Source organism: Pseudomonas sp. BYT-1 (genome assembly GCF_023611805.1).
GTDB classification, from domain to species: domain Bacteria; phylum Pseudomonadota; class Gammaproteobacteria; order Pseudomonadales; family Pseudomonadaceae; genus Aquipseudomonas; species Aquipseudomonas guariconensis.
Genome location: NZ_CP072559.1, coordinates 3,370,495 through 3,483,929, shown reverse-complemented (window position 1 = coordinate 3,483,929; position 113,435 = coordinate 3,370,495). Strand labels below are relative to the sequence as shown.

The 113,435-nt window shown below is 63.6% G+C and carries 103 protein-coding genes and 1 pseudogene (2 of these 104 only partly in view); 46 read left to right on the top strand and 58 right to left on the bottom strand.

Translation table 11 applies throughout. From position 1 onward, the window contains the following. On the bottom strand, positions 1-1,481 hold the 5' portion of the coding sequence (locus J5X93_RS16155) for a bifunctional diguanylate cyclase/phosphodiesterase (protein WP_090344685.1). Its footprint begins 1,072 nt before the window's first position; 1,481 of the gene's 2,553 nt are visible here — the first part of the coding sequence; it begins with the start codon at positions 1,479-1,481; the stop codon falls past the left edge of the window. A 220-nt stretch (positions 1,482-1,701) separates the two neighbouring features. On the opposite strand from J5X93_RS16155, the gene J5X93_RS16150 reads away from it, so the two are divergent. Then, a complete protein-coding gene (locus tag J5X93_RS16150) occupies positions 1,702-3,081 on the top strand; it encodes a purine-cytosine permease family protein (RefSeq protein ID WP_043208950.1) in 1,380 nt (459 codons plus the stop codon). A 60-nt stretch (positions 3,082-3,141) separates the two neighbouring features. On the opposite strand, the gene J5X93_RS16145 is transcribed toward J5X93_RS16150, so the two are convergent. The 7 genes from J5X93_RS16145 to J5X93_RS16115 form a co-directional block, all read right to left on the bottom strand. Beyond that, the gene (locus J5X93_RS16145) at positions 3,142-4,050 is read right to left on the bottom strand and encodes a MurR/RpiR family transcriptional regulator (protein WP_043208948.1); all 909 of its coding nucleotides are present in this window, start codon (positions 4,048-4,050) and stop codon (positions 3,142-3,144) included. 79 nt (positions 4,051-4,129) lie between these two features. Continuing rightward, entirely contained in the window at positions 4,130-4,894 is a 765-nt protein-coding gene (locus tag J5X93_RS16140) for an ABC transporter ATP-binding protein (RefSeq protein WP_182942896.1), read from the bottom strand. 18 nt (positions 4,895-4,912) lie between these two features. Next, positions 4,913-6,025: a succinylglutamate desuccinylase/aspartoacylase family protein gene (locus tag J5X93_RS16135; protein WP_182942898.1), complete on the bottom strand. Its 1,113-nt coding sequence runs from the start codon at positions 6,023-6,025 to the stop codon at positions 4,913-4,915. Positions 6,026-6,034: 9 nt separating this feature from the next. After that, positions 6,035-6,730, bottom strand: a complete 696-nt coding sequence (locus J5X93_RS16130; protein WP_290446781.1) for an ABC transporter permease — start codon at positions 6,728-6,730, stop codon at positions 6,035-6,037. Between the two features lie 16 nt (positions 6,731-6,746). Continuing rightward, positions 6,747-7,436, bottom strand: coding sequence for an ABC transporter permease (locus J5X93_RS16125; RefSeq protein ID WP_043208939.1), 690 nt, complete (start codon positions 7,434-7,436; stop codon positions 6,747-6,749). A gap of 24 nt (positions 7,437-7,460) precedes the next feature. Further along, complete coding sequence (aotJ, locus tag J5X93_RS16120) at positions 7,461-8,237, bottom strand: L-arginine-binding protein AotJ (protein WP_043208937.1); 777 nt, start codon at positions 8,235-8,237, stop codon at positions 7,461-7,463. A 259-nt stretch (positions 8,238-8,496) separates the two neighbouring features. Further along, on the bottom strand, positions 8,497-9,909 hold the full coding sequence (locus J5X93_RS16115) for an MFS transporter (protein WP_331370866.1): 1,413 nt from the start codon (positions 9,907-9,909) through the stop codon (positions 8,497-8,499). Positions 9,910-10,174: 265 nt separating this feature from the next. On the opposite strand from J5X93_RS16115, the gene lhpH reads away from it, so the two are divergent. The 3 genes from lhpH to J5X93_RS16100 all read left to right on the top strand — a co-directional run bounded on the left by lhpH (position 10,175) and on the right by J5X93_RS16100 (position 13,378). Beyond that, complete coding sequence (lhpH, locus tag J5X93_RS16110) at positions 10,175-11,182, top strand: trans-3-hydroxy-L-proline dehydratase (protein WP_182815410.1); 1,008 nt, start codon at positions 10,175-10,177, stop codon at positions 11,180-11,182. 169 nt (positions 11,183-11,351) lie between these two features. Then, positions 11,352-12,362, top strand: a complete 1,011-nt coding sequence (locus tag J5X93_RS16105; protein WP_090344693.1) for an aldo/keto reductase — start codon at positions 11,352-11,354, stop codon at positions 12,360-12,362. 230 nt (positions 12,363-12,592) lie between these two features. Beyond that, positions 12,593-13,378: an SDR family oxidoreductase gene (locus J5X93_RS16100; RefSeq protein ID WP_043208929.1), complete on the top strand. Its 786-nt coding sequence runs from the start codon at positions 12,593-12,595 to the stop codon at positions 13,376-13,378. A 28-nt stretch (positions 13,379-13,406) separates the two neighbouring features. Here the strand turns inward: J5X93_RS16100 and J5X93_RS16095 are convergent, their stop codons facing one another. The 6 genes and pseudogenes from J5X93_RS16095 to J5X93_RS16070 all read right to left on the bottom strand — a co-directional run bounded on the left by J5X93_RS16095 (position 13,407) and on the right by J5X93_RS16070 (position 19,061). After that, positions 13,407-14,393: a zinc-binding dehydrogenase gene (locus J5X93_RS16095; protein ID WP_090344695.1), complete on the bottom strand. Its 987-nt coding sequence runs from the start codon at positions 14,391-14,393 to the stop codon at positions 13,407-13,409. 136 nt (positions 14,394-14,529) lie between these two features. Beyond that, positions 14,530-14,937 (bottom strand): SRPBCC family protein, encoded by a 408-nt coding sequence (locus J5X93_RS16090; RefSeq protein ID WP_043208925.1) that lies wholly within the window; start codon positions 14,935-14,937, stop codon positions 14,530-14,532. A gap of 21 nt (positions 14,938-14,958) precedes the next feature. Continuing rightward, on the bottom strand, positions 14,959-15,756 hold the full coding sequence (locus J5X93_RS16085) for an SDR family NAD(P)-dependent oxidoreductase (RefSeq protein ID WP_090344698.1): 798 nt from the start codon (positions 15,754-15,756) through the stop codon (positions 14,959-14,961). Positions 15,757-15,848: 92 nt separating this feature from the next. Beyond that, entirely contained in the window at positions 15,849-16,754 is a 906-nt protein-coding gene (locus tag J5X93_RS16080; protein ID WP_043208918.1) for a LysR family transcriptional regulator, read from the bottom strand. Between the two features lie 73 nt (positions 16,755-16,827). Beyond that, positions 16,828-18,000: pseudogene (locus tag J5X93_RS16075) on the bottom strand (MFS transporter). Positions 18,001-18,125: 125 nt separating this feature from the next. Next, positions 18,126-19,061, bottom strand: a complete 936-nt coding sequence (locus tag J5X93_RS16070; RefSeq protein WP_090344703.1) for a cyclase family protein — start codon at positions 19,059-19,061, stop codon at positions 18,126-18,128. A gap of 213 nt (positions 19,062-19,274) precedes the next feature. Here J5X93_RS16070 and J5X93_RS16065 point away from each other — a divergent pair, with 213 nt between their 5' ends. The 3 genes from J5X93_RS16065 (at position 19,275) to tcuB (ending at position 22,960) form a co-directional block, all read left to right on the top strand. After that, the gene (locus J5X93_RS16065; RefSeq protein WP_043215834.1) at positions 19,275-20,195 is read left to right on the top strand and encodes a LysR family transcriptional regulator; all 921 of its coding nucleotides are present in this window, start codon (positions 19,275-19,277) and stop codon (positions 20,193-20,195) included. A gap of 148 nt (positions 20,196-20,343) precedes the next feature. Then, positions 20,344-21,798 (top strand): FAD-dependent tricarballylate dehydrogenase TcuA, encoded by a 1,455-nt coding sequence (gene tcuA / locus J5X93_RS16060; protein ID WP_182942902.1) that lies wholly within the window; start codon positions 20,344-20,346, stop codon positions 21,796-21,798. Beyond that, positions 21,779-22,960 carry a tricarballylate utilization 4Fe-4S protein TcuB gene (gene tcuB / locus J5X93_RS16055; RefSeq protein WP_232092081.1) on the top strand — a complete coding sequence of 394 codons (1,182 nt, stop codon included), beginning with the start codon at positions 21,779-21,781 and terminating at the stop codon, positions 22,958-22,960. Before tcuA ends, tcuB begins: the two co-directional genes overlap by 20 nt. Before the next feature lie 48 nt (positions 22,961-23,008). Here the strand turns inward: tcuB and J5X93_RS16050 are convergent, their stop codons facing one another. After that, the gene (locus J5X93_RS16050; RefSeq protein ID WP_043215830.1) at positions 23,009-23,902 is read right to left on the bottom strand and encodes a LysR family transcriptional regulator; all 894 of its coding nucleotides are present in this window, start codon (positions 23,900-23,902) and stop codon (positions 23,009-23,011) included. Positions 23,903-24,049: 147 nt separating this feature from the next. Here J5X93_RS16050 and J5X93_RS16045 point away from each other — a divergent pair, with 147 nt between their 5' ends. From J5X93_RS16045 to J5X93_RS16030, 4 genes are all read left to right on the top strand, one after another. After that, positions 24,050-25,129: a 4-oxalomesaconate tautomerase gene (locus J5X93_RS16045; protein ID WP_102081509.1), complete on the top strand. Its 1,080-nt coding sequence runs from the start codon at positions 24,050-24,052 to the stop codon at positions 25,127-25,129. Positions 25,130-25,192: 63 nt separating this feature from the next. Then, positions 25,193-26,506 (top strand): dicarboxylate/amino acid:cation symporter, encoded by a 1,314-nt coding sequence (locus J5X93_RS16040; protein WP_182942904.1) that lies wholly within the window; start codon positions 25,193-25,195, stop codon positions 26,504-26,506. A gap of 123 nt (positions 26,507-26,629) precedes the next feature. After that, positions 26,630-27,934 (top strand): CitMHS family transporter, encoded by a 1,305-nt coding sequence (locus J5X93_RS16035; protein ID WP_043215617.1) that lies wholly within the window; start codon positions 26,630-26,632, stop codon positions 27,932-27,934. A 60-nt stretch (positions 27,935-27,994) separates the two neighbouring features. After that, complete coding sequence (locus J5X93_RS16030) at positions 27,995-29,248, top strand: OprD family porin (RefSeq protein ID WP_182942906.1); 1,254 nt, start codon at positions 27,995-27,997, stop codon at positions 29,246-29,248. Between the two features lie 177 nt (positions 29,249-29,425). Here the strand turns inward: J5X93_RS16030 and J5X93_RS16025 are convergent, their stop codons facing one another. Further along, positions 29,426-30,490 carry an SDR family oxidoreductase gene (locus J5X93_RS16025; RefSeq protein WP_182942908.1) on the bottom strand — a complete coding sequence of 355 codons (1,065 nt, stop codon included), beginning with the start codon at positions 30,488-30,490 and terminating at the stop codon, positions 29,426-29,428. A 74-nt stretch (positions 30,491-30,564) separates the two neighbouring features. On the opposite strand from J5X93_RS16025, the gene J5X93_RS16020 reads away from it, so the two are divergent. Beyond that, the gene (locus J5X93_RS16020; protein WP_090344719.1) at positions 30,565-30,951 is read left to right on the top strand and encodes a MerR family transcriptional regulator; all 387 of its coding nucleotides are present in this window, start codon (positions 30,565-30,567) and stop codon (positions 30,949-30,951) included. A gap of 65 nt (positions 30,952-31,016) precedes the next feature. Here the strand turns inward: J5X93_RS16020 and J5X93_RS16015 are convergent, their stop codons facing one another. From J5X93_RS16015 to J5X93_RS15990, 6 genes are all read right to left on the bottom strand, one after another. After that, complete coding sequence (locus J5X93_RS16015; RefSeq protein WP_182942910.1) at positions 31,017-32,135, bottom strand: sensor histidine kinase; 1,119 nt, start codon at positions 32,133-32,135, stop codon at positions 31,017-31,019. A 184-nt stretch (positions 32,136-32,319) separates the two neighbouring features. After that, a complete protein-coding gene (locus J5X93_RS16010; protein ID WP_090344863.1) occupies positions 32,320-33,219 on the bottom strand; it encodes a LysR family transcriptional regulator in 900 nt (299 codons plus the stop codon). Between the two features lie 101 nt (positions 33,220-33,320). After that, complete coding sequence (locus J5X93_RS16005) at positions 33,321-34,535, bottom strand: MFS transporter (RefSeq protein WP_090344723.1); 1,215 nt, start codon at positions 34,533-34,535, stop codon at positions 33,321-33,323. Between the two features lie 299 nt (positions 34,536-34,834). Beyond that, positions 34,835-36,151 (bottom strand): SDR family oxidoreductase, encoded by a 1,317-nt coding sequence (locus J5X93_RS16000; protein WP_102081564.1) that lies wholly within the window; start codon positions 36,149-36,151, stop codon positions 34,835-34,837. Positions 36,152-36,288: 137 nt separating this feature from the next. Beyond that, the gene (locus J5X93_RS15995; RefSeq protein WP_182942912.1) at positions 36,289-37,146 is read right to left on the bottom strand and encodes an MBL fold metallo-hydrolase; all 858 of its coding nucleotides are present in this window, start codon (positions 37,144-37,146) and stop codon (positions 36,289-36,291) included. A 25-nt stretch (positions 37,147-37,171) separates the two neighbouring features. After that, on the bottom strand, positions 37,172-37,930 hold the full coding sequence (locus J5X93_RS15990; RefSeq protein WP_043207055.1) for a gamma-glutamyl-gamma-aminobutyrate hydrolase family protein: 759 nt from the start codon (positions 37,928-37,930) through the stop codon (positions 37,172-37,174). 226 nt (positions 37,931-38,156) lie between these two features. Here J5X93_RS15990 and J5X93_RS15985 point away from each other — a divergent pair, with 226 nt between their 5' ends. Genes J5X93_RS15985 through J5X93_RS15975 form a run of 3 tightly spaced genes read left to right on the top strand, consistent with a single transcriptional unit; the run spans position 38,157 to position 40,044 of the window. After that, the gene (locus tag J5X93_RS15985) at positions 38,157-38,813 is read left to right on the top strand and encodes a hypothetical protein (protein WP_232092082.1); all 657 of its coding nucleotides are present in this window, start codon (positions 38,157-38,159) and stop codon (positions 38,811-38,813) included. After that, positions 38,813-39,241: a phage holin family protein gene (locus J5X93_RS15980; RefSeq protein WP_043207053.1), complete on the top strand. Its 429-nt coding sequence runs from the start codon at positions 38,813-38,815 to the stop codon at positions 39,239-39,241. Before J5X93_RS15985 ends, J5X93_RS15980 begins: the two co-directional genes overlap by 1 nt. Then, positions 39,238-40,044, top strand: coding sequence for a DUF3618 domain-containing protein (locus tag J5X93_RS15975; protein ID WP_182942914.1), 807 nt, complete (start codon positions 39,238-39,240; stop codon positions 40,042-40,044). The genes J5X93_RS15980 and J5X93_RS15975 overlap by 4 nt, the downstream gene beginning before the upstream one ends. Before the next feature lie 59 nt (positions 40,045-40,103). Here J5X93_RS15975 and J5X93_RS15970 read toward each other — a convergent pair whose 3' ends face one another. Further along, on the bottom strand, positions 40,104-40,859 hold the full coding sequence (locus J5X93_RS15970) for an SDR family NAD(P)-dependent oxidoreductase (RefSeq protein WP_182815394.1): 756 nt from the start codon (positions 40,857-40,859) through the stop codon (positions 40,104-40,106). Beyond that, positions 40,856-41,575: an EthD domain-containing protein gene (locus tag J5X93_RS15965; RefSeq protein ID WP_182942917.1), complete on the bottom strand. Its 720-nt coding sequence runs from the start codon at positions 41,573-41,575 to the stop codon at positions 40,856-40,858. The genes J5X93_RS15970 and J5X93_RS15965 overlap by 4 nt, the downstream gene beginning before the upstream one ends. Positions 41,576-41,800: 225 nt before the next feature. On the opposite strand from J5X93_RS15965, the gene J5X93_RS15960 reads away from it, so the two are divergent. Next, on the top strand, positions 41,801-42,142 hold the full coding sequence (locus J5X93_RS15960) for a hypothetical protein (protein ID WP_043207044.1): 342 nt from the start codon (positions 41,801-41,803) through the stop codon (positions 42,140-42,142). Between the two features lie 28 nt (positions 42,143-42,170). Here the strand turns inward: J5X93_RS15960 and lapD are convergent, their stop codons facing one another. The 3 genes from lapD to J5X93_RS15945 form a co-directional block, all read right to left on the bottom strand. After that, positions 42,171-44,117: a cyclic di-GMP receptor LapD gene (lapD, locus tag J5X93_RS15955; RefSeq protein WP_102081517.1), complete on the bottom strand. Its 1,947-nt coding sequence runs from the start codon at positions 44,115-44,117 to the stop codon at positions 42,171-42,173. A gap of 9 nt (positions 44,118-44,126) precedes the next feature. Further along, positions 44,127-44,804, bottom strand: a complete 678-nt coding sequence (gene lapG / locus J5X93_RS15950) for a cysteine protease LapG (RefSeq protein WP_090344735.1) — start codon at positions 44,802-44,804, stop codon at positions 44,127-44,129. A 145-nt stretch (positions 44,805-44,949) separates the two neighbouring features. Further along, the gene (locus J5X93_RS15945; protein ID WP_167358089.1) at positions 44,950-45,120 is read right to left on the bottom strand and encodes a hypothetical protein; all 171 of its coding nucleotides are present in this window, start codon (positions 45,118-45,120) and stop codon (positions 44,950-44,952) included. 422 nt (positions 45,121-45,542) lie between these two features. Here J5X93_RS15945 and J5X93_RS15940 point away from each other — a divergent pair, with 422 nt between their 5' ends. Continuing rightward, on the top strand, positions 45,543-45,938 hold the full coding sequence (locus tag J5X93_RS15940; RefSeq protein WP_070571164.1) for a tetratricopeptide repeat protein: 396 nt from the start codon (positions 45,543-45,545) through the stop codon (positions 45,936-45,938). A 14-nt stretch (positions 45,939-45,952) separates the two neighbouring features. On the opposite strand, the gene J5X93_RS15935 is transcribed toward J5X93_RS15940, so the two are convergent. Then, positions 45,953-46,399: a MaoC family dehydratase gene (locus J5X93_RS15935; RefSeq protein ID WP_043207036.1), complete on the bottom strand. Its 447-nt coding sequence runs from the start codon at positions 46,397-46,399 to the stop codon at positions 45,953-45,955. A gap of 280 nt (positions 46,400-46,679) precedes the next feature. Between J5X93_RS15935 and J5X93_RS15930 the strand changes: the two genes are divergently transcribed. Continuing rightward, on the top strand, positions 46,680-47,609 hold the full coding sequence (locus J5X93_RS15930) for a malate dehydrogenase (protein ID WP_182942919.1): 930 nt from the start codon (positions 46,680-46,682) through the stop codon (positions 47,607-47,609). A 17-nt stretch (positions 47,610-47,626) separates the two neighbouring features. Here J5X93_RS15930 and J5X93_RS15925 read toward each other — a convergent pair whose 3' ends face one another. Both J5X93_RS15925 and J5X93_RS15920 read right to left on the bottom strand, forming a co-directional pair. Continuing rightward, complete coding sequence (locus J5X93_RS15925) at positions 47,627-50,191, bottom strand: excinuclease ABC subunit UvrA (RefSeq protein ID WP_250033739.1); 2,565 nt, start codon at positions 50,189-50,191, stop codon at positions 47,627-47,629. A gap of 59 nt (positions 50,192-50,250) precedes the next feature. Next, positions 50,251-51,309, bottom strand: a complete 1,059-nt coding sequence (locus J5X93_RS15920) for a sterol desaturase family protein (protein WP_182942923.1) — start codon at positions 51,307-51,309, stop codon at positions 50,251-50,253. A 141-nt stretch (positions 51,310-51,450) separates the two neighbouring features. Between J5X93_RS15920 and J5X93_RS15915 the strand changes: the two genes are divergently transcribed. Beyond that, on the top strand, positions 51,451-51,624 hold the full coding sequence (locus J5X93_RS15915; protein WP_102081520.1) for a DUF2986 domain-containing protein: 174 nt from the start codon (positions 51,451-51,453) through the stop codon (positions 51,622-51,624). A gap of 169 nt (positions 51,625-51,793) precedes the next feature. On the opposite strand, the gene J5X93_RS15910 is transcribed toward J5X93_RS15915, so the two are convergent. The 3 genes from J5X93_RS15910 to J5X93_RS15900 form a co-directional block, all read right to left on the bottom strand. Further along, positions 51,794-53,176 carry an APC family permease gene (locus J5X93_RS15910; protein WP_090344740.1) on the bottom strand — a complete coding sequence of 461 codons (1,383 nt, stop codon included), beginning with the start codon at positions 53,174-53,176 and terminating at the stop codon, positions 51,794-51,796. Between the two features lie 749 nt (positions 53,177-53,925). Beyond that, the gene (locus tag J5X93_RS15905) at positions 53,926-54,486 is read right to left on the bottom strand and encodes a P-loop NTPase family protein (protein ID WP_182815381.1); all 561 of its coding nucleotides are present in this window, start codon (positions 54,484-54,486) and stop codon (positions 53,926-53,928) included. 58 nt (positions 54,487-54,544) lie between these two features. Further along, a complete protein-coding gene (locus J5X93_RS15900) occupies positions 54,545-54,898 on the bottom strand; it encodes a hypothetical protein (RefSeq protein ID WP_182942925.1) in 354 nt (117 codons plus the stop codon). A 158-nt stretch (positions 54,899-55,056) separates the two neighbouring features. On the opposite strand from J5X93_RS15900, the gene J5X93_RS15895 reads away from it, so the two are divergent. Then, complete coding sequence (locus tag J5X93_RS15895) at positions 55,057-55,257, top strand: DUF1289 domain-containing protein (RefSeq protein ID WP_182942927.1); 201 nt, start codon at positions 55,057-55,059, stop codon at positions 55,255-55,257. Between the two features lie 64 nt (positions 55,258-55,321). Here the strand turns inward: J5X93_RS15895 and J5X93_RS15890 are convergent, their stop codons facing one another. The 5 genes from J5X93_RS15890 to J5X93_RS15870 all read right to left on the bottom strand — a co-directional run bounded on the left by J5X93_RS15890 (position 55,322) and on the right by J5X93_RS15870 (position 60,205). Continuing rightward, a complete protein-coding gene (locus J5X93_RS15890) occupies positions 55,322-56,647 on the bottom strand; it encodes an MFS transporter (protein ID WP_052352377.1) in 1,326 nt (441 codons plus the stop codon). A 149-nt stretch (positions 56,648-56,796) separates the two neighbouring features. Beyond that, positions 56,797-57,177, bottom strand: coding sequence for a RidA family protein (locus J5X93_RS15885; RefSeq protein ID WP_043207021.1), 381 nt, complete (start codon positions 57,175-57,177; stop codon positions 56,797-56,799). A gap of 44 nt (positions 57,178-57,221) precedes the next feature. Further along, on the bottom strand, positions 57,222-58,319 hold the full coding sequence (locus tag J5X93_RS15880; protein ID WP_182942930.1) for a PLP-dependent cysteine synthase family protein: 1,098 nt from the start codon (positions 58,317-58,319) through the stop codon (positions 57,222-57,224). Positions 58,320-58,424: 105 nt separating this feature from the next. After that, a complete protein-coding gene (locus tag J5X93_RS15875) occupies positions 58,425-59,687 on the bottom strand; it encodes a hydantoinase/carbamoylase family amidase (protein WP_182942932.1) in 1,263 nt (420 codons plus the stop codon). Continuing rightward, positions 59,684-60,205, bottom strand: coding sequence for an L-2-amino-thiazoline-4-carboxylic acid hydrolase (locus J5X93_RS15870; protein WP_090344749.1), 522 nt, complete (start codon positions 60,203-60,205; stop codon positions 59,684-59,686). Before J5X93_RS15870 ends, J5X93_RS15875 begins: the two co-directional genes overlap by 4 nt. Positions 60,206-60,374: 169 nt before the next feature. On the opposite strand from J5X93_RS15870, the gene J5X93_RS15865 reads away from it, so the two are divergent. Beyond that, positions 60,375-61,226 (top strand): LysR family transcriptional regulator, encoded by an 852-nt coding sequence (locus J5X93_RS15865; RefSeq protein ID WP_052352375.1) that lies wholly within the window; start codon positions 60,375-60,377, stop codon positions 61,224-61,226. Here J5X93_RS15865 and J5X93_RS15860 read toward each other — a convergent pair. Continuing rightward, positions 61,223-61,969: a maleate cis-trans isomerase family protein gene (locus tag J5X93_RS15860; protein WP_182942934.1), complete on the bottom strand. Its 747-nt coding sequence runs from the start codon at positions 61,967-61,969 to the stop codon at positions 61,223-61,225. The two genes, J5X93_RS15865 and J5X93_RS15860, sit on opposite strands and share 4 nt — an antisense overlap. A 199-nt stretch (positions 61,970-62,168) precedes the next feature. Further along, entirely contained in the window at positions 62,169-62,636 is a 468-nt protein-coding gene (locus J5X93_RS15855) for a hypothetical protein (protein WP_182942936.1), read from the bottom strand. A 173-nt stretch (positions 62,637-62,809) separates the two neighbouring features. Here J5X93_RS15855 and J5X93_RS15850 point away from each other — a divergent pair, with 173 nt between their 5' ends. Next, positions 62,810-63,244 carry an anti-virulence regulator CigR family protein gene (locus J5X93_RS15850; RefSeq protein ID WP_090344755.1) on the top strand — a complete coding sequence of 145 codons (435 nt, stop codon included), beginning with the start codon at positions 62,810-62,812 and terminating at the stop codon, positions 63,242-63,244. A 33-nt stretch (positions 63,245-63,277) separates the two neighbouring features. On the opposite strand, the gene J5X93_RS15845 is transcribed toward J5X93_RS15850, so the two are convergent. After that, positions 63,278-64,060, bottom strand: coding sequence for an AraC family transcriptional regulator (locus J5X93_RS15845; RefSeq protein WP_182942938.1), 783 nt, complete (start codon positions 64,058-64,060; stop codon positions 63,278-63,280). A 92-nt stretch (positions 64,061-64,152) separates the two neighbouring features. Between J5X93_RS15845 and J5X93_RS15840 the strand changes: the two genes are divergently transcribed. Beyond that, entirely contained in the window at positions 64,153-65,064 is a 912-nt protein-coding gene (locus J5X93_RS15840) for an ATP-binding protein (RefSeq protein WP_052352369.1), read from the top strand. 18 nt (positions 65,065-65,082) lie between these two features. On the opposite strand, the gene J5X93_RS15835 is transcribed toward J5X93_RS15840, so the two are convergent. Further along, entirely contained in the window at positions 65,083-65,487 is a 405-nt protein-coding gene (locus J5X93_RS15835) for a hypothetical protein (protein ID WP_043207010.1), read from the bottom strand. A 209-nt stretch (positions 65,488-65,696) separates the two neighbouring features. Between J5X93_RS15835 and J5X93_RS15830 the strand changes: the two genes are divergently transcribed. The 8 genes from J5X93_RS15830 (at position 65,697) to J5X93_RS15795 (ending at position 75,286) form a co-directional block, all read left to right on the top strand. After that, complete coding sequence (locus tag J5X93_RS15830; protein ID WP_090344761.1) at positions 65,697-66,167, top strand: YMGG-like glycine zipper-containing protein; 471 nt, start codon at positions 65,697-65,699, stop codon at positions 66,165-66,167. A 225-nt stretch (positions 66,168-66,392) separates the two neighbouring features. After that, complete coding sequence (locus J5X93_RS15825; RefSeq protein ID WP_182942940.1) at positions 66,393-68,153, top strand: monovalent cation:proton antiporter-2 (CPA2) family protein; 1,761 nt, start codon at positions 66,393-66,395, stop codon at positions 68,151-68,153. A 66-nt stretch (positions 68,154-68,219) separates the two neighbouring features. Next, positions 68,220-69,317: an AI-2E family transporter gene (locus tag J5X93_RS15820; protein ID WP_182942942.1), complete on the top strand. Its 1,098-nt coding sequence runs from the start codon at positions 68,220-68,222 to the stop codon at positions 69,315-69,317. A gap of 13 nt (positions 69,318-69,330) precedes the next feature. Continuing rightward, positions 69,331-70,848, top strand: coding sequence for an efflux transporter outer membrane subunit (locus tag J5X93_RS15815; protein ID WP_250033737.1), 1,518 nt, complete (start codon positions 69,331-69,333; stop codon positions 70,846-70,848). Then, entirely contained in the window at positions 70,845-71,945 is a 1,101-nt protein-coding gene (locus J5X93_RS15810) for an HlyD family secretion protein (protein ID WP_182942944.1), read from the top strand. Before J5X93_RS15815 ends, J5X93_RS15810 begins: the two co-directional genes overlap by 4 nt. Further along, positions 71,935-72,969 (top strand): DUF2955 domain-containing protein, encoded by a 1,035-nt coding sequence (locus J5X93_RS15805; protein WP_043207000.1) that lies wholly within the window; start codon positions 71,935-71,937, stop codon positions 72,967-72,969. Before J5X93_RS15810 ends, J5X93_RS15805 begins: the two co-directional genes overlap by 11 nt. 41 nt (positions 72,970-73,010) lie before the next feature. Further along, complete coding sequence (locus J5X93_RS15800) at positions 73,011-74,399, top strand: DUF3300 domain-containing protein (protein ID WP_182815362.1); 1,389 nt, start codon at positions 73,011-73,013, stop codon at positions 74,397-74,399. Then, positions 74,396-75,286: a DUF2950 domain-containing protein gene (locus J5X93_RS15795; protein WP_043206996.1), complete on the top strand. Its 891-nt coding sequence runs from the start codon at positions 74,396-74,398 to the stop codon at positions 75,284-75,286. Before J5X93_RS15800 ends, J5X93_RS15795 begins: the two co-directional genes overlap by 4 nt. Before the next feature lie 224 nt (positions 75,287-75,510). Here the strand turns inward: J5X93_RS15795 and J5X93_RS15790 are convergent, their stop codons facing one another. Both J5X93_RS15790 and J5X93_RS15785 read right to left on the bottom strand, forming a co-directional pair. Next, on the bottom strand, positions 75,511-76,242 hold the full coding sequence (locus tag J5X93_RS15790; RefSeq protein ID WP_043206993.1) for a TorF family putative porin: 732 nt from the start codon (positions 76,240-76,242) through the stop codon (positions 75,511-75,513). 95 nt (positions 76,243-76,337) lie between these two features. Then, the gene (locus J5X93_RS15785) at positions 76,338-78,083 is read right to left on the bottom strand and encodes an amidohydrolase (protein ID WP_182942946.1); all 1,746 of its coding nucleotides are present in this window, start codon (positions 78,081-78,083) and stop codon (positions 76,338-76,340) included. A gap of 105 nt (positions 78,084-78,188) precedes the next feature. Between J5X93_RS15785 and J5X93_RS15780 the strand changes: the two genes are divergently transcribed. Then, on the top strand, positions 78,189-79,106 hold the full coding sequence (locus tag J5X93_RS15780; protein WP_090344775.1) for a LysR family transcriptional regulator: 918 nt from the start codon (positions 78,189-78,191) through the stop codon (positions 79,104-79,106). On the opposite strand, the gene J5X93_RS15775 is transcribed toward J5X93_RS15780, so the two are convergent. Beyond that, entirely contained in the window at positions 79,103-80,284 is a 1,182-nt protein-coding gene (locus J5X93_RS15775; protein ID WP_043206988.1) for a GGDEF domain-containing protein, read from the bottom strand. The two genes, J5X93_RS15780 and J5X93_RS15775, sit on opposite strands and share 4 nt — an antisense overlap. Positions 80,285-80,686: 402 nt before the next feature. On the opposite strand from J5X93_RS15775, the gene J5X93_RS15770 reads away from it, so the two are divergent. Further along, a complete protein-coding gene (locus tag J5X93_RS15770) occupies positions 80,687-82,885 on the top strand; it encodes an OsmC domain/YcaO domain-containing protein (protein WP_043206985.1) in 2,199 nt (732 codons plus the stop codon). A gap of 185 nt (positions 82,886-83,070) precedes the next feature. Here J5X93_RS15770 and J5X93_RS15765 read toward each other — a convergent pair whose 3' ends face one another. From J5X93_RS15765 to J5X93_RS15745, 5 genes are all read right to left on the bottom strand, one after another. After that, positions 83,071-84,426 (bottom strand): purine-cytosine permease family protein, encoded by a 1,356-nt coding sequence (locus J5X93_RS15765; RefSeq protein ID WP_182942948.1) that lies wholly within the window; start codon positions 84,424-84,426, stop codon positions 83,071-83,073. A 16-nt stretch (positions 84,427-84,442) separates the two neighbouring features. Next, entirely contained in the window at positions 84,443-85,117 is a 675-nt protein-coding gene (locus J5X93_RS15760) for a cysteine hydrolase family protein (RefSeq protein WP_070571620.1), read from the bottom strand. Positions 85,118-85,603: 486 nt separating this feature from the next. Further along, positions 85,604-86,260, bottom strand: a complete 657-nt coding sequence (locus J5X93_RS15755; protein WP_232092083.1) for a cupin domain-containing protein — start codon at positions 86,258-86,260, stop codon at positions 85,604-85,606. 94 nt (positions 86,261-86,354) lie between these two features. After that, entirely contained in the window at positions 86,355-86,984 is a 630-nt protein-coding gene (locus tag J5X93_RS15750) for a hypothetical protein (RefSeq protein ID WP_182942949.1), read from the bottom strand. Between the two features lie 92 nt (positions 86,985-87,076). Continuing rightward, the gene (locus J5X93_RS15745; protein ID WP_182942951.1) at positions 87,077-87,940 is read right to left on the bottom strand and encodes a sensor domain-containing diguanylate cyclase; all 864 of its coding nucleotides are present in this window, start codon (positions 87,938-87,940) and stop codon (positions 87,077-87,079) included. A gap of 397 nt (positions 87,941-88,337) precedes the next feature. Here J5X93_RS15745 and J5X93_RS15740 point away from each other — a divergent pair, with 397 nt between their 5' ends. From J5X93_RS15740 to J5X93_RS15715, 6 genes are all read left to right on the top strand, one after another. Continuing rightward, positions 88,338-88,637, top strand: coding sequence for a hypothetical protein (locus tag J5X93_RS15740; protein WP_102081540.1), 300 nt, complete (start codon positions 88,338-88,340; stop codon positions 88,635-88,637). A gap of 246 nt (positions 88,638-88,883) precedes the next feature. Continuing rightward, entirely contained in the window at positions 88,884-91,715 is a 2,832-nt protein-coding gene (locus tag J5X93_RS15735) for a xanthine dehydrogenase family protein molybdopterin-binding subunit (RefSeq protein WP_102081541.1), read from the top strand. Further along, positions 91,708-92,247 carry a (2Fe-2S)-binding protein gene (locus tag J5X93_RS15730; RefSeq protein ID WP_043206967.1) on the top strand — a complete coding sequence of 180 codons (540 nt, stop codon included), beginning with the start codon at positions 91,708-91,710 and terminating at the stop codon, positions 92,245-92,247. The genes J5X93_RS15735 and J5X93_RS15730 overlap by 8 nt, the downstream gene beginning before the upstream one ends. A gap of 2 nt (positions 92,248-92,249) precedes the next feature. Then, a complete protein-coding gene (locus J5X93_RS15725; RefSeq protein WP_182942953.1) occupies positions 92,250-93,461 on the top strand; it encodes a cytochrome c in 1,212 nt (403 codons plus the stop codon). Positions 93,462-93,464: 3 nt separating this feature from the next. After that, positions 93,465-94,436, top strand: coding sequence for an XdhC family protein (locus J5X93_RS15720; protein ID WP_182942955.1), 972 nt, complete (start codon positions 93,465-93,467; stop codon positions 94,434-94,436). After that, positions 94,433-95,014 (top strand): nucleotidyltransferase family protein, encoded by a 582-nt coding sequence (locus J5X93_RS15715; protein ID WP_090344796.1) that lies wholly within the window; start codon positions 94,433-94,435, stop codon positions 95,012-95,014. The genes J5X93_RS15720 and J5X93_RS15715 overlap by 4 nt, the downstream gene beginning before the upstream one ends. A gap of 163 nt (positions 95,015-95,177) precedes the next feature. On the opposite strand, the gene J5X93_RS15710 is transcribed toward J5X93_RS15715, so the two are convergent. Next, positions 95,178-96,464 (bottom strand): Zn-dependent hydrolase, encoded by a 1,287-nt coding sequence (locus J5X93_RS15710; protein WP_090344798.1) that lies wholly within the window; start codon positions 96,462-96,464, stop codon positions 95,178-95,180. A gap of 47 nt (positions 96,465-96,511) precedes the next feature. After that, positions 96,512-98,002 carry an NCS1 family nucleobase:cation symporter-1 gene (locus tag J5X93_RS15705; RefSeq protein WP_250033735.1) on the bottom strand — a complete coding sequence of 497 codons (1,491 nt, stop codon included), beginning with the start codon at positions 98,000-98,002 and terminating at the stop codon, positions 96,512-96,514. Positions 98,003-98,542: 540 nt separating this feature from the next. Here J5X93_RS15705 and hydA point away from each other — a divergent pair. The 3 genes from hydA to preA all read left to right on the top strand — a co-directional run bounded on the left by hydA (position 98,543) and on the right by preA (position 102,739). Further along, positions 98,543-99,982, top strand: a complete 1,440-nt coding sequence (gene hydA, locus J5X93_RS15700; RefSeq protein WP_043206953.1) for a dihydropyrimidinase — start codon at positions 98,543-98,545, stop codon at positions 99,980-99,982. 114 nt (positions 99,983-100,096) lie between these two features. After that, positions 100,097-101,464, top strand: a complete 1,368-nt coding sequence (locus J5X93_RS15695) for an NAD(P)-dependent oxidoreductase (RefSeq protein WP_043206950.1) — start codon at positions 100,097-100,099, stop codon at positions 101,462-101,464. Beyond that, complete coding sequence (gene preA / locus J5X93_RS15690) at positions 101,465-102,739, top strand: NAD-dependent dihydropyrimidine dehydrogenase subunit PreA (protein ID WP_043206949.1); 1,275 nt, start codon at positions 101,465-101,467, stop codon at positions 102,737-102,739. 145 nt (positions 102,740-102,884) lie between these two features. Here the strand turns inward: preA and J5X93_RS15685 are convergent, their stop codons facing one another. Beyond that, the gene (locus J5X93_RS15685) at positions 102,885-103,505 is read right to left on the bottom strand and encodes a TetR/AcrR family transcriptional regulator (protein ID WP_043206947.1); all 621 of its coding nucleotides are present in this window, start codon (positions 103,503-103,505) and stop codon (positions 102,885-102,887) included. A gap of 223 nt (positions 103,506-103,728) precedes the next feature. Between J5X93_RS15685 and J5X93_RS15680 the strand changes: the two genes are divergently transcribed. Both J5X93_RS15680 and J5X93_RS15675 read left to right on the top strand, forming a co-directional pair. Further along, complete coding sequence (locus tag J5X93_RS15680) at positions 103,729-106,521, top strand: amino acid adenylation domain-containing protein (RefSeq protein WP_250033733.1); 2,793 nt, start codon at positions 103,729-103,731, stop codon at positions 106,519-106,521. 65 nt (positions 106,522-106,586) lie between these two features. After that, complete coding sequence (locus J5X93_RS15675; RefSeq protein ID WP_182815346.1) at positions 106,587-107,207, top strand: LysE family translocator; 621 nt, start codon at positions 106,587-106,589, stop codon at positions 107,205-107,207. 12 nt (positions 107,208-107,219) lie between these two features. Here the strand turns inward: J5X93_RS15675 and J5X93_RS15670 are convergent, their stop codons facing one another. Then, positions 107,220-108,554, bottom strand: a complete 1,335-nt coding sequence (locus J5X93_RS15670; protein ID WP_090344811.1) for an ATP-binding protein — start codon at positions 108,552-108,554, stop codon at positions 107,220-107,222. Next, entirely contained in the window at positions 108,551-109,261 is a 711-nt protein-coding gene (locus J5X93_RS15665) for a response regulator (RefSeq protein ID WP_502942704.1), read from the bottom strand. Before J5X93_RS15665 ends, J5X93_RS15670 begins: the two co-directional genes overlap by 4 nt. Positions 109,262-109,422: 161 nt before the next feature. Here J5X93_RS15665 and J5X93_RS15660 point away from each other — a divergent pair, with 161 nt between their 5' ends. Together J5X93_RS15660 and J5X93_RS15655 are read left to right on the top strand one after the other, a co-directional pair. Next, positions 109,423-109,734: a hypothetical protein gene (locus J5X93_RS15660; RefSeq protein WP_182942960.1), complete on the top strand. Its 312-nt coding sequence runs from the start codon at positions 109,423-109,425 to the stop codon at positions 109,732-109,734. 39 nt (positions 109,735-109,773) lie between these two features. Then, positions 109,774-110,442 (top strand): DUF3313 domain-containing protein, encoded by a 669-nt coding sequence (locus J5X93_RS15655; protein ID WP_182942961.1) that lies wholly within the window; start codon positions 109,774-109,776, stop codon positions 110,440-110,442. Positions 110,443-110,517: 75 nt separating this feature from the next. Here J5X93_RS15655 and dkgB read toward each other — a convergent pair whose 3' ends face one another. From dkgB to J5X93_RS15640, 3 genes are all read right to left on the bottom strand, one after another. Then, positions 110,518-111,321: a 2,5-didehydrogluconate reductase DkgB gene (gene dkgB, locus J5X93_RS15650; RefSeq protein ID WP_043206934.1), complete on the bottom strand. Its 804-nt coding sequence runs from the start codon at positions 111,319-111,321 to the stop codon at positions 110,518-110,520. Between the two features lie 231 nt (positions 111,322-111,552). Then, on the bottom strand, positions 111,553-112,047 hold the full coding sequence (locus J5X93_RS15645) for a DUF934 domain-containing protein (RefSeq protein ID WP_070571600.1): 495 nt from the start codon (positions 112,045-112,047) through the stop codon (positions 111,553-111,555). After that, positions 112,031-113,435, bottom strand: the 3' portion of a protein-coding gene (locus J5X93_RS15640; protein ID WP_043206929.1) for a nitrite/sulfite reductase. 248 nt of this gene lie beyond the right edge of the window; 1,405 of the gene's 1,653 nt are visible here — the last part of the coding sequence; its start codon lies beyond the right edge, outside the window; it ends in the stop codon at positions 112,031-112,033. The genes J5X93_RS15645 and J5X93_RS15640 overlap by 17 nt, the downstream gene beginning before the upstream one ends.

Below are 113,435 nucleotides of genomic sequence, written 5' to 3'. Positions count from 1 at the left end.
CGGGTGGCCTGGCCAAGGCGCGCAGCGACCTCGATCAGCACCGCATCCCCGGCAGGATGGCCCAGGCTGTCGTTGATCGGCTTGAAGTTGTCCAGATCCAGCATCAGCACCGCGACCTGGCGCGTCTCCCCGCCCGGACCTGAGGGCTCGAGGAAGCGGAACAGCTTGTTGCGGTTGGGCAGACCGGTGAGTGCGTCGTGCAACGACAGGTGTTGGATCTGAGCGTGGGCAGCCACTTCATCGGTGATGTCGCTGCAGGTCCCGCGAAAACCGGTACAAGCGGCCTGGGCCATGGTCGCTCGCGCGGCGATGCGGCAGATGCGTTGCTGGCCCAGGTGATCCTGGTACTGGCAGCGCAAGGTGCCGGAAGCGCCGGTCGCCGCCAGGCCGTGCAGCCAGGTTGCGAGCTCGCTGGTGTCACAGGACAGCAGCTCGGTGATCGGGCGCTGCAACCAGGCCTCGACGGTATGCCCGGTCAGTTCGGCGAAGCGCGCCGAGAGGTAGGTCAGGCGCAGGTGCGCGTCGGTTTCCCAGATCCAGTCCGAGGCGGCTTCGGCTACGGCCTTGAAGCGCTCTTCGCTGGTCTGCAACGCGTGCTTGGAGGCCGCCAGGTCGCGATGGCTGCGGTCGATGCCGGCGCTTGCGCGCATCGCATGGCGGGCAAACAGGGCCATGGCCAGGGCGATGAGCAGCACCGCGATGGCCAGCGGGACGATCACGGTCTTGATCAGTTCGGTGCCGGGTTGGGGAATCTGCCAGGTCAAGACATGGCCGCTGCCTTCGAGCGGCAGCAGGCCTCGCCCGGTAGGGTCGCTGGCCGTGTCGCTCACGGCAAGGCCGGTCAGCCCTACCGATCGACCCAGCGGGGCGAGTACCGCGGGGGTGAGGATGCGGACGAACACCATCACGGTGGTGGGCTCCGGCACGTGATGGGGCAACGCCTGCGGGCGGATCAACGAGGCTGCGAACACCGCAGGCTGGCCGCGGAACAGCAAATAGCCCGAGGCTGCCTGCTCGGTCTGCGCAGCCTGGCGGGCCAGGAGCAGGACCTTGCCGGCACTGGCGCTGTGCTGCTCGAATCCCGCATCGCTCAAGCGTCCGTCGACCATAGCGTAGTGGGTGCCGTCATCGTTGAGTACGAATACGCCGTCATAGCCATCGGCGGTGTAGAGCGTGGCGCCGACATTGTCTTCATCGTAGGCCCAATGGCTATCGACCGGCCCGGCCAGGTGGTCGTAGGCGGCTTGCCAGTTGGCGTGCGTCAGCAAAAACGTTCTGTCGTTCTTTTGCAACTGGGTCATGGCGGACTCGGCGTGGAAGCGGCTTTGCTCCACCTCACGCGCATCCAAGGCCCCGGCGAGGCGGTACAGCGAGAACAGCCCCAGCACCAAAGCCAGCAGCAAGACGGAGGAAAACACCACGATCAGTTGGCGGACCACATGACTACGGGGCGACAGGCCATTGTCAGCAAGCACGTCCATTCGTTCACCATCGCTGCCAGGGGAATGCAAGGTTGACCGGGTGCGGGCGCGGGAGGTCGATGCAGCTGACGACCGGTGGTCTATCCAGCCAGCGACCGCCGCTTTGCCAGCGCCGACAAAGTGCACGCAGGCGTCGTTGGCAGCTATGGGATGTTCGTCGCCAGGTCGGGCAGGCTCCCCGCACCACTCGATAATCCCGAAATTCACTCAGGAGACGGTCGTGAAGCTGGAAACGCGAAGTATCGAGTTTGTCCCTCACGCTGAACGCTATGGCACACCCAGGCGGTTGTTCACCATCTGGTTCAGCTCCAATTTCCAGGTGACCGCCCTGATGGTCGGTACGTTGGGCATCGCCGCAGGCTTGAGCTTTGCCTGGACGCTGCTCGGCCTGCTGATCGGCAATCTCGTCGGCACTATCTTCATGGCCGCGCATTCGGCCCAAGGGCCGCATCTGGGCGTGCCGCAGATGATCCAGAGCCGGGCACAGTTCGGTGTCTACGGCGCGGCGATTCCGTTGCTGGTGATGGTGGTGGCCGCTGTGCTGTTCCTGGCCGCCAGCGGTGTACTGATGCGCGATGCCTTGAAAGCGCTGCTACCGATCAGCGACGACCAAGCCATCGTCCTGGTCGGTGTGTTGACCTTCGTCATCGGCTTCGTCGGCTATGAGCTGATCCACCGACTGGGCGCCTGGATGAGCTTGCTGTCCACGCTGGTGTTCGGTGGCGCCCTGGTGCTGATCCTGCTGCATCCCGGCCAGGCGTCGGCGAATGCCTCGGCCACTGGCGCGTTCTCCTGGACCGCTTTCAACCTGGTGGTAGCGCAGGCGGCGTCATGGACGCTGGGATATGGTCCCTACGTGGCCGATTACTCACGCTATCTGCCGGCCAACGTGAACACCCGCACCACATTCTGGACAACCTATTCGGGTTGCGCGCTAGGCTCCTTCGCCATGATGGCCCTGGGCGCGTTGCTGGCCGTCGCGATTCCGACAGCCCTTGGCCTGAACCCGGCCACCGCGATCGCCACGCTGTTCGGGCCTTCGGCGCCGATGGCGCTGGGCGTGATTGCGCTTGGCGTCATCCAGTACAACGTGCTCTGCCTGTACAGTGCCTACATGTCGTCGGTGACGATTTTCGGCGCTTTCGGTGGGCTGCGATATGTCACCCCCACCGCCAAGGCAGTGGTGATGGCGGTGCTGACCCTCGCCGCCACGCTGATCGCCATTGCCACCCAGTACCATTTCGACACCTTCTTTGCCGACATCCTGATCGGGCAGCTCTACCTGTTGATCCCCTGGAGTGCGATCAACCTGGCGGACTACTACTGGGTGTGCCGCGGTCACTACGACGTCGCTGAGCTGTACAACGCCAAGGGCCGCTACGGACGCTTCAATCGCCGGACCCTGGCGGTGTACGCCGTCTCGATCATCGGCACCATTCCGTTCATGAAGCTGTCGTTCTACACAGGCTTCGTCGCGAGCTGGCTGGACGCGGACATCAGCTGGGTGGTGGGCCTGGTACTGGCGGGGGCGCTGTATTGCATGGTCAACAGCCCATCCTCGGTCAGGCAAGGTCAGTTCCCGTCCTCGGTGCCGGAGTAACTGGCTAGTCGGCTATTTCGATAGGCTGAAAACCCAACACGCCCGCAGGAAGCGGGCTTTTCATCCCTTGCGGGGCGTCTTGGCAGCGGGCATGTGCAAGTAAGCCATCACGCTTTCGGTCAACTCTGTCGCCAGCTTCACCGCTTCCTTGTTGCGCGCCATGACGCCGGCCACCAGCCCCTCGATCAATGCCAGCACGGCAATGTTGGAGCTGGTCAATACCGGATGATCGGCGGGCGCGAACAATACATGGTCAGCGATGGCGGTGAGAGGGGAGGCGGGCGAGTCGGTAATTGCCAGCACCGTGGCGTTGCGCTCGCGAGCAAAGCGAGAAAGCTGGAGGGTGTCCTGGGAGTAGCGCGGCATGGAAATCGCCAGCAGCACGTCTTGCTCGGTGATTGCTGCCAGACGGTAGGCGGCGTTCTCGTTACCGCCTTCCATGCTGATGGCGCAGGCATCCTTGCAGAACGGCACTAGCGTCGAAGCTGCGAGTCCGGCCATGTAGGCGCTGTTTCCGAAGCCCAGCACATAGATTTTGCGTGCCGAGATCAGCCGGCTGACGAAGGCTTCGAACGCATCGGCTGGATTGTTGCTATCGGTGCTGGCCAAGTTGCTGCCGGCACTTTGGATCTGCTCATGCAGGCCGAAGTCTCCGCTGGGCCGCTGGGCTAGCTCGTTGCGGAGTTTGTCTACGGGCGAGACCATTTGCTGCAAGGTGGCCACCAGCTCGGCTTTCATGCCAGTGTAGCCGCCCAGGTCCAGGGCCTTGGCCAGGCGATTGACCGCAGCAGGCGAGGTCGCGGTGGCCTGGGCCATGTCTTCGATGGTCAGGGTCGCCGCTTTCAGCGGGTGGCGCAGAATGTAGTCGGCGACCTTGCGCAACGACGGTGGTAGGTCGAGCAGTTGCTGCGACAACTTGCGCATGACCGGCGAGGCATAGACGGTATTGTTCTTCGATTTGCTCGGCATCCGGCGCAAGCTCCCTGAGTGATTGGCCGTAGTCTATCTCAAGGCATTCCCCGGCCACAGCCGGGGCGCTCGTGCGGAGTTACTTGAGGCTGCCGGCAAGAAACTGCTGCAAGCGTTGGGACTGGGGACGTGCGAGCACCTCCTGAGGGGCGCCGCGTTCCAAGGCCACCCCCTGATGCAAGAACAGCACTTGGTTGGAGACCTCCCTGGCAAAGCCCATCTCATGGGTGACCACGACCATGGTGCGGCCTTCCTGAGCCAGGTCCTGCATGACCTTTAGCACCTCGCCGACCAGCTCCGGGTCGAGCGCCGAGGTCGGCTCGTCGAACAGCATGACCTCCGGCTCCATGGCCAGGGCCCGTGCGATCGCCACGCGCTGCTGCTCGCCTCCGGACATGTGTGCTGGGTAGGCGTCACGGCGATGGCTGACGCCGACCTTGTGCAGGTAGTACTCGGCTTTTTCGCGGGCTTGCTTGCGGTTCATGCCCAGGACATGCACAGGGGCTTGCATGACGTTGTCCAGGGTGTTCATGTGCGACCAGAGGTTGAAATGCTGAAAGACCATGCTCAGCCGTGAGCGCAGGCGCTGCAGTTGGCGAGGGTCGGCGGCGCGCAGACCGCCACGGGGGCAGTTGCGCAATCTCAGTTGTTCGCCATTGACCAGGATCTGCCCCGCATTGGGTTGCTCGAGCAAGTTTATGCAGCGTAGGAAGGTGCTCTTGCCGGAGCCGCTGGAGCCGATGATGCTGATCACATCGCCCGCCTTGGCCTGCAGCGAGACGCCTTTGAGCACCTGATGGCTGCCGTAGCTTTTATGCAGGTCCTGAATTTCCAGTTTGTTCATCGATGGGTACTCGTTGTGTCAGTCGCTGAGCAAGCGACCTTGGCGAATGGGCGTGCTACCGGCGACTTTGGCCAGCCACAGACCTGGTTGGGCGAAGCGCAGGCGTTCGCGGGCATAGAGAATGCCGTCAGTGGTGGCCCTGACCACGCTGTGACGATCGCTGAGCGGATCGATCACTTCGAACAACGGGTCCCCGACCTTCACCTGCGCCCCCAGTGGTTGCAGATAGCTGATCACGCCGGGATGTTCGGCATAGGCGTATTGAGCGCCGGCAAAGGGTGTGGCTTGGCAGCAGTGGCTTGGCGCATCGGGCCATTGGCCGCTGATCAGTCCCTGATCGGCGAGGTAGGCAAGGATGTGCTCGGCGTTGGCCTGGCAGAGTTCACGTTCGGTATCGGCCATGCCGCGCAACTCCACGGTGGTGGCGATACAGGCCAACGGGATGTTGGCCTGCTCGAAGTGCTTGGACAGCTTCGTCCAAGGCACCGCGCAGGCTTCGTCGAATGCGTTGCCGCCGGCGTCTTCGGCCAACAGCGCCACCTGCACCTCCAGGCGTGCCGCCAGAGCGCGCAGACGTGGCCAGTTCTGCGGCAATGCATACAGCAACATCACCGACTCGAAATCGCAGTGCAGGTCCAGCACCACATCGGCGTCGCACGCGTGTTGCAGGAGCAAGCGACGAAGACCGTCGAGCTCCGACTGCGCGGGGGGCATGTGCTCGAGAATATCGAGCATGGTGCGGCGAATGATGGCTACGTTGGCCTCGCCGTCCTCGCCCAGCAGGCCCTCCAGACGTTCGACCAGTGCTGTGGTCAGTTCCGGAAAATCGCGGTTGAAGTTCTTGCCGCTATTGAACTCGAAACGGCCTTGGTGTGTGGCCTGGAACATCTGGCCGATTCCGATCGGATTGGCCAGTGGCACCAGTTCGATCACGCCCTTGAGCCGGCCTTGGGCTTCCAGCTCGGCCAGGCGGGACTTCAAGGCTACCGCCACGCGCATACCCGGCAGTTCGTCCGCGTGCAGCGAGGCCTGGATATAGGCTTTGCGCGGGCCGTTACCGAAGCGGAACAGGCTCAGGGTGCGTTGGGTACCGCAGGCACTCCAAGGCAGGATATGGTCGATTTGCTGCATGGATGCTCCTCAGTGCTTGCGTGGGGCCAGGTAGGTCAACCAGCGGCGTTCGGCCAGCTTGAACAGGCGCACCAGTAGAAAGGTCAGGACTAGGTAGATCAGCCCCGCGGTAATGAAAGCCTCGAACGGCAGGTAGTAGCGCGCATTGAAGGTCTTGGCCGCGCCGGTGATGTCTACCAGCGTGACGATCGACGCCAGGCTGGTGGTCTGCAGCATCATCAGCACTTCGTTACTGTATTGCGGCAGGGACCGGCGCAGGGCCGAGGGCAGCAGGATGCGCCGGTACAGGGCGAGACGCGACATGCCCATGGCACGTGCGGCTTCGACTTCGCCCCGTGGGGTGGCCCTCAGGCTACCGGCCAACAACTCGGCGCTGTAGGCGCTTGTGTTGATGGCGAACGCCAGGCAGGTGCAGAAAGTCGCGCTGGACAGGTATGGCCAGAGCAGGCTCTGACGCACAAGCTCGAACTGAGCCAGGCCGTAGTAGACCAGGAACAACTGCACCAGCATCGGTGTGCCGCGAATCACGTAGGTGAAGAGCCAGGCCGGGAAGCGCAGCAGATATAAGTTCGACACGCGCATCAGCGCCAGCGGGATCGCTAGCGCCAGGCCGCAGGCCAGGGAAACCAGCAGCACTTTCAGGGTCAGCGCGATGCCGCTTAGGTACAACGGTAGGTTCTGCCAGATCAGGTGATAGTCAAGCATGATGCAAACCTTCCCTTCACAGGTCCGCGGCTTTGAAGCCGAACGAGTAACGGTTTTCCACGCTGCGCAGGATCCACAGCGACAGGCTGGTCAGCAGCAGGTAGAGCCCTGCCACGGTGAGAAAGAACGTGAACGGTTCATGGGTCGCATCGGCCGCGTTCTTGGCCTTGAACATCATGTCCTGCAGGCCGATCACGGAGATCAGCGCGGTGGACTTGGTCAGCACCAGCCAGTTGTTGGTGAAGCCCGGCAGCGCCAGGCGCACCAACTGCGGTACGCTGATTCGCCAGAACACCTGCAGGCTGCCCATGCCATAAGCGGCACCCGCTTCGGCCTGGCCCTTGGGTATGGCGAGAAAGGCCCCGCGAAAAGTCTCTGAGAGATAGGCCCCAAAAATGAAGCCCATGGTGCAAACCCCGGCTATGAATGGGTTGATGTCGATGTACTGCTCGTAGCCCAGGACCAGCGCCAAGCGGTTGACCAAGTCCTGGCCGCCATAAAACACCAGCAGAATCAAGACCAGGTCAGGAATGCCGCGCACCACCGTGGTGTAGACCTCGCCCAGTGCTGCCAGCCAGCGCAGCGGCGACAGCCGGCAGGCGGCGCCGATCAGACCAAGGCCGATGGCCAGTGCCATCGCCATCAGGGCCAGGCTGATGCTCAACCACGCGCCATCGAGAATGCTCGATCCATAGCCGTGAAGCATGATGTAAGTCCTCGTTAGCCGGCGCTATTGGCCATAGATGTCGAATGGGAAGTACTTGCTTTGCACCTGCTGGTAGGTCCCATTGGCACGAATGGCTGCGATGGCGGCATTCAATCGCGCCAGATTGGCGTGATCGCCTTTGCGCACGGCGATCCCCGCGCCCCGACCGAAGTAGCGTGGGTCGCTGATGTCCGGGCCGACCAGTGCGAAGCCTTGGCCAGCGGGCGTCTTGATGAAGCTCTCTTCGGTATTGACGATGTCCGCCAGGGTGGCGTCCAGCCGGCCGGCCACCAGATCGAGGAAGGCTTCGTTTTGCGAGGCGTAGCGCAACACCTCCACACCCGCGCTTTCCAGTTGCTCGGTGGCGAAGCGGTCATAGGTAGAGGCACGCTGCACGCCGAGCTTTTTGCCTTTGAGGTCGTGGACCGGATCGGTTATCTGGCTGCCGGCCTTCATCGCGAACTTGCCGGGGGTGTGGTAGTACTTGTCGGTGAAGTCGACCGACTTGAGCCGATCTTCAGTGATCGACATCGACGACAACACGGCGTCGATCTTGCGTACCTTCAATGACGGAATCATCCCGTCGAACTCTTGGATCACCCACTGACATTTGACCTTCATCTGCGCGCACAGGGCGTTGCCGATATCGTAGTCAAAGCCCGCCAGCTCGCCTTCGGGCGTGCGGTAAGCGAAGGGCGGATAAGCCGCCTCGATGCCGATGCGCAGGCTTCCTTCATCGGCCTGAGCCAAGGCGCTGCAGGCACACAGCGCCAATGCGCCTAGAAGTCCGGTCTTGTTCATATTCTTGTCTCCGGTGGATAGGGCGTTACCGGCCTGCCTCTTTGCGGGGTGCGGCTCGGTGCGAAGAGAAAATGACACGTTTAATTTCACAAATCAACGATCGTGAAAATAAAAGTATCAGTGCCTGATTGCGCAAAGCGCACGCCTAAGACTGTCGCGTCTTACTCATCGAGGAGGTTGTGTGGAGAACACGGGGAATCGCATTTCGAGCACCAGTGCAACATCGTACGGACAGGTGCCGATAGATTTCCTGCAGAGCCTAGCGGCCCTGCAAGGCGCTTATTCGCAGCTGTTTGTCGCAGACAAGGGACTTGCACACGCTCGCCACGCACGCCAAGGCCGCAAACGCAACGCCGGCCCACAGCGCCAGAAAAGCGCCCTGGGCGGAGTACACCTGGAAGAACCCCGCCACCAACGCCGCGCCCAATACCTGCCCGAGCATTCGCATCGTGCTCGACAGGCCGCCCGCCCCACCGCTGCGCTGCGGTGCGATCGACGAAATCATGTCGCGCATGTTCGGCGACTGGAAGAACCCGAACCCCGCGCCACATACGGCCATGCGCAAGGCGATGTCCCATGGCGCGGGCGAAGACGGTAGGGTGCAGAGCAGTATCAGGCCGATCCCCAGTATGCCCATGCCCATGGCGGTGAGTTTGCCGGTCGCGTAGCGGTCCGAGAGCCTTCCAGCGATGGGGGCCATGAGCGCGGCCATGGCAGGCCAAGGCGTGATCAGAAATCCGGTCTCGACCTGGGAGAGCCCCCACTGGTGCTGCAACATGAAGGGCAGGGCGATGAACGCCAGGCTCTGCGCCGTGAGCGACGCCGCAGCGCTGGCGGCAGACAGCGCGTAGAGCGGCTGGCGCAGCAGGTCAAGAGCAAGGATGGGCGCGGGATGACCGGCCTGGCGCCGCAGCAATAGGCACAGGCAAAGCCCGGCGAGCACCGCGCTGCCCAGCGTGACGCTCCATGGCCCGCCTTGGGCAAGGCCATTCACGGCATACACCAGGGCAGCAAGAAACAGCGCGCAGAGCCCTGCGGCCATGGCATCGAATGCCCGCGCGCTGGTAGGGGTGGGCGGCAGCGAGCGCAGGCCGAGAAACACGCCGACCAAGCCCACCGGGACATTGATCAGGAACAGCCAGTGCCAGCTGGCAAGGCTCAGGATCAGTGAAGCCACGCTCGGTCCGGCAGCCAGCGAGGCGCCCACGACCAGCGCATTGACCCCCATGCCGCGCCCGAGCATGTGATTGGGAAAGACGAAACGCGTCATCGCCACACCCACACCCAGGATCCCGGCGGCGCTCAAACCTTGTACCAGGCGACCGACCAGCAGCCACTCGAACGACGGGGCCAGGCCACACAGCAGCGAGGCCAGGATGAACAGCACCAGGCCCGCCATGGAGATGCGCCGGTAGCCGACGATGTCTCCCAGCGAAGCCAGTGGCAGCAGGGCGGCGATCATCGCCAGGTGATAGATGCTCACCACCCAAATCGATTGGGCGTCGGTGGTGCCCAGGTCGGCGGCGATGGTCGGCAAGGCCGTGTTGGCGATCGCCGTTTCCAGGTTGGCCATGGCGATGTTGAGCATGATCGCGATGACGGCGATGAGCCTTTGAGGTTTTGGCACCCCTTCGCCGGGGGGCGGCAGGGTGGTCTGCTTGAAGGCGAACACGGCGAGACTCTTGGCAGGGACTGAACGAGGGAGGCGGCAAGGCGCCTGGCACATACTAGGAAATGTCACCCGGCGCTTGAAATTAAATATCGGCATCCTGGGCAGTGAGAATTCGAATCGGCCAACCCTGTGGCGCATGCTCGATGGCATGGGGTCTGAAGCGCGCTAATGGGCCTTTCCTTACATCTTGTGCCGAGAGTCCTGTTGTTATCGGTAATTTTGCAGGCATAGGATCGATCCGCAGTGCATTCAAGGAGACGCATCCATGCAAATCACCCGCAGCATCAGTACCGTCGAAGTCCACACCGGTGGCGAGCCGTTCCGTATCGTGACATCCGGGCTGCCGCGCATGCCGGGCAAAACCATCGTCGAGCGCCGTGCCTGGTTGCGGGAAAACGCCGATGACATCCGCCAGGCCCTGATGTTCGAGCCTCGCGGTCACGCCGACATGTATGGCGGCTACCTTACCGAACCGGTTTCGCCCACGGCGGACTTCGGCATCATCTTTCTGCACAACGAGGGTTACAGCGACCACTGTGGTCACGGCACTATCGCACTGGCGACGGCAGCGGTCGAACTGGGCTGGGTCGAGCGTACCGAGCCGGAAACGCGTGTGGGTATCGATGCCCCTTGTGGCTTCATCGAAGCGTTCGTGAAATGGGATGGCAAGCACGCCAACGGCGTACGCTTCATCAACGTGCCGTCGTTCATCTACAAGCGCGATGTGACCGTCACGACCCCAAGCTTCGGTGAGGTCACAGGGGACATCGCCTACGGTGGCGCCTTCTATTTCTACACCAGCGGCGCGCCGCATGGCCTGGAGATCCGCGAGTCCGCGGTGGAGACACTGAAGCAGTTCGGCGCGCAAGTGAAGCAGGCGGCCAACGCTGCATTCGCTGTGGTGCATCCGGACATCCCGGAAATCAACCATATCTACGGCACCATCATCGATGGCGCGCCGCGTTTCGCTGAGTCCACCCAGGCCAACTGTTGCATCTTCGCCGATCGCGAAGTGGACCGCTCGCCGACCGGTTCAGGCACCAGTGGCCGGGTCGCGCAGCTCTATCTGCGCGGGCTGCTGGGCAAGGACGAGGTGTTGGTCAACGAGTCGGTGATCGGTTCGGTCTTCACCGCCAAGGTCATCCAGGAAACCACCGTGGGCGACATTCCAGCGGTGATTCCTGAAGTATCGGGCAACGCTTACATCTGTGGGTTTTGCAACTGGATCATCGATGATCGCGATCCGCAGAAGCACGGCTTCCTCGTGCGGTAATGAAAGGGCAAGAGGTCGCTTTGCTGGGGCACCGCTCTTGCCTCCATACGGGTGTTGCTTTAGAGGTCTGAAGTCTGTCGAATTATGACTTGGACGGTCTTGGTGGGGGAGGCATAGGATGACGGCCACTGGAGTTCACAACTGACTCCCCTCATCAGGAAAGACATCAATGAGCCTCAAATCGCTTATCGCCAACCCACTGGGCTTCGGCACCGCACCGCTTGGCAACATGTTCCGCGACGTACCCCAAGACGAGGTGCAAGCCACCGTCGATGCCGCCTGGAACAACGGCGTGCGTTACTTCGATACCGCGCCGTTCTACGGCGCTGGTCTCTCCGAGTCGCGTCTGGGCGATGCCCTGGTCGGTCGTCCACGTGACGAGTACGTGCTCAGCAGCAAGGTCGGCCGGATCATCCTCGACGAACTGGAAGACCCCACCAGCCGCGAGCTGGGCGAGAAGAGCGGCCTGTTCGAACACGGCAACCGCAACCGCATCGTCAACGACTACAGTGCCGATGCCACCCTGCGTTCGATCGAAGACAGCCTGCGCCGCCTGAAGACCGACCGCCTGGACATCGTCTGGATTCACGACATCGCCCAGGACTTCTACGGTGACGAGTGGCTGGAGCGTTTCGAGACGGCCCGCAAAGGCGCCTTCCGCGTCCTCACCCGCCTGCGTGAAGAGGGCGTGATCAAGGCCTGGGGCCTGGGTGTGAACCGCGTCGAACCGATCGAACTGACCCTGGATCTTGACGAGCCGCAACCCGATGGCTTCCTGCTCGCCGGCCGTTACTCGCTGCTCGATCATGACCGCGCTCTGCAACGTGTCATGCCGCAGGCGGTCGAGCAGGGCGTCGGCATCGTCGTCGGCGGCCCCTACAGCTCTGGCGTGACCGCCGGTGGCGAGCACTTCGAGTACCAGAAAGCCACCCCAGCGGTACTGGCCAAGCTCGAGCGTATCCGTGCTGTGGCGCGTGCCCATGGCGTCGAGGTCAAGGCCGCCGCCTTGCAGTTCGCCCTGGCTCACCCGGCTGTGGTCGCGGCCATTCCTGGCTCTACCCGCGTGGCGCACGCTAACGAAGACCATGCCGCGCTGAGCGCAGTGATCCCGGCGGCGTTCTGGAACGACCTGCGTCAACAAGGCCTGATCAACGCCCTGGCACCGGTTCCGGCCGCCTGAGCATGACGGGGCAGGGCTGCGCCGCAGCCCTGTCAACATCCGCGCCGCGCGTGGCCGATGGGGCACGCGCGGCGTTTTCATGCGTTGAGCGTGCCGCGCGTTGTAACTCGTCGTCCTCTCGGTGTGGAGCGTTGTAATGCCAGGATGGCCCGTGCAGGCGCTTCTTTCACAGGGGAAAGCGTGCTTGCGCGCGTGGTAAGGTCCAACGCATCAATCAACGAGGAGCCAACATGGATCTAGGTATCAAGGGCCGCTGGGCCATCGTCTGCGCCGCCAGTCAAGGGTTGGGCAAGGGCTGCGCCGAGGCCCTGGGCGGCGAGGGCGTCAACCTGGTGATCAACGCCCGCACTGCCACCACCCTGGAGCAGGCGGCTGCCGAACTGCGTAGCCGCTTCCCGGGCATCGAAGTCCGCACGGTCGCTGGCGATGTGGCCGAGCCTGCGGTGCGCGAAGCCCTGCTCAGCGCCTGCCCGCAGGTCGATATCCTGGTCAACAACGCCGGTGGCCCACCACCAGGCGATTTCCGGAACTGGGATCGGGAAGACTGGCTCAAGGCCTTGGACGCCAACATGCTCACGCCCATCGAGCTGATCAAGGCCGTGGTCGATGGCATGGCCGAGCGCGGTTTTGGACGGGTGGTGAACATCACCTCGGGCGCGGTGAAAGCGCCGATCGATATCCTGGGGCTGTCCAATGGTGCGCGCAGCGGCCTGACCGGTTTCATCGCAGGGCTCGCCCGCCAGCAACGTCTGGCCGGGCGCAACGTGACCCTGAACAACCTGCTGCCAGGCGCCTTCGACACCGCTCGCCTGCAAAAGACCTTGCAGGCGGCCAGCCAGGTCAGCGGCGACCTGCAGGCAACCACCCAGGCACGTCGCCAGGCAATCCCGGCGGCGCGGTTCGGCGATGCCAAGGAGTTCGGGGCGTACTGCGCCTTCCTGTGCAGCGTCCATGGTGGCTATATCACCGGGCAGAACCTGCTGATCGACGGCGGTGCCTACCCGGGCACTTTCTGACCTAGCACGCCTGGGCGAAGCGGCTGGATCACCCCAGCCGCGTCACCCACTTGCCCGATGCATGACCTTCCTTGAGTTGGCGCAATGCCCTCGGTAGCGCATCAAAGGCAAAGTCCAGGCGCTGTGGCATTACCAGTCGGCCCTCGGCGACCATTTGCAGCAAACGCTCCCCTTCGACCTTCAACGCCTGGCGATCGAGCAGTCGACCGTGGGCGTGGATGCTGTTGAGCGCGACTTCATGCAACGAGATCGCTGTGCTGAAGGCAGGCAGCGGCGCGGTTTCCTGGCGGTCCTGGATGCATACCAGATGGCCGTTGTAGCCAAGCAGGCAGGCCAGGCTCGCCGCATGCGCGCCGCTGACGGTATCGAACAGTGCATGCAGCGGGCGTTCGCCCAGGGCGGTTTGCAGGTGTGCCTGCCAGTCCTCGGCGCGGTAGTCGAATACACCTATCACGCCCAGTTGCCTGAGGCGGTCATGGTGTTTCTCGCCAGCGGTGGCCCATACGCGCAGACCGCGCTGCACGGCGAGCTGAACAAGGTAGAAGCCCACCGCACCACCCGCGCCCACCACCAGTACATCACGTGAGGCCCCGTCGGCGACTTTGGCCAAGGCTTGCCAGGCCGTGAGCGCCGGGCAGGGGATGGCGGCTGCGGCGGCATCGTCGAGGTTGGCGGGGATGTGCATCACCAGCGTTGCGTCGAGCAGGCAGTACTGGGCAAAGCTGCCATCACGGGACAGCGACTGGTGATAGGCGACACGGGTGCCCAAGGGCAGGTCGACACCTTCGCCGACGGCGGCAACGAGGCCGGCACCGTCGACGCCGGGCACGGTGCCCTGGCGCCAATCGGCATGGCCCCATTCGCAGATCTTCCAGTCCACCGGGTTCAGGGCGATGGCACGGTTGGCCACCAATACTTGACCGGGGCCGGGTTTGGGGAGGGGTTTGTCGATGAGCTCAAGGCCGTCCAGGCCGGCGCCCGGGGTCCAGCCCCAGGCTCGATGCGTGGTGGACATGGGGAGTCCTCTTGGGGGAAGAAGGGGGAGGGTAGCGAGGTGTTGCGAGGGGAAACAGCAGTGTTGGCGCAAAGGCCTGTTGACCTGCGGTCAACAATGACGAGGGGCCGCTGCGTGGCGGCCCCTTGTGTTCATCTCAGCCCAGGGTCTTGGCCAGGGCTTGCAGGCCACCTTCGTAGATGCCGGTGAACAGGGCGATGGCTTCCTCGTCGCTCACGCCAACCGGGGTGAACTCGCCGAGCCATTCCACCAGGCTGCCCTGGCCGTCGGCCTTGACCCGCAGGGTCGACAGGTAGTCGGTTACCGGGAACGGGCTGGTGAGGATCGAGTAGCTGTAGCTGCGCTGGTGTTCATCGAAGGCCATCAGACGCTCGATGATGGCATTGCCCTCCGGATCTTTCAGCGAGCGTACGCGGCCGCCTTCGCTGGAGAGGCTTTCAGGGATGAATGGCAGCCAGTCGGGCAGGCTGTCGAAGCCGCCGATCAGGGCCCAGACGTGATCAGGGCTGTGTTGGGTTTTCAAGGATGCGTAGGCGTTGGCCATGATGGGATTCTCCAGTTGAATTCAGATAGCGAGGCTGTCGACCACACCGCCGTCGACCCGCAGGGCCGCACCGGTGGTGGCGGAGGAGTAGGGGGATGCGAGGTACACCACCAGGTGGGCGACTTCGTCCACTTCGGCGGCGCGTTGAATGATCGAGCTCGGGCGAGCGGTGCGCACGAAGTTGTCCGCCTCTTCGCGAATGCTGCGGCCGGACACCTTGGCTGCTTCAGCCACCAAGGTGGCAACGCCGTCGGTGAGCGTCGGGCCAGGCAATACCGCGTTGACGGTGACGCCCGTGCCGGCCAGGCGCTTGGCCAGGCCGTGGGAGACGGCGAGGTTGGCGGCCTTGGTCACGCCGTAGTTGATCATGTCGGCCGGGATGGCAATGCCGGATTCGGAGGAAATGAACAGGATCCGCCCCCAGCCTTTGTCGACCATGCCCGGTGCGTAGTGGCGAGCCAGGCGCACGCCGGACAGCACGTTGGTGTCGTAGAAGCGGCTCCACTCGCTGTCGGGGACATCGAAGAAGTCGACGTCATCGTAGATGCCCAGGTTGTTGACCAGGATGTCGGCGCTCGGGTGGGCGTCGAACAGCGTCTGGGCGCCTTCGGCGGTGCCCAGGTCGGCCACCACGCCGTGGACCTTGCCGCGGCCACCTTGGGCGTGCAGCTCGGCCAGGGCGGCGTCGACCGACTTCTGGCTACGGCCGGCGATGACTACGTCGGCGTGGGCGCGGGCCAGGCCGCGGGCGATGGCCAGACCAATACCGCCGGTCGAGCCGCTGATGATGGCGGTACGTCCGCCAAGGTCGATGTTCATGGAATGGCTCCTGTGGATGAGTTGCATCGATGGGAGCCATGCTAGGGCGGCCTGGTAAGACTGTAAAAGACTTAATTCGACTGAGTTAAGACCTATGCGGTCTCTTCTGCCAGCGCCAGCACCCGCTCGCGGAACACGCCCACGATTGGCCGCAGGTCTACCTGGTGCCAGGCTGCCCACAACTGCACGCAGGGGCTGAACCACGGCAGCTTGCGCAGCACGACGGTGGAGCCTGCGCTGGCGGACAGGCTGCTCTGGACCATCGCCAGGCCCAGCCCGGCGGACACCAGCCCGAGCACGCTCAGCGGGTCGTTGGCCTCCAGCGACAGGCGCGGGGTGAAGCCTGCGTCGGCGCAGCGGGCGATGAAATCGTCGCGTTTGTTGATCTGGTCAGGCTGGCCGCCGGTGATGATCCATTCCTGCTCATGCAGGTCGGCGGGCGTGAGTTCGGCCTTGATGGCCAAGGGGTGCCCGGCGGGGATGGCCAGCAGCAGAGGGTCGTCCAGCACGGGGTGGCCACGCAGGTCGGGGTCGGTGCTGGGCGGGGGCTCGCAGACCAGGGCGATGTCCAGGCTGCGCTGGCGCAGACCTTCGAACTGCTCGCGCGGGGTCATGTTGTACAGGGCGATATGGATGTTCGGACGTTCGCTGCGGATGGCCCGCACCGCGCCGGGCAGCACGCCGGCATGGATGGCGTGGTTGACGTAGCCGATGCACAAGCCGCCTTCCTCGCCCCGGCCCAGTCGCTTGCCCAGCGACTCCAGGCGTTCGGCGTGCTTGAGCAGGCCGCGGGCTTCGGACAGGAAGGTGCGGCCGTCGGCGGTCAGGTACAGGCGCTGATTGCGCCGCTCGAACAGGGCAAGGCCCAGGTTGTCTTCGAGCTGGGCGATCTGCCGGCTAAGGGGGGATTGTGAAATGTGTAGCTGCTCGGCCGCGCGTCCAACGTTCTCGCATTCGGCGACAGCGACGAAGTAGCGCAACTGACGTAGATCTTGCATGAGACCTCCAAGGGAACTGCCCAAAGTTTTACGCGGACAGCTCTGCCTTGGCTAGCCTCCTCAGGTGGGGGAACTATACGGTCTCGCCCACGGCCCTGGCGGCGACCTTGCCGCGTCCGCCCAGCCAGACCAGCAGCAGGCCGCCTGCCGCCAGCATGCCGCCGGCGACCGGTACCGCGGCGTAGCCCAGGTCCAGGCTGATGACCGCGCCACCCAGCGCTGCCCCCACCGCATTGCCGAGGTTGAAGGCGCCCACGTTGATCGACGAGGCCAGGCCCGGAGCCTCGCTGGCGGCGATCATCACGCGCATTTGCAGCGGCGGTACCACGGCGAAGGTGGATATGCCCCAGACCAGCAAGGCCAGCGCCGCGCCGACGTGGGAACCCAGCACGAACGGCATCAGCACCATGATCAGCGCCAGTACGCCGAGGAAGAGACGTGCCGAGCCGTCCAGCGACCAGTCGGCCAGGCGACCGCCGAGGCTGTTGCCCAGGGTGAAGCCCACACCGATCAGCACCAGGCCCAGGGTGACGAAGCGGTCCGAAGCGCCAGTGAGGTCCGCCAGCACCGGGGCGACGTAGGTGTACAGGGTGAACATCGCGCCAGCACCGAGCACCGTGGTGGCCATGGCCAGCAGCACGTTCGGCCGGGCGATCACTGCGAGCTCCCGACGCACATCGGGCACGCTGCCGCGCTCGCCCTTGGGCAGGGCTCACCACAGGGCGGTCATGGCCAGGATGCCAAGCAGCGCAGTGCCGGCGAAGGCTAGACGCCAGCCGACCTGCTGGCCGATCCAGGTGGCGGCGGGGACGCCGCCGATATTGGCGATGGTCAGACCCATGAACATGGTGGCGATGGCGCTGGCCTGCTTGTCGCGAGGCACGACGCTGGCGGCCACCACCGCACCCAGGCCGAAGAAGGCGCCGTGGTTGAGGCTGGTGACCAGGCGCGAGGCGAGCAGCGTGCCGTAGCCCGGCGCCAGGGCCGACAGCAGGTTGCCCACGGTGAAGATGGCCATCAGCGCGATCAGTGCGCCGCGCTTGCCAAAGCGGCTGAACAGCAAGGTCATGATCGGTGCGCCGACCATCACGCCGACGGCGTAGGCGGTCACCAGCATGCCGGCGCTGGGGATGCTGACATCGATGCCTTCGGCGATCACCGGCAGCAGGCCCATGGGGGTGAATTCGGTGGTACCGATACCAAAGGCCCCGATGGCCAGGGCGAACAGGACGTGTCCGGGTTTCATTGCAAAGGCTCCTGGGGGCGAAGTGTGTGAAGGTGAGGCGCAGTATGGCAACGGCCGGCAGGCCGATTAAGTCACGACTGCGCCAAGGACTTTTGATTTGAAATCAACGATCGCCTGGGCGGCGATCAGTGGATGGCCACCGGATTGATGTTGACCTGGGTCGAGCCCTTGTACAGCGGCTGGCCCAGCACGAAGAGGAACTCGAAGGCCTTGTCGCGCACCAAGGCGCGGGTGTCGATCAGCTCCAGGTTGTAGATACCGCGCTTGGCCAGCATGAACTGGTTGACCGGAAACTCTTCGCCTGTGGGGTTGGGGTAGACCTCCGAGGCCCAGGTGTCACCGCCAAAGGCGACGATGCCCTGGTCGGCGAGCCACTGGGCTGCTGGCAGGTCGATGCCGGGCTCGGTAGCGAGGAACTGCTGGTTGTCCTTGCCGATCAGCTCCAGCCAGCCGGTGTTGAACAGCACCACATCGCCCTTGCGCAGGGTGATGCCTTGTTTCTTCAGCACAGCCTTGATGTCGTTCACGGTGAACGATGTGCCACCCGGCACGATGGCCTTGCCGTAGTAGGCGGTCATGTCCAGCACCACGCCGCGGGTCACCATGGGCGGTACTTTCTCCACGCCGAGCTTGGTGACGCCCTCGACGGTGACGAAGTCCGCTGCCTTGTTGCCGTTGTAGTAGACGTTGTCGATACCGATATGGCCGATGCCGTTGAGCTGGGTGCCGACGCCGGTCCAGCCGTTGACCAGTTCATCGTTGAAGCTGAACTTGTTCTTGCCCAGCGTCTGGCCGGCCTGTTCGCCGGGCTGGATGTTGTAGAGGTGGAAGCTGCGATGGCGGAAGGCGGGCAGGTCCTTGCTCACAGGCACGGCCAAGGGGTAGGTCTTGCCGGTCTTGACCAGACCCACGGCCTGTTTGACCACCTCGGGGGTCAGCAGGTTGGCGGCGCCGATTTCGTCCTGCTTGCCATAAGGCGAATCCTGCCAGTCGGCTGCCAGGGTGGCCTGGGCGGTGGTGGCCAGGGCGGCGGCCAGAAGCAGGGGCTTGAAGTAGTTCATCCGGATTCTCCTGATCGGGAAGTGATGTCAGGGACGGATTCTGGGCGGGTGCAGGGGGGAGAAAAAGCAGCGGGCGGGACAATGACTTTTGCGTACGGGTCAAGGAGCGAAGCCTCAGTCGCAGGTGAGCCCGCTCCCGCAGCGATCAAGCGCAACCGATCCAAATGCCTTTAACATGGTTGCGGATCGGCCCCTTCGTTGAAAGAGACCTGTATGGAGTTACGTCAGCTTCGCTATTTCCTGAGTGTCCTGGAGTACGGCAGCCTGGGCAGGGCTGCAATCGAGCTTGGGGTCGGCGCCTCCGCCTTGAGCCAGCAACTGTCGAAGCTGGAGAGCGAGGTGAGTACCCGGCTTTTGACACGTTCGAGCACGGGCGTCTCGCCGACGGCGGCGGGCCTGGCCTTCGAGTACCACGCACGCCTGGCGCTTCGCCAGGCCGAGCATGCCGTTCTTGCCGCGCAAAGCGGGCGCATGAGTGGCTATGCCAGCGTGGGGCTGGCGCCGACCACCGCCTCGATTCTCGGTCTGGCCTTGATCGACAGGATGCGCGAACGCTATCCCGATATCCGTCTGCATCTGGTGGAAATGCTCTCTGGCTACCTGATGAACCAACTCAATGCCAGACACCTCGACTTGGCAGTACTGTTCCAAGCGGAGTCGGGGCCACGCCTGGATGTCCGGCCGCTTCTGAACGAGCGGCTGTTCGTTCTGGTTCCCGCCCCGTTGGTCAAGGCCGATTGGGGCGAGTCCCTCACGTTGGAACAGATCGCGACGCTTGCATTGGTGATGCCCAGCACACAGCATGGCCTGCGCACGACACTGCGTTCGATCTTCGAGGGGGCCGGGCTGGAGGCCAACATCGTCATGGAAATCGATGGCCTGTCGCTGTTGATGGATTGTGTCTGTGCAGGTCATGCCGCCACCATCCAGCCCGGCGCGACGGTGGCCCGGGCGCACCAGGCGGGCTTGCGAGTGTTCGCCATCGATGAGGCTCAGGCGCAGCGGCGCAACGTGATCGTCAGCCTCACCGATGACGAACTTTCGCCAGCGGCGTTGGCGACCCGGATCGTTCTGCAGGAGCTCGCACGGGAGCTGGTGGAGCAGGGGCGATGGCCGGGCGCCCGGTTACTTTGAGCCTGGGCACGCCATTGCCGCCCAGGACCGTTTAGCAAAACTGAATGCCTCCCCTCGGCGATCGCGTTTCGCCGTCCATGCCCGCTCATTAGAGTCCCCGGTCACGAGGAGCACCCGAACAGTCGGCTCCTCGTGATCTGGAGGCGAAATGATCGATGTGCTTGTCATCGGAGGGGGCAATGCCGCCCTCTGTGCCGCGCTGATGGCGCGGGAGGCCGGAGCCAGCGTGATGCTGCTCGAAGCGGCCCCACGTGCCTGGCGGGGCGGCAATTCCCAACATACCCGCAACCTGCGCTGCATGCATGATGGGCCGCAGGACGTGCTGGTCGAGTCATACCCGGAAGAAGAGTTCTGGCAGGACCTGCTCAAGGTCACCGGTGGCCAGACCGACGAAACGCTCGCGCGTTTGGTGATTCGCGCGTCCTCCAATTGCCGCGACTGGATGCGCCGCCATGGTGTGCACTTCCAGCCGTCGTTATCCGGTGCGCTGCATACCGCTCGAACCAACGCGTTCTTCATGGGCGGTGGCAAGGCGCTGGTCAATGCGTACTTTCGCAGTGCCGAGCATCTGGGCGTACAGATTCGCTACGACACCCCCGTCGCCGACATCGAACTGCACAACGGACGCTTCGTTGCCGCGCACGTGCCGGCGCGTGAAGTCCAAGGCCGACACTTGCCCGCCGAACGCATCGAGGCGCGCAGTTGTGTGCTCGCCGCCGGAGGTTTCGAGTCCAACCGCCAGTGGTTGCGCGAGGCCTGGGGACAGAACGAACGAGGGGAGTGGCCTTCGGACAATTTCCTGATTCGCGGTACGCGTTTCAACGATGGGGTGCTGTTGCGCCGCATGATCGAACACGGCGCCGACACGATCGGCGACCCGACACAGGCGCACATGGTGGCGATCGATGCCCGTGCGCCGCTGTACGACGGCGGCATCTGTACGCGCATCGATTGTGTATCGCTGGGCGTGGTGGTCAATCGCGACGGTCAGCGTTTCTATGATGAAGGTGAAGACTTCTGGCCCAAGCGTTATGCCATCTGGGGACGGCTGGTGGCCCAACAGCCCGGGCAAGTGGGCTTCTCGATCATCGACCAGAAAGCCCTTGGCCGCTTCATGCCCCCGGTCTTCCCGGGGGCTACCGCCGATAGCCTGGAAGCCCTGGCCGGCGTGCTCGGCTTGCCCGTGCAGCCCTTCATCGACACCGTGCGGGCCTACAACCGAGCCTGCCAGGCGGGCACCTTCGACCACACCCGGTTGGACGACTGCCACACCCTGGGCCTGGAGCCTGTGAAGAGCCACTGGGCACGACCGATCGATACCCCTCCTTACTACGGCTACCCGCTGCGTCCTGGCATCACTTTCACCTACCTGGGGCTGCGCACCGACGAAACCGCCGCGGTCCATTTCGCTGGACAGCCCAGCCCGAACCTGTTCGTCGCCGGCGAAATGATGGCGGGCAATGTGCTCGGCAAGGGCTACACCGCGGGTGTCGGCATGTCCATCGGCACTGCCTTCGGCCGCATCGCCGGGACCAGCGCCGCGGCGACTGCCGGCCATGTATATCCAGAACAAGAGAATCGCCATGACCGCACAACTGCCTGAACCCCGCCAACCTGATGCCGAGCAGCCAGCCCTCGCCCTGATCCCGGTGTTGAACCTTGAGGAGCAGGAAGTGGACCGGCAGATGCGGATCTGCAATGCCTGCCGATACTGCGAGGGCTTCTGCGCCGTGTTCCCGGCCATGACCCGCAGGCTGGAGTTCGGCAAGGCCGATATCCATTACCTGGCCAACCTGTGCCACAACTGCGGCGCTTGCCTGCACGCCTGTCAGTATGCCCAGCCCCACGAATTCGCCGTCAACGTGCCCCAAGCCATGGCCAAGGTGCGCGGGCAGACCTACGCCGAATACGCCTGGCCGAGCCTCTTCGGGCGGCTGTATCGGCACAACGGCACCTATGTCGCCAGTGCCTTGGCAGTGGCCTTGTCGCTGTTTTTGCTGCTGGCATTGTGGGCCAACGGCACGCTGTTGCCCGGGCGGTTGGCGGGGAATTTCTATGCGGTCTTCCCGCACAACACCTTGGCGTTGATGTTCGGCAGTGTCTTTGCCGCCGCAGGTGTGGCGCTGGCGGTGGCGGTGCGTCGTTTCTGGCGCTCGGTCTCGCCTGCCCAGGCCCAGGCGCAACCGGCCAAGGGAGCGGTGCTCGAGGCCTCGAGCGCGGCGCTGACCCTGAAGTATCTGGACGGTGGGCATGGCCAGGGCTGCAACAACGCCGATGATCGCTACACCCTCTGGCGCCGGCGCTTCCATCACTTCACCTTCTACGGCTTCCTGTTGTGCTTCGCTGCCACAGCGGTCGCCACCGGCTACCACTACCTGTGGGGCTACCCGGCGCCGTATCCGCTGCTGAGCGCACCGGTGTTGCTGGGGACCTTGGGTGGGCTTGGCTTGGTCGTCGGGCCAGCCGGGTTACTGGCGCTGAACCTGCGCCGGGCGCCGGAGCAGGGCGATGTGGCCCAGCGGCCCATGGACCGGGCGTTCATCCTGCTGCTCTTGCTGGTCAGCGTCACGGGCCTTGCCCTGCTGGGCCTGCGCGACACCGCCGCGATGGCGATCCTGCTGGCGATCCATTTGGGCACGGTCATGGCGCTGTTCATCACGCTGCCTTACGGTAAGTTCGCCCATGGCCTGTTCCGCAGCGCGGCACTGCTCAAGTTCGCGATCGAAAAGCGCCGCCCCAATGACCTGGGTCTGGGAGGGGAGTGAGCCATGGATGCAGCCGGTTTCTCATCTGCACCGTTTTGCGCGTCTCGCTCACCGGTTGGGCCATTTGTCCAACAGGATCGACACGAACTTCTCCGCCGCCGGCGACAGCGATGCCCCGCGTCGGTAGACCAGCCCCAGGGTGCGGGTCACCTGGGGTTCGATCAGCGGCACGCTGACCAGCGTCGGATGATCGGCGCTGGGCATGGCGAGGCTGGGCATGGCCGAAACACCCAGCCCGGCCTCGACCATGCCCAGCGAGGTGGACAGGTGCTGGACCTCATAGAACCACTTGGGCCGCAGGTTGAGCCCGGACAGGGCATGGTCCAGCAGCATCCGGTTGCCGCTCAGCCGGCCCACGCCGATCAGTCGGTAGTCGGCCAGTTCCGTCCAGGTCACCGCGTCGCGGTTCGCCAGCTTGTGGTCCCGACGGCAGGCCAGGACAAAATGCTCCTGCACCAGGGAGACGAATTCGATGTCCGGGTGCTGGCCGCTCATCATGTTGATGCCGAAGTCGGCCTCGCCGCGCAGCACGGCCTCGAGCCCGTCGTTGGCGCTGAGGTCGAGCAGGCGGATGCGGATCTTGGGGTACTGCTCGTTGTAGTCGCGGATCACCGACGGCAGGAAATAAAACGCCGCAGTCGGGATGCAGGCGAGGGTGACCTGGCCGGTCTGTCGTTCGGCGAGTTCGCGAATGCTCAGGATCGAATCCTCGAAGTCATCCAGCAGGCGCCTGGCTTTGGGCAGAAAGTCCCGCCCGACACTGGTCAAGCTGACGCGGCGGGTCGTGCGCTCCAGCAGGGAGGTGCCCAATCCTTCCTCGAGCTTTTTTATCCGCCGACTCAGGGCGGGTTGGGACAGGTGCAGCGCTTCCGCTGCTTCATGGAAACTGCCAAGTTCGGCGATTTTCACGAAAGATCGTATGTCTTGCAGCTCGTATTCCATCTCGGATCGCTCTTTGGCCCTGGCTCTGGATTGATTCACCAATCGCAATAATGGCTACGATATTTGCATTGGATTGATTTATCCATCCCTGTCAATCTTGTGTCCACAACATCAATGATGTCCATTGATCAACAAGAGTGCGAAATCATGCAACGAATTCCTTGCGTACTCATGCGCGGCGGCACCTCCAAGGGGCCCTTTTTCCATGCATGGGATCTTCCTGCCAATGTGGTCGAACGCGACGAATTGCTGATCAACCTGATGGGTTCCGGGCATGAGCTGGAAATCGACGGAATCGGCGGCGGTAGCCCGCAGACCAGCAAGGTGGCGATCGTCAGCCCCTCGCTGCATGCCGACGCCGATGTCGATTACCTGTTCGTGCAGGTCATGGTCGCCCAGCGCCGGGTCGATACCGCACCCAACTGCGGCAATATGCTCTGCGCCGTTGGCCCGTTCGCCATTGAGCAAGGACTGGTCAAGGCCCAGGATGGCAAGACCTTGGTACGCATCCGTAACTTGAACACCAACACCTTCGTCAATTCGCTGGTGGAAACGCCCGGTGGCATCGTGCGTTACGAAGGCCGCACGGCAATCGACGGCGTACCTGGCACTGCCGCCCCGGTGCACCTGACCTTCCTCGACGCGGTGGGCAGCAAGACTGGCAAGCTGTTCCCCACCGGCCAAGCCCAGGATGTGATCGACGGCGTGCCGGTGACCTGCATCGACATGGCCATGCCGATGATGATCGTCGAGGCCAGCCAGCTGGGCGTGACCGGCTCCGAGACCCCCGCACAGCTGGATGCCGACACCCGCCTGCTGCAACGTCTGGAGGCCTTGCGCCTGAAGGCCGGCAAGGCCATGGGGCTGGGCGATGTCAGCGGCATGGTGATCCCCAAGCCCGTACTGGTTTCTCCGCCCCGCCATGACGGCACGCTGCAAGTGCGCTACTTCATGCCTCACAATTGCCATCGCGCCTTGGCCATCACCGGTGCGATCGGGCTGGCGACTGCCTGCGTCAGCCCGGGCACCGTGATCATGGACATGCTTGGCGAACAAGCACAGCACCTGGATGAAGTGCGCCTGGAGCACCCGAGCGGTGGCATCGACGTCGCGCTTTCGCGCAGCGGCGCCGATGGCAAGACACTCCAGGCCTCTGTGGTTAGAACTGCCCGCCGGCTGTTTTCAGGCTTCGTCTACGCCCCAACCTTGCGCAGGCTGGCGGGGTAGGCAGCTGCTTGCATCACATCGCAACCCGCACATCCGCACAATTTCAACAATGGGTGATGCCTCATGAAACTCGCGAAATCACTGTATTTCCAGATCCTCTGCGCCGTCCTGCTGGGCGTGGTGGTCGGTCACTTCTGGGCGCAACAGGCCGTTGCGCTCAAACCACTGGGCGACGCGTTCATCAAACTGATCAAGATGATGATCGCCCCGGTCGTTTTCTGCACCATCGTGACCGGCATCGCCGGCATGACCGACAAGCGCTCGCTGGGTCGGTTGATGAGCAAGACCTTGCTGTTGTTCCTGGGGCTGACGATCGTCAGCCTGATCATCGGCCTGGCTGCGGTGTACCTGTTCCGCCCGGGTGTGGGGATGAACATCGATCCGGCCACCCTCAGCACCGAGGGCCTTGGCCAGTACGCCGCCTCTGCGGCGAAGCTCAGCGTGGTCGATTTCTTCATGCACATCATTCCGGACACCTTTATCGGGGCGTTCAACAAGGGTGAAGTGCTGCCGGTGCTGTTCATCGCGGTGCTCAGCGGTTTTGCCCTGTCGTCCATGGGCGAGAAGGGCAAGCCGGTACTCGATGTGCTGGAGTCGGCGTCGACCATGGTGTTTCGCATCTTCGGCTACCTGATGCGCTTCGCCCCGGTCGGTGCCTTCGGGGCGCTGGCCTTCACGGTTGGGCAGTACGGGGTGACCTCCTTGGGCGCATTGGCCAAGCTGGTCGGCACGCTCTACATCGCCTGCGCATTCTTCGTGCTGGTGGTGCTCGGTGGCATCTGCCGCGCGCACGGCTTCAGCCTGTGGAAGCTGCTGCGTTACTTCCGCGAGGAGTTTCTGGTGGTGCTCGGCACATCGTCCACCGAGCCGGTGCTGCCGCGCATGCTGGAAAAACTCGAGAAGCTGGGGTGCAAGAAAGGTGTGGTGGGGCTGGTGCTGCCGACCGGCTATTCCTTCAACCTCGACGGCACCGCCATCTACCTGTCGCTGGCGGCGGTGTTCATCGCCCAGGCCTGCAACATCGACCTGAGCCTCGGGCAGACGGTGACGATGCTGGCGATCATGCTGTTGTCGTCCAAGGGCGCTGCAGGTGTGACCGGCAGTGGTTTCGTGGCGCTGGCCTCGACCTTGACCGTCATCCACGACATCCCGTTGGCAGGGCTGGCCTTGCTGATCGGCATCGATCGTTTCATGTCCGAAGCGCGGGCCCTGACCAGCCTGGCCAGCAACGCCGTGGCCACCGTGGTCATCTCGCTGTCGGAGAACGCCTGTGAACGGGAAACCTTGCTGCGTCGTCTGAACGGCACCCCGGCTGCACCGGCCGAGACGCAGATTGCGCAGGCCGACTGGTCTGCCGAGCCTCGGCATCACGGCTGAAAGCCTCTTCCACCTCCCATCGTTGACGTAAAATCCCACTCGACATCCCGGCGATGCCGAGTGGGGTAGGGGGCCGTCTGCCTTGCCGATGGCCGCAACACAATAAAAACAAGAGAAAAGACCATGCTCGCACTCCTGGGCCTGATCATGGTGGTGACCTTCACCTACCTGATCATGAGTAAACGCCTGTCGCCGATCGTTGCGCTCACCGTGGTACCCATCGTCTTCGCGGTGATCGGTGGTTTTGCCCCCGAGCTGGGCAAGATGATGCTCGATGGCTTGAAGATGGTGGCGCCCTCGGCGGCACTGTTGCTGTTCGCCATCCTGTTCTTCGGCCTGATGATCGATGCTGGCCTGTTCGACCCGCTGATCCGCAAGATTCTCAAGCGCGTCAATGGCGACCCGATCAAGATCGCCATCGGTACGGCGCTGCTGTCGCTGCTGGTGGCACTGGACGGTGACGGCACCACCACCTACATGATCACCTGTGCGGCCATGCTGCCGCTGTACAAGCGCATTGGCATGAACCCGATGATCCTGGCCACGGTGTCCATGCTGTCGCTGAGCATCATGAGCGGCATGAGCCCCTGGGGCGGGCCGGCCACCCGGGCTATCGCCGCGCTCGGGCTGGATGCGACCGAGTACTTCATTCCGATGCTGCCGACCGTGATCGGGGGGGCGGCCTGGGTGGTGTTCACCGCCTACCTGCTGGGCCGTGCCGAGCGTCGACGCATCGGCAACATCGCCCTGGAGTCCGGCGGGGGCAATTGCTACATCAAGGAAATCCTTGGCGACAACCCGCACAAGCGCCCACGGCTGGCGTACGTGAATCTGGTGCTGGTGATTGCCGTCATGACGGCCTTGGTGATGGGTGTGATGCACTCCGCGCTGCTGTTCATGATCGGTTTCGTCGCGGCGCTGATGATCAACTACCCGCAGTTGGAGTTGCAGAAGGAGCGCATCCTCGCCCATTCGGGCAATGCCATGACCGTAGTGCTGCTGGTGTTCGCCGCCGGCATCTTCGCGGGGATCTTCTCCGGCACCAAGATGGTCGATGCCCTGGCGCAGACCCTGGTCGACTGGATTCCCGAGGCCTGGAGCCACTGGTTCCCGCTGGTGGTGGCGCTGACCAGCATGCCGCTGACCTTCGTGCTGTCCAACGATGCCTACTACTTTGGCGTGGTGCCGATCCTGGCCAACGCGGCTGCCGCCTACGGCATCGACCCGGTCGAAATTGCACGCGCCTCGGTGCTAGGCCAGCCGGTGCACCTGATGAGCCCGCTGGTAGCTTCGACCTTGCTGCTGGTGGGCATGGTCGATCGCGATATCGGCGACTTCCAGAAAGCCACCGTCAAATGGGCGGTACTCACCTCGCTGGTGATCACGGCACTGGCGTTGCTCACGGGGGCGCTGTCCTTCTTCGTCTGATCTGCATGGGGCGCTCCTGGCGCCCACCTCTATCCAAGAACAACAACCAGAGTACCGAACATGTCCCGAGCTGTTTTCCGTGGGGCCACCTGTGGCCTGCTCTGCGGCTGGCTGCCTGTGGCCGGCGCTGCCGGATTCATCGATGATGGCAAGCTCAAGCTGCAACTGCGCAATGTCTATTTCAACGAAAACTTCCGTGACGAACAGGGCATGAGCCCCCGCGCTGCCGCGAACGCCAAGAGTGAGCGGGTGGAATGGGCGCAAGGTTTCCTGCTCGATTACCAATCAGGGTTTACTCAAGGCCCGCTGGGTGTGGGCCTCGATGCCCTTGGCTTGGTCGGTGTCCGGCTCGATTCGGGCCGTGGGCGCAGCGGTACCGGCTTGCTGCCGGTCCACGACGATGGCCGCGCCGCAGACGAATTCTCCAGCGCCGGGGTGACGGCCAAGGCGCGCGTGGGGCAGACCGTGGTCAAGCACGGCACTTTGCTGCCCAAGACGCCGGTGTTGGTCTACAACGATGCGCGGCTGCTGCCTCAGACCTACCAAGGCACACAGCTGATCAGTACCGATGTCGAAGGGCTGACCCTGACCGCCGGCCACCTGGATCGCTTCAAGCAGCGTGATTCCTCCGACAGCACTGGCCTATTTCTGGATGGCTACGGCGGTAGCGAGTCTGGCGATTTCAGTTTTGCCGGCGCGGACTATGCCGTGAGCAAACAGCTGCGTTTGAGTTATTTCCATGGCCAGCTCGAACACTTTTACCGCCAGGACTATATGGGGCTGGTACACGACTTGCCATTGGCCGGCGGGGTGTTCACCACCGACGTGCGTTACTTCAAGAGTCGTGACAGCGGAGCCGCTTACGGTGGCAAGATCGACAACGACATGTTCAGTGGGCAGGTGTCGTATACCCACTCGGGGCACACCGTCGGCGCCGGCTACCAAGTGCTTGATGGCGATGCTGGGCTGCCGTACATCAGCGGCGCGACGGTCTACTCGTTCAGCAACGTCGGCATCGGTAAGTTCATCGAGGAGGAAGAGAAAACCTGGATGGCAAGCTATGCCTACAACTTTGCAGCGGCCGGTGTCCCTGGGCTCACCTTCATGGCGCGCTACTTGAGCGGGGACAACGGTCGCTCCGCTGACGCTGAACTCAACGAATGGGAACGTGATGTGGAACTTGCCTACGTGGTGCAGTCCGGTCCGGTCAAAGGGTTGGGCGTGAAGCTGCGCAACTATGTCTACCGCTCTGATTTCTCCCGCGGTCGTGACAGCAACCGGATCTACCTGACCTACGACATCGCGCTCTGGTAATGCAGCGACGCGAGCCGGCGCACTTCGGTGCGCCGGCTCGCGCTGTGTCGGACTTTCTCGAAGACGAACTACACGCCGGACGGCTGTGGCGCTTTTTTGCCCAGCCGGATCAGCTCGTTGCGTCTGGAGCGGGCCCGCTGTCACAGGTATTGTTCGAGTCCGCTCAACCGGGTTGCCTCAGTGGGCCAAGTCGCCTTTGACGTAGCGCACCGTATTTTCCAGCGTGCGCGCCATGTCGGGGTGTGTGAATTGATACTTGTGCTCCAGAAGCTCGCTTTGACGCATGTCGAAGCGCTGGGTCTGAATGAAGTCCAATGATTCGGCGCTGACCGCCAGTCGGGCCGCCAGGCCCGGAATCGTCAAAATCCACCTGAGCAAACCTATCGGTACATGGTAGCGGGGTGCCTTGACCTGCAGCGTTCCTGCGATCTGCTCGAGCATCCCTTGCAGGTTCGGTGTGTGCGCGCAGAGCGCCAGGACCTGCCGGTTGGCCATCGAAGGGTCGAACGCCACGCAGGTCATCATCTTCACCAGGTAATCGACGCTGACCAATGGCAACCAGTGCCTGGCAGAGCCGGGAATCGCTTTGAACCGGCCTTGTGCCAGGTTTCGAATGAGCTCGGCCAGAGGTTGTTCTTGCGGGATGTGCCCAGTCTCGCTGTGGCCACACACCGTAGCAGGATGGACAACGGTGTAATCCGCACCGGCATCGTGCATGTAACGCATGACTGCGAAATGGGACTCGATCTTGCTGCCTTCGTAGCCCCCAGCACGGGCGTAGACTGCAGGCCAATCTGTGTTTTCAGGGCGCTCGTTATCGACGCCGATCCTGGCAAGGTGGGCCAGGTTTTGCAGCATGAAGCCACCTACCATGAGCAAGCGGATGTCCTGGCTCGCCGCAAGCCTGGCGACTCTGAGCGCCCCTTGCACATTGACGGCGCGGGCGTGCTCCATCGTCAGCCCCCAGGAAAAATCCGCCGCAAGGTGGAAAACCACCGAAGCCGAAGACACGCACGCCTGGTCCGCCTCGCTCAGACCAAGCCCCTCTGTGCTGATGTCGCCTTCAACCGCGTGGACATGTGCAGGGTCACCGCCCAGCCGGCTTACCTGTTCTCTGAGCCGTTCGATGTTTCCAGGATTGCGCATGAGCACCCAGGTCTTGTGCCCTGTCGCAGTAAGACGGGCCAGTAGGTGTTGGCCTATAAATCCGCTGCCGCCCGTGACGAAGCATTCCACGCTCATGCCTGATTCCTTGTTTGGATGATGGGTGCAGGCTAAGGTGTAGAGCGTGCTCTACAGTCAAGGAGTTTCTTTAGGTGAACATTGGAGAGTTGGAGCGCCGAAGTGGACTCGGCCGCCACGCATTGCGCTATTACGAAAAGCTCGGGTTGATCGTGGCCCATCGACAGGCCAACAACTACCGCAGCTACAGCGATCAGACCGTTAGTGACCTGGCATTCATTCAAAGTGCCCAGGGGGCGGGATTTTCACTCGCCGAGATCGGGGACATCCTGGCGGCCAGGCGCGGTAACTCGATCAATTGCGCCCAAGGCGCAGCCTTGGTTGCCGGCAAGATGGCCGAGATTCAAGCGAAGATCTCCACCTTGCAGGCCGCGTATGCCTTTCTCGACGCCGAGCGTGCCAAGCTTGAAGCCAGTGCCATTGCCCAAGGGCTGCCGCTGATTGCCAGCTACACGAGGTAGGTCGTCCGCTCCTTCTTCGACGAAAACGGTGGACAGCAACTGTCGATACGATTTCGACTTCACCCTTACCCCTTGAGCAACACCGCAAACGTCGTCCCTTGCGCTTCATTCGACATGACTTCAATCCTGCCGCCGTGACTGGCAACGATTTCCGCCGCGATGAACAACCCTAGCCCAAGACCTGCAGCTGAACCCTTTTCTCCGGCTGCATAACTGGAATAACGCCCCTCCGGCTTGAAGAGGTAGGGGATCACGTCAGCAGGAATGGGTTCTCCCCAGTTATGGACTGTCACACGCGGACCGATAGCGTCGTTCTCCACCGTGACCTTGATAGGGCAGGCTATATCGCCGTGGCGGATGGCATTGCCTATCAAATTGGAAAAGACCTGGGCGATACGGGCCGAATCAAACGGGCCGGTCACCTGCGCGACTTCGTCAAAGACGATGTCGGCCACCGGGAAAGCGGTTTGCAACTCCTCGATCACGGTGCGGCATATCGGGTTCAGTTCGACCTCCTCTGGATAGACCGGGATGCCGGTACCCAGATTGCAGCGCGCCAGGTCGAGCAGGTCATTAACAATGGCCGTAGCGCGGCGAGCGCTTGTACAAACCTGGGATGCCAGTGCCTTGCCTTTTTCATCCAGCCCTTTCTGGCGCAAAAGCAGATCGCCAGCCATGTGTACCGCCCCCAACGGTGACCGCAGGTCATGGCCTAACACGGCAAGCACCTTTTTTCGTGTCGACTCCACTGCCACCCCATAAGCTGCGATCGACTCTACCAAGGCTTGGTCTATTGCCTCGTTGAACCGAATCATGTCTTGGACCTGGTATTGGTCGAATGCTTCGTGCTTAAGCCAGAGGGAGAGCACACTGGAGCGCAGCGCTCGATATTCGGAGACCATCTGATCCATGGAGAAGCCTGCCATCAGACGTACCACCGCATGTGTCTGGGCCGCTGTCTCGCTGGATATTTGCGGCCCCCTTCCTTGCGCTTTTTCAGACTGTTGATGGGCTGTCTGAGTCGTTCGCATGTCCTGGGCGACCGTGTGCAGGATCTTCTCGGCGTGATTCCTCAAACCGGTCGCATCCAGATTTGGCTGCTGCGTCTCCACCGAACGCGCGAAATCCTCCCAGGCTTGGAGAATCGGCTCCATGTTGCCCTCGATGAATTCGTACAGTCTCATAACGGTCCCTGGCACTGTCCTCAAACGGCGTCCCAATAGACTAGATCATCGAACTGTAGGGGTATAACAACCAGTGCGTTAACTTCTGTCACGCTTTTGCAACGACGCGCTATATGGCTTGGAATTCACCGATGATCACGATGGTGAAGTCGTAGGGTTTATCCGCGAAGGATGATGTTGCCCGTCAACGGTCGAGCAGCGTTTTCATGAACCGAGCAAATGCCTTGATACGCGTGGACTCGCGATTGGCCGGCAGATACACCATGTTGATACTCGTGTCGACCGAGGTTGGATTGACTTCGAACATTGGCAGCAAGCGGATCAGCCGGCCATGCCGCACGTCTTCGGCGACCAGCCAGTCGGCCAGCAGCGCGATGCCTTGACCGGCGACGGCAGCCTGGCGGAGAACGTCGGCGTTGTTGCTCTGCATCTGGCCGTGCACTTGGACCGGCACCGTCTGGTCGTCAATCTGGAACTGCCAGGCGCGCATGGGCCCGCCGTAATCGAAGCGCAGGCATCTGTGACGGGGTAGCTCGAGGGGATGGGCGGGGGCCGCGTGCTGCTCGAGGTAGGCAGGGCTTGCCACCAGCCAACGCTGGAAATGGCCGAGCGGGGTGCAAATGACTTCATCGCTGGAAACCGTTGACCCTAAACGTACGGACAAATCAATGCGCTCCTTGAAAAGGTCTACCCGCTCATCGCTGAGGTTGAGGGTGACTTCCAACCCCGGGTGGCTGTCGAGAAAACGCCCCAGATGCGGTGAAATCAAGTGACGGCCGAACTCCACCGGCACGCTGATCCTGAGCGTGCCTTTGGCCTCGCTCCCCCGGTCCATCACCAGGCTGTCGGCCGCAGCCAACGCATCGAGGATGGCCACCGCGTTCGCAAAGTAGGCCTGGCCCAGGTCGGTCGGGCTGTTTCGCCGCGTGCTGCGGGTGATGAGCGTGGCCCCAAGGTCTGCCTCCAACGCTGCAACCTGACGGGCCACCGACGAGGTGGCCACGCCGAGCTTCCGTGCCGCTGCGGAGTAGCCGCCGCAGCGTACCGTCTCGACGAACATGCTCAATGCCAGAAATTTATCCATACGTACAACCTTGTCGAAGAGGACCGGGAGCGCCAGCCCGAAGGTAACGGCTGCACGGATGATAGCCATGTCAAGGCTCATCGAGATAGCGCGATGCCGGCTCAACGAGCATTCCTGTGTTTGACCACGAACACCAGCAATGCCAAGACCGGGAGCAGGGCAGCGGTATAGAGCGCGGTACTCCATCCGAAACGCTCGTACAGCGGGCTTGCCATCATCGAGCCCACTGCGCCGCCGACGAAGATGCTGGTCATGAACACGGCGTTGAGGCGAGCGCGGCTGTGAGGGTCCAGCGCGTAGACCTCACGTTGCCCCAGGACCATGTTCAACTGCACGGCAAAGTCCAAGGCGACAGCTGCCACTACCAGGCCCAGGTAGCCAAGCCCGGAAATGGCACCGATCAGTAGCGAAGCGGGCGCCAACAGCAAGGCAGCCAAAGTGCTGACCTGCCCGTGACCTGCATCGGCAAGGCGCCCGGCGATGGGGGCTGCAACCGCCCCGACCGCACCGACCAAGGCAAAGAGCGCGACGCCGTTCTGGCTGAGGCCGTAATGACGGATCAGCTCGATGGGCGCCAGGGTCCAGAAGCAGCTGAAGCTTGCGAACAGCAGCCCTTGGTACAGCGAGCGCTCGCGCAGCACTGCATAGCGTCTGGCCAATGCGAACACCGATCCGATCAAGCGGCCATAGGTGGTGTGATGGTTCGGGATCCGTTCAGGCAACAGCACCGCTACCAGGGCTGCGATGGCCACCATCAGCAGGGCGGCACTGAAGAACACGCCCCTCCAGCCAACGTACTCCGACAGTAGGCTCGAGACCGGGCGGGCGAGCAAGATGCCGAGCAACAGGCCACTCATGATGTTGCCCACAACGCGACCCCGGCTGCTTTCTGGCGCCAGGTGCGCGGCCAGGGGCACGAGGATCTGCACGGCGACGGAAGTCAGGCCGATCATCAGCGAGGCGGCCAGAAACAGCGAAGGCGAACCGGCAAAACCTGCCGCCGCCAGGCACACCCCCACTACCAAGGTAAAGCCGATGACCAGGCGTTTGTTTTCCATCAGATCTGCCAGCGGCACCAGCAACAGCAAGCCGACGGCATATCCCAACTGGGTCAGCGACACGATCAGGCTGGCATGCTGCGGCGAAAGCCCGATGCTGGGCGCGATGAGTTCAACGATCGGCTGGGCGTAATACAGGTTGGCAACGACGGCGCCGCAACAGAACGCCAGAAACACAACCAGCGCCTTGGACAGGGCAGGCGTGACGACGGCGGACGCCGACGGTGAAGCAACAATCTCAGGGCTGCTCGCTGACATGGTGGACACTCCAAATGGGTTGACAGGTCAGCGACAAGCCTAGGGCTGCGGTCGGGAAGGCGGTAGACCCACTCGCCGCAACGAACTTGTGCGTGCTGCGCAAAACCCCGGGGCCGCCTCACAGCATCGGCTTGCCCCTGTCTCACCATAGCGTGACCCGGAGATGTAGCTGCCCTCGTCGGAGCCGAGCAGGACAAAGACCGGGTCCGGGGATTGGAAGTTGGTGGCGAGGGTCCGATGACGCGACAGGTGGTGCCGGGTCCTGCAAGGGTGTCGTCGGACCACACCTTCCAGAGCACTCAGCGCCGTTTGCGTCGAAGCGTGGCCAGCGCGCAGCTCCCCAGGATCAGCACCGCCGCAGTGACCAGCAACGCAGGTGCAGGGTGTCCAGCGGTGCGCCAACCCCCTTGCACGCCACGGGTGCCAACAGGGGGCTGGAACAGATTGCCGTCCGACACCGCCGCCTTCGGGCTACGCTCGATGCCCAGACGGGTCAGCCAGCCGGTGAACTGGGCAAGGCGAGGCACCAGATGACTGGCCAGGTGCGCGAGCCGCGCCGCTGAGCCCACAGTGGTGTGAGCACGGGGCGATACTGCGCAGGCCACCATGGCCTTGGCCACCAACGCCGGATCGTAGACGGGCCCCGGCGGTTTGAGCGCATGGCCTGTGTAGTTGCCGCCGTCCCTGAAACCCGGCGTGTCCATCACCGCCGGATAGATATCGCACACATGGATATCCGGATATTCCGTCAACTCGCCCCTGAGCGCTTCGGTCAGGCCACGCAAGCCGAACTTGCTGGCCGAATAGGCCGCTGCATAGGGTTGGGCTACCCAACTGCCGACCGACAAGGTGTTGATCAATATCCCGCGCCCCTGGGCCTTGAAGTACGGCAGCGCCGCGTGAGCGCCACGCAAGTAGCCGAGCAGGTCGGTCTGGATGACTTGCTCATGGGCGGGGAGCGGCGTCTGGTCGAAGCTGCCCACGGCTCCGACACCGGCATTGTTGATCCAGATGTCGATGCGTCCGTGGCCGAACTCCGCCGCCCGCACGGCCAGCGCTTCGACCTGTTCGCTACGGGTGACGTCGGTAACCACGACCAAGGCATCGGTGCCGCACTCGGTGCACTCATCCAGCACCTCGAACAGCGCCTGTTCGTCGCGGGCGGCCAGCACGAGGCGGGCACCTTGGCAAGCAAAGGCCTTGGCCGTGGCCCGACCGATGCCACTGGATGCGCCGGTGATGACCACCAGTTGGCCCTGCAGCCGGCGCTGGGCCGAGGGTCGGTGCGGCGTAGGACTGGGTCGTTCGGTGTGCGACGCAGCCGCTTCGCCAGCGGCGGCATCGACCCTCGACAGCTTAAGGGCCGGACCCTCCACCACATGAAGCGTGAGGTCCTCGACCGTCCCGGCGAAGCGATCCGCGAACACCGGCTCGCCTGTGGGCGTAAGGTTGTCATAGATGAACCGCCGACCTTCCAGCCAGCCGACGGCCGTCAACAGCTCAGGTTCCAGGTAATACTTGCCGTCCAGGAAGAATCCCGGAAACTGCTGGACCTCGTCGGGATCGCTTACCCGGTAGCGTTCACCCGGTTTCATTCCCGTTGCCGGATCAATCATGATCGAACCCTCTCTCAGGCAGCCATCGCCGTGAATGATCAAGGCCAACATGCAAACGGAACCGCCTGTTGGGCCGGTGGTGGTTTAAGTAGAGGAAGCTGGACAGCCTGAGGAAGTTCAGGCCAAACGCTCGATGGTCAGGCTCGCTGACACCGGGCATCCTTTTCCTGCTGGTTGGTCAAGGCATACTGCATCTCCCATCGGTCATGGCTGCAGAACACCTCCAGTCCCGGCCCCTGGGTCAGGACCAGGTCGCGCAGGCGACGCTGGTTGGCCAGGCGCAATTTGTGGTCGGTGTCCATCATGCGCTGATACAGACGCATGCCTGGCGGGCAGCGACGTTGGGGGCTGTGCACCTCCAGGTGGTGGAAATACGCATCGCCGGCATGCAGCAGCCAGCCCTGTCCGGTGCGCAATGCGATCCCGGCATGGCCATGGGTATGGCCGCCCAGGGGTACCAACAGAATGTCGTCCTGGACATCGATCAGCGCACGCACGGCATCGAAGCCGAACCACTGTTCGCCCAGCCCGGGATAGAACTCCCAATCCGCCACGGCTTGCCACTGGCGGGCGCGGTAACGCCGTGATCCGATCCAGCCACCGGCCTGGGTGGCATGCGATATTTCCTCGCCCATCACATGTACCCGGGCCTGAGGGAAGTCTTCCAGCCCGCCGGCGTGGTCGAAATCCAGGTGCGTCAGCACGATGTGCCTGACATCCCGCGGATCGAAGCCCAGCCGCCTGATCTGATCCAAGGCTGTCAGGCGGTGGTCGAGGCGGATGTTGTTGAACAGCCGAAAGAAGCGGCTCAAGCGCTGTGGGTGCTGGATATCGTTGTAGCCAAAACCCGTGTCGACCAGTACCAGCCCGTCACGCTCGGTTTCGACCAACAGGCAATGGCACGGCACGGTCGCCGTCAGGCCTGGACTGTAGCCGTCGAACAGCGCACCGCCCCAAGGGCACATGCAACCGCAGTTCAAATGATGAATGTGCATGGTCTTCCTCCAGTGGCCCGAGCCCTCAACGGCGTGCGCAACGCTGCTGAGCGCGTTGTCGACAGGCGTCGCCGAAGACTTTGAAAATGGCCAGGTAATCCGGGTTGAACATGACCTGCCACTCAGGATGCCATTGCACGCCCAGGGCAAAGCTCTGGCTGCCTTCTACCGAAAGCGCTTCCACAAGGCCGTCCTCAGCGACGGCCTCGACACGCAAGCCTTTGCCCACCTCGGCGATACCCTGGCCATGGACCGAGTTGACTTCGATACGGCCCGCCAGGCCCAGACGATAAAGCACACCGCCTGGCAACACGGTCAGGTTGTGTGTGCGCGCATATTGGTCTTCCACCGGCTCGTTGCTCGGCGGTTGATGTTCGGTGCCGGTTTCTGGCAACCGCTGTTCAAGGGTGCCGGCGAAGGCGACGTTCATTTCCTGGAACCCTCGACAGATGCCCAATACCGGCAGGCCGGCGTCGACGGCTTCGCGCCACAGCGGCAGGGCCAGATGGTCACGGGCCGCATCATGCGGGGTGTCGGGTGGGCTGGGAGGACCTTGGTAGTGATGTGGCTCGATGTTCGAGGGCGACCCGGTAAACAGCAGGCCGTCGACACGCTCTATGATGTCGCGGGGCATCAGAAGCTCGGCGAACACAGGAATCACGACAGGCAGGCCATTGGCAGCCAAGGCAACGGCGCGCCCGTATTTGTCGTCCATGATCTGCACCGCATGGGGGCCGATTTTCCAGGAGCTTGCCACTATGCCGATTACAGGAAGACGTGCCATACCTTCAGGCCTACTGGTTTCGAGAGAAAAACAACCTGTGTCTTGGCAAAGGATGCCGCCCTGTCCCGAACGTTCAAACTGCGTATGCAGGCGGTTTGGGAAATCGGCGCAGGCAGGTGCGCGCTAAAGCACGGCCCTAATGGATCGTGCACGAGCCATTGGCACCCCGGCGAACCGTTGCCGATCGCTTGGACTGAACTCCCTGTGTTGCGCCCACGTCCCTCGAATGAATGTCGCAAGTTCCGGCATTCACCCAATCGTCAACTTCGAGGACGTCATGATGGAAAAAAACGACCCCAGCGCCACCTCCAGGCCGGGCAGTACACAGGATCACCTCCACGCCATTGCCGATGAAGCCGGAGCTTTGCTCGATGATGCGAAAACCCAAGGTACCCACCAGTACGAGCAATACCGCGACCGTGCGGCGGAGCAGCTCGACGCTCTCAAGGAAGGCGCGCGTTCGGCGGCTTCGGAGCTTGAGGGCCATGACAGCCTAGGGCTTTCCCACTATCTGAACGAGGCGGCCGCCTGCATCGGCAGCTTCGCCGAGCAGGTTCGTCATGAAAGTGCCGAAAGCCTGCTACAGCGAGGTGCACAGCTGGCGCGGGACAATCCTGCGCTCTTTCTCGCAGGCAGCGTGGCGGTGGGATTTGCCTTGTCGCGTTTCGCCAGTGCCAGCAACCGCCACGCAACCGCCGAACCCCCTCAACCTACGACGCACGCGCGCCCTGAGCCCGATCACACCCTACCAGCCGTGCCCGATCGGGCGAGCGATGTTTCCACCCACAAACCCTACACCCCCGTCGACCCTGTGGGGCTCGGCGCCGGAAGGCCGGTGACTGACAGCCCACTGGATCGCGATCCACTCAAAGGAGGCGAGTGATGAACAAGGACCCTTTGCAACACACCCCAACTGCACATTCGACGGTCGACGATCCCGTGGGCGTGACGGGCCTGCTGCGCCAATTGATGCGCGAAGTCCCGGAACTGTTCGCCAAGGAGCTGGCACTGGCCAAGGCCGAACTGCAACAGAACCTGGCCACGCTCAAGGCCGGCACGGCGGCCGTAGCGACCGGCGCGATCGTGTTGCTGGCAGGTTTTGTCATCCTCCTGCTGGCGGCGGTCTATGCCCTGGCGATGGTGCTGGAGCCGTGGCTGGCTGCGCTGATCGTGGGTGCCGTCACCGTCATCGTCGGCTTGATCATGGTGCAATCGGGCAAGAAGCAGTTCGAGCCTTCGCACCTCAGACCTGACCGTACGTTGCATGCCATGGAGCAGGACAAGGACACCTTGAAGAGGAAACTGCCATGACCAGCACCTTCGAACGCGACGCACAAAAAGACCCCGACTTGCTCGAGCAGGAAATCAACGCCAAGCGCGAGCACATCAACGAACTGGTCGATGCACTGGAGCAACGACTGAGCCCTGGGCAATTGGTCGACAGGCTGCTTGCCTATGGCAAAGGCAATGGTGGCGAGTTCCTGCACAACCTGGGCACCACCCTCAAGAACAATCCGGTACCTGCGACCCTGACGGTCCTGGGCCTGGCTTGGCTGGGCCTTAACCAGCACCGGCCCTTCAATCCAGGCCCTGCATCCACAGGGCCTGGGCTGGGTGACAAACTGGGCGATGCGGTCGATTCCGTGAAAGGTGCATTCGCCCAAGCCGCCCAGACGGTGCACGATGCCAGCCACAAGGTGCGCAGCAAAGCCCACGATGCGAGGGACCGCGCCAGCGAGCTCGGCCAGAGCGCACGCGCCTCGGTGAGCGAATCTGCCCAATCCTTGGGCAGCCGCGCACATCAGATAGGCGACCAGGCCACCGCCCTGAAGGGCCAGATGGATCACCTGCTCAAGGAGCAGCCGCTGGTGCTGGCCGCGCTGGGCGTACTTCTGGGGGCGGCGCTGGGCGCTGCGCTGCCCGGCACGCGTCAGGAGGATCGACTCATGGGGCCCAGCAGCGATCGGGTCACCGACGCGCTCAAGGCCAAGGGCGAGGGGCTCAAGGCGTCGGTGAAACATGCCGTCGACGATACCTCGGGGCAGCAGGCGCCTGGCACGGCGCGTGATGCCAAGGGGGCCGATCTTTCCGCAGGGTTGGGTTTTCCACCTTGATCTGCCGGTAATGGCCGCCAGCCTCCGGAGCATCCCAGGAGGCTGGCGCTACTGCATGCTCAACCCCAGAACGCCTGGCCGCCATCGAGCGGCAGGGTGGCGCCGGTCAGATAGCCTGCTTCGTCGCTGGCCAACCACGCGACCGTCCGGCCGATGTCGTTTTCGCAATCCCCGACCCTGCGCAGCGGAATGCCCTGCAGGAACGCTTCGGCTTCTTGCGGGTGGGCTTGCATCCAGCCTTCGAGCCCTGGAGACAAGGCGTGGGGCGCGATCACGTTGACGCGTATGCCATCAGGCCCCCATTCGCATGCGGCTGCGCGGCTGAGGCAGCGGATGGCTTCCTTGGCCGCCGCATAGGCACCATAGCCGCAGGCGTCCCAGCGCACTGCGGCAGAGGAGGCCAGGTTGACCACCACGCCGCCGCCCCGCAGATACGGGTGGCATGCACGCATCAAGCGCAGGGTGGCCAGGGGGCCTGAGTCCATGCCTTGGGCGAAGGCCTCGTCGCTGACCTCCAGCAATCGGCCCAGGGGTACGATCTGGGCGTTGTTGACCAGGATGTCGATCGTGCCGAACGCTTCCAGCACCTGGGCCACGCACTGCTCGATGGCCTGCGCCTGGGTGACGTCGCAGACCACCGCCAGTGCCTCGCCACCGCGCGCGCGGATTTGCGCGCAGGTCGCTTCCAAGGGGGCCAGTGTGCGTCCTGCGACGGCCACCCGCGCGCCCTCGGCGCACAACGCCAGGGCAATGCCTTGGCCTACGCCCTGACCCCCGCCGGTGACCAGGGCTGTCTTGCCGGTAAGACGGTTCATGCGAGGAATTCCAGAGACAGGGGGTATTGGCTGGTGGGCAGTACGCCCAGCTGGTCGAAATCGATGAAGCGCTGGCAGCTGTCCATCATCAGCGCCAGGTTGTGCTGGAACTTCGCCTCATCGCCCGGCGCATCGAAGAACGCCTGCGGATCGTCCATGGCTGCCGGCGGGAAGCATTCCTCGACGATGGCCGCCAACGCGGTGGCGCCAGGGGTGAGCACCTGCACCACCAGGTTTTGCACGTACTGGAAGTTGTCCTGGGTATCGATGGCTATCCGTGTGTGGTGGTTTTGCCAGACCTCGAGCCAGGCCTCGTGGCTCAAGCGCGTCGGCCGTTGCAGGAAGGCCAGTTGCGAGAAGCCGTGGGTGCGCTGGCCGGGGCTGGCGGGGAATCGCGTGTTGCGGATGGGCACCGACTCGCAGACCAGGTACCCCGCAATGCGCGAACAGATCGCCTGCAAGGCCTCGTCGAATGGGCGGCGGAATTCGCCGACGGCGCTGTCCAGCCAGAAGCTCAGTACGGCCTGGGGCAGGGGGCCTGCCTGTGTCTGGCGCAAGCCGTTGGCGGCGCTCACGTCGGCGTCGGCCAGGTTCAGCTGCAGGTGCCGGGCGCCGAGGGTGTGCAGGCGGTCGGCGAGGGGGCCGCTCAATTGCTGTGAGAACGAATCGAACGTGTCGTGCTCGGTTTGCCAAAGCAGGTAGATGACTTTCTGCACGGAGCGCTCCTTGACACAAGGCATGGTTGAGAGATGACCGTGACCATGGTTGATCGCCGTCGCTGCAGAGGAATCCTCCAAACGGACTATCCCGCGCCGATGAGCAGGCTCGCCTTACTTGTTGCCGGGCGATCTTTGCCTATGCTGCGTAGCGAGGGGCTGTATGAAATGTATTCGCGCAAAGGCCAGACAAGGCGAAACCAACACGTCACGAGGGTCGATACCATGTATTACGTGCAACGCGATGCCGCAGGCCAACTGTTGCGGGTCGAAGCCGCTCCTTACGCCGACTACACCGAAATACTCCCTGCCGACCATGGCGAAATCCAGGCCTGGTTCGCGGACGATGTGGTGGAAAACAGCCTTCGCCAGCTCAAGCAGAGTGACCTGGACATGATCCGTGTGCTCGAAGACCTGATCGACGTGCTGACCACCAAGGGCGTGATCAGCATCACCGACCTGCCGCCGGATGCTCAGTCCAAACTGCTCAACCGCTCTTCGGCGCGCAAGGCGCTCGGCAGCCTGAACAACCTGATCGAGGAAGACGAGGGCGGTGGTCTGATCTGACCCCGTCCGGGGGGCGGCAGCGCTGACGTCAGCGCCAGGGCGCAGGCTCGCCCACCCGCCGCCCTTGCATCCCTTGCACGCCCATTTCGCGCAGAACGTTCGATTCCCCTTCGGACTCGACCCGCTCGGCAATCAGCGGCAGGTCGATGCTGTGCGCTGCCCGTTGAATGGCTTCGATGAACAGGCGTTTATGCTGCTCCTGATCGATGTGGCGAATGTAGCTACCGTCGATCTTCAAGTAGGCAAGTCCCAGGTTTTCCAGGTTACCGATCATGCTGAAGCGCCCGCCGAAGCGCTGCAGCGCCAGGCCAACGCCCAACTCGCGCAGGCGTCGGGTCAAGTGCTCGAGCGAGGCCTGCCGGGGCAGTTGCTCTTCGCCGATTTCCAGGGTCAAGCGTGCGGCCAATGCGCGATGATGGCCGAGCTGTTCGTAGACCTGGCGCATCGCGCCGTCATCGGCCAGGGTGGCGGCCGAGAGGTTCAGTGCCAGGGAGGCATCGTGGCCTTCCAGATGCCTGAGGACCTTATCCAGCATCAACAGGTCCAGGCGCGGCATCCAACCGAAACGCTCGAGCCACGGCAGGAAGCGACCCGCCGCCAACGGCTCGCCCTGATCATCGTGCAGACGGGAAATGACCTTGTAATGCAGGATCCGGCTCGGCACCTGGCAATCGACCACCGGCTGGAAGAACAGCTCGAACAGCCCCCGGTCCAGGGCCCGGTCGAGCCGCGAGTGCCAGGCATTTTGACTGTCGGGTGCCTGTGTCGCGGCGCTGCGTTCCAGGCACACCCAGCTCGGTGCTCCCTGGTGCTCGGCGCGCGCCAGGGCTTCATCGGCCAGCTTGAGCAGTGCGTCGGGCTGATCGCCTGGCGTATAGGGGGCAAGGCCCATGCGGGCCACCGGGCTGACATCGCTGGCCTCGGTCTGGTGCAGGCTGTGCAAGGCCTGCTCCAATGCCTGGGCCAGGTGTACGGCTTGCTCGGAGTCCAGGCCAGGGGCCAGCACGGCGAACTCGCCGCCACGGCTGCGCGCGATCAGGTCGCGGGTCTGGGGATGGGAGGCGCAAGCGCGGCGTAGCTGTTCGGCCACCGCCTGGATCAACTGATCGGTACGTTGCCCGCCCAGGCGCGCGTTGAGGCCGGCCAGGTCCTGAATGCGCAGCAGCAGCAGGTAGCCAGCCCGGGCGTCCTCGACGTTGCTGACTTGGTCGTTGAGCTGCATCTGGAAGTAACGCCGGTTGGCCAGGCCAGTGAGGCTGTCCTGATACGATTCGGCACGCAGCTGCTCGCTGCGCTCGGCCTGTTCGTGGAACAGCGCCTTGAGCTTCTCGACCATCTGGTTCATGGCCTGGACGACGCGGCGCAGTTCGGGCGTGCGGGGAAGATCCGGAAGGCTGAGGAATTCCCGGCGGGCGATGGCATGGGACTGGGCAACCATGTAATCGAGCGGGCGCAATTGGCGGCGTAGCAGCAAGGCGCCCAACACGGCGCTCAAGGCCCCGCACAGCAGCAGCCAGCCCAGGCTGCCCAAGGCGCCTTGCCAGAGCTTGGCCAGGGCGAACATCGGGTGGCTGACCACCTCGACCCGTGCCGCCTGCTGCCAGCCGCGGCTGACGATGGCGTCCGCGCCGGCGGCCTGCAATCCCGCCAGGCGAATGAACCAGGCGGGCACGCCATTGCTGTCGGGTTCGGCGTGGCGCTCCACGAGCACGGCGTTGGAGGCCAGGTCGATGACCTTGATGCTGGCGTAGTACCCGCTGTCGAACAGCGAGCTCACCATCAGCTCGACCATGGCTGGATCGTCGATGTTCGGCGTCAGCGACAGGGCCAATGCAGTGGCACCGTCCTGGGCATGCGAGCGCAGCTGGTTCACGTACTGGCTACGCGAGCTTTCCAGGCTGACCATGAAGCTGCCGGTGAAGGCAACCACCAGGAACAGGCAAATGGCGAACAGCAATTGTTTGAACAGTGACATCTGCGCTCCTTAGTAGACCGGTTCGGCCGGGAAGCCTTCGGCCTGCATCTTTTTCAGCACGTCCTGCCAGCGCGACAGCCGTTTGGTATCGCCGACTTTCTTGTTCCCCGAGGCGCCGGTCAGCCAGAGACCCTCACCGTTGAAGGCGTAGACCGGCAACAGGTCGGTGCGCTCGCCCGCCGGCTTGATCGCGTCCATCAGGCTGTCGAGCACCAGCGGCTGGGCCTGTGGGGTCGAATAATAGGTCAGGACCATGTGCGCCCGATTCTGGCGCAGGGCCTTGACATAGGTGATGCGTAGCTTCTCGCTGGGGATGCCCATGCGCCGCAGGCTGAAGTACTTGGCGATAGCGTAGTCCTCGCAATCGCCTGCGCCCTTGATCAGTGACTGGATCGGTGTGGCCCAGTAATCGATGTCGCGCCACAGGTCGATATCTTCGACGTAGCGCAACTGCTGGTTGAAGAAGAGATTGACCTGCCGCAGCCGTTCCAGCTCGCTGCCTTGTTGCTGGGTGGCAAGCAGCTGCTGCCAGGCATCGATGCGCGCCTGGCCTGGGCCCAGAGGGCCATAGAGGGCCTGGGCCCGTCGGCTGATCTGCGAGAAATCCCAATCGGCGCGCAGGCTGCCCAGCAGCACAAGCGCCAACAGGACGGCGAGGCCGAGGCGCCACACGACGGTTTCGAGCATCCTGGGTTTCGCCACTGCTAAGGCCTATTGAGTACCGATCCTTGACAACCGTGGTGCTGTCGTCCGGGAAAAGCGCAGGGCACGTCACTGCCCGGCGACAACGAGCAGTGTAGATGATAGGCGCCCAGCTATGGCCATGCGCCAGCTATGCAATGAAATCCGATTCGGCGGGCGGCTCTGCCCGGGCATCCTGCTGGATCGTGCCATGCACGGCAATGCCACACACACCGCACAAGCCAACGCTGGCGAGCACGATGTCGCCCAGGATCATGCCGACGATCAACAGCAGCAGGCTGGCGCGAAAGAGGGTGGTCATGACTGCCTCCATGGCAATTGACGTGGGGATGGTGCTAACCATAACGCCTTTGGATCCCAGGATGCAGCCTGGTTTTTGGCAGACGGCAGGCTTTCCATCGGAATTGGCCGATTGGTCCTGTCCGCGTGCTCAGCCCTGATGGCCGCTGGCCGTTGCAGGGCTGGAAACCTCATCCCGACCGAGGCCAGCCTTGGGGGAGGCGAAAGCGGCGGATCAGGCCGGGCGACGCGGAACTTCAAGCGGCGGGCCCGGTCGATAGCATCCCTTGCCTTCCGAACAAGGGCCCAGCCAACCTGGACGGCTGCAAACCTGCCCATCGTGTGGCAGTCCACCCGGTCTTGTCGAGTTCGTTTCCGATGCCAAGCACGCCTGTATGGTTGGCTTTATGCCTGTGTCTGACGGTGGTCGTATCCCAGTGTGCCATGGCTGGCGGCCGTGCCACTCAAGCCCGTAGCAACAACGCCTCCACCGCGTTGATCGAAGCCGCCTCGCAGCAATATGCAGAAGGTCATCTGGACCAGGCGGCGGCGACATTGGAACGCGCGCTGCACATACAACCGAACAATCCCGCCACCTTGCATTACCTGGGTGTGTTGCGCCTGCAGCAGGGGCAATACCAGCAGGCCGAGACGCTGGCGGCCCGCTCCAACCTTCGTGTCGGCGCCAATCGTGCGCTGTACGCTCGCAATCTTCAGCTGATAACGGCGGCGCGCAACGCTCAGCGCTCAGGTGCAATGCCTGCGGCGATCAAGGACTCCGAGCGGGCCGGCGGCGATGCCAGCGGCATGATCACCGCCGAACAACTCATCCGCTACTGACCCCGGCAGGGCGCCTAGGCCTCACGGGCAAAGCACAGCACCTTGCTCGTCATGCGCTGCAAGGTTTCGCCCCGCTGGTTGGACGTGATGCATTCGACCACCACCATGCCGCGGTCGCGGCGCGTGCGCGAGGGCGTGATGCTCACGATGGTGCTCTGCACACGCAGCCGGTCGCCTGCTCGGGTGGGCTGCGGCCAGGAAACCTCGGCAGTGGCACCGATCACGCCGCGGGCCAGGGGCAGGCTGCTCACCAACAGTTTCATGGTCAGCGCACTGGTCTGCCAGCCGCTGGCGGCCAACCCTTCGAAGAACGTGTCCTTGGCAAGGCTTTCGTCCAGGTGAAACGGCTGCGGATCGTACTCACGGGCAAAGCGAATGATCTGTTCAACATCCAGGCAATGCTCACCGCTGGTGAAGGTATCACCTACGGCCAGGTCCTCCAGATAGATCGGGTCGGTCATGTCAGGCTCCTCACGGGGCAGAGGCCGGGAGCGGCACGCTGCGCTCGGCCCATCAAACGCGATAGTGGGGCCTTGTTCAAGTAGGCCGACACTTGTAGCCAGAGGTCGCGGCGCTGGAAAGCGCCAAGCGAAACCTTGACCTGACTCGAAGTCCACTCTCGCTGTCGACAACACCCCAGGCGGCCTTGCGTCGTGAAAGCACTGCGAGGCCTTCGCCAGGGCCGATACTGCTGGTATCGGCGGCGTCTGGCTGGTGGCGCGGGCCGCGAGGAGGTGTGAGGTGAACAAATTGTCCATTGTGGGTGCCGGAATGGTGGGTGAGGCGGCGGCGCAAATCATCGCCCGGGAGGAGTTCTGCCGTGAGCTGACGTTGATCGATGTGCAAGGGGACATGGCGCAGGGCAAGGCACTGGATGTCTGGCAGGCAGCCGTCGAGTCCGGTTCCGATACCCGGGTCTACGGAGGGGGCGATGCTCAGTTGCTGCAGGATTCCGAGTTGGTGGTGATCACCGCGGGCGTGCCGCGCAAGCCGGGTCAGTCGCGCCAGGATGTACTGAGCATCAACCTGCCGATACTCGACGGCATCATGCGGGACATCAATCGGCATGCCCCGTCGGCGATCGTACTGGTGGTGTCGAACCCGGTCGATGTGCTCACTTACCGGGCCTGGAGCCTCAGTGAGCTGGGCCGCGACAAGGTGTTCGGGCAGGCCGGGGTGCTGGATACCGCGCGGATGAAGTGCTTCATTGCCGAACAGACAGGCTTTTCTGCCCGGGATATCGCGGCGCTGGTGCTCGGAGGCCATGGCGACAGCATGGTGCCGTTGATGCGCTACTGCACGGTCGGCTCTGTACCGCTTTCGCACTTTTTGACCTCTGAGCAGATCGAGCGGATCGTGCAGCGTACCCGTCAGGGAGGCGGCGAAATCCTGGGCCTGAAGAAGGTGGGGAGCGCATGCGATGCACCGGGCGTGGCAATCGCCCAGATGGTGGATGCGATCGCCAACGGTCGAAACCGCATACTGCCTGCGGTCGCGATCCTCGAGGGCGAGTACGGGCGCCGGGACATTGCCATGGGGGTGCCTTGCGTGCTGGGAGAGCAAGGGCTGACGCGGATCGTCGAACTGCCCCTGGATGCGCAGGAGCAATCGATGTTCGACCACTCAGCCGACCAGGTGGCGCGTGACATCGGCGAAATGAAAGCGCTGTGAGCCTGTAGGGCGCGGGTTCAGCCGCAGCGTCCCTCAGGCGTGCCGCGGGCCAACGCCTGCGCGAGATAGGGCGCGGTGCGGCTGCCCTGAACCTGGGCAACCTCGGCGGCGGTGCCGGTCGCGACGACCAGGCCACCGGCCTGGCCTGCCCCGGGTCCAATGTCGATCACCCAGTCGGCCTGGGCCACCATGCGCATGTCGTGCTCGATCATCACCACGCTGTTGCCGGCATCGACCAGCTGTTGCAACTGCGCCATCAGCCGGTCGGCATCGGCCACATGCAGGCCGGTGGTCGGCTCGTCGAGCACGTACAGCGTGCGCCCTCGCTGGCTGCGCTGCAGCTCGGTGGCCAGCTTGATGCGCTGCGCCTCGCCGCCGGACAGCTCGGTGGCCGGCTGGCCCAGGCGCAGGTAACCCAGGCCGATCTCGCGCAGCACCTGCAGCGAGCGCGATACCGCTTGCTCGTCGACGAAGAAATCGCAGGCTTCTTCCACGGTCATGCGCAGCACGTCGGCGATGTTGCGGCCATTCCATTGCACCGCAAGGGTGTCCGCGTTGTAGCGGGCGCCGTGACAGGTGGGGCAGGGGGCATAGACGCTGGGCATGAACAGCAGCTCGACGCTGACGAAGCCTTCGCCTTCACAGGTGTCGCAACGCCCCTTGGCCACGTTGAACGAGAAACGCCCCGCGTCATAGCGGCGCTTGCGGGCTTCGTCGGTCGCGGCGAACAGTTTGCGCACAGGGTCGAACAGCCCGGTATAGGTCGCCAGGTTGGAGCGAGGCGTGCGACCGATCGGCTTCTGGTCCACCTGCACGACCCGTTGCACGGCCTGTACATCGCCGCCCAGGTGACCGCCGGTGCGCTCGATGATCGTCGGGCCTTCGGTGCTGGCTTCGCTGTCTTGCTCCTCAGGTTCGTGCCCCAGGTGCAGCAGCATCAACTCGGGCAATGCCTGGGCGATCAGGCTCGACTTGCCGGAGCCGGAGATGCCGGTCACCGCCGTGAGCACACCCAGCGGCACGCGTGCGTCCACGCCGTGCAAGTTATGACGTCGGATGGCATTCAGCTCCAGCCAGCCGGTGGGTGTGCGGGCGCGAGTGCTGGGGGCGGGCAGTTGGTCGAACAGGTAGCGGGCGGTGTGCGATTCGGCCACTTCGCGCAGGCCCGCCGGGGCCCCGCTGTAGAGCACGCGGCCGCCGCGCTCACCGGCATCGGGACCGACATCCACCACCCATTGGGCGCGGCGCATCAGTTCCAGATCATGCTCGACCACGAACACCGAGTTGCCGGCGTCGCGCAGGCGGTCGAGGGCGTCGTAAAGCGCCTGGCTGTCGGAAGGGTGCAGGCCGGCTGAAGGCTCGTCGAGCACATAGACCACGCCGAACAGCAGGGCGCTCAGTTGCGTGGCCAGGCGCAGTCGCTGAAGCTCGCCGGTCGACAGTGTCGGTGTGGCGCGTTCCAGGGTGAGATAGCCAAGGCCCAGCTGCTGCAGCGTGCGCAGGCGCGCCAACACCCCTTCGGCCAGGCGCTGCGCGGCCAGTTGTTTTTCGCTCGAGCGGGTGTCCTGGGCAGAGACTTGGCCTCGGCTGACCGGTTCGAGCAAGGCCACGACCTGGTCCAGCGGCATCTGGGCCAGGGTGCCGATGTCCACCCCGCAGAACGTCACTGACAATGCCTCTGGCTTCAGACGCTTGCCGTCGCACGCTGGGCAGGGGCGACCCTCCATGAAGCGCGACACACGCTTGCGCATCAGCGCGCTCTGAGTGTTGGCGAATGTGTGCAGTACGTAACGCCGGGCACCGGTGAACGTCCCCATGTAGCTGGGCTCGAGTTTGCGCTTGAGGGCGGTGCGGGTTTCGGCCGGCGTGAGGCCCGCATAGACCGGCACGGTGGGCGCTTCTTCGGTGAACAGGATCCAGTCGCGGTCTGCCTGCGGCAGGTCTTTCCAGGGCCTGTCGACGTCATAGCCCAGGGTGACCAGGATGTCGCGCAGGTTCTGCCCATGCCAGGCCGGTGGCCAGGCGGCGATGGCCCGGTCGCGGATGCTCAAGGTCGGGTCGGGGACCAGGCTCGCCTCGCTGACCTCATAGACGTGCCCCAGGCCATGGCACGCCGGGCAGGCCCCTTGCGGTGTATTGGCCGAGAAGTCTTCGGCATACAGCATCGGCTGGCCGCTGGGGTAGGTGCCAGCGCGCGAGTACAACATGCGCACCAGGCTGGACAGGTTGGTCACGCTGCCGACCGAGGAACGGGCATTGCTCGCACCGCGTTGTTGTTGCAGCGCCACAGCCGGGGGCAATCCATCGATCGCGTCGACATCCGGCACGCCCACCTGGTCGATCAGTCGCCGGGCGTAAGGCGCTACGGATTCGAAGTAGCGGCGCTGCGCTTCGGCATACAGAGTGCCGAAGGCCAGCGATGACTTGCCGGAGCCGGAAACGCCGGAAAACACCACCAGTGCATCGCGGGGGATGGCGACATCCACATCCTTGAGGTTGTGTTCGCGCGCGCCGCGCACCACCACATAGCCGTCTTCGGTCTCGAGGTGGGCACGGTCGGTCGGGGAGGGGGTGCGTGTCATGGGGCGGCGGCTCGGCGGCTGGCAAAAGGGTTACGGTAGCCGTTGTCGGGCCTCGGCGCCTACCCCTGGGTGTCTTGAGGGCGTTGGGTGTGGAGTCTGGTGTGCATGTTCTCTGGCGTGCCCTCGTCCTTTGCCAGAAGCTTGCGGGCTGTCTCTATAAAGGGCGTGACCACCAAGCTGTACAGCGTCAGGTAACGCTGCTGGTCTTGTTCTGCGGTGCCGAAGCGGATGTCTTCAGGCGTTGAGGTGGTGACATAGAGCGTGCCGAACATCCAGTCCCAGAGGGACAGGTTGGTGCCGAAGTTGCGGTTGAAATGGCGCGGGGCGTCACTGTGGTGGATCTGGTGCTGGGCCGGACTGTTCAATACATGCTCAAGCCTCGGACCGAACGACAGCCAGACATGGCTATGGCGAAGGTTGGCCGCCAGGCCATTGAAGATGAACACCAGGTAGGTCACCCCGAACAAGGTGTAGCGGCTGATTTCGCCGCCGCAGGCGTACCAGAAGCAACCGGCGTACAGGCCGATGAATAGGCTGGTGCTCAGTTTTTCGACGATCTTTTCCACGAAGTGCACCCGGCTTGCCGTCACGGGTACCAGCACGGGCGCTGAATGATGAACCTTGTGAAAAGCCCAGAGCCAGCGGGAATGAAACGCCCGATGCGCCCAGTAATGAATGAAGTCTTTGACCAGGAACACCCCCAACCCGTACAGCAGTGAGAGCCCGAGGTTTTCACCCACGCGCGGGCGTTCGCCCCAGAGATTGACGAAAAAGGCCTGGTAGTCGCCTGAATGCAGGATGTAGGGATCGACCCAGTTGACGATAGGCAGCACCAGCGCGACTTTGAGGACGGCTCGCACGAAGTAGTAGCGGTAATCCAGCAGCGCCGAGGGATGCAGGTGTACTCGGCCAGCGCCGATGAACTGCCAGAACGAAGGGGCGTCGGTCAGGCCGTGATGCTTTCTGAAGCGGAACAGGCCATAGGCGACGCCATAGGAGATGCAAAGGAACAGGACCCCGAAACGGCCGTTCAGGTTGAATATGCCGAGAAACTGCTCGGTGACGGGCGCGATCACCCACTCGGTCAGATGTTCGAAGGCAAGCGACAGTGCATCCACGAAACGGCGGCCTCGGCGAAAGAAACGGCATTGTAAATCAGATTGATTTACTTAAGCGTCTTTATATGAAGCATCAACCGTGGGTTTGTGGGCGCTACGCCACGGTATGATAGGCGCAACGCGATCCCGCCAGAGTGAATCATGAACCGTCAGAAAAAAATCAAGCAGTTGCTCAAGGCCCATGCCAAGAAAGCCAGCGCCAAGCTCGCACCGCGCAGCAACAAGCCCAAGTACATCAGCAAGGCCGAGCGGGAGAAGCTAGCCGCGCAGACGGCGAGTGAATCAAGCGCAGAGATCGAGCAAGGCGCGCATTGATCACCGCCGGCGCTTCCTATCTTCGCAGCGGCGCCACCGACCGCTGCTGATGGCGAGCCAGGTGTTCAAGGCGACGCAGTGTACTTCCTTGTGGCTGTACCTGTTCGAAAGGCACGCCTCCTGGAGGCAAAGGGGCATCCATAGCCCCTGTGCCTCCATGTCTGCCGAATCAATCAGCCGCGATTTGCAGTTCCGGCAGCTTGACACGAAACGCCCGGGTGACCCCCAGCAGGCAAATGAATCCAAGCCCCATCCAGCCCAGGCCAATCATGAACGACATGCTCGACAGGCTGGTCCACAGCCAGATCGTGCTCAGGAACCCCAGCCCCGGAAGCATGCCGTACAACAGGTAGTTGCGCAGGCCACGCAGCTTCTGGCCGACCAAGTAGTGCTTGACCACCGCCAGGTTCACCGCCGAGAAGGCGAACAGTGCACCGAAGCTGATCATGTTGGCGACGGTATCAAGGGTGATGAACAGCGCGATCAGCGACAGAAGGCTGACCACCATGATGGCTGTGGCCGGCACCCGCTTCTTGGACACCAACTGGCCAAATGCGCGCGGCAGCACGCCGTCCCGGCCCATGGCGAACAGCACCCGTGACACGCTCGCCTGGGACACCATCGCTGAGGCGAAGCAACCTGCCACGTAGGTGGCCGTGAAGGCGCTCACCAGCAGTTCACCGCCCACCCGGCGCATGACGTCCACCGATGCGGAGTCGGGGTCGTGGAAAGTGCTCCACTGCGGAAACACCATCTGGGCACACCAGGACACCACCAGAAACAGCAGGCCACCGATCATTGTCACCGCCATGATCGCCTGGGGGATGCGACGTTGTGGGTTGGGGGTTTCCTCGGCCATGGTCGACACCGCGTCGAAGCCCAGGAACGACAAGCAAAGTACGGCTGCGCCGGTCATGATCAGCGGCACGCTGAAGCCTTCATGGTGGAAGGGCGCCAGCAGCGAAACAGGCCCCGCTTGCTGGTTCAGGTGACTGATCGACAGCGCGATGAAGACCACGATGAACACCAACTGGGCAACGATCAGCACCCAGTTGACACGGGTGATGGACTCGATGCCGATCAGGTTTAGGAACGTCACCAGAGCGATGGAGCCGAGCGCCCATACCCACGCGGGGACTTCGGGGAAGTATTCGGACATGTAGATGCCGATCAACAGATAGCTCAGCAGCGGCAGGAAGATGTAGTCAAGCAGTAGGGTCCATCCGGCCATGAAGCCGAAGTAGGTGCCGAAGGCCTTGCGGGTGTAGGTGTACACCGAGCCGGAATAGGGGTGGGCCTGGACCATTCGTCCATAGCTGTAGGCGGTGAACAGCATGGCGACGAGCGTCAGTATGTAGGCGGTGGGCAGATGCCCTTGGGTCATTTGGGTGACCAGTCCGTAAGTGGTGAATACCGCCAGCGGCACCATGTAGGCTAAACCGAACAGCACTAGGGCGGTCAGGCTCATGGACTGGCGGAAACGACTTGATGAGGTGCTTTGCGACGGTGAATGGTGGGAGGAGGTATCGGCCGCATTTGTTGTTATATTCATTACTGACTCCTGAAAGTTCAGAGGCAAGGCACTGGCGGTATTTGGGTCGATCGTGACTTTGTGGGTACGTTTGTTCTCTTTGAAAAACCTCGGTGCGGGCACGTGATGACCTGCGTTGAAATAACGCATTCAGCACGTCCAAGAGTCGCTACGTTGAAACTTGCAGCTTCACAAGCGTTTTACGGCATGAGTGGGGCGACCTGCGGGCTCGAATGGCCCCAGGCCATGGCAGCGATATAAAACCGGGCCTTCGGAACGAGAAGAGCCGTAACACTGCAGGTCAATTCCTGTAGTTCATTAAGTAGGTGTAACTACTTAGTACTTTCAAGGCATTTATATTGCCATCGAACGGATATCGGATTTCGAATGACAACAGCGGCAATATTGCTCGATGACCACTAAATGCCTTGATCAAGAAAGCATGACAAGACAATCCCTGTTGGCCCAACGACGATCCTGTTTTCGACTTGGGGATTGAACGAGTCCGTTGTCCAACCAGGACTCAAGCTTCAGACGGTTTTGATCCACCTCTCATGGCCTGTCACTCCACCCCTGGAGTGTCAATTCTTCATATCGTCCGTGCTTGGCTATTTTTCCATGGCTGTGCGGAGGCCACCATCACCCTTTTGTGTGAGCTGGCGCTGGGCAGATACGGTCACAGGAGATACAGATTGATCAGGGCCCAGCGCCACACCGCAGCGACTATCAATTGCACGGCAAATGCGCCGAACCTGAGCCCTGCAAGCACACTAGGGACGATCGTGTCGCGTTGGCTCCATCGCTCTCTGCAGGGTCGTGTCATCGAACCTTTCCAAGAAGCGGTCGATCTGCGTCTTGCCGCACAGATGCACGGTTGGAACCTGCGGCGCCACAGTCAGGCGGATGGCTTCAATCTCTGCGCGGTAGCTGCTATCGAACTGCCAGACGAATTTCAAGAACTCCAGAAACGCTTTGTCCAGGCGTTCCTTGCAGCCAACCGGCCGGTCGGCCCGGGGCCTGTCCAGCAGGCTGCGAACGATCACCCGGGCGAGGCAGGTGAGTCGCGGGGTATCAAGCCAGATGACCAGGTCGGCTTGGGGCAGGCGCAGGTCGAAGGTGCGCCGTGCATAGTTGCCTTCACAGACCCAGGCGGGCGCGGCAACGGCATGGCGTACCCGTTCGCGAAACTGGTCGGCGTCGGGTTCTTCCCAGTTTGGTTCCCAGAACAACGTATCCAGGTGCACGACGCAAGCGCCGAGGCGTTTGCCCAGCGCCCGGGCCAATGTCGATTTGCCGCTGCCGGCGTTACCGAGTATCACAATCCGTTGCATGGGAAGACTTCCAGTCGCCAAATGAGGGGCGGCGATTTTGCGGATTTTGTGGGTGCTGTCAAGGCGAGAAGGGCCAGGCGCCCACGGCATAACTGGTGCGCGCATCGTTCGAGGCCTCATCGTTCAAGTGGCTGATGGCCGCGCTTTTCGCCTGGGCATCCACGAGCGCGGTCTGTCGATCCGAGAGCTGCTGGTTGGCCGTGAACAGGTTCGCCACCTGTTGCTCCAAGTGGTTCAGTGCATCCACAAGTACCTTCTTTTGCTCAAGCTCATCAGCCAGTTGGTGGGCGAGATCGTTCACCCGAGCGATTTGCTGCTCCTGCTCGGGCGTGACGTTCGCTGGCGAGGCAACGGTGAATCCGCTGAACACCGAAGACAGGCTGCAAAGCGCAATGCCAAAGTACTTTTCCATCAGGTATCCAGAGCCTGTCACGGTGATGGGTCATCGATTCACGATGGGACCATGACAGGGCCAGGCGGCCAATAAGATGAGTCTTAAAAGTGCCTTGGTGGGAACACCGAATGCCGGCGTGTTTGCAGTATCATGCGCGCCCGCTTTCGGAGCAGCCCATGGCCAAAGACATCGACAACCCCTGCGTCTCGCTTTGCCAGCTCAATGGCGAGCTGTGCGTGAGCTGTGGCAGAACCCGCGAAGAGATCCGCAAATGGCGCGGCATGAAGCGGCCGGAGAAGATGGCGACGGTGCAGCGTGCGGTGACGCGGTTGAAGGCCATCGTCAAGAAGGGCGCCAAGCGTCAGGCGCGTGACTGACCGGTGAATACCCTTGAGGGCTGCTCAGGGCAGCCCCAAGGGTATCGCCAGCGCACTTGAGCCTTTATCGCAACGCCTTGCCTTTGGTCTCCGGCGCCCAGGCCACCGTCACCAGCAGGCCCAGCAGCGGGAAGAGCGCCATCATGATCAAGGTCGCCGAGAAGCCGAACGCCTGCAGCAACGAGGGCAGCAGGTAGGTCACGCCTGCTGCCGATATCCGCGAGAAAGCCGCCGAGAAGCCGATCCCGGTCGCACGGACATGGGTGTCGAAAATCTCAGGCGGATAGACGAACTGAATGTTGTTGATCGCAGGCCCGATGAACATGTATGTCGCGAACAAGCCTACGACGACCCAGGTCGGCGCATGGGCGAACAGACCCAGTGCCAAGAAGATCGCCAGTACCGCGACGAAGGTCCAGATGACGAATCCGCGACGGCTCATCCAGTGCACCAGGAACACCCCAAAGACCACCCCGGCAATCTGAATGGCGTTCAGCGACAGGTCGACCCGGTGATCGCCTTGCAGCCCCAGCGTTTCCAGCACCGGCACCATGAAGGTGAAGATGGCGAAGAAGGGGCCGACCTGACAGAACCAGAACAGGCCGGAGAACAAGGTGTGTTTCCAGGTGTCGCGCTTGAACAGCTCGCCCAGCGAGGCGCCCTTGGGGCTGACATCGACATCGGGAATCGCGTACTCGGCGCCGAAGTGCCGATCGACGATGGCCCGGGCCTCGGCGTCCCGTCCCTGTGCCTTGAGCCACATCGGTGTTTCCGGCAGCAGCAGGCGAAGCAGGTAGATGATGACCGCTGGAATCACACTCGAACCCAACAGCATTCGCCAGTTATCACCGTCGTAGAAGGCGCCGATGATGAAGGCGGCGGTAAAGCCGATTTGCCAGGCGATGGTGAAGCAGCCAAGCAAGGCCCCGCGGTTCTTGCGTCGGGAAAACTCGGCCAGGACCGTGGAGCCGACGGCGTACTCGACGCCGATTGCCAGCCCTAGAAGCAAGCGGATGACCACCAGTTGCCAGATGTCCTGCACGAAGAACTGGCACACCGACAGGACAATGAACGCCGCCAGGTTCCAGGAGAACACTGGTCGACGTCCGTAACGGTCGGCGAAGTTGCCGAACACCAGACCGCCGATGAATACACCGATCAACGCACTGCAGGCAATCAGGCCTTGGCTCGTGGCGGTCAGCAGCAGTTCGTTCTTGGCCAGCGCCAGCGCAGGGCCGACGATTCCCAGGATGTAGCCATCCAGCGCAGCGCCGCCCAGACAGGCGAGCGCGGCGATGACATGGATGGGCATCAGGCGCGCCTCATCCAGCAAACGTTGACCGGACGTGCTGCTTGCTTCGCGTGGACTCGAAGCGATTGGCATACCCATAAAAGCCTCCGCAATCTCTCGTTGTAATTATTGATGTGCGCAGACGGTCCCCCCGCCGTGGCGGGCGCCTGCATGACGCGTGCTGGGTCTATGTGGCGGTGCGATACCGGGGCCGTCGGAAGCAAAGACCTCAGGCCCCGGCAGTGGGACTAGGGAAGGGCGATCACCGCCTCGATCTCGACCTGGGCGCCTTTGGGCAGGGCCTTGACCTCATAACAGGCGCGCGCTGGACAAGGCGCTGAGAAGAACTCGGCATAGGCCCCATTGACCAAGGCGAACGCACTCAGGTCGGTGACAAGCAGCGTCGTCTTGACCGTGTACTTCAAGGAGGTGCCGGCCTCGTGCGCGATGGCGGCAATGTTCTCCAGGCACTGGCGCGTCTGCGCGACGACGTCATCGGAACAGAACTCGCCGGTGGCCGGCACGATGGGCAACTGGCCCGAAACGAACAACAAGTTGCCGATCCGGATGGCCTGGGAGTAAGGGCCTATGGCAAGCGGGGCGTGGGTGCTGGAAACCTGGGTGATCATGTCGATATCCGTTGTCGTGGGAAAGGTGCGTTGCTGTAGTGCGATCAGTCGGTGCTCAAGTGATCCGTCGCGCCGTCCAGGAAGGCTTCGATGCGCGCGTACCAGGGCGCGATGTCGAGGTTGTTGCACGCCAGCCATTGGGCGTTGAAATAGGTATCTGCGTAGCGATCGCCGCTGTCGCAGATCAAGGTCACCAGCGAGCCCTCTTCGCCACGGCGTTTCATTTCGCTGGCAATGCACAGCAGTCCGAAGAAGTTCGTGCCGGTCGAGCCGCCGACGCGGCGGAACAGACGCTCCGACAGCACATGGGCGGCGGCGATCGAGGCGGCGTCCGGCACCTTGAACATGCGGTCGATCACGCCCGGAATGAACGACGGCTCCACACGCGGGCGACCGATGCCTTCGATCCGCGAAGGGTGTGCACAGGTCGTTGACAGATCCCCGGTCTGCCAGGCTTGGCAGAAGGCGGAGTTCTCCACGTCCACGACGCACAGGCGGGTGTCGAAACCGCGATAACGGATGTAGCGGCCGAGGGTGGCCGAGGTGCCGCCGGTGCCGGCGCTCATCACCACCCACGCTGGGCACGACTGCTCCTCGCACTCCATCTGGTTGAATATGCTTTGTGCGATGTTGTTGTTGCCGCGCCAGTCGGTCGCCCGTTCGGCATAGGTGAACTGGTCCAGGTAGTAGCCGCCTTTTTGTGCCGCGATCTCGGCGGCCACGCGATAGACCTCGCCGGGGTGATCGACGAATTCGCAGACCCCACCGAAACGCCGGATGGCGCCGATCTTCGCTTCGCTGGTGCTTCTGGGCATCACGGCAATGAATGGCAAGCCCAGCAGGTTGGCGAAGTAGGCTTCCGACACGGCCGTGGAACCGGAGGAGGCTTCCACCAAGGTGGTGCCCTGGTTGATTCGCCCGTTGCAGATCCCATAGAGAAACAGCGAGCGGGCCAACCGGTGCTTCAGGCTGCCGGTGGGATGGGTACTCTCGTCCTTGAGGTAGACCGAGAGCTTGCCCAGGCCTGGGAAGGTCGGCTTGATCAGATGGGTGTCGGCCGAGCGATGACCGTCGCCCTCCAACAACCTGACCGCGTTGCGTGACCAATCGATCGCTACGGATTGCGTGGTATCAATGCCCATATCAATGTTCCAAGTTATGCCGATCGTAATGAATTGCGCCCACGACCCTGCGCGGACAGCCTCGAGGGCCGTCCGGGGTGCAATCAATTGCCGTGGGGCAGTGCGTCAGTTGCTGGAGGCGTCGGCCGACAGGCGCTCATCCAGGTCAAGCACCGCATCGAGCAGTACCGTGGCGCCCTTGGCGCATTGCTCGGGTGAGGAGTATTCGCGCACGTTGTGCGAGAGCCCTAGGTACGACGGAATGAAGATCATTGCGCTCGGAGCCAAGCCGGCCACGTGCGCAGCGTCGTGCCCGGCGCCGGAGACCATGCGTCGTGCCGAAAAGCCCAGGGCCTCGGTGCAGGCGGCCACGACATCGACGATGCGTGCGTCGAACCTGACCGGTGGTTTGAGCCATACCCTGCGCACCTGCGCCTCGGGGGAGATGCGCCGGATTTCGGCGGTCAGTTCGGTTTCCAGGGCCGTGAGCCCTGTATCGGTGGGGTGGCGCAGGTCCACCTCCAGCGACACCGATCCCGGTATGACATTGCGTGAATTGGGCCCGGCACTGATGTAGCCGACCGTGCCCACGCCAGGGCTATGGCGGGCTGCCACGGCCTCGACCGCCAACACGATCTTGGAGGCCGCGACCAGGGCATCCTCGCGCATCGTCATGGGACGGCCACCGGCATGGGCTTCGACGCCGGGCACTTTGATGTCCAGCCAGCAGACCCCCTGTACCGCTTCGACGACACCGATCTCCAGGTTCTGCGCTTCCAGTACCGGCCCTTGCTCGATATGCAGTTCCAGGTAGGCGGCAAACGGCAGGAAGCCAGGCTCACGATCACCGGCATAACCGATGGCGTCCAGGGCCTGTGCCACTGAAACACCGGACTTGTCGCAGGTCGCAGCAACGGTTTCCAGCGAACGGGCGCCGCAATAAACGCCCGAGCCCATCATGGCCGGGGCAAAGCGAGAACCCTCTTCGTTGGTCCAGACAATGACGGTGATCGGATGGGCAGGGCGCATCCCGGCATCCTGCAATGCGCGCAACAGCTCGACACCGGCCAGCACCCCGAGGATGCCGTCGAAGCGGCCACCGGCAGGCTGCGTGTCCAAATGGCTGCCCATGGCAATGGGGGCCAGGTTTGGGTCGCGGCCTGGGTAGGTCGCGAAGATATTGCCGATCCGGTCGATGTCGATCGTGCAGCCCAGGGCACGGCACGCGGCCACGAACCAGTCCCGAACCTGACGGTCCTCCTCGCTGAGGGCCAGGCGACGCATGCCGGTTTCGCCCAAGGCGCCGAACCTGGCGGTCGACATCAAGTCCGCCCAGAGACGGTCTTGCTGGATGAGCACTTTGCGCGCCTTGCTGGTCGATACGCTCATTGCTGGCCGTCCTGTTTTTTCACGTAGCGGTATTTGAAGTCGCAGCAGGGCGCGCCTTCCATCAAGGTCTGGGTACGTTCGAGTTCGATGTTCGGGTCGTAGCCTTGCGGGAACATGTAGTCGCGGTTGCACGACAGCAGGTGCCCGATGTGGCCCAGGCCCATTTCGCGATACATCTCGGCGTAGCGGCAGCGGTGGACGGTGTAGTTGAAGTGCTCGTCGGTGGCCGTGTCGACGGCGATGATCAGCGCATCGTCCTGGGTCCACAGCGACTGTAGCTCCTGGAAGGTACGCAGGCTGGTGCCACCCGGGGTCTTGGCGGCGAAGGCCTGGCCGGCCTCGACGGCGGCCTTGCGGATCGCGGCATCGATGATCGCTTGGGCCATGTCCTCGCCCAGGCGGGCGCAGAGTTCCTGGTAGATCGGTGCGATGACACCGGCTTCGATACGGCGCCGGGCAAGGATGCCGATCTCGCCGTCGGTGGCGGATGCCGGACGGTCACCTGGCTTGTCACTCATGCTGCTTCTCCTTTGCTGGAGTTCTTATGGGTATGTGTCGGCACTATACCCAGCAGCACTTATTGGCTGGTAACGGATTTATCTGATAGTTTGATCGCGATTTGCAATAAATCAGGCGCGCGATCGAGCCTGCGCCCAACGGCCTCAAGCCTGTAGAGGAAACACTCCGATGGATACCGTCCTGCTGCGCAGTTTCTACAAAGTGGCCTCGGTGGGGAGCTTCAGCGAGGCAGCGCGTCTGCTCAATGCCAGCCAGTCCACGGTCAGCGGGCATATCGCCAAGCTCGAGGACTACCTGCAGACCCAGCTTTTCCGGCGTACCACCCGCAGTTGCCAGCTGACCACGGCCGGTGACGTGCTGCTCACCCATGTCACCACCTTGCTGCAGGTCATCGACCGGATCGAGGAAGAGTTCTGCCCCGCGCGTATGGGCGGCACGATCAAGCTCGGGCTGCCGGATGAATATCACCTGTTCTCGCGCCTGGCGCCGGTGCTGCAAACCTTCATGGCCATGCGCCCGAAGGTGACCATCAAGGTCACCTCGGGGTTGTCCTACGAGCACAGCCGGGCGCTCGCCGATGGCTTTCTCGATGCTGCGCTGATGCGCGAGCCGTTGCAGGAAGGGCAGGTGGCAGATCTATGCCCCTCCCAGCTGGTGTGGATCGGCCTGCCGGGCTTTGACCTGGACCAGGCCGAGGTCCTGCCGCTGGCGCATATTTCAGGGCATTGCCTGTACTTTCGCGAGGCTTTCACGGCGCTGGACCAGGCGGGTGTGCCGTGGCGTTCGGTGTATGACTGCAACACGCTCGAAGGCATTCGCACGGCGGTGCGCAGTGGCCTTGCCATTGCTGCCATCCCCGAGGAAGACTGCCCTGATGATCTTGTGAAGCTGCATCATCCGCGGTTGCCCAGGCTGCCCATCGTGCATGGGCAGTTCAAGACTGCCCACCGCGAACCGCCGGTCATCGTGCAGCAGTTGCTCGCGACCCTGCGCGAGGCCTTGCAGGCCGATGGAAACTAGCAAAGCAGCTTGCCGAAGCCGGTCATGGAGGGCGTACGGCCCATGCAACGCAGTGCATGCCAGAAGGCTGCCTGGTTCGAGGTGATCACCGGCAGCCCTGTTTGCGCCTCCAGCGGTGCGATCAAGTCCAGCGTGGCAGCGGTGGTGCAGGAGAGGAAAAGTGCATCGGCGGTGGCGATATCCATCTGAGCGATGGCACGTCGATAATGCGCCAGCCCCGGAGTGGCGATCTGCACGTCGCTGGTCAGGCCAAAGCACAGACGATCGGAAAAACCGATACCGGCCTCAGCGAATACCCCGCTGGTGATCTCGGCGACATCCTCGGTATAGGGCGCGATGAATGCGATCTTGCTGCATCCCAGGTACTTCAAAGCTTCCACGGCGGCGGTCGCTGGATTGATGACCGGCACGCCGGGACGCAAGGCAGCGATTTGCCCGGCGATTTTCGCGGGTCCGATGATCGCGGAGCCGGAAGTACAGGCGAAGACGATGGCATCGAGTTGTGCTTCAGGCAGCAGCAAACCCATGGCGTCCGGGATGCCGTCTTCGAGCCGCGCGAGCGTGGTGGGCGTCAGTGGCATCGATTGCGCGATCCGCGTGGTCACGATATCGACGCCGGCCGCCAGGCCCATGCGCCAGAAGTCACGCTCGACCAGCACATCCGACGCCAGCGCGATCAAGCCCAGGCGAGGGCGGCGCTGCGGTGGCTGAGTGAAATCGATACCCGTCTGGTGCTGCTTCATGACCTGATCCCCGGCAGTCAGTGCTATTTGGTGCCCGGTCCGCATCATAGCGGAGGGACAAACGCACGACTGACGGTGTGTTTCGGCAGGTCCATCGCGATCTGCGATGAATGAGGGCAAAGGTGGCGCCAGGTACCTGGGCATCGGGCGATGTCCAGGTACCTCGGTGAGCCAGGCGCTCGTCGCGGAGCGAGCCTGATCAGCGATCGTTCTTGGTGGAGGAGTGGACTGCGTTGTCCAAGCCTTTGGTGTTGTGACTACCCGGCGTGGTGTCGGAGATCGCTCGGGCCTTGTCCAGGCCGCGGGTTTCCTTGGAGTGTGCGACTCCGGAGGTCACCGAGCCATGCCCTTCGCTGTCATTTCTGTCCTGGCCGTAATGCTTGCCGCTCACGCCGTGGTCGCGGGTGGCTTTGCCGGCATGCAGACCACCTTCGTTGGCGCCATTGCTGTTGCTGCCATGGTTGCCGCCCAGCCCGCCCTTGCCGCCGCCATGGCCACCGCCGTGACCGCCGCCGCCGCCATGACCGCCGCCACCGCCGCCACCACCGCCGCCACCGCCGCCACCCTTGGCATAAACCGAACCAATCGGGGAAAGGTCAGCGGGCAGTATGGCTGTAGCACCAAGCGCGAACGCGCACACTGCTGCAACTACCAGGGTTTTCTTCATGATCGAATCGCCTCCAGGGGCGGGATTGGGATGCCGATTTGACATCGTCCAGGCCACTGAGTTCGCGGCCTGGCGACGAAATGCAGGCACGCCGGTGCCAAGTTTTCGCTGTCGGGTTCTGTTGGTGGGCGCTACGCTCAGTAGCGGCATTCTCAAGTAAGGAGACAGATGCAATGTCCAGACTCAACACACTGCTCGCCGCCACGCTGGGGCTGGCCTTGCTGGGCGCGCCCCCAGTGCTGGCCGACCCAGGCAAGGGCAATGGCCACGGCAAAAACATGCAGCACGGTAATCAAGGTCATCAGAATCCGGGCGGCGGCAACGACTGGCGCGGTGGCCCGCAGATAGACATCGGGGGCATTCGGGTCATCCTCGACGATAATCGCGGCTACTGGAGCCCGGGAGCAGACCTGCCGCCTGGCGTGCGGAAGAATCTGGCACGCGGCAAGCCGCTTCCGCCAGGCATCGCCAAGAAGCTCGATGGGCGCCTGATTGGCCGGCTGCCTCACTATGACGGCTATGAGTGGCGCCAGGCGGGCACCGACTTGCTGCTGGTCACGATCGCCACGGGCCTGATCTATGAAGTGCTGACCAACGTGCTGGATTGATCCGCCCTGGCGCTGCCACGCCGCCTTGCAAGCTCAGCGGCGTGGCTGCTGAAAGGTGCGCGGGGGCTGCCCGAATTCCCGTTTGAACATCGCCGTGAACGCGCTAGGCGTGGAATAGCCGGCATCCAGCGAGACGTCGAGAATGTTGTGGCCTTGGGCAAGCCTGTCCAGCGCGATCAATAGCCGCGCCTGTTTGCGCCATGTACCGAAACTCATGCCCACATCCTCATGGAACCAGCGCTGCACAGTCTTGATGTTCAAGCCAAGGAAGGCGGCGCACTCGGCCAGCCCCCAATCCAGCGTCCTGTTCTGGACAAGGTGCTGGCACAGCGCTTGAAGGCGCTGCCCCTTGGGGCGCGGCAGGTAGATCGCCGAGACTCTGGCGAGCGCCAGTTCATCGAGCAGCAACCCGACCAGGCGGGCATGCCGGCTACCTTTGGCAATCTCCAGGTCCATGCCCGAGGTCTCGATGATCAATTCGCGCACCAGATTGGAGATGGCGTAGACCGCGCACTCGCCAGGCATGCCCGGGGTGCGCTGTGGCGCGAAATAAAGCGTGCGGATACAGGTGGCACCGAGGCTGCGTGTCCAGTGGGCGACCTCGGCGGGAATCCACAATCCGTAATTGCAAGGCACCACCCAGCACCCCTGATGGGTGTTGACCATCAACGTGCCCTGGGTGGTGTAGAGCAACTGCCCATGGGGGTGTCGGTGGGTTTCGATGCAGGTGCCGTCCGCCAGGTCCAGGGCCAGCGTGGCCACTTCCTGGTCAGGTGGGAGGAAATGCTGGGTCGCGATCGGGGTCTTGTTGTCCATTATTCGACGATTTGTGTCCATCAGTCGTTAGACGGGAGCGCGCCAGCTTAGCATCATGGCGCCTCATACCCTCGCCCTGTGTGCCTTCGCTCATGAACACGCCTTTGCCTGACCCGGCCGATTTCTCCCAGCAGGTCCTTGCGCAGCTCAAGCGCATCGCCGATTCCCTGGAACGCGCATTCGCGCCTCCACCCGTGCCCGTCCTGGACCCCGATGCCATCGCCTACCAATGGCAGTACCGGGCCAGCCAGGGCGGCCATCGCGCCACCTTGGTACCGGTCAGGCGGCCCATGCTCATCGGCTTCGATCAACTGCAGAACGTCGACCGGCAAAAGGCGCTGATCCGCCAGAATACCCAGCAGTTTCTCGACGGCAAGCCAGCCAACAATGTGTTGCTGACCGGCTCCAGGGGCACGGGCAAGTCCTCGCTGGTCAAGGCGTGCCTCAACGAGTTCCACTCGCGTGGGCTCAAGCTGGTGGAGATCGACAAGGAAAATATCGGGGACCTGCCCGAGGTCATCGAGATCGTCAGTCACCAGCCTGGATACTTCATCCTGTTCTGCGATGACTTGTCGTTCGAGGAAGGGGATATCGGTTACAAGCGTCTGAAGACCGCCCTGGACGGTTCGGTGGCCGAGCATTCGTCGAACGTGCTGATCTACGCCACGTCCAACCGCCGGCACCTGATTGCCGAACGCGCCTCGGACAACCTGTCCATGACCCGCGGCGAGAACGGTGCACTGCACCCAGGGGAAGAGATAGAAGAGAAAGTGTCGCTGTCCGAGCGCTTCGGGCTGTGGATTTCGTTCTACGGCTTCTCGCCGGACGAATACCTGAACGCGGTGAACCAGTGGCTGGCGTTCTACGGTGTGCCTGCGCATGCCATCGAGCAGGCCCATGTGCACGCGGTTCGCTGGGCCACTCAGCGCGGCTCGCGTTCCGGGCGCATCGCCGCGCAGTTTGCCCGGGACTACGCCGGACGCTGGAGCCAGGACACGCCCTGATATCAGGGCGTGAGGCGCTTAACGACGGTAATAGCGCTGATCACGCCCGTAATAGCGTCGGTCGTGATCGTAGTAACGGTGATCGTGTTCGTAACGGGCGCGGTAGTGACGGCGTTCCCACTCGTGACGACGCTCGGCCTCCCGGCGGGCCTGCTCGCGGCGCCATTGGGCACGGCGCCAATCGTCCCGTCTGTCGTGCCAGCGGCCGTCTCGCCAGTAGCGGTCGTCGTGGGCGAGCATCGGGCCTTGTTGCTTATCGGTCAGGCTGGCCAGGCTCGGCCAAGGGTTCTCGACCACCCGAGGGGTCGTGATCGGGGCGGCGGGCGCTGGGCTTGCCGCTTTCATCGGTGAAGCAGATGCCGAGCCCATCGACGCGAACGCGAACAGGCCAAGGAGCACCATTCGTGGGACGTTGATTTTCATGAGCAAAGACAACCTCTGAATGACATTGGGATCGCGGCCATGGGGCTTAAACAGCGGTGGGCCGCGTTTATCGAGCTGAGCTCCCTCACATAGACCGATAAATAGCAAAAAGTTCTAGGCGAGGGCCCGAATGATTTTCCCCACGAACCCAGTGAACTCGCGCGGGCACTATTCTGAAACGTTGGGGCTTTCTTTCGAGGAGGTGTGTCATGCGTGCGTTCACAGGGTGTTGCCTGGGGTTGATGTTGCTCGCAGGGCCCGTCAGCGCCCAGAGCGTCGTGCCGCTCAATGGCCAGAGCAGCCAGCAGATGCAACAGGACATGGACTACTGCAATGGTGTGGCCAACAACGCGGCCAACAGCGCCGGCACCTCGTCCGAGGCCCATGTCGGGGGCCGCGTGCGTGGCGCGGCAGCCGGGGCGGCGGCAGGGGCGGTGGGTGCCGAGGTCCGTGGCCGGCAGCACGAGGAACTCTATGACCGGGCCGGTGACGATGCCAAAGCGCAATACCGACAGAACCGCGCCGGCGAAGTGGCCGCAGCGGGGGCTGCAGTCGGTGGAATGCGCCAGCGTCAGGAGCGCCGGCAGGACCGCCGCAGCCAGAACCAAGCCCAGGACTCCGCCCACGCCAGCGCCTACAGCAGCTGCCTGCAGGGACGTGGCTATCAGGTCAGCCCTTGAGGTCGATGACGCGTCGCAACAGGCCGTGTGGCCTTACATATCGACTGCCCCGAGCAGACAGCGGCAGGGGGGCGATGCGCGTCTGTAAACCCTGCGCGGAAAATAAAAACCTGCGACAAGCAAACGGCCATTAATCACCCATACTCAATTCCATCTTGACTGGCGGGACTCAGGCAATCGACTTCGCGCGGGCGATTGCCTGGCATTCGAGCAAGGGGGAGGGAAATGCCTCATGACGGCAGCCTGTTGCAGGCGACGGTAGTCTTTCTGTTGGCTGTGGTGCTTCTGGTTCCTCTGCTCCAGCGCCTGAAGTTGGGCGCCGTACCTGGTTATCTGCTCGCAGGTATCGTGATCGGCCCTTCGGTGTTGGGGTTGATCGACAATCCCCACAACGTCGCACGGCTCTCGGAGATGGGCGTGGTGATGCTGTTGTTCATCATCGGCCTTGAATTGTCGCCGCGTAAATTGTGGACGATGCGCAAGTCGCTGTTCGGCGTCGGCTCGTTGCAGGTGGGTTTCACCGCGGTGGCACTGGGAGGGCTCGCCTTTGTGCTGTTCGACCAGTCGCCTGCGGCGGCGGTGGTACTCGGCGTGGGCCTTGCATTGTCGTCCACCGCGTTCGGCCTGCAGGTACTGGCCGAGCGCAAGGACCTGAACAAGCCACATGGGCGCTTGGCCGTGGGGATCCTGTTGTTCCAAGACATCGCCGCCATCCCCTTGATTGCCGTGGTGCCGTTGCTCGCCGGTGGCGCGACGACCACGGCCGAGGGCACCCGGCCATTGCTGGCGGTGGCGATTGGTATCGGCATCGTGATCATCGGAGGGCGTTACCTGCTGCGGCCGGTGTTTCTCTGGGTGGCCAAGTCGGGGCTGCACGAGCTTTCCACCGCCACGGCGCTGCTGGTGGTGTTGGGGACGGCCTGGGTGATGGAGCACGTGGGCGTATCCATGGCGCTGGGTGCATTTTTGGCCGGTGTGCTGATGGCGGAGTCTCCCTTTCGTCACGAGCTCGAATCCCAGATCGAGCCGCTCAAGGGGCTACTGCTGGGGCTGTTCTTCGTCGGCGTCGGCATGACCGCCGACCTGCGATTGCTGCTGGGTTTCCCCCTGCAAGTGCTGGGGCTGACCCTGTTGCTGGTGGGCATCAAGCTGCCTGTGCTGTTTGGCCTGGGACGTTGGGCCGGCGGCCTGAGCCGTGCCCAGGCGCTGTGCCTGGCGGTGGTGCTGGCGTCGGGGGGCGAGTTCGCCTTCGTGGTGTTCAAGCTGGCGCTGGATCATCAATTGCTGGCGCAACAGGTGCACGACCTGCTGGTGCTGGCCATCACCTTGTCGATGGCGGTGGTGCCGCTGGTGATGATGGCGCTGGCGCGTCAGTTGCGTGAAGAGCGGCCGGTATTGGAGGCCCCGGACACGCTGCCGGCAGTGGATGAAGCGCCGCAGGTGGTGGTGGCCGGCATGGGCCGCATGGGGCGCGCCATCGCCAGGATGCTGCACGCCGAAGGTGTACGCCTGGTAGCCCTGGATACCTCGGTCGAAACCTTCGGACGCCAAGCCGACAAACAAGGTCCGCCGGTGTTCTATGGCGACCCGTCGCGCTCGCAGATCCTGCGCGCGGCCAAGGTCGGCGAGGCCGAACTGGTGATCGTCGCCACCGACGATCCGCAGGTCAATCTCAAGACCGTGGACCTGCTCGCCCAGCAGTACCCGCATACCCCAGTCATCGCCTCCGTACGCGATCATCGGGATGTCCTGCATCTGCTCGAGCTGGGCGCGAGCCCGGTCCGCGAAACCTTCCATTCCAGCCTTGAAATGGCGCGTCGCGCCTTCATCGCCCTGGGCCAGGACGAAGCCCAGGCCGCTGCCTGGGTGCGGCGCTACCAGCGCCAGGAGCAGCGATGGCTGCTGGAGCTGTACCAACGACGCGCGTCCAGTGAAAGGCTCGAGGACGATGACGGTTCGGCAGACGACCACCGACCGCAGGATTGACGACCAACATCGCGCCAATCGGCGCACCGACTGTTCGACCCGCCCACGGCGGCCCGGAGGTGATTCATGCAGCCGAGTTTCAAACTGGACAGCGCCCTGTCGCGGGGATTGCTGGATGTGCTCATCAAGGCGGGGTTGGTGGCAGGCTTGGTGATTTTCGCCTTTCAGGTGTTCCAGCCATTTCTCGAACTGATGCTCTGGGCAGTGATCCTGGCGGTCACGCTGTACCCGTTGCAGCAACGGATCAAGCGTGCCAGCGGCTTGAAGGACGGCCATGCGGCGACACTGGTGGTGCTGTTGGTCCTGCTGGTGCTCCTGGTGCCGATTTACTTGGTGGTGGTGTCCCTCGGCGAGTCGGTCGAGAGCCTGGTGACACTGCTCAAGAGCGGCGCCTGGAGCGTGCCGGCGCCGCCAGAGTCGGTCGCCACCTGGCCATTGGTGGGGCCACGGGTGTATGCCCTCTGGCTGTCGGCCTCCGAAAGCCTGAGCGGGGTGCTGAACAACCTGATGCCGTACCTCAAGGATGCCGGCCGGTTGCTGCTCGGGGCCATCGCCAGTGCTGGCGGCGCGTTCTTGCTGTTTATTGCGGCGATCATCATCTCAGGGGTGATCATGGCCTTTGGCGAGCGCGGTGAATGGGCGGCGCAACGCATCGCCATGCGGGTCTCAGGCGAAGCTCAGGGCAAGCCCATCGCCAAGCTGTGCACCGCCACCATCCGTGCGGTGGCCCAAGGCGTGATCGGCATCGCGTTCATCCAGATGCTGCTGATCGGTGTCGGCTTCGTGATCAAGGGGGTGCCAGGCGCAGGCATCCTGGCCATCGCCATCCTCATGCTGGGTATTGCCCAGGCGCCTGCGACGCTGATCACGCTGCCGGTGATCGCCTACGTCTTGAGCACCGAAGGTTTCACGGTCGGCACCATCGTGTTCGCCATCTACACCTTCGTCGCCGGCCTTGCCGACAACCTGCTCAAGCCCTTGTTGCTGGGGCGTGGCGTGGACGTGCCGATGCCGGTGGTGCTGATCGGTGCGCTGGGTGGCATGGTGGTCAAGGGCATCATTGGCCTGTTCATCGGCCCGGTGATCCTGGCTGTGACCTACAACCTGTTCTGGCAGTGGGTCGCGCAGCAAGTGCCCGAAACGCCCGTCGACAAGACGTATTGAACCAGGGCTTGCCATGGTCAAACGTGTCTTTTGCTGTGCACTGAGCCTGGCCGCCTTGGGCGGTTGCACCCAGGTCGGCCCGGATTTCAAACCCGTGCCGACACCCTGGCTGGACACCTGGAATACCCCCTTGCTGGAGCAGGCCACCCACCCAGCGGCATCGCCGGACCTACGCCAGTGGTGGGCGGTATTCGCCGACCCGATGCTCGATGCGCTGATCGCCGAAGCCGATGCACATAACACCGACCTGCGCGTGGCCGGCCTGCGCATCGCTGAGGCGCGCGCGCAGTTGGCCATCGCCCAGACCGGGCGCTACCCCCAGGTGCAGCAGCTGCGTGGCGAGAGCCTTTACCTCAAACAGGACCAGTCCGGTACCCCCACGGCCCGGGACTCGGTGTTCTGGCAATCCAGCCTGGGCTTCGACATTGCCTGGGAAGTGGACTTCTGGGGGCGCTTCAGCCGCGCCATCGAGTCGGCCGACGCGCTGTATTTTGCCTCCCAGGCCAACTACGCCGATGCCATGGTGCTGTTGCGGGCGCAGGTGGCCGATACCTATTTCAGCCTGCGTACCGTCGAGGCCCGCCTGGACATCGCCCAGGAGAACGCCCAGCGCCAGGCGCGCAGCTTGCAGATCACCGAACGGCTGTTCCGCCATGGCGAGAACGACGAACTCGACTGGCAGCAAGCCCGCACCCAGTTCCTGGCCACCCAGGCCAGCATTCCGGAGCTGGAAAACCAGCTCAACGCCCTGCGTAACGTGCTGTGCGCATTGCTGGGCCGACCACCTGGGCCATTGCCTGAATTGGCGAGCGGCCACGGGCAGTTGCCGCTGCCTGACCGGGCGATCCTGCAGGACGTGCCGGCGAGCCTACTGCAGCGCCGCCCGGACATCCGCGCTGCCGAACAGGCGGTGGCGGCGCAATCGGCGCTGGTGGGCGTGGCCGAGGCCGACTTGTACCCATCGCTGAGCCTGTTGGGCAGCATTGGCTGGACGTTCGTCTCGGCCAGCCATCTGCCCGACAGCTTCCAGCTCGCCGCCGGCCCCAGCCTGATCTGGAACCCGTTCGACTATGGCCGGCGCAAGAACGCCGTGCGCGTGGAAGATGCGCGCCTTCAGCAGTTGATCGAGTTGTACCAGCGCGATGTGCGTGAGGCCGCTCGCGAGGCCGACGATGCGGCCAGCGGGCTGGTGCGCTCGCTGCAAAGTGCCGAGGTTCGTCAGCAGGCCTCCCAGGCCGCGCAACGCTCGTTGGAACTGGCCACGTCCCAGTACCGTGAGGGCTTTGCCGATTTCCAGCGGGTGCTCGATGCCCAGCAACTGTTGCTGCAACAGCAGGACAGCTACCTGGTGAGCCGTGGCAATGCGGTCGGCAGCCTGGTGGCCCTGTACAAAGCCCTCGGTGGCGGCTGGGATCCGCACCGTGCGCCCATCGCCCCCGACACCCGCCAACACATGCAGCAACGCACCGACTGGGGGGATCTGCTCGACAACCCCGCCCCAGCGCGCAACGACACAGATGAGCCGAAATGAGCGATGCCCCAGCCCCTTCGCCGACACCCGCCAAGCCCGACCGGGGCATGCGCTGGGTCTTGCTGCTGATTCTCGTGAGCCTACTCTGGTATGTGCTCGCCGACCGTTTCACACCCTATACCCAGCAGGCACGGCTGCAGGCCTATGTGGTGCCGGTCAGTGCCGAGGTGGCCGGGCAGGTGAAGCGGGTGGCGGTGGGCAACAACCAGGAAGTGCGCAAGGGCGAGGTGCTGTTCGAACTGGACCAGGCGCAATACCGCATCGCCCTGGCGCGGGCCGAGGCCGAGCTCGACACGGTGCGCCGGCAGATCGGCGCCCATACGGCCGGCATCGACGCCGCCCAGGCTTCGCTGGCTGCCGCCCAGGCCAACGAGCGCAAGGCCCGCCAGGACGCCGAGCGCCTGGCACGCCTGTATCGGGAAGACCCGGGCACGGTGTCCGTGCGACGCCTGGAGGGCGCCCAGGCCAGCCGCGAGCAGGCCAGCAGCCAAGTGGCCGCAGCCCGCGCCGAAGTCGAGCGCGCCCGCGAGCAGCAGGGCGGACAAGAGGCGGACAACGCCCAGGTGCGCAGCGCGGTGGCCAACGTCGAAAAGGCTCGGTTGGACCTGACACGCACCGCAGTGCGGGCCGACTCCGATGGATTGATCACCGACCTGCGCACCGATGTCGGCCATTATGTCGGCGCTGGCAGCCCGGTGATGACCTTGATCGCCATCCACGACCTGTGGATCAGCGCCGACATGACCGAGAACAACCTGGGCCACCTGCGCCCGGGCACCCCGGTGCTGGTGGTGCTCGATGCCTTGCCCGGCGAGTTGCTGCACGGACGGGTACGCAGCATCGGCTATGGCGTAAGCGTCGGCCAGAGCCCGCCGCCAGGTTCGCTGCCCCAGGTGCAGAACAGCCGCGAGTGGCTGCGTTCGGCGCAGCGCTTCCCGGTGATCGTCGAGCTGGAACGCGATGGGCGGCTGAACGTGAGCAACCTGCGGGTCGGTGGCCAGGCCGAGATCATGGCGCTGCCAGGGGAGGGCAACCCACTCAACCTGCTGGGCCGGGTGTTCATGTGGGTGATGAGCTGGTTGTCCTATGCCTATTGAACTGCGTCGCCTGCGGGCGCTGCGCCTGGCCTGGGGCACGGCACTGTGCCTGGCGGCGAGCTTCGGCCTGGACATGCCGGTGCCGATCCTGGCGCCGGTGTTCGCCGTGCTGTTGCTGGCCATGCGCAGCCAGGCACTGGGGCTGCGTGCGGCGCCGGTGCTGGCGCTGATGGTGTTGCTCAGCTGTGGAAGTGGCCTGTTGCTGATTCCGCTGCTGCGCCATGCGCCGCTGAGCGGCGTCCTGCTGGTGGGTGTTGGTTTGTTCGCGGTGTTCCGCTACGCCTTGCGCGGCGGCAACGGGCTGCTGGCGAACCTGCTGGTGATCGGCTTGACCATGATCGCCGCGGCAGGGACCAGCGATTTCACCCTGGCGTTGTCGGTGGTCGAGGCACTGGCCAAGGGCATGCTGCTAGCGGTCATCGGCTGTGCGGTGGCCCATGTGCTGTTCCCCGAGCCGGCCGACGTGGCGGCTGCGCCAGTGCCGCCGCGCTTGGGCCCCGATGAGGCGAGCTGGATCGCCCTGCGCGCGACGCTGATTGTCATGCCGGCGTTCGTGCTGGCGCTGATCGCACCGGACCGCTTCATGCCGCTGATCATGAAGGCGGTCAGCCTCGGCCAACAGGCAGACCAGACCGATGCCCGCCAGGCCGCCCGCGAACTGATTGGCTCGACGTTGCTGGCCGGGCTGCTGGCGATTGTGCTGTGGGGTGCGCTCAGCTTGTTCGTCCATCTGTGGATGTTCTTTCTGTGGGGGCTGCTGTTTGCCCTGTGGCAGGCCCGGCGGCTGTATGCGGTGATCGGCAGCCGGCATGGACCGGCGTTCTGGGTCAGTTGCCTGACGACCATGCTGATCTTGCTCGGGCAGTCGGTGCAGGACAGCGTGGCAGGCCAGGACGTGTACCGTGCGTTCGCGGTGCGCATGGCGTTGTTCCTGGCGGTTTCGCTGTATGCCAGCGCCATGCTGGTGTGGATCGACAGCCGGCGTGCGCGACGTGGTAAATCGCAGGTGCAGCGCTACCCTTAACGCACAGTCATTTCAGGCGATAGGCCTTTGCGGGAGGTGCAATGCGCGTTCCAATGCTAGGCGTCATCACAATGATGTTGTGCCTAGGCGGCACGGCGAGCCTCGCCCAGACGGCGACGACAGCGCCTGCCCCGGCTGGCGAGCCGGCGCCGAGCACGGGCGCCGCCAAGACGGCCGTGTTCACCCAGGAGCAGTTGGATCAGATGCTCGCGCCCATCGCGCTGTACCCCGATGCGCTGCTGGCACAGGTGCTCATGGCGGCCACCTACCCGGGCGAGGTCGCCGAGGCGGTGACCTGGTCCAAGGCCAACAGCACGCTCAAGGGCGACGAGGCGGTCAAGCAGGTGGCCGGGCAGACCTGGGACCCCAGCGTGCAGGCGCTGGTGGCCTTTCCGCAGGTGCTGGTGACCTTGGGCCAAGACCCGGTCTGGGTGCAGCGTCTGGGAGATGCCTTCCTGGCCCAGCCCGACGACGTCATGAACAGCGTGCAGCGCCTGCGTCACCAAGCTCAGGCAGCCGGCAACCTGCAGAGCAACCAGTACCAGAACGTGACCGTGCAGGCCGCGCCCGCGCCGTCCTCCGCCGGCGGTACCGGCCAGAGCGCAGCGGCCGGCAACACCACCATCATCATCGAGCCGGCCGACCCGCAAGTGGTCTACGTGCCCAGCTACAACCCCAACACCACCTACGGCACGTGGCAGTACCCCGCCTCTGCGCCGGTGTACTACCCACCGCCGCCGGCCTATTACGCAGGTTCAGCGCTGGTGGCGGGGTTGGCCTTCGGCACTGGCGTGGCGATCATCAATTCGCTGTGGGGCGACTGCGACTGGGACGATCACGACATCGATATCGATGTCGATCGCTACAACAACATCAACAACATCGAAAACCGCATCGACAACAGCCAGAACAAGTGGCAGCACAACGCCGTGCATCGCGATGGTGTGCCCTATCGCGATGCCAGGAGCCGCGAGCAATACGGCCGGCAACTGGACGGCGCCCGCCAGCGCGCCGCGTATCGGGGTGACGATGCCCAGCGCGCCGAGGCCCGAGAACGCGCCCGGGCTTCGATGGACCGGCACGGCATCGAACGTCCGGCCACCACCAACCGCGAGGCCCGTGAACGGGCACGCGAAGCCCAGGCTGGCCATCGCCTGCAAGGTGCGACGAACGCACCCCGGGTAGCCGACCGTCGCCAAGGCGATGGCCAGCTCCGCCAGGCTGCGCACAAGCGGCCTACGGCCTCGGCCGGGCGGGCCCGCAACAATGCTTTCGATGGCGTTCGCTCGCCGTCGCGAGCCAACGTGCAGGCCAACCGTGGACGGTTGAGCCAGTCGTTCGCCCAGCGGCCCGGTTCCGCGCGGGCGGCGGGACGTCCGGTGTCCAGACCGGTCAGTGCGCCGATGCGCAGGGGAGGAGGGCGGCGATGAACCTCAAGTTGCTTATGGGACTATGGGCCACAGGCCTTGCCTGGTCGTGCATCGCCTCGGCCCAGCAGGCCTTCCCGACGCCGGAAAAAGCCGTCGAGGCCTTCGTCCAGGCCCTGGGTGTGGAGCACCCCGACGAAGCGCGCCTGGCGCAGCTGCTCGGCGAAGACTGGCGTAACTACATTCCCCGCGGGGGCGTGCAGCGCAGCGACGTGGATGCGTTCTTGCAGCAGTACCGCGAACGACACCGCATCGAGCCAGACGGCGAGCGCAAGGCGATTCTGGCAGTGGGCAACGCCCCCTGGACCTTGCCGATCCCGCTGGTCAAAGGCAATGGCGGTTGGCGCTTCGATCTGAAGGCCGGCAGCGCCGAGATCCGTGCGCGGCGCATTGGCCGCAATGAGCTGGCGGCTTTGCAGTCGGTGCTGGCGTATCACGACGCGCAGATGGACTACGCCACCCAGGATCGCAACGGCAACGGTGCGCTCGAGTACGCCCAGAAAATCTTCAGCAGCCCAGGCAAGCACGACGGCCTCTACTGGGCGGACGAAGGCGACGGCCAGATCAGCCCGCTGGGCCCGCTGTTCGGTCAGGACGTAGTCGGCGATGACTGGTATGGCTACCACTTTCGCATTCTCGATGGCCAGGGCCCGTCGGCACCTGGCGGCGCGTACAGCTACCTGATCGGCGACCAGATGAGCCGAGGCTTTGCGCTTATCGCCTGGCCTGCCAAGTACAACGAGACGGGGGTGATGAGCTTCATGATCAGCCATGACGGCCAGGTGTTCGACAAGGACCTGGGGCCTGATGGCGAGAAGGTCGCCAAGGCGATGAAGCGCTTCGACCCGGACGACAGCTGGCAGGTGGTGAAGGTAGACCCAGCCGAGTGAGGGCTGGCACTGAAAGCGCAGGCTGAGCCCTGGGCCGAGCTGTGCAGCGATACGTCGGCAATTGCCGAAGCCCACTTCTTGGCCTGGCTATTTTTTTCGAAGCGCCGGCGTATCTACAGTCGCAGGCGAGAGGCAGGCCTCTGTGCGGCTGCGGGCTCACCGGCGAAAGTGTCCCTACAGGCAACGCAACGACAGGGTGCCGGGGCTGCCTGTGCAGTCCTGATTCAGAACTTCTTGCTCGCACTCCCTACCCAGGTCGCCGAACACAGGTCATCGAACCCATAGCTGCTGGCGCACTCGGTCTTGGACAGGTCGGTGTCGATGTACGACAAACTCCAGGTCAGCCCAGCCAGTTCACGGGTCAGCTTCACTTCCCATTCGTGGTGGTCGGACGATGTCTTGCCATCGCCGGCCGTGTACATCGGATCCTTGAAGTCCATGCGCCCGTAACGCAGCTGCAAGCCGATCTCCAGCGGCAGGGCGGTTTCGTAGGCCACGTAGCTGTAGAGGGTGTCCTGGTCATCGCCCAGGGCGCTGCCGGTGTCGTTGGAGTAGTTCGCTCCCAGGGTCACGCCGTAGACGGTGAGGGCGGCGTAGTAGTCGCTGAGGTTGTACAGGCTCGACTTGGGGTAGGTGTACTTGAGGTAGCCCACATCCAGGCTGACTTCATCGGTGGCCTGCCAGTACCAGCCGGCGTAGTAGTCCACCTCCTGGCGGGTCTGGGTGCCGAAGCCAAAGTCCACATTGGAGGTCCAGGCGCCGAGGTACAGGCCGCTGGTGTGCTGCAGGGTGATGGCGAGTTGGGCGGCGGGGTCGTTCTGGGTCTGGGAGATGCCGCGGGTACGGTAATCGCTGACCAGAGCGGGTTCGATCTCCAGGTAGAAGTCATCACTCAGGGATACGGCTTGGCTGGTCAAGGGGGCCAGGGTCGAGGCAATGAGCAGGATGCGGCGCATGAAGGTACCTGTTTGTTGTGATTGTTCTGGCAGGTGCGGGCAAAGCGCGGCCTGGCTCCCGGGTAGCCCGGGAGCTTGGCGTGGTGCAGAGGGAGTCAGTGTTCGGCTTTGTAGACTTCGCGGCCGCCGAACCAGGTCTGCAGGACGCGGGTGTCGGCCAGGTCATTGTCGGCGACGGTGAGCACATCGCGGTCTAGCACGATGAAGTCGGCTTGCTTGCCGGGCGTGAGCGAGCCGATCTGCTTGTCCAGGCCAATGGTGCGTGCGGCGTTGAGGGTGTAGGCCTGGAACATGGTCTGGCGGTCGATGCGCTCCTTGGGGTTAAGCACGCCCTTGGGGCCTTCGCGGGTGATGGCCTGGTGAATGGCCAGCCACGGGTTGGGCGAGGAAACCGACCAGTCGCTGGCCCCGGCGATGGTGGCGCCGTGGCTGAGCAGCGAATGGGCAGGGTACTGGTAGGGGAAGACATGGGGGCTGACGTAGGGCTTGACCATGTCCAAGGTGTATTCGTCGCCCGAGGCCCAGAGCAGCTGCATCGAGGCGATCACGTTCAAGGGCTTGAAGCGGGCGAACTCGGTGGGGTTCACCAGTTGCAGATGAGTGATGGAGTGAGTGACGCCACTCTGGCGGTCCTTGCGCGCTTGGGCGATGCCGTTGAGCGATTCGCGTACCGCCCGGTCACCGATGGCGTGGATATGTACCAGCCAGCCTCGGGCGTCGGCGGCGCTGACCAGCTCGCCGAAATGCGTCGGGTCGATCAAGAGCTCTCCGGTTTTGTGGGAATTGCTGTAGGGCTCGAGCATCGCCGCGCTTTGCGCCGGGTATTCCACCACGCCGTCGGCGAATATCTTGATGCCGGGCAGTGTCAGGTTGGGGATGCCCTGGAACTGCTGGCGAACTTTGTCCAAGGTGTCGAGATCGGCCGGCAGGCTCTTGGGGTTGGCCACCAGCAGCGCAGCGACATGGGCATTCAACTGGCCTTTCTCGGCCAGGGCCTTGTAGGCCGGCAGTACGCCGATGGATTTTTCCGTGGGCTTGAGGCTGAACACCGACTCCCCAGGTGCGGCGTTGGCGGCCGGGTCCATCCAGGCGGTGATGCCGAAGGCGTTGTTGTATTTCACCGCAGCGTCGGCGGCGTGCAGCAGGGCGTCGGCGCTGGGGGAGGGCATGGCGGCGCTGATGCGGTCCCAGCCTGCATCCACGGCAAAGCCATTGGGTGTGCCGTCTTGTTTCTTGCCCAGGGTGTCGCGTTCGGCGGCGGGCAGGGTGGCCAGGAGCCTGGCGTCGATACCGGCGCGGTCGAGCATGGCCTGGTTGGCCCAGGCGGTGTGGTGGTCGCTGCCAATGAACACCACCGGGACCTTTGCCCACTCGCCGTGGTTGAAGGTCGCGCCCAGCTCCTCGGCCTTGGCCCAGTAGGTGGAGCTCACCCCGACCACGGTCAGCACATCGCCTTGGCGGGCTGTGCCGTCGTCACGCCAGGCGCGCAAGCGTTTTTCCAGCTCCGCGGTGGGCACGTTCTCCTCATCGGCCAGGCTGGCTGCCGACAGCTCCAGGCCACCGAAGATGGCGTGGGAGTGGCTGTCGATCATCCCCGGCATGACCCGCTTTCCGCCCAGGTCGATGACTTGGGTCGTGCTGCCGGCCAGAGCCTTGATCTGGGTATCGGTGCCTACTTTGAGCACTTTGCCGTCCTGTACGGCCATGGCCTGTGCAGACGGGTGGGCGGGGTCGGCGGTGTACAGCTTGCCATTGAGCAGCACCAGATCCACAGCGGCCATCGAATCCATCGAGGCAAAGGCCAGCGCCACGGACAGCAACGTAGGCGTGAAACGTCTCATTGCAAAACCTCTTGTTTTTTGGGGGCTGTTGGCGAGACTAACGGCTGGCCCGGGCAGGCAGAACGCCCGAAATGCGCAAAAGCTTTTTTCCTGAATGGAAAAACCATGGACAAGTTCGCCGCCATCACCATGTTCGTCGCCACTGCCGAGCACGGCAGTTTCAGCCGCGCCGCCGAGCAGTTGGGCAAGACCCCGTCGGCCCTGACCAAAGCCGTGAGCCATCTGGAGGATGACCTGGGCGTGCGGCTGTTCGAGCGCAGCACGCGGCGCACGGTGCTGACCGAAGCCGGCAAGGTCTACCTGGAAACCGCGCGCCAGGTGCTCATGCGCATGCATGAAGTCGGCGAAGTGGTGGGGCAGATGCAACATGGCTTGCATGGGATCCTGCGGCTGACGGCGCCGCTGGCCTATGGGCGGGCCTTTCTGGACCAGGTGTGCTCACAGTTTCTGCGCGACTATCCGCAGATCCGCCTGCGCGTGGACCTCTCCGATGACTTCGTCGACCTGGTGGAAAGCGGCTACGACCTGGCCCTGCGCGAAGGGCACAACGACTTGCCCGGGTTGATCGCCAGGGAGGTCGGCCGCAACCGCCTGACGCTGTGCGCGAGCCCCGACTACCTGGCGCGCAACCCGATACCGGTCACACCCCAGACCCTCGATCAGCACGACTGGCTGTTGTATCGCCATGCCGCCCTGAGCCGCACCTACTGGTGGGTAGAGAAGGACGGCGAACGTCTGAGCCTGCTGCAGCCCACCCATGCTCGACTGGAAAGCGACAACTACGACCTGCTGCTGGCCAGCGCGCTGGCCGGTGGCGGGTTGTTTCATGTGCCGCTGTGGAGTGGCGCGCCCTATCTGGCCGATGGGCGCCTGGTGCGCTTGATGGAAGACTACGCGATCGACCCCGACGCCTTCGGGCCGAAGATCCTGGCGGTGTACCCCAGCCATCGGCGAGCGACGGGGAAGGTGCTGGCGTTCATCGAGTACCTGGCGGCATACCTGGAGCGCACGGGGTTGGCCTAGCCTTCGATGGCCGGCTCGTTGGCTGCGCTGTGCTCGAACACATGGACACGGTTGCGTCCCGCGGCCTTGGCCGCATACAGCGCGTCGTCCGCCAGCGCCAGCAGGCGCGAGAGTTCGTAGCCTGCGGCCTCGCTGGTGACGACGCCGATGCTGACGCTCAGACTCCCTGGCGTGGGCAGCGCAGCGCTGTGAAAGCGCTGACGAATGTTCTGCGCGACCAGGGTCGCGATCTGCTCCCCCGCACCGGGCAGAAGGCAGGCGAATTCCTCGCCGCCGATCCGGCCGAACACATCGCCGTGGCGCAGGTTGCGGGTCGCCAGCTGACTGAAGGCGATCAACGCCTGGTCGCCTGCCTGGTGACCGAGGCTGTCATTGAGGCGCTTGAAATGGTCCAGGTCGAACAGCAGCAGGGTGATGGGGGTGTGGGTGCGTTTGGCCTCGGCCAGGATCTGCTCACCTTGGGTGATGAATGCCCGGCGGTTGCCGATGCCCGTCAACTCGTCGGTGTTGGCGGCCGTTTTATACTTCTTCTCGGCCTGCTCCTTGACCATTGCCAGGGTGATATAAGCGATGCCGGTGGCATAGAGCATCGACTCGAACAGCATGACGGCAAAGAACCGTGCGCCATCGCCACTGCCGGACAAGGCGTTTTCCAGCGAGAGGCCTTCATCGACGATGAGGCGCACGAGGTAGAAGATGGTGTGCATGCCCAGGATCAACAGGGCCGGCAGGTACGCCATGTCCAGGCGATTGCGGCTGCGCCACAGCTCGACGATGCCCAGGCCCGAGTAGGCCGCGGCAAGGGTCGAATACACCGTGATGCGCAGTGACAGCGAGTCGTAGAACACCGGCGTGAAGCAGAACAGCAGCCACACCACCACACCCATGGCAATGCCGGGCAAGTAGGGCGCGCGCCCGGCCAGGGTGCGCATGGCTGTCCAGCCCAGTGCGGCTGACAACAACAGCACGATATTGCCCAGCACCAGGGGAACGAGGTCGTAGCCGCGCTCGCGCAGGCTGATCAAGGCGACGCCCACCGAGGCCAGCAACAACATCGCGCCCAGATAACCCAGCGGCCGCTCACGTTTGCCACGCGCCCAGGTGTGCAGGGTGAGTGTGCCCATCAGACCGAGCAGGAAGACGGTGACGAGAATGAGGGTGGGAATACTCAAGAGCACGGGAAGTCCTTTGGGCTCGGCGGCAGGTCCATCAGTTTTGCCATGTTAAGCGCCAGCGTGGCAGTTTGCCAATGTGCGGAAAGTTATTAAATTCGCTATGGGTGGGGCTGTCGTTAATGTCGCAAGAATAAGCTCACGGATGGCGTACTCTCGGGAAAAAGTATTTTTAAACAATCTGTTAATTGTTCGGGGAAGCATTATGCCGGGCCGGTTGGTCGGGCTTGCGCAGGTGACCAAGCACGGTGCATGCAGGCCCGGGAGCGAGCCTGAACAGGCTGGGAGGCGCCCTGCGCCTGGCCTGCCGGGCGCCGCGCCCACGGCCGAAAAGCACAAGACTTTCGCGGGGAAAAACCGGATAATGGCCGCCATTTTCGGTTTGCTCGTTATCACGGTATCCCCCGCATGGAAATCAAGGTCAACTTTCTCGACAACCTTCGACTTGAAGCCAAGTTTGATGACTTCACGGTCGTGGCCGACCAGCCGATTCGCTATAAGGGCGATGGTTCGGCACCGGGGCCGTTCGATTATTTCCTGGCCTCTTCGGCCTTGTGTGCGGCGTACTTTGTAAAGTTGTACTGCAATACACGAAACATTCCGACCGATAATATTCGTCTGTCTCAGAATAATATTGTCGATCCGGAAAACCGCTATAAACAGATCTTCAAGATCCAAGTGGAACTGCCGGCGGACATCAGCGAAAAAGACCGCCAGGGCATCTTGCGTTCGATCGAGCGATGCACGGTGAAGAAGGTCGTGCAGACCGGTCCTGAGTTCGTCATCGAAGAGGTGGAGAACCTCGATGCCGATGCCCAGGCATTGCTGATGGTGGACACCGACCCGAGCGCGAGCACCTATATCCCAGGCAAGGACCTGCCACTGGAGCAGACCATCGCCAACATGTCGCAGATCCTGGCCGGTCTGGGCATGAAGATCGAGATCGCCTCCTGGCGCAACATCGTGCCCAACGTATGGTCGCTGCACATCCGCGATGCCCACTCGCCGATGTGCTTCACCAACGGCAAGGGCGCGACCAAGGAGAGCGCCCTGGCGTCGGCCCTGGGCGAGTTCATCGAACGCCTGAACTGCAACTTCTTCTACAACGATCAGTTCTGGGGCGAGGACATCGCCAACGCGCCGTTCGTGCATTACCCGGACGAGCGCTGGTTCAAGCCGGGCCGCAAAGACGCGCTGCCAGCGGAGATCCTCGACCCGTACTGCCTGGAAATCTACAACCCTGAAGGCGAGCTGCGTGGCTCGCACCTTTACGACACCAACTCTGGCAACGTCGAGCGTGGCATTTGCTCGCTGCCCTATGTGCGTCAGTCCGACGGCCAGGTGGTGTATTTCCCGTCCAACCTGGTCGAGAACCTGTTCCTGAGCAACGGCATGAGCGCCGGCAATACCCTGGCTGAAGCGCAGGTGCAGTGCTTGTCGGAAATCTTCGAGCGGGCGGTCAAGCGCGAAATCCTCGAAGGCGAGCTGGCATTGCCGGATGTGCCGCAGGAGGTACTGGCCAAATACCCCGCTATCCTGGCCGGTATCCAGGGGCTCGAGGAGCAGGGTTTCCCGGTACTGGTCAAGGACGCCTCGCTCGGCGGTGAATTCCCGGTGATGTGCGTCACCTTGATGAACCCGCGTACTGGCGGTGTGTTCGCGTCCTTCGGTGCACACCCAAGCTTCGAAGTGGCGCTGGAGCGCAGTCTGACCGAGCTGTTGCAGGGGCGCAGCTTCGAGGGCCTGAACGACCTGCCTCAACCGACCTTCTCCAGCCATGCGGTGACCGAGCCGAACAACTTCGTCGAGCACTTCATCGATTCGAGCGGCGTGGTGTCCTGGCGCTTCTTCAGCGCCAAGGCCGACTTCGAATTCGTCGAGTGGGACTTCTCCGGCCACGGCGAGGATTCCAACGCCGAGGAGGCCGCCACGTTGTTCGGCATTCTCGAGGGCATGGGCAAAGAGGTGTACATGGCGGTGTACGAGCACCTCGGTGCAACTGCCTGCCGCATCCTGGTGCCGGGCTACTCGGAAATCTATCCGGTGGATGACCTGATCTGGGACAACACCAACAAGGCCCTGTTGTTCCGTGCCGACATCCTCAACTTGCACAGCCTGGACGATGACGCCCTGGCGGCGCTGGTCGAGCGGCTGGAAGAGAGCGAGCTGGACGACTACACCGACATCACCACCTTGATCGGCGTCGAGTTCGACGACAACACGGTCTGGGGGCAGTTGACCATCCTGGAGCTCAAGCTGCTGATCTACCTCGCCCTGGAGCAGTTCGAGGCGGCGAAGGAACTGGTGGAGACCTTCCTGCAGTTCAACGACAACACCGTCGAGCGCGGGCTGTTCTACCAGGCCTTGAACGTGGTGCTGGAAGTGGAACTGGACGAGGACTTGGAGCTGGCCGATTACGAAGCCAACTTCCGCCGCATGTTCGGCGATGCGCGCATGGATGCGGTACTGGGTTCGGTCGATGGCAGCGTACGTTTCCATGGCCTGACACCGACGAGCATGAAGCTCGAAGGCCTCGACCGCCACCTGCGCTTGATCGACAGCTACAAGAAGCTGCACAGCGCCCGGGCCAAGGTGACCCTGCGCTAAGCCAGTCGCCAGCCCTGGTGGCTACCGGGGGCGCGGTGCGCCCCTTTTCGCGGCCCTTCGCCGCTCCCACAGACGCCGTAGTCCTCCTCGCACAGTTTTTGCGGATGAACCCGCTCCCATCGGATCGGCACCGATCCTGTGGGAGTGGGTTACCCGCGCAGCACACGCTGCACAAAGGCTTGGCTTTATGCGCAGGCGCCGGCCAGCGCCTTGCGTCTGCCCATCAGCCAGTAATAGGTCAGCGCTGGGAAAATCAGGCCGACCGCCCAGGCCAGGTCAACCCCTTGCAGGTGGGTGGCGATGGGCCCGGCGTACATCGAAGTATTCATGAACGGCACCTCGAGCACGATGGTGACCAGGAATACGCCGATCGCGACGCCATTCACCCGTCCATAGATCCCGCTCGGCCGGAAGATGTCTTCGATGCGGTATACCCCTTTGCGCACGACGTAGTAGTCGACCAGGTTGATGGCCGTCCACGGGATCAGGAAGTAGCTCATGAAGAAGATGAAGTTCAGGAAGAACGCAATGAAGTCATCCTGGGCAAGCGTGCACAACCCTGTAGCCGCAGCGGCAATCACCAGCAGCAACCCTGCCCGCACCCACGCGGTGACCTTGAGTGCGGTGAAGGGTTCGATCACGGTCACTGTCGACATGAATGCTCCGTACAGGTTGAAGACGTTGATGGCGATCTGACCGTAGAGCACGAAGGCGAACATCAACACCGTGCTGCCGCCGAGCAATCCCACCAGGTTCAAGCCAACGTTGTCTCCGAACCCGGCCATCGCCTTGGCCAGCACCGCACCCAGCAGCATCATCCAGCTCCCGCCGATCACCGTGCCCAGGTAGCTGTACCAGAACACCTGCTGCGTCGGGGTTTCGGTAGGCAAGTAGCGGGAGTAGTCGGCCACGTAGGGCGCATAGGAAAGTTGCCAGGTGACCGCGATGCTCACCGAGGCGAGGAAGGTCGGCAGGCTGAAGCCCTCGAGCGACCATTGCCCGGCGGGCACTGGCAGGCTCAGTGCCAGCCAGGTCGCGATGCCGAACACCCCGAGCGAAGCCAGCGTCAGCAGCTTTTGCAGGCGATGGATCAGTTGGTAGCCGAACAGCGCGACCAGGAAGCACACCGCACCCAGCACCACGATGTTGCCGCCATTGCCGATCGGGCTGGCGCTGGCGACGGCCTGGGCGGCGAGCAAGGTATTGCTGACGAAGAAGCCCAGGTAGATGAGCATGACGAACAACAACGGCACGATCGCGCCATAGACGCCGAACTGGGCCCGACTCTGGATCATCTGTGGGATGCCCAGCTTGGGCCCTTGGGCAGAATGTGACGCCATGAAGAGGGCACCGATCATCGAGCCCAAAAGAATCGACAGCGCACTCCAGAACAGGTTGAGGCCCAGGCTGATGGGCAAGACGCCGGCCGCGACCGTAGTGATGTTGGCATTGGCGCCGAACCACACGAAGAACAGCGAACGCGCCTGGCCGTAGCGCTCGCCCTCAGGGATGAAATCGATGCTGCGATTTTCAACTTTCATCAGGATCTCTCCACACTCAGCAATCATGGGCAAGGCGGTGTTCGAAGCGTTGGATCGCGTCGACGAATGCCTCGGGGTGGAAGGCGAGGTGGTCGGGCGTATCGGTGCGCACCGAGCCTGCCGGCTGCTGCTGCCAATGGCGCAGCAGCTGTGACGTGGAGAAGATCTCCAGCCCGTAGATCCAGTTGGAGAGGATCATCAGGGCTGAATAGTGCGCACCCAGCGTCGTGGCCGTGCAGGCATCGGCGACCAGGCTCAGGGTGAAGCCGTGCTGGTAGGCATCGAACACGCTGGTCATGACGCACACATCGGTCAGCACGCCGAACACCACCAGATGCTCGATCCCCTGGCTTCGAAGCCGCTGCGCCAGGTCGGTGCCATGGAAGGCGCTGTAACGGTGCTTGTCCAACACCTGGTCGCCGGCGTGTGGCGCCAGGGCGTCGAGGACCTCCACCGCCGAGGTGCCGGCGCGGTAGCTGGTCGGTTGGCCATGCTCGTCCACCGGCTCCCCGTGCGCCAGGTCGTGGCCTTGGGCGTTGTTCACGTGGCGGGTGTAGATCACGGGGATGGCAAGGCGGCGGGCTGCGCCGATGAGGGCGCCGGCGTTGCCGACGACTTGGTCGAAACGCTCCAGGGGGAAGCCGTCCTCCTGTTGCAGGTCGATCACGAGAAGTGCGCTGGTACAGGTCATGGTAAATCACTCGGGTACAGTGCCCCTGGCGCCGTCGCAGGAGGCGCCTTGAGGGCGAACGAACAGTCGCAGCGTCCAGGCGAGCCGGGCGCTTGTGGGAAGGTCGAGACGACGCTCGAAGGGGACTTACGCGACTATTTGCCAGAACCCGTTCTGTTTGGCTGCCACGCAGGCAGGCAGGCGTGGCAGGGTGACCTGGGCGGGCGCGCGCCCATGGCGAAGGAAGCCTTGCATGGCACTGGGCAGGTCATGTCTGTCAACGCCTGCCCTGCAGAGGGCAGCGTGACGACGATTGCCTGTGAGAGTGAAAAAAGTGCCCATGTGAGGTGCGCCTTGGAACGGTTGAGCAGGAGCGAAGCAAACGTCGGGCCATTATTGGCGTTTTGGCCGTAAGGCGCATTGCAGGGGCATTTGGGGTGCTTAGCGGGGGCGTGTTTCTAGGTATACCGTAATACGGTGATACCAAAAGTAGCGATTTGCGCTGAATCAACAGGCCGTGAGGTCCAGCGCGGCATCCTTGATCCAGATCCGCGCCCCGGCATCGCCTGCCACCGCCTGAACCGCAGCCCCCGGCGGTCGGCGCATCCAGCTCCAAGGCCGCAACGCGAAGTCGTCACCTTGTAACTGGCCGTCGAGTACGAACAGCTCCAGACCTCGCGGGTTGGCAATGTTCAGTGTCTGTCCGGGCTGGGCCTGCTGCACCCAAACCCGTTCATGGATGCTTTGCCACAGTAGCTGGTCACCCTGCTCGGGCACCTGTGCGACCACGCGTTCATGGTCCTCGGGATGGAACTGGCGCAAGTGCACGAAGATGACGCAGCCCTGGGCAGACCCCGGCGAGTGCTGGCTGCCGGGTGGGTTGCGTATGTAGCTGCCAACTGGATACTGACCCTGTTCGTCCTCGAAGACCCCCTCCAGCACCAAGAACTCCTCACCCCCCGGATGGGCGTGGGCATTGAACCGACTGCCAGGCGCATAGCGCACCAGCGAAGTGGCGCGGGCCTGCTCCTGTCCGATGCGGAACAACAGGCGTCGCTCCACCCCGGCTTGCGGGCTGGGAATCCAGGGCAGGGCATGTCCCTGCACGATCACCGTTTGCCGCAGGTCGGCATTGATCAGGGCCGGCATTACCATCGAAGTCATCTCCACACATCCGACCGACTGATGATCCACCGCCATGGCCCGAAAATCGAGCGTAAAAAAAGCCCAGCGCTGGCGCTGGGCTTGGGTGTCTCCGTTACTGCACGACGCCGTTGTACACCACCGTCGCGACGCCATCCTTCTTGATCGTCAGCTTGTTGCCCTCGGCCAGCGACTCGACCACTTCGGAGCAGCCATCGACTTCCTGTTTGCCGTCCACGTACTCGCCCTTGGTGTCGAAGCTGAAAACATAGGTGGACGCGGGGCAGGCGTTACCACCTTCACCGGTGGACACCACCACGACGTACTTGCTGGGACCGAACGAATAGGCCTTCTCGATGGTGACATAGCCGGTGGCTTCGACATCTTCGACGACCGACTCCATGACGTTCACGACGCCGGCCCGCGACGGGTACATCAGCGCGGTCCCCAGTTCCATGCGCTGGATGCTGAAGGGACCTGCGCTGTCGCCGCTGACCAGCAGCGTTTCGTAGGCCATGGTCGGTGCAGCGGGGGCCAGTTCCGGCGCCACCGGGGGCTTGGCGGCGAGGGCTTGCGGGGGCTGCGGGCTGACGCACTGGCCGCTTTCGCAGATGCGATCGCCTTTGCAGTCGATGTCCTTGGCGCATTGTCCGGCGGGTACGGTGGCCTGGGCGGTGTTCTGCTCGGTTTTGTCACAACCGGCCAGGGCCAGTGCGACCAGGGTGCAGGCAAACAGACGCTTCATGGGGTGAAGTCCTTTTCCAGAAAAAAAGTGGTGGCACAATAGTATCGCGCAATCGCGCCAGGTTGTCTCAAACGCTTGATTTCAGGCGCGTATCAGCGTGTGCCCGAACGCTGTCGCTTGATCCGGTACATGTCGTGATCGGCATGGCTGAGCAGCGCGTCGGCATCCTCGCCGTCCGCCGGGTAGCAGGCCACGCCGATGCTGCAAGAAGGCATCTCGACCTCGCCGAACTCGGCGCCCAACGGCTCGGCCATGGCCGCGAGGATCTGCGCGATCTTTTCGGCCACCGCGCTGTGCGACGGGATGTCGGTCAACAGCACGATGAACTCATCACCGCCCATGCGTGCCACGGTGTCGGTCTTGCCTACGCAGGCTTCGAGCCGTCGGGCGACCGTGCACAGCACGCGGTCGCCCGCCGCATGGCCATGGACATCATTGATGCCCTTGAAGTCGTTGATGTCCACGAACAGCAGCGCCAGTGTGCTCTGTTGGCGGTGCGCCGTGCGCAGGGCCGATTCCAGCCGGTCATTGAACAGCGAGCGGTTGGCCAGCTGGGTCAGCGGGTCGTGGTGGGCGAGAAAGCGCAGCTCCTTCTCGGCCTGGGCCAGGGCCGTGACGTTGCGCGCCACGCCGATGCGAGCCCCGACCTCATCGGACCAGAAGGCCGCCCACAGGATGTGCACCACGCCGCCATCCTTGCGGATGTAACGGTTGCGAAAATCCACATGGGGCTGGCCATTCATGATGCGGATGATCGAGGCGCGGGTGGCTTCCAGGTCTTCGGGGTGCATGTAGTGGGTGATCGGGGTGCCGACCAACTCGCTGGCTCGATAGCCGAGCAGGGTTTCGCAGGCGTCGCTCACGAAAACGATTTCGTTGTCCCGGTCGACCACAAAGACCGTGTCCAGCATCAGGTGGATCAACTTGGGGTAAAGCGCTTGGAGGTCGACGGCCATAGGTCAGCGGAGTCCGGTGCAGAAGGGCGTTCGCGGCGCAGGACAGCATACAAGGCTCATGCCTGCGTCACTACTGGGGCGGGCAAGAAAACCCTCGCTGGCGATGGCCGGCAAGTCGTTCAAGTTCTTCTAGAATTTCGCTAATGCGGGCACCGCTCTGTCGGGAGCCTGATCCTGGTCTCGGCGGTGCTGCTGTTGCTCAATGTCAGCTATACGCTGCACCGCTTGGCCAAGTTGCCTTAGCACACGGTGCTGCAGGTGGTGTTGTGCGTGCTTTAACTGGTTCTGGCTTTACGGGTGGTCGAAATCGTCTGGAGTTTCACGGGCCAATAGTCGCGGTTGAAATCTTCAGGCAGACCGGCCAGGCTCTGCAGCTTTTGATTCTGGAGTCCTCCAAATGTGGGGAAAACCTGCGCGCCAGAGCCCGCCATGGGCCTTGTGCACCTTGCTCGCCATCAATCTCGCCCTGGCCGCCGGCTGCAGCAGCAAAACCAGCACGGCTCGGTATGCCGCAGCGACGGCGGGGTCTAACTGCTATGCCAAGGCCTTGCCGACAGCGGGCGAGGGCGGTCTGGCCTGGGGGGCGAGCATGAGCATTGCCCGGCAAAAGTCCCTTCACAACTGCATGCGCTACGCAAGCCGCTCCGGCGGTACACCGCATACCTGTCAGGTGGTGTTGGCCAAGTGCAAGCGCTGATGGCCCGAGCCCTGTGACCGAAAAACCTTCATCTTTAATGCCTGTGGCGAAAGTTCGTACATCGGCGCGACAAGTTGTCTGCTTGACTTTGCCAGAGGCGCGGTCGTTGCGCTAAACTTGACGCCAAGGTCAGTTTTTGTGATTTCCACTCCGACCTTGCTTTCGGAACGTCAGTGATTCCGCCCTCCGAGCTATCAAGTACCAGAATACGTCATGGGCAGGCGCGCTCTGCCCAGAGGATGAAGCATGACCCACCGTGATATTTCCCGGCGCGCCTTCCTGCAAGGCGGCGTGATTGCGGGCGTAGGGGTGACCCTCGCACCGCTCGGCAGCCCGGCCTTCGCCGCCCTGATGGAAAACAGTGTCACCACTTCCCCGCAGAAGTGGATGAGCCATGACGGCAAGACACGTTTTCGCAACGATGCGCTGTCCAAGGTGTGCGGCAACAAGGTGTTCGCCCGCGACATCCGCGCCAAGGACATGCCCGGCTGGCCGCAGCAGCAAGGCCACGCCCTGTTGCTCAAGACCATCAAGGCCGACCGCATCTATGCAGGCCTGGACCTTGCCTGGCTGGGCGCCGACCTGCAGCCGGACCGCGTCGTCACCGCCGAGGACCTGCACAAGGATGGCATCGCCTGGCCTGAGGCCCACTCGCCGGACCCGCTGCTGCCACCTGGCAAGGTGCCGATGTTCATCGGCCACCCGGTGGCGATCCTGATCTGGAACGACTTCGAGCGTTACCGCCAGGCCAAGCTCAAGCTGCAATTCAACGACAAGGCCATCCGCTACGGCGCCCAAGCGCCGCTGTATCAAGGCGACCCCTATGGCAGCTTCCGTTTCGTGCGGGTGGCGGGCAAGACGCCGTTCGAGGAGGACGAGTTCTCCAGCCTGAAGAACTCCATGCTGTTCCCCACCATCCTCAACCGCAAACCGGTCTGGACCAACGAGCCCAAGCAGCACGGCACCCTCACCGAGCAAGGGTTGTTCTATGCCGATCGCATGGCCGAGCAGCTCAAGCAGGCCCCTGAGGACTGGTTGGTGTTCGACGAGCGCTACAAGACGCCCTCGATCGAACCGGCAGCGCTCGAGCCGGACAACGGCAACGGCTGGTACGACCCGCAAAGCGGCACCCTGCATTTCGTGGTGGCGACGCAGTGCCCCTTCGAGGTGGCACAGGAATGCGTGCACATGATCAAACCGTCGCGCTTTGCCCTCAAGACGCTGAACATGCACCCCGGCTACACGGTCGGCTACGGCTCCAAGGACAACAACATCTTCGTGTTCTACGCTGCCGTCGCGGCCTTGTACGGCAACGGTGTGCCCGTGCGCCTGGCCAACGACCGCTACGAGCAGTTCCAGAGCGGCATCAAGCGCCACCCGTTCGACATCCACTACCAACTGGCGGTGGACAAGAAAGACATGTCGTTCAAGATCTTCCGTGCCGACATGAGTGTCGACGGTGGCGGACGCGCCAACTACAGCTCCTCGGTGGCCGCCGTGGGCGCGACCGCGGCGCAGTCGATCTACTACATGCCTCAGAGCGATCTGGCCGTGACCGCCTACCACTCCCGCGGTGTCGAGGCCGGTTCCATGCGGGGTTATGGCACCCTGCAGACCATGGCCGCGACCGAGATGATGGTCGACGAGATCGCCGGTCGCCTGGGTGTGGATGCCATCGAGCTGCGCCGGGTCAATGCCCTGAAGTCGGGCATGAAGAACACCCAGGGCGCCGTACCCGCCGGGGCCTTGCGCCTGCATGAGATCCTCGACAAGGCCAGCGCCCACGAACTATGGAAGAACCGCGACGCCTACAAGAAGACCATGGAAGCCAAGGACGCCGACAACTGGTACGGCGTGGGCTTTGCCATCTGCCAGAAGGACTTTGGCACGGGTGCCGAAGCGCCCATGGCGAGCATCGAATTCACGGCCGACGGGCGTATCAGCCTGCGTCATATCGGCACCGAACTGGGCACTGGCATGTCGACCTCCCAGGCGTTCGTGGTCAGCGACTTCCTGGGGCGTCCGGCCGATGAAGTGAAAACCGCCGAGACCGAGTGGCCGGAGCTGCAACTGGCCACCCACGGCAACCCCTATCTGATGAGCCAGGCCGAGCAGGACGCTGCCCTGCGTGACCCGCGCTGGGTCGGCAAGCTGGCCTCGCCATCCTCGGCGACCAACTCGGCCTTCTACTTTAGCCACGCCACGCGCGAAGCCGCTCGGGTGCTGTTCAACCATGGCCTGTGGCCGGCGGCGTTGTCGCTGTGGCGCCAGGGCCCGTTCGGTGGGCAGGCCAACCCGCTGGTGGTGCGCCGCGAGAACGCGGTCTGGGTCAACGGTGAACTCACCGGCAATGGCCTGGCCCCGATCCCGTTCGCCGAGCTGGCCAAGAAAGCCCATGAGATGGGGCTGGTGACCGGCGTCAGCGTCCACGCATTCAACCGCTGGAGCTGGGCTGAATCCGATTTCGTCATCGATGGCGTGCGTGAGCGCCTGCCGCTCGATGCGATGGCGGTCAAGTACGGCGACGGTGCGCCGAACGTCAAGAAAGCGCAGATGAACAGCGCCAGCTACCACCTGCTGGACCGCCAGAACGCCGCCTATCCGGCCACCCAGCTGAACAACGCCATGGTGACTTACTACAGCCCGGTGGCGACCCTGGTGCAGGTGAAAGTGAACAAAGGCAGCGGCCAGGTGCAGGTACTCAACCACCACAGCTGGGTGGAGTGTGGCCGTGTACTGGTACCGGAACTGGTCAAGGGCCAGCTCGAAGGCGGTATCGCCATGGGCATCGGCCATGCACTGACCGAAGAAATGCCGCTGTACGAAGGTGGCCCGGGCGAGGGCGACTGGAACTTCAACCGCTATCGCCTGCCGATGGCCAAGGACGTGGCAGTGTGGCAGCAGACATCGGAGATCCTGCCGCCACTGTCACCGACCGACCCCTCCAAGGGCATCGCCGAAGTGGTGATGATCCCGGTGGTCGGCGCGATCGGTAACGCCGTGGCCCATGCCATCGGCAAGCGTGTTCGCGACCTGCCTATCACCCCCGCCCGCGTCAAGGAGGCCCTCAATGGCTAACCGCCCGCTTCAAATGACCTTGAATGGTCAAACCGTCGGTCCGGCCGAAGTGCCTGAAGACCTGGCAATGATCGACTACCTGCACGAATACCAGAACCTCACCGGCTCCCGCCTGGGCTGTGGCCAGGGCATCTGCCACGCCTGCGTGGTGATCGTCGACAACCCTGACGGCACCAGCGAGGAAGTGCGCACCTGCATCACCGGCGCGCATTACTTCGAAGGCAAGAAGGTGCGCACCATCGAGGGCCATGCCAAGCATGACGAGGCGGGCAACCTCAGTGAGCTGAACCCGATCCAGCAGAAGTTCGTCGACCGCTTCGCCTTCCAATGCAGCTACTGCGCACCCGGCTTCGTCAATGCCGCCACCGTGCTGGTGGAAAAGGCCCAGCGCCAGCCACTGAAAAAGAGCGAGCTCGAAGGGGCCATCGAGGCCAGTCTCGGCCATCACATCTGCCGCTGCACCGGGTATGTGCGTTACTACGACGCCACTCGCGAAGTGCTCAGTGACCTCGGCCTGGTCAAGGAGGGTTGAGCATGAGGCACGTTCTTTCGGGCCTGGCGCTGGCCATGGGTGCGGCGCTGTCGCTCGGTGTACAGGCAGCCGACCAGGCGCAGGTCAAGCGTGGCGAATACCTGGCCCGCGCGGCCGACTGCATGGCCTGCCACACGGCCGAAGGCGGTGCGCCGTTCGCCGGCGGCCTGCCGATCCATTCTCCGTTCGGCACCATCTACGGCACCAACATCACCTCGGACAAGCAGTTCGGTATCGGTGACTACAGCCGCGACGAATTCTTCGCCGCCCTCACCGAGGGCAAGCGCAAGGACGGCGCCAACCTGTATCCGGCAATGCCCTACACCTCGTACCACTTGATCAAGCGCGAGGATGCTGACGCCATCCACGCGTACTTGATGACCGTGCCGCCGATCAACCGGCCCGCGCCTGAAACCAGCTTGAGCTTCCCGTTCAACGTGCGCATGGGCCTGGCCGGCTGGAACATGCTGTACGGCAAGAGCGTGCAGTTGCAGGCCACCGAGGGCAAGAGCGAGGCTTGGCAGCGCGGGCAGTACATGGTGGAGGTACTCGGCCACTGCGGCGAATGCCACACCCCGCGTAACCGCATCGGCGCCCTGGAGCAGGACAAGCGCTTGACCGGCGGCCTGTTGGCCGGCTACCTGGCACCCAGCCTGCTGGCCCAGGACCTGGCCGAGCGCGGCTGGACCCAGCCGGACCTGACCACGTTCCTCAAGCACGGCATCAGTGGCCAGGGCAGCATGTTCAACGAGATGTTCCCGGTGGTGCACCACAGCACCCAGCATCTGGAAGACGCCGACCTGGCCGCGATGGCGACCTATCTGCTGGGTGACCAGCCACCGAAGGCCAAGGTCGTGCAGGCCGTGCCGGTGGACCAGCTCGGCGAGAGCGCCCAGCGTGGCCGCCAGCAGTACCTCAACGTCTGCGCCGGCTGTCATGGCGTCGAGGGCGAGGGCAAGCCGCACATCGCGGTCGCCATGCAGGGCAACACCGTGCTGCGCCAGGCCGACTCGCGCAACCTGGCCAAGGTGATCCTCGAAGGCATCCGCGAGCAGCAGTTCACCGGTTTCGAGCGCATGCAGCCCATGCCGGGCTTTGCCGAAAAGCTCGACGACGGGCAAGTCACCGACCTGGTCAACTACCTGCGTGAAGCATGGGGCGGGCTGCCGGGGGACTTGAGTACCCAGCAGCTGGCGAACCTGAAGACGGAGTGAGCCGTGCAGCATCTTGATCTGCAAGTGGTACGACAGGCGCTGCAATGGTCCTGCCAGGGCCAGCGTGTGTGGCTGTGCACCGTGCTCTTCACCTACGGCTCGGCGCCCCGTGCGCCGGGCTCGCTGTTGGCGGTCAATGAGCGCGGGCAGTGGGTGGGGTCGCTTTCTGGCGGCTGCGTCGAGGAAGACTTCCTGGCGCGGGTCGGCGAAGGCGAGTTTGCAGGGCCGGTCGCGGTTGTGCGCTATGGCGATGGTAGCGACAGCCGCTCGAATATTCGGCTTCCGTGCGGCGGTGTGCTCGATGTCCTGGTGGAGAACCTGCCAGCGGATTGCGACGTGCAGGCGCACTTGCGCGAGCTGGAGTCGGCCTTGCTCGGCCAGCGTCGGCTGTTACGCCAGGTGAGCCTGCACGATGGCCAGCGCCGGTTGAGCGACGATATCGAGCAGGGGCCTCGGGTGGCCTACGACGAGGCCGCCGTCCATCTGCGGGTGGGCGCGGCCCAGCGTTTGCTGCTGGCAGGGTATTCCAGCGTCGCGCACTTCTGTGCGGAGTTTGGCAAGGGGCTTGGTTTTGAAGTCATCCTCTGCGAACCCCGCGAGGAGGTGCTCGACGGCGTGGAGCTCGACGGCATCGAGATTCGTCGCGAGCTGCCGTCGGTGTTCATTGCCAATGGCGGCTGCCACCGCGACACGGCGGTCGTGGCCCTGACCCACGATCCCAAGATCGATGATCTGGCCATGCTCGAAGCGGTACGCACCGAGGCGTTCTACATTGGGGTGATGGGTTCGCGCACCACCTCAGAGAAACGCCGCGAACGCCTCCAGCGCATCGGCAAGCTGGATGAGCAGGCGCTGAGGCGGATTCACGCTCCCATCGGCCTGAACCTGGGCAGCAAGACACCTGCGGAAATCGCCTTGGCAGTGCTTGCGGATGTGCTGCGTACCCGCAGCGGCATCGCCCGCGAGGCGCTGTGACGGTCGTTGCGCTGGTACTGGCCGCCGGACGCAGTGCGCGTTTCGGCAGCGACAAGCGCCGTGCGCCTCTGGCTGACGGGCGTAGCCTGTTGGCGCACAGTGTCGAGCAGGCCTTGGCCGTGTTCGACGAGGTGCGGGTGGTGCTGCGTGAGGGGGAAGGCATGCAGGAGTTGGGACTGCCTGCCGGCTGCCGCGTGGTCCCCAGCCCGGATGCTGCCTTGGGCATGGGCCACAGCCTCGCGGCGGGCGTGGCCTCGCTTCAGGACGGCAATGCCCACGCGGTCGCCATCTTGTTGGGGGACATGCCCTGGATCTTGCCGGACACCTTGCGGCGAATGGCGCAGGCCGCTTCGGCATCCAGCATCCTGTTGCCCTCGCATGGGGGGCGACAGGGGCATCCTGTGGTGTTCGGCCGTACCTTTTGGCCGGAACTGATGCGCCTTACTGGCGACGAAGGTGCGCGCTCGGTGCTGCGCTCACACCGGGATTGCTGCGTGCTGCTCGAGGTGGACGACGCCGGCGTATTGCGTGATGTGGATACTCCGGACGCGTTGGCGGCAAGGGCCTCGCCCCTGTAAGAGCGGGTTCACTCGCGGACACCGGCCACCGCTGCACGGTCTGCTTCGCGGCGGTTCGACGCTTAGATAACCCCCCATCCACAGGCTCAGTGGTGCTGTCCTTGTGGGTGGGGGGCTTGTCCTGCGCTGGGCTGCGCAGCAGCCTCGATGGTCTGCCGTCTGGCTAGGCCGCCAGGCGCCCACTGGCAATCGCCTGCGAAGCCGCCAGCATGGCGCGCAGCAACACCGCGCAGCCGGCCGCCAGGTCCTCTGGCGTGGCATTCTCGATTTCGTTGTGGCTGATGCCGCCTTCGCAGGGTACGAAGATCATCCCTGCAGGGCCAAGCTCGGCGAGGAAGATCGCGTCGTGCCCCGCACCGCTGACGATGTCCATGTGCGCCAGGCCCAGGTTGCGCGCCGAGTCGCGCACGGCTTCGACGCAACCTGTGTCGAAGTACAGGGCAGGGAAGTCCGCGGTCGGTGTCAGCGTGTAGCTCAGGCCATGCCGCTGGCAGGTGCTGTCGATCACCTGGCGGACCTCAGCGATCATCGCATCCAGCTGCTCACCCTCCAGGTGACGAAAATCGAGGGTCATGCGCACTTCGCCGGGGATGACGTTGCGCGAGCCAGGGTAGGCTTGCAGGCAGCCCACGGTGCCGCAGGCGTGCGGTTGATGGCTCAGTGCGGCGCGGTTGACCGCGGCCACCACGTCGGCGGCGCCCACCAGGGCGTCCTTGCGCAGGTGCATCGGCGTTGGACCGGCATGGGCCTCGACGCCGCGCAGGGTCAGGTCGAACCACTTCTGGCCCAAGGCGCCCAGCACCACGCCGATGGTCTTGGCTTGGTCCTCGAGGATCGGCCCTTGCTCGATGTGCGCCTCGAAGTAGGCACCCACCGGGTGACCGAGCACGGCCCGTTGACCGGCATAGCCGATGGCATCGAGCGCCTCGCCGACGGTCACTCCCTGGGCATCGACTTTGGCCAAGGTTTCTTCGAGGGTGAACTTACCGGCGAACACGCCTGAGCCCATCATGCACGGGGCAAAGCGCGAGCCCTCCTCGTTGGTCCATACCACCACTTCCAATGGCGCCTCCGTCTCCACACCCAAGTCATTGAGGGTGCGGATCACTTCCAGGCCGGCCATGACCCCGAAGCAGCCATCGAACTTGCCCCCGGTGGGCTGGGTGTCGATGTGGCTACCGGTCATCACCGGTGGCAGCTTCGGATTGCGTCCTGGCCGGCGGGCGAAAATGTTACCGACTGCATCGATGCTGACGTCGCAACCGGCGGCCTCGCTCCATTGCACGAACAGGTCGCGCGCCTGGCGGTCGAGGTCGGTCAGGGCCAGGCGGCAGACGCCACCCTTGGCGGTGGCGCCGAGGCGCGCCAGGTCCATCAGGGATTGCCACAGGCGCGCACTGTCGATATGGCGCTCGCTCGATTGCAGGACATGCTGGGCGGGAGTGCTCATGGGTATCTCCTCAGGCTGTTGTTATCCGGTTGGGCGCAGGTCTTGCGTCACGGTATTGGTTTGACCAGTCGGCTGGGTTTGCGCAGCGCCACGCTGCCCAGGGCGTAATAGAGCGTGCCGCCGAGCACCGAGCCTGTGAACCAGCCGTAGTCGTAGAACCAGCTGAAGCGGTCGTTGCCGATGGCCATGATCGTCAGCGCCACGGGCAGGGCGAAGGCGGCGAAGCCCGCCCAGTTCCAGGCGGGGTAAACGTCGTCACGGTACAGACCAGCCAGGTCCAGGCGTTGCCGGCGGACCAGGAAGTAGTCCACCACCATGATTCCGGCAATCGGCCCGAGCAGGCTGGAGTAGCCCAGCAACCAATTGGAATAGACACTCTCAAGGCTCAGGTCCGAGACGATCCAGCCAAGCTTTTTCAACAGCTCGTGAGCCATCAGGGCCAGGCCGATGAAACCGGTGAGCCACACGGCGCGGCTACGGCCGATCAGCCGTGGGGCGATGTTCTGGAAGTCGTTGGTGGGCGAGACGATGTTCGCCGCCGTGTTGGTCGACAGCGTGGCGATGATGATCAGCGCCATGGCCAGTGCCACCCAGCCTGGGCTCTGGATGTGACCAATCAGGCTGACAGGGTCCGACACTGTCTCACCGACCAGGGACGCCGAGGCCGCCGTCATGATCACGCCCAGGGAGGCGAACAGGAACATGGTCAGCGGCAAGCCGAAGATCTGCCCGAGGATCTGGTCTTTCTGGCTCCTGGCGTAACGGCTGAAATCCGGGATGTTCAGCGACAGCGTCGCCCAGAACCCCACCATGGCCGTGAGACCCGCGCAGAAGTAGCCCACCACGCTGGCGCCTTCCGGACGCTTGGGCGGCTGGGCCAGTAACTCGGTCATCGACATGTGCGGCAGCGCCCACATCAGCAGGCCGAAGCCCACCGCCACGAGCAGTGGGGCCGACAGGGTTTCGAGCCATTTGATCGACTCCGCACCGCGCAGCACCACCCACAAGTTGAGCGACCAGAACACCATGAAACCGATCACCTCGCCGGTGCCGCCCAACGACTTCCAGCCCTCGAACAGCGACCCGAGGAACAGGTGAATGGCCAGGCCACCGAACATTGTCTGGATACCGAACAAGCCGCAGGCGACCACCGCGCGAATCAGGCAGGGCACGTTGGAGCCCAGGATGCCGAAGGAGGCGCGTAGCAGGACGGGGAAGGGGATGCCGTACTGGGTGCCGGGAAAGGCATTGAGCGTCAAGGGAATCAACACGATCAGGTTGGCCAGCAGGATCGCCAGCAACGCCTCGCCGACGCTCAGGCCGAAATAGGCGGTGAGCACGCCACCGAGTGTGTAGGTGGGTACACAGATGGACATCCCCACCCACAGGGCGGTGATGTGCCATTTGTTCCAGGTCCGTTGATGCACCTTGGTCGGTGCGATGTCGTGGTTGTAGCGCGGGCTGTCCAGGACATCGCTGCCGGCGGACAGCTCAAACAGCCCGTCCTGCTCGATCACTTGCGATCTGCTCTGTTGCATGGGGCTCTCCAGGTTTTTCTTGTAGTTGTTCGCTCATCGGGCTGATGCGATGGCCGGAGTACACACACCACCAGTACTGCACCTTCGGTCCGGCCAGGCGGTTGGGGCCGCACTCAACAAACGTGCCGGGTTGGCCCTGGACCTTCCCGGATGGCCGCCGCCGACCGAAGGTAATGCGCTGCAAAGCATTTCTCGACAACAACAGCGGGCGCGGCACCTGCCGCGCCCGCTGTTTTCGTGTTGTACGGACCAGATTTCAAACAGCTGAATTTGCATGGAAAATCTCGACCAATTTCGCTTCTTGTCAAGTGAGTCAAGCTGGTTCGAGGTCCGCTGTTTTTCCTGTTTTTTATAAAAAACTAATAAAAACAAGATGTTAATGATTGACGGTTTTGCCAATTAATTTTTTGACCAAACCCGGATCAGCAACTAGATTCCAATCTTGTCAGGTCTGACAGGATTGCATGTTCCTTTCCAGGCCTAGGCCACATAACAATTTCAAGAACCGGCCTTGACCGGTCAGCCTGCGAGGAAAACGGCATGTCCCTGTTGATCCGTGGCGCCACCGTGGTTACGCATGAAGAACACTATCGCGCAGATGTCCTGTGCGCCGATGGCCTGATCCGCGCCATCGGGGAAAACCTCGACCCACCGGCCGACTGCGAGATTCTCGACGGCAGCGGCCAATACCTGATGCCAGGCGGCATCGACCCCCACACTCACATGCAGTTGCCGTTCATGGGCACGGTAGCCAGCGAGGACTTCTTCAGCGGCACGGCCGCAGGCCTTGCCGGTGGCACCACGTCGATCATCGACTTCGTCATCCCCAACCCGCAGCAATCGCTGCTGGAGGCTTTCCACACCTGGCGTGGCTGGGCGCAGAAATCCGCCGCCGACTATGGTTTTCATGTCGCCATTACCTGGTGGAGCGAGCAGGTGGCCGAAGAAATGGGCGAACTGGTCGCCCACCACGGGGTGAACAGCTTCAAGCACTTCATGGCCTACAAGAACGCCATCATGGCGGCCGACGACACCCTGGTGGCCAGCTTCGAACGTTGCCTGCAACTGGGGGCGGTGCCCACGGTGCATGCCGAGAACGGCGAGCTGGTGTTCCACTTGCAGCAGAAGTTGCTTGCCCAAGGCCTGACCGGGCCAGAAGCGCATCCGCTGTCGCGTCCCTCCCAGGTCGAGGGCGAAGCCGCCAGCCGCGCCATTCGCATCGCCGAGACGCTCGGGACACCGCTGTACCTGGTGCATGTCTCCAGCCGCGAAGCCCTGGATGAGATCACCTACGCCCGGGCCAAGGGCCAGCCGGTGTACGGCGAGGTGCTACCGGGCCATTTGCTGATCGACGACAGCGTCTACCGCGACCCTGACTGGGCCACGGCCGCAGGCTACGTGATGAGCCCGCCGTTCCGCCCGCGCGAACATCAGCAAGCGCTTTGGCGTGGGCTGCAATCGGGCAGTCTGCATACCACCGCGACAGACCATTGCTGCTTCTGCGCCGAGCAGAAGGCCATGGGCCGCAACGACTTCAGCCGCATTCCCAATGGCACCGCCGGCATCGAGGACCGCATGGCGGTGCTGTGGGACGCCGGCGTGAACAGCGGGCGCCTGTCGATGCACGAGTTCGTCGCGCTGACTTCCACCAACACCGCGAAGATCTTCAACCTGTTCCCGCGCAAGGGCGCCATTCGCGTTGGGGCCGATGCCGACCTGGTGCTCTGGGACCCCCAAGGCACACGCACGATTTCCGCCCAGACCCATCACCAGCGAGTGGACTTCAACATCTTCGAGGGGCGCACGGTCCGTGGCGTGCCCAGCCACACCATCAGCCAGGGCCGCGTGTGCTGGGCCGATGGCGATTTGCGCGCCGAGCCCGGGGCAGGGCGCTATGTGGAGCGTCCGGCCTACCCAGCGGTGTACGAAGTGCTGGGCCGACGTGCCGAGCAGCAGCGGCCGACGCCCGTCAGCCGCTGAGCCTGAGGGCTGCGCTGGCAGCCCTTCAGACACCACGAACTGCCGTTGACTGCCATCCCGAGAACGCCGGGCGGGTGACCGCCGCCCGGCCAATAAGAAAGAGAGGCTACAACCGTGATCGATGCCCTGAACCACTTGCCCAAGCCCCGGGCCAGCCGTGAGCAGCTGGCCGAGGCGTTCACCGATCTTGCACCTGCGCTGACGGCGCGCCAGGCTGCCGTGGAAAGCGCACGCTGCCTTTACTGCTACGACGCGCCTTGCGTCAATGCCTGTCCCAGCGAGATCGACATCCCCTCGTTCATCCGTCGCATTGCCGACGAGAACCTGCAGGGCGCTGCCGAGCGCATCCTTTCGGCCAACATCCTCGGTGGCAGCTGCGCCCGCGTCTGTCCGACCGAGATCCTCTGCCAGCAGGCCTGCGTACGCAACAACGCCCAGGAGTGCGCGCCAGTGCTGATCGGCCAGTTGCAGCGCTACGCGCTGGACAATGCAGGCTTCACCGGGCATCCGTTCCAGCGCTCACCGGCTACCGGCAAGCGCATTGCCGTGGTCGGCGCAGGGCCGGCCGGGCTTTCCTGCGCCCATCGCCTGGCCATGCAGGGCCACGATGTGGTGATCTTCGAAGCGCGGGAGAAGGCCGGTGGCCTCAATGAGTACGGCATCGCCCGCTACAAGCTGGTGGATGACTACGCCCAGCGCGAGGTCGAGTTCCTGCTCGGTATCGGCGGTATCGAAATCCGCCATGGCCAGGCGCTGGGAGCCAACCTCACCTTGACGGAGCTGCGTGGGCAGTACGATGCAGTGTTCCTCGGCCTGGGCCTTGGGGCCGTGCGCCAACTGGGCTTGCAGGATGAAGAGGCCCCAGGCGTGCTTGGCGCTACTGCATACATCCGCGAGTTGCGCCAGGCCAGCGATCTGACGCAACTGCCCGTGGCCGACCGCTGCCTGGTCATCGGTGCAGGCAACACCGCCATAGACATGGCGGTGCAGATGAGCCGCCTGGGCGCGCGGGACGTGAATCTGGTGTATCGCCGCGGCCAGGCCGACATGGGCGCGACCGGGCATGAGCAGGACATCGCCAAGGCCAACCAGGTGCGCCTGCATACCTGGGCCCGCCCCGACGCGGTGCTGCTCGATGACTGCGGCCGGGTGCGCGGCATGCGCTTTGCCCGCACGGCGCTGGTCGATGGGCGACTGACCGACACGGGTGAGACGTTCGAACTGGCCGCCGACGCCATCTTCAAGGCCATTGGCCAACGCTTCGACGATGCAAGCCTGGCCGATCCGCTGGCGGCGCAGCTGGAGCGCGACGGCGAGCGCATCCGCGTCGATGCGCAGATGCGCACCAGCCTGCCAGGCGTCTATGCCGGTGGCGACTGCACCGCGCTGGGCCAGGACTTGACTGTCCAGGCCGTGCAACATGGCAAACTGGCTGCCCAAGCCATCCATGCCGAACTCATGCTCAACGTGGAGGCTGCGTAAATGGCCGACTTGTCTATCGTCTTCGCCGGCATCAAGGCGCCTAATCCTTTCTGGCTGGCCTCCGCGCCGCCCACCGACAAGGCCTACAACGTGGTGCGCGCCTTCGAGGCCGGTTGGGGCGGGGTGGTATGGAAGACCCTCGGCGAGGACCCTGCGGCGGTCAACGTGTCGTCGCGCTACTCCGCGCACTACGGCCCCAACCGCCAGGTGCAGGGCATCAACAACATCGAGCTGATCACCGACCGCTCGCTGGAGATCAACCTGCGCGAGATCACTCAGGTGAAGAAAGACTGGCCTGACCGCGCATTGATCGTGTCGCTGATGGTGCCCTGCGTGGAGGAGTCCTGGAAATTCATCCTGCCGCTGGTGGAGGCCACGGGCGCCGACGGTATCGAGCTGAACTTCGGTTGCCCCCATGGCATGCCGGAACGGGGCATGGGTGCGGCGGTCGGCCAAGTGCCGGAGTACGTGGAGATGGTCACCCGCTGGTGCAAGACCCATTGCTCGCTGCCGGTGATCGTCAAGCTCACGCCCAACATCACCGACATACGCCAGTCAGCCCGCGCCGCCCATCGTGGCGGAGCGGACGCGGTGTCGCTGATCAACACCATCAACTCCATCACCAGTGTCGACCTTGATCGGATGGTCGCGCATCCGATCGTGGGCGAGCAGAGCACCCATGGCGGTTACTGCGGTTCGGCGGTCAAGCCGATTGCGTTGAACATGGTGGCCGAGATCGCGCGGGATCCGCAGACGCGCGGCCTGCCGATCTGCGGCATCGGCGGTATCGGCAACTGGCGGGACGCCGCGGAGTTCGTCGCCTTGGGCTGTGGCGCGGTGCAGGTGTGCACGGCAGCGATGCTGCACGGTTTCCGTATTGTCGAGGACATGAAAGATGGCCTGTCGCGTTGGATGGACCAGCACGGCCATCACAGCCTGGAGGCCTTCCGCGGTCTGGCGGTGGGGCACACGACCGACTGGAAGTACCTGGACATGAATTACCAGGTTGTGGCCCACATCGACCAGCAGGCCTGCATCGGCTGCGGTCGCTGCCACATCGCCTGCGAGGACACCTCGCACCAGGCCATCGCCAGCACCCTCAAGGCCGACGGCACCCATGCCTACAGCGTGATCGACAAGGAATGCGTAGGCTGCAACCTGTGCCAGATCACTTGCCCGGTGGAGGGCTGCATCGACATGGTGGCGCAGGACACCGGCAAGCCCTACCTCAACTGGACCCAGGATCCGCGCAATCCCTATCGCGAGGCCAGTTGATCCCTGGCCGGCCGGACGTGAGCTTGGGGCTGCTGCGCAGCCCATCGCAGGCTGTCGCCAGTTCCCACGGTTAAACAGCAAGATCTGTGGGCGCTGGCGACAGCCTGCGATGGGGCGCGTATCGGCACCAGGGGCAGCAATGGGATCAGGGCTCCAGGCCGATGCCGCGCAGGATCACGCAGGTCACGGTCTGCACGGCCCGCTCGAAGGCCGGGTCTGACAGCGGCTCGCCGCCATTGAGCAGCGTCACCTGATAGCCGAAGTCGGCGTAGTGCTGGGTCGCGGCCCAGATCATGTACAGCAGTGCCGAAGGCTCCACCGGCAGGATACGTTTTTCCTCCACCCAGCGTCGGATCTTGGCTTCCTTCATCAGCGCCCAGGGCACCAAGTCGTCGTCCAGGCTGGCGCCGAGCAGGGGCGCGCCATGCAGGATCTCTTCGGCCCAGACTTTCGAGCCCAGCGGCCGCGAGCGCGAATGACCCATCTTTGCGCGAATGTAGCTGGTCAGTACCACCCGCGGATCCTCGAAGCGCTCGAAGCAAAGGGCGTCCTGCTTCCACACTTCCAGCAGATCGCGCAGCACTGCCTGGTACAGCTCGTCCTTGGTGCTGAAGTAGTAGTGCAGGTTGGAGCGGGGCAGTTCGGCTTGCTCGGCGATATCGCCCATGGAGGTGCCGGCGTAGCCTTTTTCGGCAAATACCTTTTCGGCGGCCTGCAGGATCTTTTCGACGTTGCGTCGACGGATCTCGATCTTGTGGTTGGTCATAGCCTGTCCATTGCAACCTTCGCCCGCCAAGGCTAACAGCTTTACAGGGCACGGCCCAAAGCGAATGCACGACCTGCAAGCCTCTGGTTGGCATCTATGGCCACTGTGCACTACCGTTCAAGCAACGGGGCCTGCGCCATTTATCGCTTTCTTTGATGCCCAGACCACGAATCAACGTTGTCAGGACGACGTCACTCGTTTGGCTTACGGAGTAGACAAGCAAATGCAGGATGTCCGTCCGAACCCGCGTCTTCCCTTGGCCCACGATGCTGGGCAGCCGATCTTCATGGACTTTTTGCAGCAGGCTCAGCGCTCGCCGCAGGCGCCTGCCATTGTTTCCGAGCATGGCATCTGTACTTTTCTTGAGCTTGAGGCGATCAGCCGGGGTATTGCAGCGTTGCTGATCGAAAGCGGGGTGCATCAAGGCGATCGCGTCGTGATCGTTTCGAGCCGGTGCGCGGGGCTGGTCTACGCCATGCTCGGTGCCTCGCGGGCGGGCGCGATCTTCACGGTGGCCGACACGGCCTACCCGAAGGCGCGTATCGCTCAGATCCTGCATACGCTGCAACCTGCCTTCGTCTTGTTGGCCGGGGCGGCGCAGCTTGACCTCGATGACGCGTCCATTCGGGTGGAACGGGTGCCGGAGCCGGCAGCTGAGGCCCTGGCGCGCTTTGCCCATCACCAACAGCAGTTGCCGTTGGTCGATCCTGATCAACCGGCCTATATCACCTTTACGTCCGGCAGCACTGGCGAGCCCAAGGGCGTGGTGACGACCCACGCGCCATTGGTGCACTTCATCGGCTGGCATGTTCGCCAGCATGGATTTTCCCAAGAAGACTGCTTCTCGCTGCTCTCCGGGCTGGGCCATGACCCGGTGTACCGGGATGTGTTCACGCCGCTGTCCATCGGTGCCAGGGTTGCGATCCCTGCACAGACCACAGTGATCGACCCGACTGCACTGGCGGCCTGGCTGCAGGCCCAGGCGGTCTCGGTGGTTCACCTCACACCGCCCCTGGGCAAGCTGATCGAGACCGGCGCCAGGCTCGGCGGCATCAGGCTCGATGCGCTGCGCTACCTGTTCTGGGGCGGCGAAGCGCTGGGCAGCGCCCTGTATGGGCAAATACGCGAAATCGCCCCCAACGCCTGCTGCGTCAACTTCTACGGCACCACCGAAACGCCCCAGGCCATGGCGTACCACCGGATCGATCCGGGCGCCGACCACAGCAGGATCCCCCTGGGCAAAGGCATCGATGGCGCGCAGCTGCTGGTCGTGGATGACGCTAACCAACTGGCCGGGCAAGGGCAGGTTGGCGAGATCCTGATCCGCAGCCCCTATCTGTCCCAGGGGTACTGGGGCGATACGGTCCAGACCCGCCAACGCTATGTGCCCAACCCCTTCACCCAGGCCGAAGACGACCTGTGCTACCGCACCGGTGACCTGGGCAGTTACGGTGCCGACGGCAGCGTCACGTTCCTTGGCCGTGGAGACAGCCAGGTCAAGATACGTGGGCACCGGATCGAACTGGCGGAGATCGAAGCGGTGTTGGCCCGGCACCCGCAGCTCAGGCAATGCGTGGTGCTGGCCGACACCGAAGGCCCCAGTACCAAGCTGGTGGCCTATTGCGTTGCCAACGACGCAGCGTCCTCCCAGGCGCTGCGCGAGTACGCTGCCAGCCAATTGCCGGACTACATGGTGCCGGCGTTGTTCGTGATGCTCCAGGCGATTCCGATCACGCCGAACGGCAAGGTCGACAAGCGTGCCTTGCAGGCGCTGCGCGGCGACATCGAGGCGAGCACCGTGCAGGCAAACCAGGCGCTGTCGCCGGTGGCGCAAAAGCTGGTCAGCGCCTGGTCAGAAATCCTGCAGACGCCTGAGATCGACCCGAACCTGTCATTCGTCGAACTGGGCGGCGATTCACTGTCGTTCGTCCAGGCCTCGATGGTGCTGGAGACGCTTATCGGCCCGCTACCGGCGCAATGGGAGCTCAAGCCGATCCATGAGCTGTGTCAGCTAAGTGCCACGCGGCCAGCGGCCAGGCCTATGATCCGCGCCGTGGAGATCCCGGTGCTGTTGCGGGTGCTGTCGATCCTGCTGATCGTCATCGGGCATTTTCACGGTGGCTCGGGTTGGCCGATCGTGGGCGAAACGTCGGTGTTGTTCGCGGTGTCCGGGCTTGCCCTGGCGCGGTTTCAACTCAAGGCCATCGACGACTATGGCAGCGTGCGCACGCTGATTCGCTCGATCGCCGTCATCGTGGTGCCGACCCTGCTCTATACGCTGTTGACCCAGGTCGTGTTCGGCAACGTGCACTGGCAGGCTTTCTTGCTGATCGCGAACTGGTACCCGCCAGCGGTCACCGGAGGTTTTTCGTATTGGTACATCGAGCTGCTGGTGCAGATGCTGGCGATCATGGCGGTGGTGCTGTCGTTCGCCCGGGTCAGGGCGCTGATCATGGCGGCGCCGTTTCGCGTGCTGCTGGCCGGCGCCTGCGCGGCGGCCGTGGCGGGCCTGTTGATCGATGCCTATATCTTCGATGCAAGTGCGCTCTACAACCGCGTGCCCCAGCATTACCTTGCGGTCCTGGTGCTGGGCATGGCGATTCATTTTGCCCGGACCACGCCGCAGAAATGGCTGGCCAGCGCGGTGGTGGTGCTCGTGCTGGGCGGGCAGCGTGTGGTGGATGTGCTGGCGCATGGGGTGGACTTCAGCCAATACGTCGATGTGGCCATCCCGGCGGTGCTGACGATGATTTGGTGGCGCGCCGTTCCCCTGCCTGACCTCATTGCCCGTGGGGCTGCCTTGATCGCATCCTCGACGCTGTTCATCTACCTGACCCACTATCAGTTCCAGTCCGTCGCGCGCCGTCTGGGCGATGTGCCGGGGCTCGATGTGGTTCTGGCCATCGTCGGCGGGATCGCTGTGGCTTATGCCTGGAACAAAGCCGTCCGCTTCGTCTCGATGCGCTGGAGTGGCGGCGCCAAGCGCAGCGCGGAAAAGTTCGAGCGCGTCCTGTGACGGGGCTGTGCGGGGGCTGACTGGCCTGCTAACGTGCCCACTTGCACCTGCACAGGCCTCGCCCCATGCCCGTCGTCGACAACCTGATCGCCTTCACCTTCGCCGCCACGGTGCTGACCCTCACGCCGGGCCTGGACACCGCATTGATTTTGCGTACAGCCACGGTGGAGAGCCGCACCCAAGCCATGCGCGCCGCCTTGGGCATCAACGCAGGCTGCCTGCTGTGGGGCGCTGCGGTGGCATTCGGGCTCGGGGCCCTGATTGCGGTCTCGGAGCTGGCCTACAACCTGCTGAAATACTGCGGCGCGGCCTACCTGGCTTACCTGGGGCTGAACATGCTGTTGCGCCCGCGCCAGGCCTTTTCGGCTGCCGGCGAACAGGCCAGGCCTGTGGCCAACTGGTTTCTCAAGGGCATGATGGGCAACCTGCTCAACCCCAAGGTCGGCATCTTCTATGTGTCCTTCTTGCCTCAGTTCATCCCCCAAGGCGAGCCGCTGGTGGCCTGGACCTTCGGCCTGGTCGGGATCCATGTGGTGCTGGGGCTGCTCTGGGCGAGCGCCCTGATCGCCGCGACCCAGCCGCTGGCGACGGTGCTGCGCCGGGGCCCGGTGATCCAATGGATGGACCGCACCACCGGGCTGATCTTCGTTGCCTTCGCCGCGCGTCTGGCCTTGAGCAGGCGCTGAGCAGCACGCAGTTCAGCGGCGCACGGGAAGCACCACCTGCGCCAGCAATCCGCCGCTGTCGCGATTGCGCAGGGTCAGCTCGCCGCCCTGTTCGCGAACGATCGCCCGCGCCGCCGAAAGCCCCAGGCCAACGCCACCGGTGTCACGGTTGCGCGAGGCCTCCAGGCGAAAGAACGGGGCGAACACCTGCTCCAGCGCGGCCTCGGGAATCCCTGGCCCTTCGTCGCTGACATCGATGCGCACCGCCTGATCGTCCTGGGTCAGGGTAATGGCCGGGTTTCGTCCGTACTTGAGGGCGTTTTCCAGCAGGTTGACGACCACCCGCTTGATGCCCAGCGGACGCCCCAGGTACACCAGGTGGGCGGGGCCCGTGAAGTCGACGGCGATGTCCTGGTCGCGGTAGTCGTCGACGATGGTGTGCAAAAGCTCGGAGAGATCGAACGCGGTGCTGGGCTCGCGCTGGGTGTCTTCGCGAAAGAACGCCAAAGCGGCGTTGATCATCGACTGCATTTCCTCGACATCGCGAATGAGCTTGCGCTGGTGATCCAGGTCTTCCATGAACTCGCTGCGCAGGCGCATGCGTGTGAGCGGGGCGCGCAGGTCGTGGGAGATCGAGGCGAGCATGTGGGTGCGTTCTGCGACGAAATGCTGGATCTGCGCCTGCATGGTATTGAAGGCGATGATCGCCTGGCGGATTTCCTCGGGGCCTTGCACCTCGATGGGCGGGGCGCGCAGGTCATCGCCGAAGCGCCGCGCCGCGCTGGCGAAGCGCTGCAAGGGACCTGCCAGCTGGCGCGTGGCGATCCAGGCCACCAGCAGGGTGGCCACCAGGCCGAGGGCGATGATCACGGCGATGCGCACGTTAGCGCGCAAGCCCCAGCTGCGTTCGGGCGGGGTGAAGGACAGCCAGCTGCGGTCCTGAAGCTGAACCAGCGCCACGTAACGGGCCTGAGGGCTATCGCCGGGCCAGTCGTCGGGGGTGAAGATGTCGATTTCCCGGCCATCGCCCAGCAATCGGTGCAGCACCGGCACCTGGCCTGCATCGAGCCGTGCGCCGTCGCTGGGCAGCTGGAAGTCGGCGCGCTGCGCATTCCAGGCCACCCGCAGCATGGGGTTGCTGGCGGCGCTTGCCAATTGCGCTCGCAGCGGCGCAGGCGCAGCTTCGATCACCCGGGTGGTCGAGGCGATCTGCTCCAGCAGGCCGGTGCGTTCGATGGGCGGGCGCGCCCAGGTGCCGGCGACCTGGACGAACAGGGCGTTGAGGGCCAGCGAGGCGAGCATCGCGGCGACGATGGTCAGGGCGATGCGGCGCCTGAGGGTGTCGCGACGCAGCAGTGGCTCGATCATGAGCGGGTGACCTTGGCCGTGAACAGGTAGCCACCGTTGCGCACCGTGCGGATCAGTTCGGGGCGTTTGCTGTCCGGCTCGATCTTGCGCCGCAGGCGGCTGACCTGCACGTCGATGCTGCGGTCGAACGCCTCATGGCCCTGGCCGTGGGCCAGGTCGATCAACTGCTCGCGGGTGAGGATGCGCTGGGGGTGTTCGAGAAACACCACCAGCAAGTCGAACTCGCCACCGGACAAGGGCACCATCACGCCCTCGGAGGAGCGCAATTCGCGGCAGGTGATATCCAGGTGCCAACCTGCAAAGTGGATGACCGGCCGTGTCGGTTCGCCTGCCGGGAGGTTTGGCTGGCCGATGCGTCGCTGCAGCGCGCGAACCCGGGCGAGCAACTCGCGCGGTGCAAAGGGTTTGGTCAGGTAGTCGTCCGCACCGAGCTCCAGGCCCACGATGCGATCGCTCAGCTCGGCCATGGCGGTGAGCATGATGATCGGAATACCGGTCTGGGCATGGACCTTCTGGCACAGGCTCAGGCCGTTTTCCCCGGGCAGCATCAGGTCGAGGATCACGGTGTCGGGCCGCTGCGCCGCAATCGCCGCCCACATGGCCTCGCCGTCGGCTGCGACGTCCACCTCATAGGCGTGCTGAACGAAGAATTTCTTCAGCAGGGTCAGGATTTCCACGTCGTCGTCGACGATCAGCAATCGGCTCACGTTCACAGGGTCCAGGGCTAGAAAGGGCGGTATCTAAAACCATTCTGCTGCTTGGGTCATTTATTTCAATCGAGCAACATTCCTTCAGGCCTGACATCAAGCGGACATCCTCTGGCAAAACGCCTTGGGTACTTTGCACGCCTTCGTTTTTGGGGGCTTGCATGAAGGATTTGAGCAACAGGTACACCACCGATCAGGGCGCGGCTGCACGCCCGTTGATCCTGGCCCAACGCACCACCGCGCCAGGGCAGGATGCACCGATTCTGTTCCAGCAGTCCTGCCTGGGCGTGGCCGAGGATCAAGAGCGCATCGTCCTGCGTCGCTATTTCGAGCGCTACAGCCCGGACAGCGGACATTGGGTGCAATACGTCCACTCGATCCCCACGGCCGATTTCATCCAGTGGATCATGACCCATGGCCAGTTGCACATCGAATGCTCGGACAACACCCCGGACACCCACGGCCACGCCTGAGCGGCGCCGGCCATCGAGCAGAACAAGGACCTTTGATTGATGAAAAAGCATCGCTCGCTGCCGCTGGTGCTGGCGGCCACCCTGAGCTTGTCGGCATGCAGCAGCAAGACCGTCAGCCCCAAGATGTACACAGGGTTTCTGAAGGACTACAGCCAGTTGGCGCCGCACCAATCACCCTCGGGCCAGCAGGTGTCGAGCTGGGTCAGCCCGGCGCTCAAGACCGGTCGCTACAAACAGGTGTACCTGGAACCGAGCCAGTTCTATCCGCGGCCTGAGTCGACCGAGCGGATCCCCCGCAGCACCTTGATCAACGTCACCGGCTACTACGATGCGGCGCTGAGGCTGGAGTTGGGAAAAGTCGTCCCCCTGGCCTCCAAGCCTGGCCCGGACACGCTGGTCGTCAGGCCTGCCATCACCCGGATCGCCACCTCCACCCAAGGCCTGCGCTTCTATGAGTGGCTGCCGGTCACGCTGGTGGCCGCTGGCGTGAGTGCGGCGACGGGGATACGCGACCAGGACAGCGAGATCGCCACCGAGGTGTCCTTCGAGGACGGCGAAACCGGCGCGGTCGTCGCCGAGCTGGTGCGCAAGGGCACGGGTGTACCGCTGGACAATGACAAGCAGGTCTTGACCGCGCACAACGTCAAGGCAGTGCTCGATGGCTGGGCGGGTGACCTGCGTACGGCCTATTCGGCGCGTCTTCAGTAGAAACTCTTGCGCGGGATGAACGAAAGGGCTGCGTAGCAGCCCTTTGTTTTTGCATCGGTAGACGTTTGCCGTGGCTCAGTCCCAGATCGGCGCCAGGCCGTCAGGGCTGACCTCGCGTCCGTTGCGCTCGAGCTTGGCGATGCGCGCCATGTCCTCGTCGTCCAGGCGCAGGTCTCGGGCAAGCAGGTTGCTGGCCAGGTTCTCGGGCTTGGTGGAGGAGGGGATGACCGCATAGCCCAGCTGCATCGCCCAGGCCAGCGCGACTTGTGCGACGGTCGCCTTGTGCTTGGCGGCGATGTCGGCCAGCACAGGGTCCTTGAGCACCTTGCCGTAGGCCAGGGTCATGTAGGACGTGACGGTGATGCCTTGCTCCTTGAGGAATGCTGCGAGCTTGGTGTTCTGCAGGTACGGGCTGAGTTCGATCTGGTTGGTGGCGATCTCGCCCTTGCCGACCACCTCGATGGCCTGGCGGGTCAGTTCGATGTTGAAGTTGGAGACGCCGATCTGACGCGTCAGGCCTTGCTTCTTGGCGTCGGCCAGGGCGGTCATGTATTCGCGCAGTTCGACGCCGTTGCCGGGGGCTGGCCAGTGGATCAGCAGCAGGTCGACATGATCGGTGCGCAGCTTCGCCAGGCTCTCGCGCAGGCTCGGGATCAGCTTGTCGGCGGCATAGTTGTCGACCCAGATCTTGGTGGTGATGAACAGCTCGTCACGCGGTACGCCGCTCTCGAAGATCGCCTGGCCCACGTCGGCTTCGTTGCCGTAGATCTGCGCGGTATCGATGACGCGGTAGCCCAGCTCGAGGGCGGACTTGACCGAGTCGATGACGGCTTGACCGGTGAGGCGGAAGGTGCCGAGGCCGAAAGAGGGAATGCTCATTGATCTGCTCCTGGTAAGTGTGGCAAGGATCGAACCCAGAGATAGTGTGGCCCGGAATCGATCGAGTGAGACCAGTGTGCGGATTTACCGAAGATTGATTAAGACGCCGGTGAACCAAGGTCATTTGACTTCAAATCATCAATGGCCGGTGGCGCGTGCGTGAGGCAGGGGCAATGGGCGAAAACGACACGGCCCGCCAAAGGGCGGGCCGGTCGGTGCTGGTTGTGACGATCAACGGCGGCGGAACAGCGGCAGCGGCTCGTCGGTGGCGCCCTGGTAGGTCACCGAGAAGTCCTTCAGGCTCTGCAGCGCGTCTTCTGGGTCCTTGTCCGCGCGGATGGCGAAGGCGTCGAAACCGCAGCGGGCCATATAGAACAGCTGGTCGCGCAGCACGTCGCCAATGGCGCGCAGCTCGCCTTTGAACTTGTAGCGGTCCCGTAGCAGGCGCGCGTTGGAGTAGTTGCGCCCGTCGGTGAAGGCCGGGAAGTTCAAGGCGATGACCTGGAAGGCATCCACGTCTTCGCCGATCTCTTCGGCTTCTTCGTCGCTGTCCAGCCATACACCCAGGCCGCCGTCGCGTGCCTTGAGGGCATGGGCGTGGTCACGCCACATTTGCAGCGGGACGATGTAGTCGTCGCAGTTGGTCAGCTCGTCGAACGAGGTGCCTTTGGGCAGCAGGTGCCAGGTTTCGTCGACCAGTTGGTTGTTTTTAATGATTCGCTGCATAGACGCGTTCCTTGAAGGGGTCGATGCCAATACGCTGGTAGGTGTCGATGAAGCGCTCGTCTTCGGTACGCTGTTCCACGTACACGTCGATCAGCTTCTCGATCACATCGGCCATTTCGTCCTGGGCGAAGGAGGGACCGAGGATCTTGCCCAGGCTCGCATCGCGCGCGGCGTTGCCACCCAGGGAGACCTGGTAGAACTCTTCGCCTTTCTTGTCCACACCGAGGATGCCGATGTGGCCAACGTGGTGGTGACCACAGGCGTTCATGCAACCGGAGATGTTCAGGTCGATCTCGCCGATGTCGAACAGGTAGTCCAGGTCGTCGAAGCGGCGCTGGATGGATTCGGCGATCGGGATCGACTTGGCGTTGGCCAGCGAGCAGTAGTCGCCGCCCGGGCAGCAGATGATGTCGGTCAAAAGGCCGACGTTCGGCGTGGCGAAGCCCTGTTCGCGCAGCTCCAGCCAGAGGGCGTGCAGTTGGCGCTGCTCGACGTCGGCCAGGATGATGTTCTGCTCGTGGGAGGTGCGCAGGAAGCCGAAGCTGTAACGCTCGGCAAGGTCGGCCACGGCGTCGAGCTGCTTGTCGCTGATATCGCCCGGGGCAACGCCGGTGGGCTTGAGTGACAGGGTGACAGCGACATAGCCGGGCTTCTTGTGGGCGCGGGTGTTGCGTGAGCGCCAGCGGGCGAAGCCTGGGTATTGCTCGTCCAGCGAGGCGTAGTCGACGTTGTCCAGGGCCAGGTAGGCCGGGTCGACGAAGTGGCGCGACACGCGCTGCAACTCGGCTTCGGTCAGGGTGGTCGGGCCGCCACGCAGGTGGGCCATCTCGGCCTCGACCTTCTCGGCGAACACTTCCGGGGTCAGGGCCTTGACCAGGATCTTGATCCGCGCCTTGTACTTGTTGTCACGGCGGCCGTAACGGTTGTACACGCGCAGGATGGCGTCCAGGTAGCTGATCAGGTCTTGCCAGGGCAGGAATTCATTGATGAACGAGCCGACCACAGGAGTACGGCCCAGGCCGCCGCCGACCAGTACACGGAAGCCCAGCTCACCGGCCTCGTTGTACACCGGCTCCAGGCCGATATCGTGGACTTCGATGGCGGCGCGGTCTTCCTTCGAGCCGTTGATGGCGATCTTGAACTTGCGCGGCAGGTAGGCGAATTCCGGATGGAAGGTGGTCCACTGGCGGACGATTTCGCACCACGGGCGTGGGTCGATCACTTCATCGGCGGCGACGCCGGCGAATTGGTCGGTGGTGGTGTTGCGCAGGCAGTTGCCGCTGGTCTGGATCGCGTGCATCTGCACGGTGGCCAGCTCTGCCAGGATGTCCGGAATGTCCTCGAGTGCCGGCCAGTTGTACTGGACGTTCTGGCGGGTACTGATGTGG

Bases quoted from the DNA above. Each gene is read 5' to 3' on its own strand.
- J5X93_RS16145 (WP_043208948.1), bottom strand. From the start codon at position 4,050: ATGCCGAGCAAATCGAAGAACAATACCGTCTATGCCTCGCCGGTCATG.
- J5X93_RS16140 (WP_182942896.1), bottom strand. From the start codon at position 4,894: ATGAACAAACTGGAAATTCAGGACCTGCATAAAAGCTACGGCAGCCAT.
- J5X93_RS16135 (WP_182942898.1), bottom strand. From the start codon at position 6,025: ATGCAGCAAATCGACCATATCCTGCCTTGGAGTGCCTGCGGTACCCAA.
- J5X93_RS16130 (WP_290446781.1), bottom strand. From the start codon at position 6,730: ATGCTTGACTATCACCTGATCTGGCAGAACCTACCGTTGTACCTAAGC.
- J5X93_RS16125 (WP_043208939.1), bottom strand. From the start codon at position 7,436: ATGCTTCACGGCTATGGATCGAGCATTCTCGATGGCGCGTGGTTGAGC.
- aotJ (WP_043208937.1), bottom strand. From the start codon at position 8,237: ATGAACAAGACCGGACTTCTAGGCGCATTGGCGCTGTGTGCCTGCAGC.
- lhpH (WP_182815410.1), top strand. From the start codon at position 10,175: ATGCAAATCACCCGCAGCATCAGTACCGTCGAAGTCCACACCGGTGGC.
- J5X93_RS16105 (WP_090344693.1), top strand. From the start codon at position 11,352: ATGAGCCTCAAATCGCTTATCGCCAACCCACTGGGCTTCGGCACCGCA.
- J5X93_RS16100 (WP_043208929.1), top strand. From the start codon at position 12,593: ATGGATCTAGGTATCAAGGGCCGCTGGGCCATCGTCTGCGCCGCCAGT.
- J5X93_RS16095 (WP_090344695.1), bottom strand. From the start codon at position 14,393: ATGTCCACCACGCATCGAGCCTGGGGCTGGACCCCGGGCGCCGGCCTG.
- J5X93_RS16090 (WP_043208925.1), bottom strand. From the start codon at position 14,937: ATGGCCAACGCCTACGCATCCTTGAAAACCCAACACAGCCCTGATCAC.
- J5X93_RS16085 (WP_090344698.1), bottom strand. From the start codon at position 15,756: ATGAACATCGACCTTGGCGGACGTACCGCCATCATCAGCGGCTCGACC.
- J5X93_RS16080 (WP_043208918.1), bottom strand. From the start codon at position 16,754: ATGCAAGATCTACGTCAGTTGCGCTACTTCGTCGCTGTCGCCGAATGC.
- J5X93_RS16070 (WP_090344703.1), bottom strand. From the start codon at position 19,061: ATGAACTACTTCAAGCCCCTGCTTCTGGCCGCCGCCCTGGCCACCACC.
- J5X93_RS16065 (WP_043215834.1), top strand. From the start codon at position 19,275: ATGGAGTTACGTCAGCTTCGCTATTTCCTGAGTGTCCTGGAGTACGGC.
- tcuA (WP_182942902.1), top strand. From the start codon at position 20,344: ATGATCGATGTGCTTGTCATCGGAGGGGGCAATGCCGCCCTCTGTGCC.
- tcuB (WP_232092081.1), top strand. From the start codon at position 21,779: ATGACCGCACAACTGCCTGAACCCCGCCAACCTGATGCCGAGCAGCCA.
- J5X93_RS16050 (WP_043215830.1), bottom strand. From the start codon at position 23,902: ATGGAATACGAGCTGCAAGACATACGATCTTTCGTGAAAATCGCCGAA.
- J5X93_RS16045 (WP_102081509.1), top strand. From the start codon at position 24,050: ATGCAACGAATTCCTTGCGTACTCATGCGCGGCGGCACCTCCAAGGGG.
- J5X93_RS16040 (WP_182942904.1), top strand. From the start codon at position 25,193: ATGAAACTCGCGAAATCACTGTATTTCCAGATCCTCTGCGCCGTCCTG.
- J5X93_RS16035 (WP_043215617.1), top strand. From the start codon at position 26,630: ATGCTCGCACTCCTGGGCCTGATCATGGTGGTGACCTTCACCTACCTG.
- J5X93_RS16030 (WP_182942906.1), top strand. From the start codon at position 27,995: ATGTCCCGAGCTGTTTTCCGTGGGGCCACCTGTGGCCTGCTCTGCGGC.
- J5X93_RS16025 (WP_182942908.1), bottom strand. From the start codon at position 30,490: ATGAGCGTGGAATGCTTCGTCACGGGCGGCAGCGGATTTATAGGCCAA.
- J5X93_RS16015 (WP_182942910.1), bottom strand. From the start codon at position 32,135: ATGAGACTGTACGAATTCATCGAGGGCAACATGGAGCCGATTCTCCAA.
- J5X93_RS16010 (WP_090344863.1), bottom strand. From the start codon at position 33,219: ATGGATAAATTTCTGGCATTGAGCATGTTCGTCGAGACGGTACGCTGC.
- J5X93_RS16005 (WP_090344723.1), bottom strand. From the start codon at position 34,535: ATGTCAGCGAGCAGCCCTGAGATTGTTGCTTCACCGTCGGCGTCCGCC.
- J5X93_RS16000 (WP_102081564.1), bottom strand. From the start codon at position 36,151: ATGATTGATCCGGCAACGGGAATGAAACCGGGTGAACGCTACCGGGTA.
- J5X93_RS15995 (WP_182942912.1), bottom strand. From the start codon at position 37,146: ATGCACATTCATCATTTGAACTGCGGTTGCATGTGCCCTTGGGGCGGT.
- J5X93_RS15990 (WP_043207055.1), bottom strand. From the start codon at position 37,930: ATGGCACGTCTTCCTGTAATCGGCATAGTGGCAAGCTCCTGGAAAATC.
- J5X93_RS15985 (WP_232092082.1), top strand. From the start codon at position 38,157: ATGAATGTCGCAAGTTCCGGCATTCACCCAATCGTCAACTTCGAGGAC.
- J5X93_RS15980 (WP_043207053.1), top strand. From the start codon at position 38,813: ATGAACAAGGACCCTTTGCAACACACCCCAACTGCACATTCGACGGTC.
- J5X93_RS15975 (WP_182942914.1), top strand. From the start codon at position 39,238: ATGACCAGCACCTTCGAACGCGACGCACAAAAAGACCCCGACTTGCTC.
- J5X93_RS15970 (WP_182815394.1), bottom strand. From the start codon at position 40,859: ATGAACCGTCTTACCGGCAAGACAGCCCTGGTCACCGGCGGGGGTCAG.
- J5X93_RS15960 (WP_043207044.1), top strand. From the start codon at position 41,801: ATGTATTACGTGCAACGCGATGCCGCAGGCCAACTGTTGCGGGTCGAA.
- lapD (WP_102081517.1), bottom strand. From the start codon at position 44,117: ATGTCACTGTTCAAACAATTGCTGTTCGCCATTTGCCTGTTCCTGGTG.
- lapG (WP_090344735.1), bottom strand. From the start codon at position 44,804: ATGCTCGAAACCGTCGTGTGGCGCCTCGGCCTCGCCGTCCTGTTGGCG.
- J5X93_RS15945 (WP_167358089.1), bottom strand. From the start codon at position 45,120: ATGACCACCCTCTTTCGCGCCAGCCTGCTGCTGTTGATCGTCGGCATG.
- J5X93_RS15940 (WP_070571164.1), top strand. From the start codon at position 45,543: ATGGCTGGCGGCCGTGCCACTCAAGCCCGTAGCAACAACGCCTCCACC.
- J5X93_RS15935 (WP_043207036.1), bottom strand. From the start codon at position 46,399: ATGACCGACCCGATCTATCTGGAGGACCTGGCCGTAGGTGATACCTTC.
- J5X93_RS15925 (WP_250033739.1), bottom strand. From the start codon at position 50,191: ATGACACGCACCCCCTCCCCGACCGACCGTGCCCACCTCGAGACCGAA.
- J5X93_RS15915 (WP_102081520.1), top strand. From the start codon at position 51,451: ATGAACCGTCAGAAAAAAATCAAGCAGTTGCTCAAGGCCCATGCCAAG.
- J5X93_RS15910 (WP_090344740.1), bottom strand. From the start codon at position 53,176: ATGAATATAACAACAAATGCGGCCGATACCTCCTCCCACCATTCACCG.
- J5X93_RS15905 (WP_182815381.1), bottom strand. From the start codon at position 54,486: ATGCAACGGATTGTGATACTCGGTAACGCCGGCAGCGGCAAATCGACA.
- J5X93_RS15900 (WP_182942925.1), bottom strand. From the start codon at position 54,898: ATGGAAAAGTACTTTGGCATTGCGCTTTGCAGCCTGTCTTCGGTGTTC.
- J5X93_RS15895 (WP_182942927.1), top strand. From the start codon at position 55,057: ATGGCCAAAGACATCGACAACCCCTGCGTCTCGCTTTGCCAGCTCAAT.
- J5X93_RS15890 (WP_052352377.1), bottom strand. From the start codon at position 56,647: ATGGGTATGCCAATCGCTTCGAGTCCACGCGAAGCAAGCAGCACGTCC.
- J5X93_RS15885 (WP_043207021.1), bottom strand. From the start codon at position 57,177: ATGATCACCCAGGTTTCCAGCACCCACGCCCCGCTTGCCATAGGCCCT.
- J5X93_RS15880 (WP_182942930.1), bottom strand. From the start codon at position 58,319: ATGGGCATTGATACCACGCAATCCGTAGCGATCGATTGGTCACGCAAC.
- J5X93_RS15875 (WP_182942932.1), bottom strand. From the start codon at position 59,687: ATGAGCGTATCGACCAGCAAGGCGCGCAAAGTGCTCATCCAGCAAGAC.
- J5X93_RS15870 (WP_090344749.1), bottom strand. From the start codon at position 60,205: ATGAGTGACAAGCCAGGTGACCGTCCGGCATCCGCCACCGACGGCGAG.
- J5X93_RS15865 (WP_052352375.1), top strand. From the start codon at position 60,375: ATGGATACCGTCCTGCTGCGCAGTTTCTACAAAGTGGCCTCGGTGGGG.
- J5X93_RS15860 (WP_182942934.1), bottom strand. From the start codon at position 61,969: ATGAAGCAGCACCAGACGGGTATCGATTTCACTCAGCCACCGCAGCGC.
- J5X93_RS15855 (WP_182942936.1), bottom strand. From the start codon at position 62,636: ATGAAGAAAACCCTGGTAGTTGCAGCAGTGTGCGCGTTCGCGCTTGGT.
- J5X93_RS15850 (WP_090344755.1), top strand. From the start codon at position 62,810: ATGTCCAGACTCAACACACTGCTCGCCGCCACGCTGGGGCTGGCCTTG.
- J5X93_RS15845 (WP_182942938.1), bottom strand. From the start codon at position 64,060: ATGGACAACAAGACCCCGATCGCGACCCAGCATTTCCTCCCACCTGAC.
- J5X93_RS15840 (WP_052352369.1), top strand. From the start codon at position 64,153: ATGAACACGCCTTTGCCTGACCCGGCCGATTTCTCCCAGCAGGTCCTT.
- J5X93_RS15835 (WP_043207010.1), bottom strand. From the start codon at position 65,487: ATGAAAATCAACGTCCCACGAATGGTGCTCCTTGGCCTGTTCGCGTTC.
- J5X93_RS15830 (WP_090344761.1), top strand. From the start codon at position 65,697: ATGCGTGCGTTCACAGGGTGTTGCCTGGGGTTGATGTTGCTCGCAGGG.
- J5X93_RS15825 (WP_182942940.1), top strand. From the start codon at position 66,393: ATGCCTCATGACGGCAGCCTGTTGCAGGCGACGGTAGTCTTTCTGTTG.
- J5X93_RS15820 (WP_182942942.1), top strand. From the start codon at position 68,220: ATGCAGCCGAGTTTCAAACTGGACAGCGCCCTGTCGCGGGGATTGCTG.
- J5X93_RS15815 (WP_250033737.1), top strand. From the start codon at position 69,331: ATGGTCAAACGTGTCTTTTGCTGTGCACTGAGCCTGGCCGCCTTGGGC.
- J5X93_RS15810 (WP_182942944.1), top strand. From the start codon at position 70,845: ATGAGCGATGCCCCAGCCCCTTCGCCGACACCCGCCAAGCCCGACCGG.
- J5X93_RS15805 (WP_043207000.1), top strand. From the start codon at position 71,935: ATGCCTATTGAACTGCGTCGCCTGCGGGCGCTGCGCCTGGCCTGGGGC.
- J5X93_RS15800 (WP_182815362.1), top strand. From the start codon at position 73,011: ATGCGCGTTCCAATGCTAGGCGTCATCACAATGATGTTGTGCCTAGGC.
- J5X93_RS15795 (WP_043206996.1), top strand. From the start codon at position 74,396: ATGAACCTCAAGTTGCTTATGGGACTATGGGCCACAGGCCTTGCCTGG.
- J5X93_RS15790 (WP_043206993.1), bottom strand. From the start codon at position 76,242: ATGCGCCGCATCCTGCTCATTGCCTCGACCCTGGCCCCCTTGACCAGC.
- J5X93_RS15785 (WP_182942946.1), bottom strand. From the start codon at position 78,083: ATGAGACGTTTCACGCCTACGTTGCTGTCCGTGGCGCTGGCCTTTGCC.
- J5X93_RS15780 (WP_090344775.1), top strand. From the start codon at position 78,189: ATGGACAAGTTCGCCGCCATCACCATGTTCGTCGCCACTGCCGAGCAC.
- J5X93_RS15770 (WP_043206985.1), top strand. From the start codon at position 80,687: ATGGAAATCAAGGTCAACTTTCTCGACAACCTTCGACTTGAAGCCAAG.
- J5X93_RS15765 (WP_182942948.1), bottom strand. From the start codon at position 84,426: ATGAAAGTTGAAAATCGCAGCATCGATTTCATCCCTGAGGGCGAGCGC.
- J5X93_RS15760 (WP_070571620.1), bottom strand. From the start codon at position 85,117: ATGACCTGTACCAGCGCACTTCTCGTGATCGACCTGCAACAGGAGGAC.
- J5X93_RS15755 (WP_232092083.1), bottom strand. From the start codon at position 86,260: ATGACTTCGATGGTAATGCCGGCCCTGATCAATGCCGACCTGCGGCAA.
- J5X93_RS15750 (WP_182942949.1), bottom strand. From the start codon at position 86,984: ATGAAGCGTCTGTTTGCCTGCACCCTGGTCGCACTGGCCCTGGCCGGT.
- J5X93_RS15745 (WP_182942951.1), bottom strand. From the start codon at position 87,940: ATGGCCGTCGACCTCCAAGCGCTTTACCCCAAGTTGATCCACCTGATG.
- J5X93_RS15740 (WP_102081540.1), top strand. From the start codon at position 88,338: ATGTGGGGAAAACCTGCGCGCCAGAGCCCGCCATGGGCCTTGTGCACC.
- J5X93_RS15735 (WP_102081541.1), top strand. From the start codon at position 88,884: ATGACCCACCGTGATATTTCCCGGCGCGCCTTCCTGCAAGGCGGCGTG.
- J5X93_RS15730 (WP_043206967.1), top strand. From the start codon at position 91,708: ATGGCTAACCGCCCGCTTCAAATGACCTTGAATGGTCAAACCGTCGGT.
- J5X93_RS15725 (WP_182942953.1), top strand. From the start codon at position 92,250: ATGAGGCACGTTCTTTCGGGCCTGGCGCTGGCCATGGGTGCGGCGCTG.
- J5X93_RS15710 (WP_090344798.1), bottom strand. From the start codon at position 96,464: ATGAGCACTCCCGCCCAGCATGTCCTGCAATCGAGCGAGCGCCATATC.
- J5X93_RS15705 (WP_250033735.1), bottom strand. From the start codon at position 98,002: ATGCAACAGAGCAGATCGCAAGTGATCGAGCAGGACGGGCTGTTTGAG.
- hydA (WP_043206953.1), top strand. From the start codon at position 98,543: ATGTCCCTGTTGATCCGTGGCGCCACCGTGGTTACGCATGAAGAACAC.
- preA (WP_043206949.1), top strand. From the start codon at position 101,465: ATGGCCGACTTGTCTATCGTCTTCGCCGGCATCAAGGCGCCTAATCCT.
- J5X93_RS15685 (WP_043206947.1), bottom strand. From the start codon at position 103,505: ATGACCAACCACAAGATCGAGATCCGTCGACGCAACGTCGAAAAGATC.
- J5X93_RS15680 (WP_250033733.1), top strand. From the start codon at position 103,729: ATGCAGGATGTCCGTCCGAACCCGCGTCTTCCCTTGGCCCACGATGCT.
- J5X93_RS15675 (WP_182815346.1), top strand. From the start codon at position 106,587: ATGCCCGTCGTCGACAACCTGATCGCCTTCACCTTCGCCGCCACGGTG.
- J5X93_RS15670 (WP_090344811.1), bottom strand. From the start codon at position 108,554: ATGATCGAGCCACTGCTGCGTCGCGACACCCTCAGGCGCCGCATCGCC.
- J5X93_RS15660 (WP_182942960.1), top strand. From the start codon at position 109,423: ATGAAGGATTTGAGCAACAGGTACACCACCGATCAGGGCGCGGCTGCA.
- J5X93_RS15655 (WP_182942961.1), top strand. From the start codon at position 109,774: ATGAAAAAGCATCGCTCGCTGCCGCTGGTGCTGGCGGCCACCCTGAGC.
- dkgB (WP_043206934.1), bottom strand. From the start codon at position 111,321: ATGAGCATTCCCTCTTTCGGCCTCGGCACCTTCCGCCTCACCGGTCAA.
- J5X93_RS15645 (WP_070571600.1), bottom strand. From the start codon at position 112,047: ATGCAGCGAATCATTAAAAACAACCAACTGGTCGACGAAACCTGGCAC.